This is a genomic window from Massilia sp. TS11 (assembly GCF_022012445.1).
Taxonomy (GTDB): Bacteria; Pseudomonadota; Gammaproteobacteria; order Burkholderiales; family Burkholderiaceae_D; genus Telluria.
In genome coordinates, this window is the sequence record NZ_JAKLTS010000018.1 from 1 (window position 1) to 89,212 (window position 89,212).

Sequence of the window (89,212 nt, forward strand, 5' to 3'; positions counted from 1 at the left end):
TTTCGCTTCAGAGCGTTGTGTCGTCAGCAGCAGAGAAGCGAGATTATGCAGGGATAAAACGAGATCGTCAAGCGCTTTTTAGTAGAATGCGTCTATGACCATTCTGCTTTCGACCTTGAATGCCCGCTACGCCCATGCGTCGCTGGGCCTGCGCTACCTCTTAGCCAATATGGGGGAGCTGCAGCCGATTTCAAGGCTCTGTGAATTTGTGATCGGCGCCAAGACCACCGAAGTAGTCGAGCGCCTGCTGGCCCAGCAGCCGCGCATCGTCGGCTTCGGCGTGTATATATGGAACGTCGAGGAGACCACGCGCGTCGTCGCCATGCTCAAGCGCGTGGCGCCCGAGGTGACCGTGGTGCTCGGCGGTCCGGAAGTGTCGCATGAGACCGCCCAGCAGGAGATCGTGCGCCTGGCCGACTATGTGATTACCGGCTGGGGCGACGTCACGTTTCCGCGCCTGTGCCAGGCCATTCTGCACGGCCCCAAGCCGCTGATGAAGATCCACGCCGGCGAGCAGCCGCCGCTGGCCGAGCTGCAGCTGCCCTACGCCCAGTACACGGATGAGGACATCCGCCACCGCACGCTGTATGTCGAGGCTTCGCGCGGCTGCCCGTTCAAATGCGAGTTCTGCCTGTCGGCGCTGGACAAGACGGCCTGGCCCTTCCCGCTCGAGGCTTTTCTGGCCGAGATGGAGCGCCTGTACCAGCGCGGCGCGCGCCTGTTCAAGTTTGTCGACCGCACCTTCAATCTGAATGTGAAGACCAGCCTGCGCATCATGCAGTTCTTCCTCGATAAGATTGCAGCCCATCCGGACGACCCTGTGTATGCCCACTTTGAACTGGTGCCCGACCACCTGCCGGAAGCACTGAAGGCGACGATCGCCCAGTTCCCGCCGGGCGCACTGCAGTTCGAGATCGGCATCCAGAGTTTCAACCCCGAGGTGCAGGCCCATGTCAGCCGCAAGCAGGACAATGCCAAGGCCGCCGAGAATATCCGCTGGCTGGTCCAGCACTCGCACGCCCACCTGCATGTCGACCTGATCGCCGGCCTGCCGGGCGAGGATATCGCGAGTTTCGCGCGCGGCTTCGACCAGCTGGTCGGCCTGGGCCCGCACGAGATCCAGTTCGGCATCCTCAAGCGCCTGCGCGGCACCCCGATCATCCGCCACACCGAGCCGTTCGGCCTGGTGTTCGATCCCTATCCGCCCTACAGCATCCTGGCGACCGACCGCATCGACTTCGCCAGCATGCAGCGCCTGGTGCGCTTCGCCCGCTACTGGGACCTGGTGGCCAATTCCGGCCGCTTCGCCCACAGCCTGCCGGTGATCCTCGGCGCCCAGCCGTTCGCGCGCTTCATGGCCCTGTCCGACTGGCTGTACGCCAACACCGACGCCACCCACCGCATCGCCCTCGACCGCCTGGCGCGCCTGGTCACGCGCTGGCTGCACGAGGAAGGCGGACTGGACGCGGACGCGGCCCAGGCCCTGGTCGCCTCCGATGTGGCCGGCCAGGCGCCGGCCCCGGCCGTGAAAGCCCCGGCGCGCCAGCAACGCCATCTGGCCGCGTCTTGACAGGCGGGTAGCCGCCGCCGTCAATCTCTTTTACACTGGGCGGATGCAGAAGGAGATCACGCCCAGCCTCACGCTTGAGCAGACCGGCGGCGGCACCATCGTGACGGCGGCCGGCGTCTGGCAAGTGCACGCGCTCGCCCGTCCGGGCGTCATGGCCGAACTCACGGCCATGCTCGATCAGCTCAAGGGGCGCGAAGACCTGCAATGGGAATTGAGCGGCGCCAGCAGTCTCGACCATATCGGCGCCCAGCTGTTCTGGAATAGCTGGGGCCGCAAGCGGCCGGCGCGCCTGGTGCTGAGCCCGGGCCAGGACAGCTTCTTCCACCGCATCGAGGTCCTGTCGGCCCTGCCCACCGCCCCCGTCAAGCCCGATCCCTACGGCCCCGTCATCCGACTTGGCCAGCGCGTGCTGCTGTTCATGGACCACCTGTGGGATGTGATCAAACTGATCGGCGCAGTCACCCAGGACCTGGGCCGCTTTCTGCGCGCGCCCCACCGCGGGCCGTGGCGCGAAATCTCGGCCAATATCTTCCATGCGGGCTTCCAGGCCCTGGGCATCACGGCCCTGGTCGGCTTCCTGATCGGCGTCGTGCTGTCCTATCTGTCGGCCCAGCAGCTGCGCAATTTCGGCGGTGACGTCTACATCGTCAACATTCTCGGCATGAGCATCGTGCGCGAACTGGGACCGCTGCTGGCCGCGATTCTCGTGGCCGGACGCTCGGGCTCCTCGATCACGGCCCAGCTCGGCGTGATGCGCGTGACCGAGGAACTCGACGCCATGCTGGTGATGGGCATCTCGCACGGCTACCGCCTGATTCTGCCGAAGGTGATTGCGCTGGCCATCTCGATGCCGCTGCTGGTGGTCTGGACCGATGCCATGGCCCTGCTCGGCGGCGCGGTCTCGGCCAAGATTGAACTCAATCTGTCGCTGCGCTATTTCATCGACAAGCTGCCCAGCGCCGTGCCGATTGCGAACTACCATATCGGCCTGCTCAAGGGCGCGGCCTTCGGCATGCTGATCGCCCTCGTGTCCTGCCATTTCGGCCTGCGCATCAAGCCGAATACCGAAAGCCTGGGGCGCGGCACCACCACCTCGGTGGTGACGGCGATTACCGTGGTGATCCTGGCCGACGCCGTGTTCGCCATCCTGTTCAACAACGTGGGCTATTACCGATGAAGAACCGCCGTCCTTCGCGCGTGGTGCCGCCCCCGTTCAATGGCGACCAGCCGCCCGTGGTCGAGATCGAGGGCCTGTGGACCAAGTTCGGCAAGACCGTCGTCCACCAGGACTTGAACCTGCGCATCTACCCGGGCGAAATCCTGTCGATCGTCGGCGGCTCGGGCACGGGCAAGACCGTGCTGCTGCGCCAGATGCTGGGTCTGGAGCGGCCGGCGCGCGGCTGCGTGCGCGTGTTCGACGAGGACATCAGCGCGGCCGACGCGATTCAGCTGCAGCACATGCGCAACCACTGGGGCATGCTGTTCCAGCACGGCGCCCTGTACTCGGCCCTGACCGTGTTCGACAATGTCGCCCAGCCAATGCGCGAGCTGCATGCCCTGCCCGAGGACGTGATCCGCGACGCCGTGCTGCTGAAAATGCAGATGGTCGGCCTCGGCCCCGAGCACGCCAACAAGATGCCAGCCGACCTGTCGGGCGGCATGGTCAAGCGCGCGGCCCTGGCGCGCGCCCTCGCGCTCGAACCGCAGCTACTGTTCCTGGATGAACCGACGGCCGGCCTCGATCCCGACTTGTCGGACAGCTTCGTAGCCCTGATCCAGTCGCTGCACCGCGAGCTCGGCCTGACCGTGGTGATGGTCACGCACGACCTCGACACCCTGTTCGCCCTGTCCACGCGCATCGCCGTGCTGGCTGAAAAGCATGTGATCGCGATCGGGCCGACGCGCGACGTGATTCAGGTCGACCACCCGTTTATCGACCAATTTTTCTTAGGCGAGCGCGGCCGTCGCGCCCTCGCCGTGCTGGACGTTGACGCGTCCTGAGCGGAGACTCTGATGGAAAACCGATCCCATGCCCTGCTGACCGGCTTCTTCACGATTGCACTGACGGTGGCGGCCATCCTGGCCGGCATCTGGTTCAATCGCGACCGCGCCGAGCGCGTGCCCTATCTGATCGCCACCAGCCAGTCGGTGCCGGGCCTGAATCCCCAGGCCACCGTGCGCTACCGCGGCATTGCGGTCGGCAAGGTGGTGGATATCGACTTCGACCCCAAGCTGGCCGGGCAGATCCTGATCCAGATCGCGATCGACCCCGACACGCCCGTCACGCGCACCACCTATGCCACGCTCGGCTATCAAGGCGTGACCGGCATCGCCTATATCCAGCTCGACGACGACAAGACCGGCTCGCCGCGCGTGGCCAGCAGCGCCAATGACATGGCGCGCATCCCGCTGCAGCCGGGCCTGCTGGCCCAGCTGGAGAAACGCGGCACCGCCATCCTGGCCCGGGTCGAGCAGCTGACCGACCAGCTCAATGCCCTGACCGGCCCCTCCACCCAGCAGCGCGTGCAGGCCACGCTCGAGCGCATCGGCCAGGCGGCCGACGCCTATGCGGCCATTCCGCAGAAGCTGGAACCGACGCTGGCGCGCCTGCCCGAACTCACGACCCGGGTCGACCAGACGCTCAACAACGTCGGCCAGCTGTCGGGCAGCGCCAACCGCCTCGTCAACAACCTCGACCGCATCGCGGTCGACCTGCAGGCGCCCAACGGCCCGCTGGCGCGCCTGAATACGACGATCGACCGGGTCGGCGCGGCCACCGAGGGCATCGCCAGCAATATCGAACTGCAGACCCTGCCGAACGTGAACGCCGCCACTGACGAGGCGCGCAGCACCCTGCGCAGTTTGAAGCGCACGATGAACACTCTGAATGACCGCCCGCAGAGCCTGCTGTTCGGGGCGCCGCCGCCGGCCCCCGGCCCCGGCGAACCCGGCTTTGTCCCGCCTGCCAAATGAGGAAGACCACCATGACCCGCCTGATCCTCCTGCTGGCCGCTCTGGCCTTGTCCGCCTGCAGCACCGTCGGCAGCGCGCCGCACCAGCAGGTGTACGACTTCGGCCCGGCCCCGGCCGCCAGCCCCGTCAAGCTCAAGCTCAGCACCCTGGTGGTGGCCGAGGCCAGCGGCGCGGCCCCGCTCGACACGCCGCAGATTCTGTACCGCCTGCTGTATGCCGATCCGCTGCAGACGCGCGCCTATGCCAACAGCCACTGGAGCAGCAGCCCGCTGCAGCTGCTGAGCCAACGCGTGCGCACGCGCCTGGCCGACAGCGGCATCGGCGTGCTCGGCACGGCCGACGCGCGCAGCGGCGCCCCGGTGCTGAAGCTCGAGGTGCTCGACTTCTCGCACAGCTTTGCCGGCCCGGCCAGCAGCAGCGGCCGCGTCAGCGTGCGCGCCTCGGTGTTCAATGGCTCGCGCCTGCAGGCCCAGCAGACCTTCACCCAGACCAGCCCGGCAGGCACGCACGATGCCGCCGGCGGCGTGGCGGCCCTGGTGCGCGCCACGGACGCGCTCAGCGCCGAGCTCTTACAATGGCTGGCCCAATTGCCCTGAGAGGAAGATGGAAGCTGCCGCACCCGCCCGCCAACACGGCTCGCCGATCGCGCGTGCGTCCCTGCTCGCCTATATCTGCCTGATCGTCTACGCCAGCTGGTTTCCGTTCACGGGCTGGCGCGTGTCGGGGCTGCCGCCGCTGTCCTATCTGACGGCCGGGCTGCCGCACTACTGGACCCGCTTCGACGTGCTGGTCAACGTGATCGGCTACGTGCCCTTCGGCGTGCTGCTGGTGTTTGCCGTGTATCCGCGCGTGCGCGGCCTGTGGGCGGTGCTGCTGGCCAGCCTGACCGGCGTGCTGGTCTCGGGCAGCATGGAGGCCGTGCAGACCTTCCTGCCCTCGCGCGTGCCCTCGGTACTCGACCTGCTGACCAATAGCCTGGGCTGCGCGCTGGGTGCCGTGTATGGCGCGCTGAAGGTACGCGCCTATCTGGAGCAAGGCCGCCTGCTGCAGCTGCGCCAGCGCTGGTTCGCGCCGCATGCGAGCCAGGGCCTGGTGCTGGTGGCGCTGTGGCCGCTGGCCGAGATCTATCCGCAGAGCTATCTGTTCGGGCATGGCCAGATCCTGCCCGAGATTTCGGAATGGCTGTCGGCCCTGCTCGAAACGCCGGTCGACCCGGGCGCCTTTCTGCGCCGCGACGATCTGCTGACGGCCGAGCAGTACTGGCTGTCGGAAACCATCATCACGGCCTGCCAGATGACGGGGGCGGTGCTGGTCATGCTCTGCCTGCTGCGGCGCGAGGCCCCGCGCGCGCGCCTGATCCTTGCCATGCTGGGCGCGGCCATCGTCGTCAAATGCCTGGCCAGCGCCGTCTTGTTCGAGCCCGAGAGCGCGTTCGGCTGGATCACGCCGGGCGCCCAGGGCGGCTTTGTGATCGGCCTGATCATGATTGCCGGCCTGGCCTTTGCGCCGAAAACGGCGCAGCGCCGCCTGGCCGTGCTGAGCCTGGGTCTGAGCCTGCTGGTGCTCAATGCCATCCCCGTCAATCCGTATTTCATCGCCACCATGCAGACCTGGACCCAGGGCCAGTTCCTCAACTTCAATGGCGCGGCCCAGTTCCTGTCGCTGCTGTGGCCCTTCGTCGCGCTGTGGTTCCTGATCCTGCCCTCGCATAAGCTCAATAAATCCTGACGCGGTATCATTGCGTTTTGCGAAGTATTGGAAAGCCCATGAGCGAGAATGCCTACTACCAGAAGCACGTGTTCATTTGCATGAACCAGCGTGAAGACGGCCGCCCCTGCTGCGCCGAGCGCGGCGCGAAGGACGTGCAGCAATACATGAAGAAGCGCATCAAGGCACTGGACCTGAATGGCCAGGGCAAGGTGCGCATCAACCAGGCGGGCTGCCTCGACCGTTGCGAGGAAGGCCCCGTGATGGTCGTCTATCCGGAAGGCACCTGGTACACCTATGTCGACACCAGCGACATCGACGACATCATCGACAGCCACCTGATCGGCGGCCAGGTCGTCGAGCGTCTGAAGATCTGATCCGATGATGAACAAGAATTCGACCAAGTTCTATCTGGACGGCGGCGCCGGCCGCATGGAATGCCTGCTCGACCTGCCCAAGGAGGCGCCGCGCGGCATCGCCCTGGTGGCCCATCCGCATCCGCTGTACGGCGGCACGATGGAGAACAAGGTGGCGCAGACGCTGGCGCGCACCTTCGTCGCGCTCGGCTATGCGACGGCGCGCTTCAACTTCCGCGGGGTCGGCGAATCCGAGGGCGTGCACGACGAGGGCCGCGGTGAAACGGACGACATGCAGGTCATGTACGACTACATGCGCCAGCAGTATCCGGGCCTGCCGGTGGCGCTGTCGGGCTTTTCCTTCGGCACCTATGTGCAGAGCATGTTTGCCCAGCGCCTCGCGGCAGCCGGCCAGGCGCCCGAGCGGCTGGTGCTGGTGGGCACGGCCGCCGGCAAATGGGCGATGGCCGATGTGCCGGCCGACACCATCCTGATCCACGGCGAACTCGACGACACCATCACCCTGCAGCAGGTGTTCGACTGGGCGCGCCCGCTCGACATCCCAGTGGTGGTGATTCCCGGCGCCGACCACTTCTTCCACCGCAAGCTTGGCCACATCAAAAATTGGGTCATCCAATTGTGGCGGAGCAAGCCCGAAGACACCCTATAATGCGAGCTCCCTGGCTTCACCGTTTTTGACTGACACATGAAGAAACTGATTGCGGCGCTGCTGACCAGCGCCACCCTGTTCTGCGCCTCGGCCTTTGGCCAGGCGGTTCCGGCCCCGACCATTGCGGCCAAATCCTGGATTCTGCTCGACGCCACCAGCGGCCAGGTGGTCGCTTCGCAAGACCCGGCCATGCGCGTCGAACCGGCCTCGCTGACCAAGGTGATGACGGCCTATGTGACCTTCGGCGCCCTGCGCGACAAGCGCATCGACCTGAAGCAGATGGTGAATGTCTCGGTCAAGGCCTGGAAGGTCGACGCCTCGAGCTCGAAGATGTTCATCGACCCGGCCACGCCGGTGTCGATCCAGGACCTGCTGTACGGCCTGATGGTCCAGTCCGGCAATGACGCGGCCGTGGCCCTGGCCGAAGCCGTGGCCGGCGACGAAGCCGCCTTCGTGGCCCAGATGAACAAGGAAGCCCAGCGCCTGGGCATGAAGAACACCCACTTCGCCAACGCCCACGGCCTGCCCCATCCGGAGAACTACACGACGGCGGCCGACCTGGCGATCCTGGCCGCGCGCGTGATTGCCGACTATCCCGAGTTCTACAAGATCGACTCGGTGAAAGAGTTCACCTACAACCGCATCAAGCAGCAGAACCGCAACCGCCTGCTGTGGCTCGACCCGACCGTGGACGGCATGAAGACCGGCCACACCGAAGCGGCCGGCTACTGCATGATCGCCTCGGCCCACCGCCCGAACGGCAAGGACGGCGAGCGCCGCCTGATCTCGGTGGTGATGGGCACCGCCTCGGACCAGGTGCGCACCCAGGAAAGCCAGAAGCTGCTGAACTGGGGCTTCCAGAACTTCGACGCCGTCAAGCTGTATGCCAAGGGCCAGGCGATCGACACGCCCGAAGTCTGGAAAGGCTCGTCCAGCAAGGTGAAGATCGGCTTCAACCGCGATGTGGTGGTGACGGTGCCGAAGGGCCTGGCCGCCAAGCTCAAGCCCGTGCTCGAGCGCAAAGACCCGCTGGTGGCCCCGCTGGCCCTGAACGGCCAGGTCGGCACGCTGAAGATGCAGGCCGATGGCAAGACCATCCTCGAGCTGCCGGTGGTGGCGCTGGAAGAAATTTCGCAGGCCTCGATTTTCGGCCGCGCCTGGGACTCGCTGCGTCTGTGGATGAAATAAGCGCCGACAAAATCGGGGTCAGACCCCATTTATCCATCAAGCAAAACCGGGGCCCGACCCCGGTTTTCTTTTTCCGCAGAAAAAATGGGGGCAGACCCGGATTTTTCTGCGCGGATAAATGGGGTCTGACCCCGATTTTTCTTTTGGTTTAGTTCAGCGTTTGCTGCAGCGATTCCTGGGCCCAGCGGAAGGCGGCCTGGCTGGTCGCGTTCAGGGTGGCGGTGTCGAGGCCGAGCTTGCTGGCGATCTCGGCCGCCTGGCCGGTCAGGCCGCGCTCGATGCGCAGCGCCAGCAATAGGTAGGGGCTGTAGGGGCCGGCGCTGTCGAGCAGCACGCTGCGCACCTCCTGCGACAAATGCATCTTGTCGAGGATGCGCGGCATCGGCATGCCGAGCAGGATGTCGAACAAGGACAGCAGGCCGACCAGGAAGATCTCGTCGCGTTGGGCCGGGCTCAGCGTCTCGGCCGCCACCGTTTCGAGGAAACGCGCACGCGTCAGCGCCACTTCGAGCAGAGACTCGTCGCGCTCGCGATGGGCTTTGCCGAGTCGGAACATCGACACGGTCAGCCAGCGGTACAGGGCCGCGCGCCCGAGCACGACAATCGCCTGCGCCAGGCTGGTGATGGTCGTGGCCTGCCCATTGCTCGGCGCATTCGCCCACTTGAGCAGCTGGAAGCTGAGGCCGGGATCGCGCTTGGCCACCTCGGTCAAGGCGTCGAGCTCGGCATCGGCGCGCAGCAGATTCAAGAGCTCGATCGAGGTCAGGCGGCCCTGGTCGATCTTGCCCTTTTCGTCGAGCTGATCGGGCTGGGTCAGGAAGGCGCCCAGACAATAGTCGGCGCCCCAGGCCACGCACATGCGCTGCTCGTCCCAGCTGTCGACCTGTTCGACGGCGATCTGCAGCTTCGGATAGCTGGCGCGCAGGCTGCGCAGCATGGTCTGGAACTGTGGCAGGGCCGTGCGCGCCAGATTGAGGACGACGATGTCGGCCGCCTGAAAAGCGGGCGCATCCTCGGCACTGTGCGTGGCCACATACAGGATGGCCTTGGCGCCGGCGTCGCGCACGGCCGCCAGGCGCGCAGCCAGCTGGGATGCGGGCCAGGTCTGCTCGCGCCGATCAAACTCGAAACCGACCTGGGGCGCCAGCAGCGGCGTGTGGCGATTGAACACAAAGGCATCGGGGCTGAGCTTGACGAGGGCCAGGCGGCGCTCGGCAAAGCTGCGGATGTCCTCATCGACCAGGGCCTGGATGTAGTCGGCCTCGGCGGCAATGCGCTGGCCATCCTCGGCCTGCAGGCGGAAGCGGTAGCCGCACAGGCGGTTCTTGGCGTCGACCACTTCTTCGCGGCACAGCACGGCCGGCGGCGCGGCCGGCGCGGCCGGTTTGAGGCCAGTATTGGCCGCTTGCAGCAGGGTGCTGGCAGGCTCCGCCGGCTTGCCAGAGAATAGACTGAAAAGGCCCACAGAGGCCTCCTTTCGGGGTACAGCAGCATCTCACGCCCTTGCGGGCGCGGCGGAACATTAATCGGAATACACCTGAGGCGGGGCGATGCCGCGCCAGCCCTGGCGCCAGGCCAGGTTCAGCAGCAGCGTGCCCGCGATGTATACGGCAAAGAACAGCACAAAATAAAGGCTGCGCAGCCAAACGAGCAGGCCGATGTTCACGGCCAGCACGAGCAGCGCCAGCGGACTCTTCTTCTGCTTGGAGCTGGGGAAGCGGATCGTCGACACCATCAGCGCGCCGACCGTGACCAGCAAGGCGATCAGGGCCGCGCCCTGCTCGGGCGTCCGCAGCGGTTCGGGCCAGGCGACGACGACCGCCGCCACGCAGGCGGCGCCGGCGGTGATCGGCATGCCGACGAAATAGCGCGGATCGGTGCGGCCCACCATCACATTGAAGCGCGCCAGGCGCAGCGCGCCGCAGGCGACGAAGATGAAACTGGCGACGCCGCCGATGCGCAGCAGGGTCGGATGGTCGATGCCGAGTTTGACGAAGCCGAAGCAGTACAGCAGGATGGCCGGGGCGCAGCCGAAGTTCATCACGTCGGCGATCGAATCGAGCTGCACGCCGAACTGCGAGGCGGTGTTGGTGGCGCGCGCCACCATGCCATCGAGCGCGTCGAAGAAGCCGGCCACGACCAGCAGGGCGGCCGCCAGCCGGTAGTCGTCGGCGATGCCGAGCACGGCGTTATCGACCGAGATCACGATACTGCCGAAGCCGCAGGCGATCGACAGCAGGGTGACGAGACTTGGCAGGGCAAACTTGGCGCGCGCCAGGCGCGGGTGCGGATGAGGGGTCGACATCCGGCTATTTTACCTTGCGCGTCCGTCAACAGCGCCGCAGGGCCACGCAAATTGACCTAGAATGGCCGCAACGGCTCGAGGGCCGTGTCTTGGAGACAGCATGCATTGGTTTTCACTCTTGCGCACGGCCGTGGTCTGTGTGGCCGGCGCCAGTCTGGTGGCCTGCGGTGGTGGCAGCAGCAGCAGCGGCGCGGCGCCCGTGCCCAGCGCGCCGGACAGCGGCACGCCACTTGGCAATCTGCCCGGCGCCCCCGGCCTGACGGGCCAGATCGCGGTCGACGGGCGCGCCTGGATCAATTACCGGCGCGGCCAGCTCGGCGTGCCCCAGCTGACGCAGAATCCGGCCGTCGACCAGGCGGCCCAGGCGCATTCCGACTACCAGCGCCTGAACGGCGCCGTCAGCCACGACGAAACTGCGGGCAAGCCCGGCTACACGGGCGCCACCCTGCTCGACCGTCTGCGCACGGCCGGCTATGTGTTCGGCTCGGGCGCCTATGCCTATGGCGAAGTGATCGCCGGCTCCACCAGCAGCAGCGGCTTTGCCATGGTCGAGGACCTGATCACGGCCATCTATCACCGCTTCGTGCTGTTCGAGCCCAAGTTCAAGGAAATGGGCGCCGGCTTTGCCACCGGCAGCAATAGCTACACCTATTTCACGGCTGACTTCACGGCCAATAATGGCTATGGCCCCGGCATCGGCGCGTCCAGCATCGTGGTCTGGCCGGCCGACGGACTGACGGGCGTGGCGCCGAACTTCTTCAGCGACCAGGAATCGCCCGATCCGGTCCCCGGCGTGAACGAAGTCGGCTACCCAATCAGCGTGCATGGCGACCTCACCAGTTTTGTCGGCGTGAAGACTTTCAGCGTACGCCAGCGCGGCGCCAGCAGCGATCTGCCGGTGCGCCTGCTGGTCAACAGCGCCGACCGCGAGACGCCGGTCTCGGCCGCGGCCATCATCCCGCTCAGCCCGCTGCAGGCCAAGACCACCTACGAGGTCAGCTTCAGCGGCACCATCAATGGCCTGATCGTCAACAAGACCTGGAGCTTCACCACGCGATGAACCCGCCGCCCCGTCTGCATTGGCCGCCGCCCGCTGCGGCGCGCGGCCTGATCGATGCCGAGGAAGGCATCGAGCGGGTGCTGGGCGACCATGACATGTACGCGCGCCTGCTGCAGCGCTTCATCAAGGACTACGGGGCCGGCCTGGCCCCGGTGGCCGCGGCTCTGGCCGCGCACGACGCCGAGCGCGCGCACCGCTACATCCACAGCCTGAAGGGCGCGGCCGGCATGCTCGGCGCACGCGCCCTGCACCTGGCGGCGGCCGCGGCCGATCAGCAATTGCTGGCGCGGAGCCCGACCCTGGACGCGGCCCTGGACGCAGTCGACACGCAACTGGCCCCAGTACTGGTGCTGATGGCGCAGATGATCGAGGAACCGGTGTCAGTGCTTACTTACGCCACACCGGCGGCGGATGGCTTGCTGGCCGAGCTGGCCAGACTGTTGGAAGCGGGAGATGGCGCCGCCTGCGACCTGTTCGAGGCCGAGGCCGCCGCGCTGGAAGCGCGCCTGGGTGCGGCGGAGTTTGCGGCCCTGAGCCAGGCGATCGAGCGCTTTGACTTCCCGGGCGCGCGCCAGCGGCTGGGCGCTTATTGATCGAAGGCGGCTTCTTCGTCGAAGGCAGCCGCGCATTCCTTGCCGCAGAAGCGGCGCACGGCATCGAGCGGTTTTTCGCAATACCAGCACGAGCCTTTGGCCGGCAGCGACTGGCGTGCGCTGGTGACGGGACGGGAAGGCGCCGGGGGAGTGGCGTCGGCAACCGGTTCCTTGTCAGGCAGACTATTGTGTAGCGTCTTCAACTTACACCTCCGTCCTCAACAACCACTTGCACATTAGCGCCGCCCCGGCGTCGCCGGTCTGCGTTGCCGCAAACCGGCCCGTGTGGCGCCTTACTTCTTCAAATGCTTGTCCAGCCAGCCGAGCACTTCCTGATGCCAGAGCACGGAATTGGCCGGGCGCAGGATGTGGTGGTTCTCGCCCGGGAACACCACCAGTCTGCTCTCAATCCCCTGGCGCTGCAAGGCCGTGAAGGTCGACAGGCCCTGGCTATAGCTGATGCGGAAATCCTTCTCGCCATGCAGCACGAGCATCGGGGTCTTCCACTTCGTCACATAGTTGGCCGGGTTGTTCTTCTCGGCATTGGCGGAGTTCTTGAAGTAGGGCGCACCGAATTCCCACTCCACGAACCACAGCTCTTCAGTCGAATAGTACATCGAACGCTGGTCGAACACGCCAGCGTGATTGACGAGACATTTGAAACCATCGTTCCAGTTGCCGGCGATCCAGTTCATCATGAAGCCGCCGTAAGACGCGCCGAGCGCGCAGGCGTTCTTGGTGTCGACGAAAGCGTATTTGCTGCCGGCGGCGGCGAGGCCCTTCTTCAGGTCCTCGAGCGGCTTGCCGCCCCAGTCGCCGCTGATGGCGTCGGTGAAGGCCTGACCATAGCCGGTGGAGCCATGGAAGTCGATCATCACGACCGCGTAGCCGGCGCCGGCGTAGATCTCCGGATTCCAGCGGTAGCTCCAGCTATTGCCGAAGCTGCCCTGCGGCCCGCCATGCACGAGGAAGGCGACCGGATACTTCTTGCCGGCTTCGTAGTTCCAGGGCTTGAGCACATAGCCGTAGACGGTATCGCCCTTGGCGCCCTTGAAGCTGAACTGCTCGGGCTCGCCGAAGCGCACTTCGGCCAGGCGGCTGGCGTTGAACTGGGTCAGCTGCTGCGGCTTGCCATCGGCGCCGAGGGTGAACAGCTGGGCCGGGCTGCGCAGATCATTGCGGGTGAACACAAGCTTATTGGCGCGCAGGTCGAAGCTGTTGATCGAGCCCTCGCCCGACAGCGGCACCGGCTTGCCATCGGCCAAAGCAATCTTGAAGATGCGGTGCTGGCCGAGGTCCTGGGCCGAGGCATACAGGGCTTGGCCATCCTGCGACCATTGCAGGCTGTCGGCCGAACGGTCCCACTTGTCGGCCAGCAGGCGCTTCTTGCCGCTGGCGAGGTCGAGCAGGACGATCTGGTAGCGGTCAGCCTCGAAGCCCGGGCGGCGCATCGCGCGGTAGGCCAGGGTTTTGCCATCGGGCGAGAACACGGGGCCGGCGTCCCAGGCCTTGTTGTCCTCAGTCAGATTGCGCGGCACGCCGCCCGTGACGGGCACGCTGTACAGGTCGAAATTGGTCGACCACGGCTCGCTCTTGCCGGCGATGCGGATCGAGAAGACGATCGACTTGCCATCCGGACTGAAGCTGTAGTCGTTGTTGTCGCCATCGGGCTTGGACGGCACGTCGCCGTCGAGCGCACCCGACAGGTTGACGAGTTCGGTGCCGGCCTTGCCATCGGCGCTCAGCGCCAGCGAGAACAGGGTGCCCTGGCGGCCATCGGACCAGGTCGACCAGTGGCGCACGAACATGCGGTTGTAGGTGCGCGCATTGGCCTTCTGCTTGTCCTTGCTTTCCAGGCGCTTGACGGTGCAGGCCAGGTCGGCGCAGTCGTGGAAGGTTTCCATCGACACGGCCAGACGGTCGCCCTGCGGCGACAGGCGGAAGGTATCGACGTCGAGCGGCAGATTGGTCACCTGCACGGCCTCGCCACCGCCGGCAGGCATGCGCCACACCTGCGAGGAACCCGAACGCGCGGACAGGAAATAGATGGCGTCCCCTTTGGGCGACCAGACCGGATCGGAGCTGTTCGCTTCGCCCTTGGTCAGCTGCTGCGGCGCGGCGCCCGGTGTGGCCAGGTCCAGCGTCCAGAGTTCGGTGTGACCCTTGTCTTTCTCGATGTCAGTGCTGCGCACGGCAAAGACGACGCGGCTGCCATCGGGCGACACGGCCGGGCTCGACACACGCTCGAGGCGCACCAGATCGTCGATGTTGAGACCACGCGGCGCAGCCTGTGCGCCAAACGCGACACCCGCGGCCAGGGCCGCTGCCAGAAGGCGAAGTTTCATGCAAAAAGTCTCCGAAAGGGGGAATGCGGGAGATGATAGCAGGATTGCCAACCGACATTTGCACGCGATTGCCAGTCGTCAATATCATGTCCGTTTCGACCGCTAGGCTCTGTGCCATGATGCGAACTTCTTCCCTTCTGTGCAGCGCCATGCTGCTGATGAGCCCGGCCCCGGCCGCGCCCACGCAGGACGTGGCTGATGCCGTCTATCTCTACAAACGCGGCGAGTTCCGCAAAGCCTTTGCCGCGCTCAAGCCGCTGGCGGCCGCTGGCGATCCCGTGGCGCAGGCAAGCCTGGGCCGCATGTACCTGCAGGGCGATGGTGTGGACAAGAACTACGCCGAAGCGCTTGACTGGCTGCAGCGTGCGGCGGCCCAGCACAGCGCCGTGGCCGAGAATCTGCTGGGCACCATGTATGCCGAGGGGCTGGGTGTGGAGAAGCAGGCCGCGACCGCCGCGGCGTACTACCAGCGCGCCGCCGAGCACGACGACCCGGCCGGCATGAATAATCTGGCCGCAGCCTACGAGGCCGGGCAAGGTCTGGCGCAGGACCTGCCCAAGGCCATCGCGCTGTATCGCCGTGCAGCGGCCGCAGGCAGCCCGGCCGCGCACCGCCATCTGGGCCAGCTTTATCTGAGCGGCAGCGGCCTGCCGCGCGATCTGGGCCAGGCGCGCGATTGGCTGCAGCGTGCGGCCGCCCTCGGCGACGTGCCCGCCCTCTATTTCCTCGGCAAATCCTGGGAGGCGGAGCGGCCCGAGCAGGCGATTGCCGCCTACCGCCGCGCCGCACAGTCCGGCATGAGCCTCGCCATGCGCGAGCTCGCCGAGCTGCTGCAAAAAACGCCGAATGCGCCCCAGGATGAAGTGCTGCAATGGCTCGAAGGGGCGGCCAGGCAAGGCGACGCCTACGCCCAGCTGCAGCTCGGTCGCCTGTATGCCGGCAAGGACGCAGGCAAGTCGCGCCACTGGCTGCAACAGGCGGCCGCCCAGGGCAGCATGGAAGCGCTGCTCGCACTCGGCGCACAAGACCCGGCCATGCTGACCCAAGCCTACGAAAAGCTGGCCGCGCAGGGCCATGCCGATGCGCAGTACAACCTCGGCGTGTCGGCCACCGACCCGCGCCAGGCGCGCGACTGGTATCTGCAGGCCGCGCGGCAGGGCCATGTGAAGGCCCAGTCCAATCTGGCCGCGCTGTATGCGCGCGGGATCGAAGGCGCGCCCGACTACACGCAGGCTGCGCACTGGTATCGCCAGGCTGCGGAGGCCGGCGACATGGCGGCGCAGAACAATCTGGCGGCCCTGCTGGAAAACGGCCAGGGCGTGACACGCGATGTGGCCGCCGCGCGCCATTGGTACCAGCGCGCCGCCGAGAACGGCAGCGTAGCGGCGATGATGAATCTGGCGACGATCTACTGGCAGGGCCGCGGCACCGCTCGCAACGAAGCCGAGGCGGCCATCTGGTACCGGCGCGCCGCAGAAAAGGGCAACGCCGCCGCCTGCGCGCGTCTGGCCTATCTGCTGCGCGAAGGCCGCGGCGTCGCGCGCGACCTCGAGCAGGCCAAGCTATGGGAAAGCCGCTCCAAGGCCCAATGAATCAGGGCGCGCGCTTGAGGAAGAAAGCCCAGTCCTCCGCATAGTCGGGACTGCCGATGCCCTGGGTGTGATACGGATTGTTGTTGCGGGCCTGGAAGTCCGGCGGCAGGGGCTTGGAGAACACGCGCAGATTCGCCGCCGGAATACCGAGCTGTTTGTAGGACGCCGCCAGCAACTGCGCCGTATTCTCACGTGCATGGTAGGCGCCATACCAGCGCGCCGGCTCGGTCTTGCTGGGCAGGGTCAGCCAGGGCGCGAGGCGGCGCTCCCCTTGCGCGTCCTTGTAGAAATCCCAGGGACTGGAAAACAGAATCACACGCTCCACTTGGGTTTGCTTGGCGATGAAGGCCGCCATGCCCGCCCCCTGCGATTGCCCGGCCAGCGTGATGCGCGGCCAGTTCGGTTCGCCCTGCGCCAGGAACTGGCCCCACTGGTCGTCCGGATAGTCGGTCTGCAAGCGCAGCAGCAAAGCACGCAGGCGGCTGAGGATGGCTTCCGGCTGGCTGTTGCGAATCGACTCGTCCGGCAGCATGCGATCGCCGACGATGCGCATCTGGCGGAACTGGGCCGAGCAGTCGGGATCAGGCACGCGCGGACAGTAGACGGCAACAGCCGGCTCATCGTTGTAGGCCAGCGAGATCACCCGGTAGCCAGCCTTGGCGGCCGTATCGAGAAACTTGAGCGGACCGGGCGGCTTGCCCCCCGTCCCGGCCAGAAAGACCAGCAGGCCCGTCGGCGGCGCGGTACCCGAGCGGTCGAACATCACCCAGTGCGGAAAGTCGAACTGACGCACGGCGGGATCGACCGCGGACGGCTTGATGCACAGCGCGAAACGCTGCGGGCTCGCCTCGCAGACACCCGCAGCCAGGGCCGGCTGCGCCAGGGCCAGCATGCCCACCCCCACAAGAAAACGCCACATTGCCTGCTCCCCTCGCCATTCCGATGGAACAGAACAATACCGCAGGACACGTTACACTGGGAAATCTATTCACCCATGTGCTGCAAGGTATAACAATGAAGACACCACGCCGACTCGCAGCCAGTCTGCCCCTCCTGAGCCTTTCCCTGCTGCTGAGCGCCAGCGGCGCGGCGGCCGCCGATTCACCCTATGACCAGCGGGCGCGCGACTGGCGCAATGGCGCCATCGTGTACCAGGTGCTGGTCGACCGCTTTGCGCCCTCGGCCAATCTGGATGCCAAGCGCGCCTTGTATCCGGCGCCGAAAAAGCTGCGCGACTGGTCCGAGCCGGCCAAACCCGGCGTGTATCTGGACGACGAAAAACTGAATAGCCAGGAGCTCGATTTCTGGGGCGGCGATCTGCAAAGCCTGAGGGGCAAGCTCGATTACATCGCCGGTCTCGGCGCCGATGTGCTGTATCTGAACCCGATCCATCTGGCCTACACCAACCACAAATACGACGCCTTCGATTTCAATGCCATTTCGCCCGAATACGGCACGCGCGCCGAATTCAAACAGCTGGCCGCGGATGTCCACCAACGCGGCATGAAACTCGTGCTCGATGGCGTGTTCAATCACATGGGCCGCAATGCGCCGAAATTCAAGGACGCCTTCAGCAATCCGGCCAGCCCCTGGCGCAATTGGTTCGCGATTGGCCCGCAATTCCAGGGCGGCGCGCGCGTGTGGACCGGCTTTCAGAATCTGCCCGAACTGAATCTCGAAAATCCGGCCGTGCGCAACTACCTGTATGCCAAGCCGGATTCCGTGGTGCAGGGCTATCTGCGCGATGGCGCCGATGGCTGGCGCCTCGATACCGCATTTGAACTCGGTCACCAATACCTGCGCGAGCTGACCGATGCGGCGCACCGCCAGAAACCCGGTTCGCTGGTCGTCGGTGAAATCGTCAATTACCCCGGAAGCTGGCTGCGTTCCATGGATGCGGTGATGAATTTCGGGATGCGACAGATTGTGCTCGGTCTGGCCAATGGCGACTTCACCCCGGCCCGTTCGGCGCGCATGATCGAGCGCATGGTGCAGGACGCCGGCATCGAGCCGATGCTCAAATCCTGGATGGTGATCGACAACCACGATATTCCGCGCATTGCCAACCAGCTCCCCGATCCCGCCTTGCGCCGCATGGTGCAGGTGCTGCAATTCACGCTACCGGGCGCACCGAATGTCTACTACGGCGCCGAGGTCGGCATGCAGGGCGGGCCCGACCCCGAGAACCGCAGCCCGATGCGCTGGGATCTGGCGCGCGCCGACAACCCCGACATGGTCTGGATGAAGCAGCTGATCGGCCTGCACAAGCAGCAGCGCGCCCTGCGCGTCGGCGATCTGCGCATGATCGAGGCCGATCAGCTGTTCGCCTTCGAGCGTCACACCGACCGTGTGCTCGAGACCGTGATCGTGCTGGCCAATCCGAGCGCACACGAGGTGACCGAACGCGTGATGATCGCCAATAGCGAACTGATGGACGGCACGCCCCTGGTCGACGCCCTGCACCCCGACAGCAAAACGCAATTCAGCTTTGGCGCGGGCTTCGTGACGGTGAGCGTGCCGGCCAAATCGGCGCTGGTGCTCACGCCAAAAGAGCTCGACCTCGGCGGCTACAGCCGTTACAAGCGGGTGAAGTAGGCAGCTTATTTGCCGAAGCAGAAGCTGGCGAATCTGAGAACAAGCCGAAATACCGGGCCATGTCCACCGACAGATTGGGACCATGGACACGCGCATAGACTAGTTCATAGGTAAGAACAATCGCTCAACCCAGACATGACGTAATAAAGAAGACCGTTACCGCCCCTCGGTTTGAGGATGCTTTGCATGCCTGCGGCATAGATTGCAAGGGCAGTCAACGCTGCGACCGCGATACATAGCCTTACCCGCCGAGATTCCATCTTTGCTCCTCACATGCGCTGGACGGCGCACCGACCACGCAGCTTGCAAAGCGTCCAGCTAGCCTAGTGTGCTTGCCGTACCGCGTTTAGAAAGAACCCCTTCCAGTACAGCACGATTTGACGTTGGTCGCGCACATAAATGAAATCAATTCCCACAGGATCCTGGCAGGTGACTTGGATCTCGGTCACGGCATCTGGCAGAGGCAGGCGCTTCGGTTCAAAGTTGAATTCCTTGACGAAGTAGGCGTACATCTTGTGTTTCTCTGTCTTGTACTGCGGGACACGGCAGTCCGCCCCGCCAAATTGAATTCGGTCTGCCGTGACTATCATCTTGGTACCGATAAGACTTTTCGCCTCTTCATCGGACAGCGATACAGTCTCTTGATTGTCCAGCACCTCCGTAATCTTCCAATTGCCGGTCAGCTTTACTTGAATAGGATTGGCGCTGAGATTCGTCACGGCTATCGATAGGAGAAACGCGGCGAGATAGGGTTTCATCGCCCACCCCGCTGTCTGAATGGCTCGCTCTCTTCGCGTCGACGATCGATCAAGCCCCGGGCAATCACCAGGCGCCCATCGACGCGCGCCCGAATATTTGACGAGATGTTGTTTGCCGCCGCCTGCAACGCTCCGCGGTTCACAAGCTGAAAAGTTTGCCGAGCGCCATGTGCGCCGGTATTGAATGCGTAGCGCACCAGCGCGTCAAATTGATCTTGGGTCAGGGCCTGACGATCGACGTTCCTTCGCACGGCCCGCTCCGCCTCCCGGATTGCCGCATCAAAGGACGCTGTGATTTGGGCCTCGGTCAGCGGGGTTCGCAACTCCTGTTCGGTACAAGGACCTCGATGTGCCAAGATCCCTATTCCGTAGGTGCAGTTTCCCCGATTTCCGCCCATGTCGTTGTAGTAGCCACGTACACGCTCGCGTTTCCGCAATCGTGCTTTCGCCTCATTACTCATCGATAAATCGGCGTTTTGGTTTCTCGCTCCACTTCGCAGGGTTACCATCGCTTGTCTCCGTTCCGGTAATCATCCAAATGGACGAGGTCGAATTTGCCAGCGGTAATCGGCTAACCTCATGACGGAAAGCAAGTCTTCCCCTTGCCACACTTGAGCAAGCTGCGGCGTCAAAGCCTTGTTCCTTCTTTCAGATGAGCCGACGCATGTCCCCAAAGGTCAGCTCACCCACCTTTTTTGCCCGATGTACGGCGGCGCGTCACTGGCGAGCTACCTGAGCGGCAAACGTGGCTGCGCGTTGACCTTCATTTGCACTTCTCTGAAGAACCGCTCTGCGAATTCCGCCACCGTGGTATTCCGCGCTTGGGCCGTCTTCGCGAACGGCTTTTCCTGGGCGGATAAGTCACCCACAGCTACCTCTTCTGCCGCCTTGTGGTGTAATGTGCGCGCATTCTTGAGCGTCAGCGCCGGGCACTTCCCCAACGTGCGTTTTTCTTGCTTACCTGCATCCAGCATTCCCATTTATAAACAACGCCCGCCGTTACAGGGAGAACGGCGTTCAGGCAGGGATTTTTGGACGTCCTCGGACCCTAAAAAACTCTACTCTATTTGCCGATGCAAAAACGGCTGAAGATCTCGCCGAGCAGGTCGTCGGCGGAGAAGGCGCCGGTGATGCTGGAAAGCTGGACCTGAGCCAGGCGCAGCTCTTCGGCAAACAGGTCGAGCGACTGATCGTTCTGGGCCGCGTGGGCGGCGGCGTGGTCCAGATGCTTGCGCGCGCTGCGCAGGGCGATCAGGTGGCGCTCGCGCGCCAGGTAGAGCGACTCGCCGGTCTGCTGCCAGCCGGCGATGCGCAGCAGTTCGGCGCGCAGCAGGTCGATGCCGATGTGCTCGTGCGCCGACAGATAGATGTGGGTCGCGGCCGCGTCCTGGTCGACCGCCGGCTTGTGGCCCGACAGGTCGATCTTGTTCCACACGCGCACCAGCGGCACGCCCTGCGGAAAGGCGGCGGCGATGTCGTCGTCGGCGCGCGTGGGGCCGTGGTCGGCGTCGAGCAGATGCAGGATCACGTCGGCCTTGGCCACTTCGGCCCAGGTGCGCTCGATGCCGATGCGCTCGACCTGGTCGCTCGCTTCTTCGGGACGGCGGATGCCGGCCGTGTCGATGATATTGAGCGGAATGCCTTCGATCTGGATGGTCTCGCTGACCTTGTCACGCGTGGTGCCGGCAATCGGCGTGACAATCGCGACGTCGGCGCCGGCCAGGGCATTGAGCAGCGAGGACTTGCCGACATTCGGCTGCCCCACCAGCACCACGTTCAGACCTTCGCGCAACAGGGCGCCCTGGGCGGCCTGGGCAAACACGTGCTCGAGCGCGCCGATGATGGCGCTCAGCTGCCCGCGCGCGTCGGACTTTTCGAGGAAGTCGATTTCCTCTTCGGGAAAATCGAGCGTGGCCTCGACCAGCATGCGCAGATGAATCACCTGCTCGACCAGGGTGTGGATGGCCTGCGAGAACGCGCCCGACAGCGATTGCGAAGCCGACTTGGCGGCCGCTTCGGTGCTGGCGTCGATCAGGTCGGCCACGGCTTCGGCCTGGGCCAGGTCGAGCTTGTCGTTCAGGTAGGCGCGGCGCGTGAATTCGCCCGGCTCGGCCAGGCGCAGACCGAACTCGGCGCCCGCTTCGAGCACGCGCTGCAACAGCATCTGCAGCACCACGGGGCCGCCATGGCCCTGCAGTTCGAGCACGTCTTCGCCGGTGTAGGAATGCGGCCCCTGGAACCAGAGCACGATACCCTGGTCGATCAGACTGCCGTCGGCCTGGGTGAAGGGCAGGTAGCTGGCGTGGCGCGGCTTGAGCGTGACGCCGGGGAACAGCGCACCGATCAGGCCGGCAAGCTGCTTGCCCGAAGCGCGCACCACGCCAATGCCACCACGTCCGGGCGCGGTGGCAATGGCGGCGATCGGTGCGGCATCGACGGGCACGTTACTGGGTACCGTACTTCTTGGTGATATACCACTGCTGGCCGATGGACAGGATGTTGTTCACCACCCAGTACAGCACCAGGCCGGACGGGAAGAAGAAGAACATCACCGAGAACATCAGCGGCATCCACATCATCATCTTGGCCTGCATCGGATCGGCCGGGGCCGGATTGAGCTTGGTCGTAATGAACATCGAGATCGCGTAGATCACCGGCAGCACGGCCCAGGTGTCGGGCTGGGTCAGGTCGGTAATCCAGCCGAGCCAGGGCGCGCCGCGCATCTCGACCGAGGCCTGCAGCACCCAGTAGAGGGCGAAGAACACCGGCATCTGCACGAGGATCGGCAGACAGCCGCCGAGCGGATTGATCTTCTCGGCCTTGTACAGCTCCATCGTGGCCATGTTCAGCTTCTGCGGATCGTTCTTGTGCTTCTCACGCAGGGCATTAATCTTCGGCATCAGGGTCTTCATCTTGGCCGTGCTCTTGAAGCCGGCCGCCGACAGCGGGAAGAAGGCCAGCTTGATGATCACGGTCAGGGCCACAATCGTCCAGCCCCAGTTGCCGATGCCGGCGTGCAGCAGATTCATGAAGGCAAAGATGGGCTTGGCGATGATGGTCAGCCAGCCATAGTCCTTGACCAGATCGAGTTCGGGCGCAACCTTGTCGAGATTGACCTGCGGGCCCGAGTACAGCTTGGCACTCTGGCTGATGGTCTGGCCCGGGGCGACGGTGCCCATCGGCAGTTTGTTGGTGATGGCGAAGATGTTCGGCTCGATCTGCTCGGTCACGAACTCGCGCTGGGCTTTGTCCTGCGGCACGAAGGCGCTGACGAAGAAGTGCTGGACGATGGCGATCCAGCCATTATTGGCCTGGGTCGCGTGTTCAGCTTTCTTCTCGGCGATCTTCTGGAACTCGAGCTTTTCGTATTTCTTCTCGTCCGTGAACAGGGTCGGGCCGGTGTAGCTCGAATAGAAGTAGGAGCTTTCGGCCGGCTTGTTGCCATCGTGGACCAGCTGCAGGTACAGGGTCGGCGAGATGGCGGCCGTGCCGAGGTTGGTCACGTCGTGCTGCACGCCGATCGTGTAGTCGCCCTTCTTGAAGGTGAAGGTCTTGGTCAGCTTGACGCCGCCCTGCTCGGCTTCGAGCACGAGCTGGATCTGGTCTTTGCCGTCGAGCACGCGCGCGCCCGGCTTGGCCACGAAGGCCGTGCGGTGGTTGGGCACGCCGACGCCGGCCAGGCCGGTGCGGGCCAGGAAGGTCTTGTGGCCGTCGACGTCGAACAGCACTTCATTCTTCTGGCTTTCGTGATTGCCCTTGCACCAGTCCATGTTCTCCTTGCCGAAGCAGCGGTTGAACCAGCCCGGGTTGCCGGAGCGCTTGTAGTTGAGCAGTTCCAGACGCTTGATGACGCCGCCGGCGGTGTCGATGTCGACCTTGAACACGTCGGTGGTGATCGTGACCACTTCGGTCTTGAGCGGCGCGGCTTCGCCTTCGGCAGCGGGGGCGGCGGCCGGGGCCGCGGCGCTGGCGGCGGACGCGGCCGCCAAAGCCGCCGGGGCCGAGGCAGGGGCCGCGGCCGGCGCCTGCTTGGCGGCGCTCGGGGCGAAGAACGAGGGATTACCTTTGCTCACCATCCACTGGTTCCACAGCAGCACCAGTGACACAGAGAACACGATCCACAAAATGGCACGTTTATTGATTTCCATTGGGGTCCAGGTCAGGAAGAATGATGGTTGCGAGCGCAGCCGCGCTCGGAATCGTGGAGATGGGTACGCGGGGGAACAAGATCAAGCCCGCCTGCGCTCCACGGATGGCAGCGGCAGACGCGGCGCACGGCCAGCCAGCTGCCCTTGGCGGCGCCATGGGTCTGCAGGGCTTCGATCGCATAGGTGGAGCAGCTCGGATAGAAGCGGCAATTCTGGCCCAGCATGGGGCTGAGCAACAGCTGATACAGCCGCAACAATCTGACGAGCAAGTGCTTCATGGCGTCCTGGGGGTTTGCGAAGCAAACAAACGCTGGAGTTCGGCGCGCAGATCGCGCTTGAGGGCGGGAGCGACCGCCGGGCCGGCACGGCTATTGACCGGACGGGCCAGCCTGACGATGCAGTCGACGCCCGGCAGCTGCGCCACCCGGAAGGCCTCGCGCGTGGCGCGTTTGATCGTGTTGCGCGTCACTGCACGCGGCGCGAAGCGCTTGGCCACCACGATTCCCAAACGCGCATGCGGCTGCGGCGAGGGACGCGTGTACAACACGAAATGGGCCGTCTTGTAGGCGGGGCGCAAACGAAAAACGGATGAAAATTCATCCGTTTTCAGAATACGCCGTGCGCGGGCGAAGTCCTGCGGACTGGCAGACACAGCCGGGCCGCGTTCAGCCGATCGCCGGGCTTAGACAGCCAGGCGCTTGCGGCCCTTGGCGCGACGGGCATTGAGCACATCACGGCCGCCACGGGTAGCCATACGGGCACGGAAGCCGTGCGTGCGCTTACGACGGACGACGGAAGGTTGGTAAGTACGTTTCATGGTGGTCTCGCTAAAGCTTAAACAATTGGTGAAATCTGTCCGGCCCCGAAATGCCGGAGGCGGGGAACAGAGGATTAGACAGCATTTCGGTCCAGTCTGTCAAGCTCGGAGGGTGGCGCGCACATGAAAAATTCCTGTTTTGCCTGTGGATAAGTCGCGGTCTGGCGGTTAAAATAGAACGTTCCGTGCCGCCGGTCCGCCCGCGGTCCTGGCCTTGGCTTCACTGTAATTGAATAGACTGCTCGATGGAAAATTTTTGGCCGACCTGCTCCGCCCAGCTGGAATTGGAGCTGACGCCGCAACAATATAGCGCCTGGATCAAGGCGCTGACCGTGCTTGATTACGAAGATGGCAAGCTGCGCATCGCCGCGCCCAACCGCTTCAAGCTCGACATGGTCAAGTCCCAGTTTGCCGGCCGCATCACGGCCCTGGCCCAGGACTTTTTCGAGCGTCCGGTCGATGTGCAGTTCGTGCTCGACCCGAAAACCAATGGCGTGAAGAAGCCGGCCGGCGCCGCCCCGGCCCCGCACACGGGCGCACCGCTGAGCGACCTGGGCCTGCCAGGCGGCAGCAGCCCGAAAGACGAATTCGGCCAGATGGCCAACAAGGCGCGTGAACAGAGCCGCGTCAATCCCGACCTGACCTTCGAGAGCCTGGTGACCGGTAAGGCCAACCAGCTGGCGCGCGCGGCCGCCATTCAGGTGGCGAATAATCCGGGCGTGTCCTACAACCCGCTGTTCCTGTACGGTGGCGTCGGCCTCGGTAAGACCCACCTGATCCACGCGATCGGCAACCAGGTGATGGCCGACCAGCCGGGCGCGCGCATCCGCTACATCCACGCCGAGCAATTCGTGCGCGACGTGGTGACGGCCTACCAGCGCAAGGGTTTCGACGACTTCAAGCATTACTACCACTCGCTGGACATGCTGCTGATCGACGATATCCAGTTCTTTGGCGGCAAAAGCCGGACCCAGGAAGAATTCTTCTACGCCTTCGAGGCGCTGATTGCCGCCAAGAAACAGATCATCATCACCTCGGACACCTATCCGAAGGAAATCACGGGCATGGACGACCGCCTGATTTCGCGCTTCGACTCCGGTCTGACGGTGGCGATCGAGCCGCCCGAACTCGAAATGCGGGTGGCGATTCTGCTGAAAAAGGCGCAGTCCGAGGGCGTGACCCTGTCCGACGATGTGGCTTTCTTTGTGGCAAAACACCTGCGCTCGAACGTGCGCGAGCTCGAAGGGGCGCTGCGCAAGATCCTCGCGTACTCGCGTTTCCACGGCAAAGAAGTGTCGATCGACATCGTCAAGGAAGCGCTGAAAGACCTGCTGTCGGTGCAGAACCGCCAGATTTCGGTCGAGAACATCCAGAAAACGGTGGCCGATTTCTTCAATATCAAGGTCGCCGATATGTACTCCAAGCGCCGCCCCGCGAATATCGCGCGGCCGCGCCAGATCGCCATGTATCTTGCCAAAGAGCTCACACAAAAGAGCCTGCCCGAGATCGGCGAACTGTTTGGCGGACGCGACCACACGACGGTGCTGCACGCGGTGCGCAAGATTGCCCAGGACCGCGCCAAAAATCCCGAAGTCAACCACGAATTGCATGTATTGGAACAGACGCTGAAAGGCTAAAAATCCCATGAAATTCTGGCAAAATGTCGCTATTTACTAAACCTCCGAGGACTGTCTATGCAATTGGTCAAAACCACCCGTGACACGCTGCTACGTCCCCTGCAAATCGTGAGCGGTATTGTCGAGCGTCGGCACACCATGCCGATTCTGGCCAATATCCTCATTCGCAAGCATGGCGAGAACGTGTCCTTCCTGTCGACCGACACGGAAATCCAGATCACGACCCACGCCGAAGTCGGTTCGGGCCCGGAAGAAATGGGCACCACCGTGGCCGCGCGCAAGCTGCTCGACATTCTGCGCGCCCTGCCCGAAGCCGGCGACGTGAGTCTGACCCTGGCGAATAAGCGCCTGACTGTGCAAAGCGGCAAATCGCGCTTCGCCCTGCAGACGCTGGCGCCGGAAGAATTCCCCACCGTGGCCGAGGCCGACACCTTCAATGCCTCCGTCACCTTGCCGCAGAAGACGCTCAAGCACCTGTTCAACATGGTGTATTTCGCCATGGCCCAGCAGGACATCCGCTACTACCTGAACGGCCTGCTGTTGGTGCTGGACGGGAATAACGTGATCGCCGTGGCGACCGACGGCCACCGTCTGGCCTTCTGCCAGGTGCAGACCGAGGCCAGCTATGCGCGCCAGGAAGTGATCATCCCGCGCAAGACCATCCTCGAGCTGCAGCGCCTGCTGGAAGAATCGGACGAGGAAGTCTCGCTGCACATCGCCGCCTCCCAGGTCAAGCTGCAGTTCGCCGACATCGACCTGATCTCGAAACTGGTGGAAGGCAAGTTCCCCGATTACACGCGGGTGATCCCGCGCGGCTACAAGAACGACTTCACGATCAGCCGCGATGAGCTGCTGCGCTCGCTGCAGCGCGCCGCCATCATGACCAGCGATAAGTTCAAGGGCGTGCGCTGCATGATCGCCCCGGGCAGCCTGAAGATCAGCTCGACCAATGCCGACCAGGAAGAAGCGGTCGAAGAACTCGAGATCGATTACGGCGGCGACGCCATCGATATCGGCTTCAACGTCACCTATCTGCTCGACGTGCTGAACAACCTGAAGTGCGATCAGATCAATATCGCCCTCGGCGACTCCAATTCCTCGGCCCTGATTTCAATTCCCGAAAATCAGGACTTCAAATATGTCGTGATGCCGATGCGAATCTAAGCAACGCTTGCGCAAGGGCGGCCTGTTCGGGCCGCCCTTGTTACGTTCTACCCAGACCATAAGCAATAACGAAAGCCGCAATAATGTCCGATCAAGAGAAATCCGCACCCAAGTCCGATGAATACGGCGCGTCTTCCATTCAGATTCTGGAAGGCCTGGAAGCCGTACGCAAACGCCCCGGCATGTATATCGGCGATACCTCGGACGGCACCGGTCTGCACCACCTGGTGTTCGAGGTGCTCGACAACTCGATCGACGAGGCCCTGGCCGGCCACTGCTCGGAAATCCATGTGACCATTCACAGCGATAATTCGATCTCGATCACGGACAATGGGCGCGGCATTCCAGTCGGCCTGAAAATGGACGACAAGCACGAGCCGAAACGCTCGGCGGCCGAAATCGTGCTGACCGAGCTGCATGCCGGCGGCAAATTCGACCAGAACGCCTACAAGGTCTCGGGCGGTCTGCACGGGGTCGGCGTGTCCTGCGTGAACGCGCTGTCGAAACTGCTGCGCGTGACGATCCGCCGCGACGGCAAAGTGCACCAGATGGAATTCGTGCGCGGCGTGACCCAGAACCGCGAAATCGAAATGATCGACGGCTTTGCCTGCTCGCCGATCAAGGTCATCGGCGAAACGGACAAGCGCGGCACCGAGGTCCATTTCTGGGCCGATGAGACGATTTTCGGCACCGTCGAATTCCACTACGACATCCTGTCCAAGCGCATCCGCGAGCTGTCCTTCCTGAACAACGGCGTCAACATCAAGCTGACCGACCAGCGCAACGGCAAGGAAGAAGTGTTCGCCTTCGAAGGCGGCACGCGCGGCTTCGTCGAGTACATCAACAAGGCCAAGAGCGTGCTGCACCCGACCGTGTTCCAGGCCACGGGCGAGCGCGCCAGCGACCAGGGCACGACCATCAGCGTCGACGTGTCGATGCAGTGGAACGATGCCTACAACGAAACCGTGCTCTGCTTCACCAACAACATCCCGCAGCGCGACGGCGGCACCCACCTGACCGGTCTGCGCGCCGCCATGACGCGCGTGATCAACAAGTACATCGAAGAGAACGACCTGGCCAAGAAGGCCAAGGTGGAAATCTCGGGCGACGATATGCGCGAAGGCCTGACCTGCGTGCTGTCGGTGAAGGTGCCGGAGCCGAAGTTCTCGTCCCAGACCAAGGACAAGCTGGTCTCGTCGGAAGTGCGCGGCCCGGTCGAGGAGATCGTCGCCAAGACCCTGACCGACTTCCTGATGGAAAAGCCGAACGACGCCAAGATGATCTGCGGGAAGATCGTGGAAGCGGCGCGTGCGCGGGAAGCGGCGCGCAAGGCGCGCGACCTGACGCGCCGCAAGGGCGTGATGGACGGGCTCGGCCTGTCGTCCAAGCTGGCCGACTGCCAGGAGCGCGACCCGTCCCTGTGCGAACTGTATATCGTCGAGGGTGACTCCGCAGGCGGCTCGGCCAAGCAAGGCCGCGACCGCAAGTTCCAGGCCATCCTGCCGCTGCGCGGCAAGGTGCTGAACGTGGAGAAGGCGCGCTTCGAGAAGATGCTGTCGTCGGAGCAGATCACGACCCTGATCGCCACGCTCGGCACCTCGATCGGCCAGGACGAATTCAATATCGACAAGCTGCGCTATCACCGCATCATCATCATGACCGACGCCGACGTCGACGGCGCCCACATCCGCACCCTGCTGCTGACCCTGTTCTACCGCCAGATGCCGCAGCTGGTCGAGCGCGGCCACATCTACATCGCCCAGCCGCCGCTGTACAAGGTGAAGGCCGGGCGCGACGAGCGCTATCTGAAGGACGACAGCGAAGAAGCCAGCTATATGATGACGGTGGCGCTGAACAGCGCCGTGCTGGTGCCGCGCGAAGGCGCCGACAGCATCAGCGGCGAGGCCCTGAGCGAGCTGGCGCGCCAGTACAACCTGGCCAATGCCGTGATGACGCGACTGACGCGCGTGATCGACCGCGCCGCGCTGACGGCCATCATGACCGGCGTCACCCTCGATCTGAGCAGCGTCGACAGCGCAACGGCCTCGGCCGAGAATCTGCAGGCGGCGATCAATGATCCCTTCGTCAAAGTGCGCGTGCATGCCGACGAGTTCAACGACAAGCCGGCGCTGCGCATCGAGCGCATGCACCATGGCAACGTGAAGATCAGCAGCATCGACGCCGACTTCGTGCAGGGCGCCGACTACGGCCTGCTGGCGACGGCCGCCGCCACCTTCAAGGGCCTGATCGGCGAAGGCGCGTTCGTGCGCCGCGGCGAAGGCGAGCGTGTGAAGGAATCGGCCGTGACCGACTTCGCGCACGCCATGCAATGGCTGCGCGACGAAGCCGAGCGCACGGTGAGCAAGCAGCGCTACAAAGGTCTGGGCGAGATGAATCCCGAGCAGCTGTGGGAAACGACGATGGACCCGACCGTGCGCCGCCTGCTGAAAGTGCAGATCGAGGACGCCATTGCCGCCGACCAGATCTTCACCACCCTGATGGGCGACGAAGTCGAACCGCGCCGCAACTTCATCGAAGCCAACGCGCTGCAGGCGGGGAATATCGACGTTTAAGCGCCGACCACGCCATCCCAATGCCCTCCACCGCGAGGGCATTTTTTCTGCCTAGATAAATGGGGTCAGGCCCCTTTTGTCTGCCCGGAAAAATGGGGTCTGACCCCATTTTTCTTGGTGGCTCTGTGCTATGGTCTCGCCCATGACTGAACACGTCGACATCCTGCCTGCGCCCGCGCCGGGCGTGGTCTGTGCGATCTGGCGCGAGGTGGCGGCCGGGGCTTGTGTGCCGAGCACGGTGCCGGCCAGTACTTATGCTTGTCTGAATGTGATTGCGCGCGGCGCGGTGCGGTTGGCCGAGGATGGAAGCGCGCTGCCCACCTGCTTTCTTACCGGCCCCTTCTGTCAGCCGATCCGCACCGAGACGGTCGGGCCGATGCGCTCGCTCAGTCTGGTGCTGCCGGCCTGGCTGCTGCCGGCCTGGTTCGGTGTGGCGCCGCCTGCCCTTGCGCATGGACTCTTGGCGCTGCCGCATCCGGCCTTGGACTTGCTGCTGGCGGCCGTGGACGAGCGCAGCCACTTGGCGGCGGCCCTGGCGGCGCTGGCTAAACCGGCCTCGGCGGCGGAGCGGCGCGCGCAAGCCCTGGCCGATGCCCTGCTCCATGCGGGCGCGGTGGCGGCGGCCGCCCATGCCTGCCAGCTCAGCGCGCGGCATTTCGAGCGGCGCTTTCTGGCCGCGCACGGGCTGCGCCCGCGCGAGTGGCTGCGCGTGCGGCGCTTCGAACAGTCGCTGCTGCAACTGGCGCAATCGCCTTCGCTGGCCCAGCTCGCGGCGGAGCGCGGCTATGCGGATCAGGCCCATATGTCGCGCGACTTCCGCTATGCGGCCGGGCTGGCGCCGCGCCTTGCGAAGGGCGCGATGCTGGCCGACACGGCCGGCTTCTGGGCCTTCCGCCCGGCCCGTCTGCTGGGCTGAGCTGTCGCATTCGTTCAAGACGGCGCGCGCGCGGCGTCGTATGCTGCGGCGGTTTCTTTCTTCTGGAGCAGGACATGCAGGCGATTCGGCGCGCCCTGGTGATGGCGGTCGGTTCGGGCGGCGATGTGGCGCCGTTCGCGGCCGTGGCGGCCCAGCTGGCCGCGCGCGGGCTGGACACGACCTTGATGGCCCCGCAGCGCTACGCCCCGTATGTGGCGGGCAGCGGTGTGGCCTTCGTCTCGATCGGCGCGGAGGACGTGTTCACGCGCGTGTTCGACGGCGCCGATATCTGGGATGCGCGGCGCGGCCTGGCGGCCTCGTGGACGTATTACGATGCGGCCATGCGCAGCGCCTACCCGATGGTGCGCGCGGGCTGGCACGCGCGCGACACGCTGCTGCTCAGTTCCTCGTTCGCGGTGGCGGCGCGCCTGGCCGAGGAACGCGATGGCTTTCGCAATTGCACCGTGCACCTGTCGCCCTCGATCATCTTTTCGGCCGAGGCGCCGCCGCGCTGGCCGCTGCTGTCGATTCCGCCGCACTGGCCGCTGGGCCTGCGCCGCTTCCTGATGCGGCTGTCGGAGCGGGTCGGCACCGAACCGCTGCTGGGCCGCTACATCAATGCTTTCCGCGCCGAGCTGGGCCTGGCGCCGCAGCGCTGGCTGCTGTCGCACTGGATCCATTCGCCGGCCCAGGTGCTGTATGCGTTTCCGTCCTGGTTTGCCGAGCCGGCCGGCGACTGGCCGGCCCAGGGACAGTGCGCGGGCTTTCCGCTGGCCCGGCTCGGACAGACGAGCCTGCCAGCCGACGTGGCCGATTGGCTCGGCGGCGAGGCGGTCCTGATTACGGCGGGCACGGCGGTGGCCCAGCGCCCGGCCTGGGTGACGCGGGCGATTGCGGCCGTGCGCGCCCGTGGCTGGCGCGCGCTGGTGGTCGAGCCGCAGCCGGGGCCGGCGCAGGACGATGTGCTGAGTCTGCCTTTCCTGCCTTTCGACGCGGTGCTGCCGCATGTCAAGGGCATCGTCCACCATGCGGGCATCGGCACGGCCCTGGCCGCCATGCGCGCCGGTGTGCCCCAGCTGCTGCAGCCGAGTGCGCACGATCAGCCCGACAATGCGGCGCGTCTGGTGGCGCTCGGGGTGGCGCGTCCGCTGAGCGCGCCCGAGGCCTGGGACTGGCTGAGTGCCGGACCGACCCAGGCGCTTACCCAGGTGGTGCGCGCACGTCTGGCGCGCGAAGGCGACGGCGCGGCACGGATTGCGGAAATGGCGCTCGCGCACGCCCATCACCGCAGCTTATAAAACGGCCGGAACATAAGCGGCGCTGATAGTCTGAGCTTGCGCCGCCGCAAGGTTGCTGCCCGGACAGTCGCTATCGTGGAAGTTCCTTTTCCGGAGGACACTATGCGCCGCTGCCTCGTCCTGCTTGCCGCCCTGCTGCCCCTGCTGGTCCGGGCCGCCCCGACCGTCCATCATTTCACTTTCGAGAACGACGGTTTCTTCGACAGCGACCGCTATTACACGAACGGGGTGCAGTGGTCGGCCTTGCGCCAGCCGGCCACGCGCGCGGCCTGGGCGCCCGACAGCTGGGGACCGGCCTACGCTGAGCAATTCAGCATCGGCCAGCTGATGTACACGCCGGCCGATATCGCGCTGCCGGGTCCACAGCCCTACGACCATCCGTATGCGGGTCTGCTGTATGGCGAGCAGATGTGGCAGTTCCTGCGCCCCGACCAGTTGCAGATGACCAGCATCAGCCTGCGCGTGGGGCTCACCGGGCGGCCTTCGCTGGCCGAGCAGACGCAGAAATTCATTCACCGTGTGCTCGGGCGCGCCGAACCGCTGGGCTGGGAATACCAGATTCCGGCCCGCCTCGGCCTGATGCTGACGGGCGAGCGGCGCGTCGCCATCCCGGCGCTGGCGGCTGAGCTTGGCGGGGGCCTGCAGTCGCGCGTGGCCGTCTGGGGCAAGCTGGCGGCCGGCAATTTGCAGACCTATGCGGGCGCGGGCGCCATGCTCAGTCTGGGCAAGCAGCTGCCGCCCCTGCTGCCGCCGCCGCCCGGCATCCAGAACACGCTGGCGCCCGAGGACAGCAGCTGCCTGTTCGCACGCCTGCGCTGCACCGTGTATGCGGGCCTCGAGTGGCGCTATTTCGCGCGCAATCTGTACGTCGATGCGCCCCTGATCAGCCTGCGCCGCACTGTGCGCGACACGGTCGCCGGCGTGCATCTGGCGTGGCCGGCTTCGCGCTGGTTCCTGCAGCTGCAGGCGACCTGGCGCACGCCCGAATTCCGCTCGCCGCTGCCGGTGTACGCGCACCGCTTCGGCGCCTTGACGCTGGGGACGGAGTGGTGAAATACTTGGCCGAACCGCTTTTACCTCGTCCATCATGCGCAAACTGCTCGCCCTGCTCGCTCCGCTGACCTTGACTGCCTGTATCGACGGCACGGCTTCCTACCTGGTGGAGGGCAATGACCATGCGCTCTCGCTGCGCGTGCGCCAGGACGCGTTCTGGAACGACGGCGTCAGCGTGACCCTGGTGGTGTCGCGCCTGCCAGAGTGCCAGCGCCAGCTGCCGCTGACCGATGTCTCGGCCGCGGAACTGGCGGTCGATGTGTATGCCAACGGCGAGCGCAACTGGATCGTCAAGGAAGGCGAGCAGGCCTGGCAGGTGGAGACGGAAACCTGCGCCCTGGTCACCGACAAGGCCGGCACGCCAAGCGGCCCCAAGCTCGGCAGCTTCAAGCTGGTCGAGAAGAAGCTGGTGTTCGAGGCCACGCCCCAGCCCAAAGCGCCCGCGGCCCCGGCCGCGCCGGCACCTGCCGCCGAGCCCGCCGCAGACGCGGCCGCCGCCGCACCGGCCGCCTCGCAATAAGCCCCTACTCGCCGCTGTCGTGCGCGGGCATCTGCCCGGGCGGATAACGCGCGCCCGCGGCCGCCCCGGCCGGCACCGCCACGGCCAGCTGGGCCAAGGTGGCCGCATCCAGCTGCACCCCCAAGGCGCCCAGAGATTCGGCCAGCTGGCTGCGCTGGCGCGCGCCGATCAGGGGCACGATATCGGCGCCCTGGGCCAGCACCCAGGCCACGGCCAGCTGGGCCACGCTGAGCTGGTGCTCGGTGGCGATCCAGCGCACGGCGTCGACCAGGCCCAGATTGTGGCGCAGGTTCTCGCCCTGAAAACGCGGACTGGCGGCGCGAAAATCGGTTTCGCCTGCGCGCCCTTCATGCCAATGGCCCGATAGCAGACCACGGCTGAGCACGCCATAGGCCGTGATGCCGATGCCCAGTTCGCGCGCCGTCGGCAGCAGGCCGTTTTCGGCCGCGCGCGACAGCAGCGAATACTCGAGCTGGACGTCGGCGATCGGATGCACGGCGGCGGCGCGCCGCAGGGTGTCGGGCCCGACCTCGGACAGGCCGATGTGGCGTACATCACCGGCGCGGATCAGGTCGGCAATGGCGCCGACCGTGTCCTCGATCGGCACCTGGGGATCGAGCCGGGCCGGGCGGTAGATGTCGATGTGCTCGACGCCGAGCCGGCGCAGCGAGTAGGCGAGGAAATTTTTGACGGCCTGGGGCCGGCAGTCCATGCCCAGCCAATTGCCGGCCGGGTCGCGCAGGGCGCCGAACTTCACGCTCAGCACCACCTGCTGGCGGCGCCCGCGCAGGGCCTCGCCGAGCAGCAGCTCATTGTGGCCCATGCCGTAGAAGTCGCCGGTGTCGAACAGGCTGATGCCATCGTCGAGCGCGGCCTGGATGGTGGCCAGGCTTTCGCTGCGCTCGGCCGGGCCGTACAGGTCGCTCATGCCCATGCAGCCCAGGCCCAGGCGCGATACGCTGGGGCCGCTGCGGCCAAGGGGAATACTGTCCATGCTGTCCTCCAGTGAACAAGAAAAAGGAGGTGCGCGGACCGGCCTAGCTGCGCGCCAGCCGCTCGTGCAGGGCCGCCAGCAGACCGGGCTGGTGCAGGGTTTTCAGGGCCTGTTCGAGCAAGACCTCGGACTGGCCCGTGCGCTGCTCCGTCCATTGGCGGAAATACTCGTGCACGGTGCGCCACGGCGGATAGCTGGGCGGCAGATTGCGCCAGGGGATGCGCTGCTCGAGCAGATACACGATGGCGCTGAATACGTCGTACACGTCGTGCCGGCGCGGCCGCGTTTTTTTGCGCGCGCTTTCCAGCAAGCCGCGTACGGCCTCGAAGTCTTCCCGTCCAACTGTTGCTGCCATATCGAACCTCCTGCCTGCTTGGACGACGCGTTCCGCGCTTGGTTCCCGCGTGCCGGCGATTTGTGTCAGAATGGTCTTTTCAATTTACACACAGAAACACATGAAAGCTTTGCTCCTACCTGCCCTGGGACTGGCGTTTTGTGCCGCCGCCAGTGCCGCCGCCCCCGCCACCGCCGCGCGCCAGACGATCGGCGCGGCCAGCATGTTCAAGCACATGAGCGTGCTGGCCTCGGACGATTACGAAGGCCGCGGCCTGGGTGGCAAGGGCGAGCAACTGAGCATCGAGTACATCCGCGATGAGTTTGCGCGCCTGGGCCTGAAGCCGGGCGGCCCCCAGGGCAGCTGGTATCAGGCGGTGCCGCTGGTTGGCGTGACCTCGCGCCCGACCCTGCGCTACCAGGGCAAAGGGGGTAGCACCGAGCTTAACTTTCCTGCCGATTTCGTGGCGCGCTCTTGGCGCACGGCCCCCGAAGTCCAGTTGCAGCACGCCGAACTGGTGTTCGTCGGCTATGGCGTGCAGGCGCCCGAATTCAAGTGGGACGACTACAAGGGCCTGGATGTCAAGGGCAAGATCCTGGTCATGCTGATCAATGATCCGCAGGTGCCCGATCCCAAGGACCCGAGCAAGCTCGACAAGAACACCTTCGGCGGCAGCGCGATGAGCTACTACGGCCGCTGGACCTATAAATACGAAATCGCCGCCAAGCTCGGCGCCGCCGGCGCCCTGATCGTGCACGAGACCAAGCCGGCCGCCTATCCGTGGGAAGTGGTGAAGACCGGGAATGCGACCGAAGGCTTCATGATCAAGCACGAGGGCGACGATCCGAATAATCCGACCGTGCCCGGCTGGCTGCACCTGGACGCCGCGCGCGCCATGTTCAAGGCCGCCGGCCTCGACTACGACCAGCTGAAGGCGGCCGCCAGCCGGCGCGACTTCAAGCCGGTGCCGCTGCAGCTGACGGCTGACATCACGGTGCGCAATACCTGGCGCGAATTCAGCTCGAATAATGTGATCGGCATGATCGAAGGCAGCGATCCCAAGCTCAAGGACGAGGTCGTGCTCTATTCGGCCCACTGGGACCACTTCGGCCTCGATCCGCAGCTGCCGGGCCCGCGTCCGCGCCAGATCTACCACGGCGCCCAGGACAATGCCTCGGGCGTGGCCGCCCTGCTCGAGCTGGCACGCGCGTATGCGAGCATGCCGGTCAAGCCGAAGCGTTCGATCGCCTTCTTCGCGCCCACGGCCGAAGAGCGCGGCCTGCTCGGCGCCTACTACTATGCCGAGCACCCGCTGTTCCCGCTGGCCAAAACGCGCATCAACATCAATATGGACATGATGAATGTGCTGGGCGTGGCCAAGGATGTCGAAATCTCCGGCTACGGCCGCTCCACCGTCGACGACTGGGTGGCCAAGGTGGCGCGCAGCCAGGGCCGCAAGGTGACCCCGGCCAATTCCGAAACCGGCCTGTTCTTCCGCAGCGACCACTTCGCCCTCGTCAAGCGCGGCGTGCCGGCCCTGTTCATCGAATCGGGCACCGAATTCGAAGGCCATCCGCACGACTACAAGCAGCGCATGAACGAAGAGTACAAGGCCCACATCTACCACAAGGTCGACGACGTCGTGCATGCCGACTGGGATCTGCGCGGCATGGTCAAGGACGTGGAGCTGCTCTGGCAGGTCGGCTACGACGTGGCCCAGGGCAAATTCAGCCCGCAGTGGAAGGCCGGTTCCGAATTCAAGGCCGCCCACGACAAGCTGATGCAGGGCGGCGCCCAGTAAGGCCTTAGCTGGCGGCCGCGGCCAGGGTCGCCAGCTCCAGTTTCTCCATCTTCAGCAGGGCCGCCATCACGTCGGCCGCACGCGGCCCCTGCATCCACTCCCCCAGCTGGCGCGGCAGCACCTGCCAGGACAGGCCATAGCGGTCCTTCAGCCAGCCGCACTGGCGCGCCTGTGCGGGCCCGCCCGCGCCCAGTTTGTCCCAGTAGTGATCGATCTCGTCCTGGCTGTCGCACAGGACCTGGAAGGACACGGCCTCGTTGAAAGTGAACAGCGGCCCGCCGTTGAGGGCTGTCAGGTTATGGCCGTCGAGTTCGAAGGCCACGGTCAGCACGCTGCCGGCCGGCATCGGCGCGCCCTCGGCATAGTGGGCGATCTGGCAGATGCGTGCGTTGGGAAAAATGTTGGTGTAGAACTCCGCTGCCGGCAGGGCCTGGTCGGCAAACCACAGGCAGGGCACGATGCGGGACAGGGTCGACATGCTAGCCTCCTTGGCGAGAGGCCCAGTCTACGTCACTTCCCCGGCGGGCGGTGCGCGTCCACCAACAGGGTCGACACCGAAATATTCGGGATGCGCGGCGGCCACTCGTCGTCCGGCCCGAACCAGCGCGCGTCGGCGATTTCATTCGGGTCGGTGCGGATCTCGCCGTCCAGGTAGTCGGCCGTGAAGGCCAGCATCAGCGAGTGCGGGAAGGGCCAGCTCTGGCTCTTGAAATATTGCAGATTGTGCACGCGCAGGCCGACTTCCTCCATCACCTCGCGGTGCACGGCCTCCTCAACCGATTCGCCAGCCTCGAGAAAGCCGGCCAGGGGCGTGTAGCGCTGCACGGCGGCATGGGTATGGCGCGCCAGCAGCACCTGGTCGCCTTTGCGGATCAGCACCATCATGGCCGGGGAAATGCGCGGATAGGCGCTGTGGCCGCACTGCGGGCAGCGCATGCAGCGCTCGCCGGCCACCAGCGCCATCGGGCTGGCGCAGGCGCCGCAGAAGCGGTGCGTACGCGCCCACTCGGCAATCTGGAAGGCGCGTCCGGCCACGCCGAGCAGATCGGCTTCAAGCTCGGCGAAAAGTGACCGTAAACCATAGAACGCGTAACCAACTGGTGGTGTAAATACCCCGTCGAGCCACGATGTCTGGTAATATCTTTTTCCATACAGCAATCCGACCGGCAGCAGCCGGTCTTGCGGCAGGGCCAAGGCCGCAGTCAATTCTGGCCCCGGCAGTGCGAGGTCGCTCTCGCGCAGCAGCAATTTACCTTCGTGAAATACGAAGCTTTCCGGCGCAGGATGCGCCAGGGCCGTCAATACAGGTTCGAAGTCGGCGGGCGTTTGCAGCATGAATGTCTCGTCAGCAGGACCAAGCAGACATCATACCGGCTTTCACCAGACCGTGATTTGACCCCCTTTTCACCCCTTAACCGTGGATTTGAGATACCCGGCAAACCAGTAAAGTACTTGCTGGGAGAAAATATCCAATGAGCTCGATCGTCAACGGCCTGGGCACCGCCGGCATTATTGCCCTGAAAACTAATCAGATCGCGTCCTTCACCACGGAGGACACGGCTGCGCTCAGCTCCGCCCAGTTGGCGGTGATGTCGACCATGCAGTTGCGGGCGCTGACGACGAGCGCCATGTCCGGGCTTAGCACCGATGTGCTCGATGCCGGGCTGAACACCAGTCAGCTGCGCGCCCTGACCAGCAACCAGCTGCGCGCCCTGACGACCCAGCAGATTCAGGCCGGCCTGAACTCGCTGATGATCACGAGCCTGAGCTCGACCCAGTTCATCAACCTGACGAGCGACCAGCTGGCCGCGCTCGAAACGGCCGACATGAACAATCTGGCGACCAACCAGATCGCCAATCTCGATACCCAGCAACTGCGCGCCCTCAGCACCGATCTGATCGCCGCGCTCGGCACGACCCAGGCGGCGGCGCTGCGCTCGAACCAGGTCAGCGGCCTGGGCACGCACCAGGTGCGCGCGTTCGAGACGGCCGATCTGGCCGCCCTCAGCACGGCCGCCGTGGCGGCCCTGAGCACCCAGCAGATCAGCGTGCTCGGCAGCGAACATTTCGCCGGCCTGCGCACGACCCAGGCCATGGCCCTGACGACGGCCCAGGTGGCCGCGCTGTCGAGCTACCAGGTCGCCGGCCTGGACGGCAGCCTGGCCAGCCTGCGCAGCACCCAGGTGGCGGTGCTGTCGACCCTGGCCATCAATAATCTGACGACGGCCCAGGTCCAAAGCCTGAACTCGGCCCAGCTCAATGCCCTCACGAGCCAGCAGGTGCGCGCGCTCTCGAGCGACGCCATGGTGGCCCTGAGCAGCTACCAGGCGGCCACGCTCGGCACCCGCATCATCACGGCGCTCGACACCAGCCAGCTGGCCGCGCTCGAGACGGCCGACTTCAATGTGCTGCGCACCAGCCAGGTGCTGGCCCTGGCCAGCGACCAGCTGCAGTCGCTCGACAGCGACCACGTGGCGGCCTTCAACACCCAGCAGGTGGCGAACCTGAGCACGCTCCAGGTCAGCCTGCTGACCTCGGCCCAGGTGGCGCAGATCGAAACGGCCGACCTGCTGGCCATGAAGAGCACCCAGCTGCAGGCCCTGTCGACGGCTGCCCTGCTGGCCTTGACCAGCGACCAGATCCAGGCGCTGAGCACGGTGCAGGTGGCGAACCTGACGACGCGCCAGACCAATCTGCTCGGCAGCAACCAGATCGCGGCCCTGCTGACCGTGCAGGTCGCGGCCCTGAAGACCAGCCAGATCGCGGCCCTGACCAGCACCGACATCCAGGTCATGAGCAGCGACCAGATCGCCGCCATGCGCACCGACGAACTGGTGGCGATCAGCACCGCCAATGCGCTCTACCTGAACAGCGACCAGCTGCAGGCCCTGCGCACCCTGCAAGTGGCCAGCCTGCTGAGCAGCCAGCTGAATGTGATGGGCAGCGACCAGCTGCAGGCGATCGGCACCCAGGGCGCGGCCGCGCTGCGCAGCACCACCCTGGCGGCCCTGGCGAGCAGCAAGATCAGTCTGCTGACCTCGGACCAGATCGCCACCTGGAACACGGCCCAGCTCGGCGTGCTGAGCACGGCCCAGCTCAATGCCTTCACCTCCGACCAGATGGCCGGCCTGAACAGCTATCAGGCGACCATGCTCAAGACCAGCCAGCTGGCCGGCCTGAGCTCGACCCAGATCGCGGCCCTGGAGACGGCCGACTTCACCCTGCTGAGCACGCTGCAGGCCACGGCCCTGACGACCCAGCAGCTGGCCACGCTCGACACCGACCACGCGGCCGCGCTCAGTACGCGCCAGCTGGGCGCCCTCAGCACGCGCCAGTTGAACGCCCTGGGCAGCCTGCAGGTCAGCGCCTGGACCAGCCAGCAGCTGAACGTGCTGCGCTCGAACCAGATCAATGGCCTGGCCACCGGCGTCATCGCCAGCCTCAATTCGGACCAGCTGGCCGGCCTCGGCTCGCTGCACTTCGCGGCCCTGACGTCAGCCCAGCTGGGCGCCCTGACGACCGACCAGGCCGGCGTGATCAACACGGCCCAGGCCGGCGCGATCCCGACCAGCCAGATCGCCGGCCTGTCGACCAGCTTCCTCGCGGCCCTGGCCACGAGCGCCTTTGCCGGCCTGAAGACGGGCCAGCTGGCCGCGCTCAGCACGGCCCAGACGGCGGCCCTGAACACCGACCAGGTGGCCCTGCTCGCGAGCAACCAGCTGGGCGCCTTCAAGACCAGCCAGATCGGCGTGCTGTCGACCGACGCCCTGAGCAAACTGACGAGCGTGCAGCTGCCGGGCCTGAGCTCGAGCCAGCTGGGCGCGCTCGGCTCGCAGCAGCTGACCAGCCTGACGACCGACCAGTTCCAGCTGCTGAGCAGCCTCCAGCTGGCCGGCCTCAGCACGGCTCAGCTCAACCAGCTGAGCACCGATGAAATCGCCGCCCTGACGACCTGGCAGGCATCCACCTTGTCGACGCGCCAGCTGGCCGGCCTGAACACGGTGCAGCTGCAGGCCATGGAGTCGGACGATCTGGCCGCCCTCAAGACCCAGCAGGTGCAGGCCCTGAGCAGCGTGCAGGTGGCCAATCTGAACACCATGCAGATCGCCGGCCTCGGCACCCTGCAGGTCTCGGCCCTGACCAGCTATCAGCTGTCCAAGCTCAACGGCGACCAGCTGGCCGCGATCGAAACCAATGACATCGCGGTACTGCGCAGCCACCAGCTGGCCGGCCTGACGACCGACCAGATGGGCGCCTTCACGACCGACCAGCTGCCGAATCTGAGCACGCTGGCGATCGCGAAACTTACGACCGCCCAGCTCGTCAACCTGAACAATGACCAGCTGGCCGCGCTGACCTCGGACCAGGCCGGCGCCCTCAACACCCAGCAGCTGATGGCCCTGAGCCCGGACCAGCTGGCCGCGCTCGGCACCGAAGACATCGGCGCCTTCAAGACCCTGCAGTTCGCTGTGCTGAGCACGGCGGCCATTGCCGGCCTCAGCACCGATCAGGTGGTCGCCCTCGGCACCCACCAGCTGGCCGTGCTGTCGACCCTCCAGATGACGGCCTTCAATGGCGACCAGCTGGGCGTGATGAACAGCGTCCAGCTCGGCTCCTTGAGCTCGCGCCAGTTCGGCGCCCTCAGCAACGACCAGGTGAACGCCATCTCGACCGATGTGTTCGGCGTGCTGAAGACCGTCCAGATCAGCGGCATGAGCACCAGCCAGCTGAACAATCTACGCTCCGAGGCCCTGGCCCAGCTCAACAGCGCCCAGCTCGGCGCCCTCAACACCCTGCAGGTGGCGCGCCTCGATCCGGGCCAGCTGTCGGTGCTGAGCAGCACCAATCTGGCGGCCCTGAACACGCGCAGCGTCAGCGTGCTGACCAGCACCCAGCTCGGCAATCTGTCGAGCCTGCAGGTGCCCGGCTTCGACACCCTGCAGATCCAGCAGATCGCCACCAATGCGCTGGCCGCCCTGCAGGGCGATGTGATCGCCGCCATGACGACGGCCCAGTGGGCCAACCTGAACACGCGCCAGCTGCGCGCCCTGACGCCCGATCAGATGGCCTCGCTCGAGACCAATGATCTGCAGGCCCTGAACACCCTGCAGGCGACGGCGCTGCTGACCAATCAGCTGGCCAATTTCAGCACCGAGCAGGTGCGCGCCTTCGGCACCCAGCAGATCGGCGCGCTGCTGACGGCCCAGTTCAACAGCTTCAACCAGGACCAGTTCCGCGCGCTCTCGACGGCCCAGATCGCAGCCGCCAAGACCCTGCAGGTGATGGCCTGGAACAGCGACCAGATCATGGCCATGGGCAGCGAGCAGCTGGCCGCCCTCGACACCCTGCAGACCAATGCGCTGACGACCCGCCAGATGGCCCTGCTGTCGGCCGTGCAGGTGGCCGCGCTCAGCAGCTGGCAGGTCAGCACGATGAGCACGCGCCTGCTGCGCGCCCTCACGACCGACCAGATCAGCATGCTGGAAACGAATGATCTGGCCGTGCTCGGCACGGGCCAGCTGGCCGGGCTTTCGACCGCCCAGTTCGCCAACCTGAGCACGGCCCAGGTGGCCGCGCTCAGCACCCTCCAGCTCGACGGCATGAACAGCCAGCAGCTCGGCGCCTTCAGCGGCGACGAGATCGGCGCACTCGAAACCCAGGACCTGGCGGCCGTGCGCTCGACCCAGCTGGCCGGGCTCGGCACGCGCTTCGTCCAGTACCTGAACACCAGCCAGCTGGCGAATCTGGCCACGTCCCAGGTGGGCGCGCTGTCGACCGCCCAGATGGCCGTGTTCAACAGCGCCCAGCTGGCGGCCCTGATCCTGGCCCAGGTCAGCAATCTGAACACCTCCCAGCTGCAAGGCGTGACGAGCGACCAGATCCAGGCCATGACGACGGCCCAGCTGGCCGCCTTGAGCACCAACCAGCTGGCCAGCCTGAACACCCTCCAGATCAGCGTGCTGAGCAGCGATCAGGTGGCCGCCCTCGGCACCCAGCAGCTGCCGGGCCTGAGCACGCGCCAGCTGGCCGTGTTCAACGCCGACCAGTTCACGGCCCTCGGCACGCGCGACCTGGCCCTGCTGACCAGCGCCCAGATCGGCGCCTTCAGCACGGCCGCGCTGAGCGCCCTCAGTGTGGCCCAGCTCGGCATCCTCGGCACCAGCGGCGTGGCCAATCTGGGCACGCGCCAGGTGGCGGCCCTGAACACCCAGCTGATCGCCGCGCTCGACACGGCCCAGGCCGGCGTACTCGGCACGCGCCTGCTGGCGGTGCTCAGTTCCGACCAGGTGGCCGCGCTCGAGACGGCCGATCTGGCCGCGATCGGCACGGTCTTGGCCAGCGCCCTCAATTCGAACCAGCTGGCCGCCATGAACACGGCCCAGCTGGCGGCGCTGTCGGCCACCACCATCGGGGCCTTCGGCGCCAGCCTGGTCGCGCGCGGCCTCAGCTCCGACCAGTTCGCCGCGCTCGACACCGCCCAGCGCGCCGCGTTCAGCACGGCCATGTTCGCCAGCCTGCGCTCCGACCAGCTGGGCGCGCTCAGCAGCAGCGCCTGGTCCGTGCTCAGCACCCTGGCCATCAGCAGCCTGACGCCCTCGGCGCTGGCGCTCGGCCTGCGCACCGACGAAATCGTGGCGCTGACGACGGCCCAGAGCGCCGCGCTCAGCAGCCTGCAACTGCGCGCCCTGACGACCGACCAGATGATGGCCTTCGAGACCGAGGACCTGCAAGCCCTCGGCAGCGCCCAGCTCGGCGCGCTGACGACGCTGCAGCTGTCCCTGCTCGGCACCCAGCAAGTGAGCGCCCTCAGTTCGGCCGCGCTCGGCGCCCTGAGCACCAGCCAGGTGCGTCTGGGCCTGACCGCGACCCAGCTGGGCGCCCTCAGCACGGCCCAGCTGGCCAACCTCGGCACCGCCCAGTACCGCGTGCTCACCAGCGACCAGCTCAATGGCCTGAACAGCGCCCAGGTGCAGGCGATCGGCACGCGCGCCGTGGCCGCCCTGGCCACCAGCCAGCTCAGCACCGGCCTGGCCGCCAGCTTCATCGGCGCGCTCAGCAGCGACCAGACCCAGGGCCTCAGCACGGCCCAGCTGGCCGCGCTGCCGAGCCAGCTGATCGCCGCCCTGCCGACAGCCGGCCTGGGCGTGCTGACGACCCAGCAGGCCGCCAGCCTGAGCACGCGCCAGCTCGGCTACCTCGACAATACCCAGGCCGCCGCCCTCGGCACCCAGGCCTATGCCGTGTTCAGCTCGGCCCAGCTGGCCGGCCTGTCCGACGCCCAGTGGAATGCGCTCGGCACCGACCGCATCGCCGTGCTGGCCAGCCAGCAGGTGGCCGGTCTGCGCACCGACCATCTGGCCGCGCTCAGCACCAGCCAGGTGGCGGCGCTGAGTACGGCCGCCCTGGTCGCGCTCGGCACGGACCAGGTCAGCCAGGGGCTCGACGGCGCCCAGATCGGCGCCCTCAGCAGCCAGGCCATCAGCCTGCTGCGTACCCAGCAATGGCAGGTCCTGAATAGCGACCAGCTGGCCCAGCTGTCGACCCTGCAGGCCAGCGTGCTGACCAGCGCCCAGGCGGCGGTGATGAATTTGCAGCAGCTCAACGCCCTGGGCGCCAGCAACACCGCCGTGCTCACGACGGCCGCCATCGCCGCCCTGCGCAGCGAGCAGCTGGCCGGCGCCTTCGACGTCGACCAGATCGCCGCCTTCACGACGGCCCAGGCCGCCGCGCTGAGCAGCGCCCAGGTCGGCGCCTTCAACACCTTGCAGGTGGCCAGCTTCGAGACGGCCGATCTGGCCGCCTTCAGCACGGCTGCCGTGCGCGGGCTCGACACCAGCCAGGTGGCCGCGCTCGACCCGTCCCAGTGGAGCGCCTTCAGCAGCGACCAGATGCGCGCGCTGACGACGGCCCAGCTGTCCCAGGGTCTGAGCACGAGCCAGCTGGGCAATCTGAGCACGCTCCAGCTCGATGCGCTGAGCTCCTACCAGTTCGCCTACGGCATCAACACGACGGCCTTTGCCGCCCTCGATACCTGGCAGATCACCCACCTGGCCAGCACCCAGCTGGCGGCCATCACCAGCGACCAGCTGGCTGCCATGGAGACCGACGACCTGATGGTGCTGGGCAGCGAACAGCTGGCCTTCCTCAACACCCTGCAGGTACGCCTGCTGTCGGGCGACCAGCTGCCGCTGCTGAGCACTCAGCAGCTGCTCGGCTTCGGCACCCAGGCCGTGGCCGCGCTTTCGACCGGCCAGATTGCCTACCTGAGCACCGAGCAGCTGTCCTCGCTGTCGACGGGCCAGCTGCGCGCCATCAGCGCCAGCGTGCTCAGCCAGTTCAATACCGACCAGCTGCAGGCCCTGACCACCAGCCAGTTCGGCGCGCTCAGCACGGCCCAGGTCGGCGGACTGTCGACCAGCCTGCTGCTGGCCGTGAAGACCGAGCAGCTGGCCGCGCTGGCCACGGCCAGCGTGAATGCCCTGTCCACGGCCCAGCTCAACAGCATCGACCCGAGCCAGTTCAGCGCCTTCACGACCGACCAGCTGGGCGGCATGAGCAATAGCCAGATCGGTGCGCTCGGCTACGGCCAGCTGTCGGCCCTGACCAGCGCCCAGATGGCGGGCCTGAGCACGAGCCAGCTGGGGACCCTGTCGGCCACCCAGATCGGCTATCTCGGCCAGACCCAGCTGCAGGCCCTGAGCACCAGCCAGGTGGCCGGGCTGAAGGTGACCCAGATGTCGGTGCTCGGCATCGACCAGCTGTCCTATTTCACCACCGAGCAGGTGCAGGCCCTGGGCAGCGCCCAGCTCAATGCGCTGAGCACGGTGCAGATCCTCGGCTTCAATGGCAGCCAGATCGGCGCCTTCACGACCGGCCAGGTCAGCAGCATCAAGACCAGCCTGATCGCCGTGTTCACGGTCGACCAGTTCAGCGCCATGAGCAGCGACCAGATCCGGGCCCTGAATTCGGCCCAGATCGGCGTGCTCAATGCCAGCCAGATCGGCGTGTTCGGCACCCAGCAGGTGGCCGCGCTGACCACCTACCAGGTGACCCAGCTCAAGGCCAGCCAGCTGCAGGCCCTGGGCGCCGACCAGGTGCAGGCCCTGACCACCGAGCAGACCGCCGCCATGCTGAGCAGCCAGATCGGCAATCTCGGCACCTACCAGCTGGCGGCGCTGACGAGCGACCAGATCCAGAGCCTGAACACGGCCCAGTTCAATGCAATCAAGGCCAGCCAGTTCGGCGCCCTGACGACGGCCGAAATCGCCGCCATCACGACGACCCAGGCCAGCGTGCTCAATTCGGCCCAGATCGGCGTGATGAGCACGGCCCAGGTGGCCGCGCTCGAGACCGAAGACCTGGCCGTGCTCAGCACTGCCCAGATCGGCTACTTCAGCGACAGCCAGATCGCCGCGCTGAGCGTCGACCAGACCATGGCGCTCGACCCCAGTTCGAGCCGCTACGCCACGCCGCTCGTGCTCGACCTCGACGGCAATGGCGTGCAGACCCTGTCGCTGGCGGCCGGCGTGCAGTTCGACATCCGCGCCACGGGCCAGGCCGTCGGCACCGGCTGGGTGGGCGGCAAGGACGGCCTGCTGGCGATCGACCGCAACGGCAATGGCCGCATCGACGACGGCAGCGAGCTGTTCGGCAGCGCCAGCCTGCTGCCCGACGGCAGCCATGCACGCGACGGCTACCAGGCCCTGGCCGCCCTCGACAGCAATGGCGACGGCGTGATCGATGCGCGCGACAGCGCCTTCAGCCAGCTGCGCGTGTGGGTCGACGCCGACCACGACGGCCAGACCGGCGCCGGCGAGCTGAAGACCCTGGCGGAGCTGCACATCACCAGCCTGAGTACGCAAGCCCAGGCCAGCGCCCAGGTCGACAATGGCAACCTGGTCGGCCTGACGGCCAGCTACACGACGGCCGATGGCCAGCAGCACGCGACGGCCGACGTCTGGTTCCGCACCGGCCAGCTCAGCAATCAGGTCAGCGCCCTGCGCGACGCCCTGAGCGCCTGGCAGCCGAGCGCGCCCGCGAGCGGCCCGACCGTCAGCGATCTGGCCCAGCAGGCCGGGACCCTGGCGCGCGTGCTGAGCGAGTACGCGAGCGTGCAGGCCGGCGCCCTGAGCGAGCGCGCCGCCCCGGGCGAAGAGCTGGCCAAGCGCCTGCGCCAGGCCCTGAGCGACGGCCACCTCGCCCTCCCGCCCAAGCACTAATCCCAAACGGGGTCAGGTCCGGCAATCGGACATTTGAGAACTTCTGACAGCACGCGCTGTCATCGCCGCCAAGCGACAAGGCGGCGCCAAAAAAGTTCTCAGATGTCCGATTGCCGGACCTGACCCCGTCGGTTTTGGGGGAGAAAGCTGCCTCTATTTCCGGTTTAAAATACCGACAAGCCGGCGCACAATGCTCTGGTCTCCATCCTTTTCAGGGATTTCCATGAAAGCAGTCATCCTGGCCGGGGGTCTCGGCACGCGCCTGAGCGAAGAAACGACGGTCCGCCCGAAGCCGATGGTCGAAATCGGCGGCATGCCGATCCTCTGGCACATCATGAAGATGTATGCGGCCCATGGCATCACGGACTTCGTCGTCTGCTGCGGCTATAAGGGTTTCGTCATCAAGGAATTCTTCTCGAATTACTTCCTGCATACCTCGGATGTGACCTTCGACCTGCACTACAACACGATGGAAGTGCACTCGCGTAAGGCCGAGCCCTGGAAGGTCACCCTGGTCGATACCGGCGCCGAGACCATGACCGGCGGCCGCCTGAAACGGGTGCGCAAATACCTCGAGGGCGATGAGCCCTTCTGCTTCACCTATGGCGATGGGGTGTCGGATGTCGACATCTCGGCCACCATCGCCTTCCACAAGGCGCATGGCAAGCTGGCCACGCTGACGGCCGTGCAGCCGCCGGGCCGCTTTGGCCTGCTGAATCTGGACGGCCATCATGTGCGCGAATTCATGGAGAAGCCCCAGGGTGACGGCGGCCTGATCAACGGCGGCTTCTTCGTGCTCTCGCCCCAGGTCATCAATCTGGTCGAGGACGACAGCACCGTCTGGGAAAAAGGCCCGCTCGAAAGCCTGGCCAAGCAGGGCCAGCTCGACGCCTACATCCACCGCGGCTTCTGGCAGCCGATGGATACCCTGCGCGACCGCACCCTGCTCGAAGAACTCTGGGCCGCCGGCAAGGCGCCCTGGAAGAGCTGGCAATGACGCCCGGATTCTGGCGCGGCAAGCGCGTTTTCGTCACCGGCCATACGGGCTTCAAGGGCAGCTGGCTGTGCCTGTGGCTGCAGCAGCTGGGCGCCGAGATCACCGGCTTCGCCCTGCCGCCGGCCACCACCCCGAGCCTGTTCGAGGTCGCCCGCGTCGGTGAAGGCATGCATTCGGTCATCGGCGATGTGCGCGATGCGGCCGCCCTCGGCGCCGCCCTGCGCGCGGCCCAGCCGGAGATCGTGCTGCACCTGGCCGCCCAGGCTCTGGTGCGGCCCTCGTATGCCGATCCGGCCGGCACCTTCAGCACCAATGTGATGGGCCTGGTCAATCTGCTCGATGCCGTGCGCCAGACGCCGGGCATCCGCGCGGTCGTCAATGTGACCAGCGATAAATGCTACGAGAACAAGGAATGGGTCTGGGGCTACCGCGAGACGGAAGCCATGGGCGGCTATGATCCCTATTCGGCCAGCAAGGGCTGCGCCGAACTGGTGACGGCGGCCTACCGCAATTCCTTCTTCAACCCGGTCCAGCATGGCACGCACGGGGTCGGCCTGGCCTCGGCGCGCGCCGGCAATGTGATCGGCGGCGGCGACTGGGCCCTGGACCGGCTGGTGCCGGATCTGGTGCGCGCCGTCACCAGCGGCCAGGCGGTGAAGATCCGCAATCCGCACGCGATCCGTCCGTGGCAGCACGTGCTCGAGCCGCTGTCGGGCTACCTGAGCCTGGCCGAAAAGCTGTACAGCCACGGCCCCAGCTTCGCCGAAGGCTTCAACTTCGGCCCGCACGACAGCGATGCCCGTCCGGTCGAATGGATTGTCAGCCGCATGTGCCACGCCTGGGGCGAGGGCGCGCGCTGGGAACGCGACCATGCGCCGCAGCCGCACGAGGCCCATTACCTGAAACTCGACTGCGCCAAGGCGCATGCCGTGCTGCACTGGCGCCCGCGCTGGCATCTGGGCACGGCGATTGACAAGATCATCGACTGGCACCGGGCCGAACTGGCGGGCGCCGACATGCGCGCCTTCACCCTGTCCCAGATCGACGACTACGCTTCGACTCCTTTGAGCTGAGAAAACATGACTGACAAGACTCCCGAACAACTGCGCGCGCAGATCGCCGCCCTGGTGGCCGAATACGGCGCCCTGACCAGCGGCCCGCGTCCTTTCAACCCGGGCCAGACGGCAGTGCCGCCGGCCGGCAAAGTGGTCGGCGCGCCCGAGATGCAGATGATGGTCGAGGCCTCGCTCGACGCCTGGCTGACCACCGGCCGCTTCAACGATGCCTTCGAGAAGAAGCTGGCCGCCTTCCTCGGCGTCCAGCATCTGATCACGGTGAACTCCGGCTCCTCGGCCAATCTGGTCGCCTTCCACGCGCTGACCTCGCCCAAGCTGGGCGCGCGCGCGATCCAGCCCGGCGACGAGGTGATCGGGGTGGCGGCCGGCTTCCCGACGACGGTCAACCCGATCATCCAGTTCGGCGCCGTGCCCGTCTTCGTCGACGTCGAGCTGGGCACCTACAACATCGACGCCAGCAAGATCGAGGCGGCGATCACGCCCAAGACCAAGGCCATCATGCTGGCCCACACGCTCGGCAACCCGTACAACCTCGAGGTGATCGTCGCGCTGTGCAAGAAGTACAAGCTGTGGCTGGTCGAGGACTGCTGCGACGCGCTCGGCTCGACCTACCAGGGCCAGCTGGTCGGCACCTTCGGCGACATCGGCACCCTGTCCTTCTACCCGGCCCACCACATCACGATGGGCGAGGGCGGCGCCGTATTCACCAATAATGCCGAGCTGAAGGCGATCGCCGAATCCTTCCGCGACTGGGGCCGCGACTGCTACTGCCCGCCGGGCAAGGACAATACCTGTGGCAAGCGCTTCTGCTGGTGCCTCGGCACGCTGCCGCAGGGCTATGACCACAAGTACACCTACAGCCACCTCGGCTACAACCTCAAGATCACCGACATGCAGGCGGCCTGCGGCCTGGCCCAGCTCGACCGCGCACCGGACTTCATCCAGGCGCGCAAGGACAACTTCGCCTACCTGAGCGAGCGTCTGCAAAGCTGTGCCGAGTTCCTGATCCTGCCGCAGGCGACGGCCGGCGCCGATCCGTCCTGGTTCGGTTTCCCGCTGACGCTCAAGCCGGAAGCGAACTGCACGCGCGTGGACCTGCTGACCTACTTGGACGAACACAAGATCGGCACGCGCCTGCTCTTCGCCGGCAATCTGACGCGCCAGCCCTACATGCAAGGCCGCAACTACCGCATCAGTGGCGAGCTGACCAATACCGACCGCGTGATGAACGACACCTTCTGGATCGGCGTCTACCCGGGCCTGACGCGTGAGATGCTCGACTTCGTGGTCGACAAGCTGGAGACCTTCTTCGGCGTCGGCGGCTTCTGAGCACAACCTTGCCCCTCAGATAAATCGGGGTCAGACCCCATTTATCCGCACGGATAAATGGGGTCTGACCCCGATTTGTCTGGGGAGAAAAAAAGCGGGCCGCGGCCCGCTTTTTTTGTGGGCGCGCGGCGCCGCTCAGGCCGTCAGGCCGCCCCAGGCGTTCAGGGTGGACTGGCTGCCGACCGCGCCGCACACCTTGGGGTCGAGCGCGCGCATACGCAGGCGCGCCAGCAGCGCCGGGTCCTGCTTGGCCAGGGCTTCCATCAGCCAGGCGCCGAAGCCGCCATCTTCGAGATGGTCTTCCCAGGTCTGCACGGCGCCGAACCGCGCCAGCTGGGCCGCCTGGCCGCTCTTGCTGTCCATGCCCCACAGCGGCATCGAATACACGGCCTGGCCAGCCGCCGACTTCAGGGCCGCACCGAGGGCCGCCCCCGTGCTCAGCAGCACGGAATCCTCGCGCCCCTCGGCCACGCGCAGCCATTGGCCGGGCGCCACGCTCGGCACGCTCGCGTGGAATACGGGTTCGCCGGCCTTGCCCAGGCGCAGATACGAGGGGCCGGGGTGCTCGACCAGATAGCGCATCACGGCGCGCGTTTCGAGCGGGTCGCCAGGCGCGCCGATCAGCATATTCGGCATGCAGCGCATCAGCGCATAGTCCTGCACGGCATGGTGGGAATAGCCGAGCGCGCCATACGCGAGGCCGCCGCCGACCGCCACCACCGTCACCGGCAGCTTGTGATAGGCGACGTCATTGCGGATCTGCTCGGCGCAGCGGAAGGTCGGGAAGTTCGCGATCGAATACGTGAACACGTGATAGCCCTCGGAGGCCAGGCCGGCCGCCAGGCCGGTCATGTTCTGCTCGGCCACGCCGGCGTTCCAGAAACGATCAGGAAAGCGGTCGGCAAACGGCTCGATCACGGAGTAACCAAGGTCGCCCACGACCAGGGCGATCTGTGGGTGCGCGGCGGCCAGGGCCACCAGTTCATCGATAAAGGCGTTACGCATGGGCTTTCCTGTCAGGCCAGTTCGGCCAGTGCGGCGGCCAGATGTTCGTCATTCGGGCTGCGGTAGTGCCAGTCCACGGTGTTTTCCATGAAGCTCACGCCCTTGCCCTTGGTCGTGTGGGCGATCAGCACGCTCGGCTTGCCGGCCTGCCAGGGCGTGCTGGCGAGCGCGCCGGCCAGGGCCGCATGGTCGTGGCCGTCCACTTCCTGCACGGCCCAGCCAAACGCGCGGAACTTGTCGACAAAGGGTTCCAGCGCCAGGGTCTCGGCCACGGTGGTCAGGCTCTGCAGCTTGTTGTAGTCGATCACCACAGTCAGATTGTCGAGCTGATGGTGGTGGGCGAACAGCACGGCTTCCCAGTTGCTGCCTTCGCCCCATTCGCCGTCCGAACACAGCACCACGGTGCGCCAGTCCTGGCCGCGCCGCTTGGCCGCCAGCGCCTTGCCGACCCCGAAAGGCAGGCCATGCCCGAGCGAACCGGTCGAGAATTCAACGCCCGGCACCTTGTGGCTGATGTGGTTCATCAGGTCGGAGAAGTCCTGGCCATAGGTGCTCAGCTGTTCCCGCGGGAAGAAGCCGGACACGGCCAGCGTCGCATACACGCCGACGCAGGCGTGGCCTTTGCTGAGGATGAAGCGGTCGCGTGCGCTCCAGGCAGGCTGGGCCGGATCGACGCGCAGCACGCGCCCGTACAGCACGGCCAGAATGTCGACAATCGACAGGGCGCTGGCAATGTGCGAGGCCTTGGCCCGGTGCACCATCTTCAGGGCTTCGCGCCGGATGTCTTTGGCCAGCGAAAGGGTATCGGTCATGGTTTGCCTTTTTGGGAAAGATGCCAGGCAGCCGTGCGGGCGATCCCCACGTCGAGCGGGATCGGCGCCGGCAGGTCGAGCAGGGCACGGAGTTGGCGGATGTCGGGCACGTAGCGCTCGGCCGGACCGGGCCCGGGCGCGCGCAGCACCTGCACGCGCGAGGGCGCCTGCAGCACCTGGACCACGCGCGCGGCCAGCTCGGCAATGCTGAGCGCCTCGTCGCCGCCGACATTGACGACGGCGCCGGCCGGGCCGCGCAGCAGCAGGGCCCACAGCCAGCCCGACAGGTCGGACGCGTACAAATAGCTGCGATACGGCCGGCCGTCGCCCTGGATCACGATGTCCTGCCCGGCCAGGGCGTCGCGTATGAAATTACCGACGGCGAACTGGCGGTCGAGCGCCAGATACGGGCCGACGAAGGCGAAGCAGCGCGCGATGCGCACGGCCAGGCCATGCTGGGCCGCATACTGGTGGCACAGCAGTTCGGCCACGCGCTTGCCTTCGCCGTAAGCGGCATTGGCGGCGGCCGGATCGGGCGCGCCGGCATAGCTCTCGGGCACGGCGTCCAGTTCGGGCGGCTGGCGCCCGTACACGGCGCCCGAGCTCAGGAACAGGACATCGCGCGCGCCGCGCGCCACGGCTAGGTCGAGCACGCGGCGCGTGCCTTCGATGGCCACGGCCAGGGTGCTCAGCGGATCGCTCGGGGCGACCACGTCGGCCGCCGCGTGGATCACATAATCGATGGACTCGGCCGGAAAGGCGAAATCGCGCACATCGCCGGCCAGCAGCTGCACGCTGGGCGCGCCCGCCAGTTCCGGATGGGCGGCGCGGAAGGCGGCCGGGTCGCGCGTCAGCACGATCAGCGCGCAGCCGAGCGCCAGCCTGTCATTCGCCCGCAGCAGCGTGGCCAGCAGCCATTTGCCGATAAAGCCGGTGCCGCCGGTCAGAAACACGCGCTTGCCGCGCAGCTTCTCCCAGGCGGGCGCGCCGACGAGGTCGCAGCTGGCATCGAGATCGGACGGTGGCAAAGGCATGGGCATGAGGGCGGCAAAGGTGGACAATATGCGCATTCTACGCAGAAACCAGGGCCTGCCAGCAAAGAACTGGGGCCGGAAGCGCCCGCTATTTCAGCGACTGGCGCGCACTGGCCTCTGTTAGCCTGTTCAGGATCCGACCCTGTGCCCATGACCATGAACCTGACCCCACTGCCGCCGAACACGGAATTGCTGGAAGCGACCCAGCAGGCGATCCTGCGCGCCCGCCAGGCCCAGCTGACCATCATCGACTTGTTCGGTCTGGCCCAGCGCCTGAACACGGCCGGTTTTGCCCAGCTGGCCATCGACCTCTACCACCTGTGGCTGAACACCACCGGCTCCGAGGCGGCCTATGCGGTGCGCTTCAATCTGGGCGTGCTGCTGACCCAGGAAGGGCGCGACCAGGAAGCCCAGGCGGCCTACGAGGCGGCGCTCGCGCAGAACCCGGCCTTTGCCGAGGCGCGCCTGAATCTGGGCACCCTGCATGAGCGCCAGGGCCGCCCGGACGAGGCCCTGGCCATCTGGCGCGCCGGGCTCGCGCATGGCGACCTCGGCCACGAGCACGACCGCGCCATGCGCCTGCAGCTGCTCAATAATCTGGGCCGCCTGCTCGAAATCCAGAAGCGCTATCCGGAGGCCGAGGCTGCGCTGGCCGACAGCCTGCGCATCGACAACAGCCAGCAGAATGTGATCACCCACTGGGTCTATCTGCGCCAGAAGCAGTGCGCCTGGCCCGTGTTCGCCAATGACTTCGGCCTCAGCGAAACCGAACTGCGCGCCGGCATGTCGGCCCTGGCCACGCTCGGCCTGACCGACGCGCCGGCCGAACAGCTGGCGGCCGCGCGCCGCTATGTCGAGAAGAAGGTGCTGCCCCTGCAAAGCCCGCTGTGCGAGCGCAAGAGCTACGGCCACACGCGCCTGCGCATCGGCTATCTGTCGGGCGACTTCTGCGCCCATGCGGTGTCGATCCTGACGGCCGAAGTGTATGGCCTGCACGACCGCAGCCGCTTCGAGGTGTACGGCTTCGACTGGTCGCGCGAGGACGGCACCCACCTGCAACAGCGCGTGCGGGCCGGCTTCGACCACCATATCCGCCTGCACAGCCTGAGCGACGAGCAGGCCGCGCGCCTGATCCGCGCCCATGAAATCGACATCCTGGTCGACCTGCATGGCCTGACCCAGGGCACGCGCCACGACATCCTCAGCTGGCGCCCGGCGCCCGTGCAGCTGACCTGGCTCGGCTTCCCCGGTCCGACCGGCCTGCCCGCGATCGACTATGTGGTGGCCGACCGCTATGTGCTGCCGCCCGCGCTGGCCGCCCATTTCAGCGAACAGCCGCTGTATCTGCCGCGCGTGTTCCAGGCCAATGACCGCCAGCGCGCGATCGGCCCGACCGGCACCCGTGCGGCCGAGGGCCTGCCCGAGGACGGCACCGTGTTCGCCGCCTTCAACAATGTTTTCAAGATCACGCCCGAGGTCTTCGCCGCCTGGATGCGCATCCTCCAGGGCGTGCCCGGCAGCGTGCTGTGGCTGGCCGTCGACGGCGCCCAGGCGCGCGCCAATCTGGCGCGTGAAGCCGCGGCCGCGGGGGTCGATCCGGCGCGTCTGGTGTTCGCCCGCCGCGCCCAGCCGCAGGATTATCTGGCGCGCTACCGTCTGGCCGACCTGTTCCTCGACTGCTACCCCTTCGGCGGCGGCACCACGGCCAGCGATGCCCTGTGGGCCGGGCTGCCGGTGCTGACCCGCGCCGGCCGCGTGTTCGCCTCGCGCATGGCCGGCAGCCTGCTGCACGCGGTTGGCCTGCCGGAACTGATCACCGAGACCCTGGCCGACTACGAGGCCCAGGCCATCGCCCTCGGGCGCGAGCGCGCGCGCCTGGCTGCCCTGCGCGCCCGCCTCGACGCCAACCGCGCCAGCTGCGACCTGTTCGACACGCCGCGCCTGGTGCGCGATCTGGAAGACGCCTTCCTCAGCGTGGCCTGCAAGCCCGAGGACGGCCTGCAGGGCCAGCAGGACCTGCTGCGCCCGCTGACGGCAAACACCGCCTGGCCCCTGGTGTCGGTGGTGATGCCGACCCACTGCCGCCCCGACTATGCCGAGCAGGCGCTGCGCTCGGTGCTGGCCCAGACCTACGGCAATCTAGAAATCCTCATCAGCGACAACAGCCCGGACGACGCCACCCGCCTGCGTTTGGCCCCGTATGTCGCCACCTACCCGTGCATCCAGTATTCGCACATCCCCGGCGCCAGCCTGACCGAGAACTGGCGCAATGCCTACGGCCGCGCCCAAGGCGAATACGTGAACCTGCTGATGGACGACGACCTGTTCGCGCCCGAGAAGCTGCAGCGCATGGTGGAAGTGATGCTGGCCAATCCCAAGGTCGGCCTCGTGACCTCCTTCCGCCAGCTGATCGACGCGGCCGGCCAGCCGCTCGACCCGATTCCCGGCACCGAGCGCCTGTTCGACAATCCGGTGATCGTCAGCGGCGCCACCATGGGCGAAAAAATCCTGCACGAGGGCCGCAACCTGATCGGCGAGCCGACCACGGCCCTGTGGCGCCGTGCCATTTTGCAGGACCAGTGGATGCATTTCTGCGGCCGCCCGTATGTGGTGCTGTCCGATGTGGCCAGCTGGCTCAATATCCTGGCGCGCCACGACCTCGCCTACCTGCCCGACGCGCTCAGCTATTTCCGCCTGCACCAGGCGCAGGACGGGCGCGGCGACACCATCCGCATCCGCGCCAATGTCGAATGGCTGCAGCTGCTGTGCGACGCCCACGAGCACGGCCTGTTCTTCGCCGAGCGCGAGCGCGTGCGCGCCCTGCTCAGCTCGAAACTGGTGACCTCGGTCTACCACCTGACGGAAGAACACGCCAAGATCCGTGCCGGCGCCGTCCCGCTCGCGCAGATCGAGGCCGTCGTGGCCCAGGCGCTGCGCATTGTGCTCGGCCAATGAGCTAGGCAATAATAGTCCCCGAACCCCTGACCCCGTCCGAACATGTCGAAGAAAAAGACCCCGCCGCCCGCCCACGCCGCCGCCGAAGCCCCGCTGTCGGCCCAGCAGATCCTCGAATTTGCCTTCCGCAGCGCGGAGCAGGGCACGCTCAGCATCGTCGACCTGTTCAATGTCGCCGGCAAGCTGGGCGAAGCCGGCCAGAAGCAGATGGCGATCGAACTCTACCGCCGCTGGCTGGCCGCCACCGCCACCCCGGTCGCCTATGCGGCCCAGTTCAATCTCGGCGTGCTGCTGTCCGACACCGGCGACCTGACCGGGGCCGAGGGCTGCTACCGCGCCGCCGTCGCCCAGAACCCCGCCTTCTGCGAAGGCCTGCTGAACCTGGGCACCCTGCTCGAACGCATGGGCCGGCCCGAGGAAGCGCTCGAACAATGGCGCAAGGTGCTCGACGTCGCCAATCCCGAAGTGGCCACCGAGAAGGCCCACCACGTGCAGGGCCTGAACAATCTGGGCCGCCTGCTCGAAATTCTCAAGCGCTACCCCGATGCCGAGGACATGCTCACGCGCAGCCTCGCCATCAATCCCGAGCAGACCAATGTGATGACCCACTGGGTCCATCTGCGCCAGAAGCAGTGCAAGTGGCCCGTGTACAGCAGCAGCGCCAGCGGCATCGCCGAGGACAAGCTGCTCGATTCGACCTCGGCCCTGGCCATGCTGTCGGCCTCGGGCGACCCGGCCATGCAGCTGGCCGCCTCGCGCCGCTTCATCGAGGAGAAAGTCGTCAAGGACGTGGCGCGCCTGTCCGGGCCCGTGTCCTACGGCCACTCGCGCCTGCGCATCGGCTATCTGTCGGGCGACTTCTGCGCCCATGCGGTGTCGATCCTCACGGCCGAACTGTACGGCCTGCACGACCGCAATCGCGTCGAAGTGTATGGCTTCGACTGGAGCCGCGAAGACGGTTCCAGCCTGCGCCAGCGCGTGACGGCCGGCTTCGACCACCACATCCGCCTGCACAGCGTCAGCGACGAGGACGCCGCCAAGCTGATCCGTCAGCACGAGATCGACATCCTGGTCGACCTGCAGGGCCTGACCCACGGCGCGCGCCCGAACATCCTGATGTACCGCCCGGCGCCGGTGCAGATCACCTGGCTCGGCCTGCCCGGCCCCACGGCCCACCCCGAGATCGACTACGTGATCGCCGATCCGACCGTGCTGCCGCCCGAGCTCGAACCGTATTTCAGCGAGAAGCCGCTGCACATGCCGCGCTGCTTCCAGATCAACGACCGCCAGCGCCAGGTCGGCGCCACCCCGACCCGCGCCGCGCTCAGCCTGCCCGAAGACGCCTTCGTCTACTGCGCCTTCAACAACAACTTCAAGATCAATCCGGAGATGTTCGAGACCTGGATGCGGATCCTGAAGCGCGTGCCCGACAGCGTGCTGTGGCTGGTGTCCGACCACGAGACCGTGCGCACCAATCTGTGGCGCCAGGCCGAGCTGCACGGGGTCGCGCGCGAGCGCCTGATCTTCGCCGAGCGCGCGCTGCCGGCCGACTACCTGGCGCGCTACCGCGTGGCCGACCTGTTCCTCGACACCCGCCCGTTCGGCGGCGGCACCACCACCAGCGATGCGCTGTGGGCCGGTCTGCCGGTGCTGGCCTGCATGGGCCGCACCTTTGCCTCGCGCATGTCGGGCAGCCTGCTGAAAGCGGTCGGCCTGCCCGAGCTGATCACCGACAACGTCGCCGACTACGAAGAGAAGGCCGTCGCCATCGGCCAGGACCGCGCCAAGGCGGCCGCCTACAAGACCCATCTGGCCGAAGTGCGCGACAGCTGCGCCCTGTTCGACAGCGAGCAGTTCGTGCGCGACCTCGAAGACGCCTACGAGCGCGTGGCCATCGGCGGCGCGCCCAAGCGCGAGAATGCGGCCGAGCGCAAGCCGCTGGCCCGGCCGGCCAGCACCAGCAAGCTGCCGCGCGTGTCGATCCTGATTCCGACCCACAACCGCCCCGAATACACCGAGCTGGCGCTCAAGAGCGCGCTGGCCCAGGGCTGGGAGAATCTCGAGGTCGTCATCTCCGACAACAGCGACAACGAGCAGACGGCCGAGCGCCTGGCGCCGCTGCTGAAGGCCAATCCGCACGTCACCTACCTGCGCCAGCACAACACCGGGCCGATGGACAATTTCAACAATTGCCTGGCCCATGCGAGCGGGGAGTTCATCAACTACCTGATGGACGACGACCTGTTCCATCCGGCCAAGATCGAGCGCATGATGGCGTATATGCTGGCGCGGCCCGATATCGGCCTGGTGACCTCCTTCCGCCAGCTGATCGACAAGGACGGCAATTTCATGGCGCCGATTCCCGGGACCGAGCGCCTGTTCCCGAACGAGACCATGATCACCGGCCAGTCGCTCGGCGACATGCTACTGACCAATGGCAGCAATATCATCGGCGAGCCGACCACGGCCCTGTTCCGCCGCGCCGCGATCGGCGAGAAGTTCGGCCTGTTCCTGGGCAAGCAGTATTCGGTGCTGTCCGACGTGGCCACCTGGCTGGCCGCGCTGACCGAGTACAACTGCGTGTACCTGCCCGAGGCGCTCAGCTATTTCCGCATCCACGGCGGCCAGGACTCGGCGCGCGGCAATGTCATCCGCATCAACTCGAACATCGAATGGCTCGAGCTGCTGTGCGACGCCCACCAGCATGGCAAGTACATCCGCAGCCGCGCCCAGGTGCACGACATGCTGACCAACAAGCTCGTGACCTGCATGTGGTTCATGTCGAGCATGCACGAAGAGCTGAAAAAAGGCGTGGCCAACGTCGACCGCCTGCAAGCCGTGATCAAGCAGGCGACCGACATCCTCTACCGTGCCTGATAGAAAAATGGGGTCTGACCCCATTTTTCCGGCGGCCGCAATCAGCAGTGTCGGGCATTAAAAAAAAACGGGGTCAGACCCTGATTTATCTGGCGGGAAAATCGGGGTCTGACCCCGATTTTTCTTTTTGCCATGTGGCGATCAGGGCGCGCGCCAGCGCGTCGGCCGGGTCGATGCTGTGCGCGAGATGGGGGGAGGCGATCGCGCTCAGCGCGGGCGGGACTTCGGTGCAGGCCAGGATCAGGCGCTCGGCGCCGCGCGCCTGCAGATGATCGGCCACCTGGGCCAGCAGGGCGCCGCCCTCGGCCAGGGCGTGGCGCTTGACGGCGTAGCAGCCGGGCGTGAAGGCGGTGCGCGTGATCTCGGGCGCCGGCACCAGGCAATCCAGGCCGCGCGCGGCCAGGCGCTGCTGGTAGATGCCGGCCGCCAGCGTGGCCTCGGTCGCGATCAGGCCGACCCTCGCCCCGGGCGCCAGCGCCAGCGCGTCCACGGTGATGTCGGCAATGTGCAGAATCGGTGCGGCGCTCGCCGCCGCCAGCGCCGCATACCAGTAGTGCGCCGTGTTGCAGGGAATGACGATGCGGCAGGCCCCGGCCTGGTTGAGCGCGGCCACGCCGGCCAGCAGGGCCGGCAGCGGATCGGCCCCGTGCCCGGCCAGATAGTGCTGGCGGTCGGGCACCTGCGGCACATTCCAGACCACGGTCGGCACATGGTCCTGGTCGCGCGCGGCCGGGGTCAGGGCGACCAGCTTGTGCAGGAAATCGACGGTCGCCAGCGGCCCCATGCCGCCAAGCACGCCGACCAGACCCGGCTGCTTCATCGCAGGCCGCCGTCCGGCTGCAGCACCTCGCGGTAGCCGAACAGGCCGACCGCCCCGCCCGTGTGGACGAACACGATGTTCTGGCCGGCCCGGTAGTGGCCCTGGCGGATCAGGTCGAGCAGGCCGGCAAAGCCCTTGGCGCTGTAGACCGGATCGAGCAGGATGCCCTCGGTCCGGGCCAGCAGGCCGATGGTGGCGTTCGAGGCCTCGGTCGTGATGCCGTAGCCGGCGCCGACATACTCGGCATTGACCTGCACGGCCTCGGGCCGCAGCGCGCCCGGCAGTTCGAGCAGCTGCCAGGTCTGCTGCGCCAGGCGGGTGACGTTCTCGATCTGCCTGGCCTGCGGCTGGCGCACGCTCACGCCCAGTACGGGAATGCCGCTGTTGGCCATCTCCATGCCGACCACCAGCCCGGCCTGGGTGCCGGTGCTGCCGGTCGCGTGCACGACGGCGTCGACCACCAGACCCTGCTCGGTACTCTGGGCGATGATCTCCTGGGCCGCCACCACATAGCCGAGCGCGCCAATCGGATTCGAGCCGCCGCCCGGAATCAGATAGGGCCGTTCGCCGGCCGCGCGCAGGCGCTCGCCGACGGGGATCAGCTCGGCATTCATGTCGATCCCGCCCGGCCGCGTTTCGATGCTCGCGCCCATGATCTGGTCGAGCAGCACATTGCCGTTGCGGTAGTACTCGGGCGCGCCGTCGCTGACGCGCTCTTCCAGCAGCACCGTGCAGCGCAGGCCCAGCTTGTTGGCCGCGGCAATCGTCTGGCGCACGTGGTTCGACTGGGTCGCGCCCTGGGTCACGATGTGGGTGGCGCCCTGGGCCAGCGCCTCGCCCATGAGGAATTCGAGCTTGCGCGTCTTGTTGCCACCGAGCGCAAGGCCGGTGTTGTCATCGCGCTTGATGTAGAGATTCGGACCGCCGAGCAGCTTGCTCAGATTGGGCAGGGGCTCGAGCGGGGTGGGCGCCTGGGTCAGGCGCACGCGGGGGAAACGGGCGAGGGTGCTCATGCAGGGGTGTCTCCAGGGTTGTGTTCTCCCTGGAATGATACCCCTGCGCGCGCTTTACGGTTCGCGGATCGACTCGTCCATGGCCTTGGTGAGCGGCCACAGCAGATAGGACATGACGGAGCGGGTGCCGACCTTGATTTCGGCCGTCACCGTCATGCCGGGCAGCAGACGCGCATGCTCGCCCATGCTCTTCAGCTTCGGCGTGCCATACGCGATCCGGCTCAGATAGTAGGAGTCGGACACGGCCCCGGGCGTGGCCTGCTCGCGCCGGAAGCTGTCTTCGCTGATGGTGCGCACCTTGCCGTCGACGATGCCATGCTTCTGGAAGGGGAAGGCGTCGATCTTGATGTGGGTGAGCGCGCCCTTCTTCACATAGCCGACGTCGGCCGCGTCGATCTGCACTTCGGCTTCCAGCTGGCCGTTCAGCGGCACGATCGTGAACATCGGCTCGGCCTCTTTCACCACCGAGCCCGGCGTCAGCTTGGACAGCTCCAGGATCACGCCATCGATCGGCGAGGTCAGATTCACCAGGCGGTGGCGCTTGTCGGCCTTGGCCAGCTGCTCGGCCACACTGTCGCGTTCGCGCGTGACGTTCAGCAGGTCTTCCATGGCCTTCTGGCGCCAGCCCTTGTCGAAGGCGGTCTTCTCGGCCTGGGCGGCGGCCAGATCGCGCTTGATCTCGGCTTCCTTGTTGATCGACAGCTGCAGATCGCGCTCGACTTCGAGGCGCTTGTCCTGGGCTTCGAGCAGATGCAGGCGGGCGCCGTAGTTCTGGTTGACCAGCTTTTCCTGCATCGCCTCGATTTCGCGCAGCGACTTCACGCGCGCGCCCAGGGTCTGGACGTCGCGCTTATTGGTCTCGAGCGAAGCCTGCAGCTTGGCGATGGTCTCGCTCAGGCGCTGCGACTGGGCCTGGAAATTGGCCTGGCGCTCGGTCGAGAGCTGGGCCTGCAGACGGGCGTCGGCATCGGTATGCTTGCCGCCCGCCGTTTTGCCGGCCAGCTCGGATTCGAGCCCGGCCGCCTGGGTTTCCAGGCTCTTCAGGCGCGAGCGCAGCTGGGCCTCGTCGGCCTGGGTAAAGGTCGGGTCGAGCGTGGCCAGGCGTTCGCCCTTCTTCACCACCTGGCCGACGCGCACGTCGATGCTCTGGATGATCGAGGTTTCGAGCGGCTGCACGACCGTGTTCGGCAGCGGATTCACCAGGCGTCCGCGCCCGGTCACGATCAGGTCGACCTGGGAAAAGCTGGCCCACAGCACGAACAGCACCAGGGCCGCCAGCAGCAGCTTGAGGGTCAGGCGCGTGACGGGCGGCAGCGGCCGGCGTTCGATCTCGTCCGCGTCCGGGAGGAAGTCGACGACCAGGTGGTCCTTCACAGGTGGCTTGTCTGTTGGTTCCATAGATGTTGGTAGGTTTCGCAGCGGGACAGCAGTTCTTCGTGGCGGCCGGCATCCATCAGGCGTCCGTGCTGCATGACGAGGATGGCATCGGCATTGACCAGGGTCGACAGGCGGTGCGAGATCATGATCACCGTCTTGCCCACCGCGATCTTGGACAGGTTGTTAATGAAGATGGCTTCGCTCTCGGGATCGAGTGCCGAAGCCGCTTCATCGAGAATCAGCACGCGCGGCTTGGCCAGCAGCGAGCGGGCGATCGACAGGCGCTGCTTCTGGCCGCCCGAGAGGTTCGAGGCGTTTTCTTCGAGCACGGTGTCATAGCCCTGCGGCAGACGCTCGATGAATTCGTCGGCGCCGGCGGCCTGGCAGGCGGCCACCACTTCCTCGAAGGTGGCGTCGGGCTTGGTCTGGGTGATGTTTTCCTTGACCGTGCCGCGGAACAGGAAGTTCTCCTGCAGCACCACGCCGACCTGGCGGCGCAGGTGGGCCAGTTCGATCTCGCGCGCATCGATGCCGTCGAAGCGGATCACGCCTTCCTGCACGCTGTACAGGCCCTGGATCAGCTTGGTGAGCGTGGTCTTGCCCGAACCGGAACGGCCGACGATGCCGACCAGCGAGCCGGCCTTGATCGTCAGGCTGGCCTTGTTCAGGGCCAGATTGGCCGCGCCCGGATAGCGGAAGGTCACGTCGTCGAAGCGGATCTCGCCCTGCAGCGTGGGGCGCAGGCCGCCGGCGCCGAGGCGGCCTTCGGGCGCGCGGTTCATCACCTCGCCCAGCATGCGCACCGACAGCGCGGTCTCCTGGTATTCATTGACCAGGCCGACGATGGCGATCAGGGGCTGCACGACGCGGCCGGAAATCATCTGGAAGGCGATCAGGGCGCCGACCGTCAGGGTGTTGTCGAACACATCGCCGGCGCCGATCACGATGATCACCACCGGCAGCAGCTTGCCGAGGAAGTCGGTGACGGCATTGCCGGCGATCGAAATCTGGCCGACCCGGAAGTGCATGGTGATGGCCTGGGCCGAACGCTGGTCCCATTCGCGCCGCTTGCTTGGCTCGATGGCCAGGGCCTTCACCGTGCGCATGCCGTGCACGGCCTCGACCAGCATCGACTGGCGCGCGCCCTCGGCGGTGTAGAGCGCGTTCAGGCGACGCTGGAAGGTCGGCACCATGGCCCCGACCACGCAGGCGATCAGGCCGGCGAACAGCAGCACCACCAGCGCCAGCTTGAACGAATACGAGAACAGGATCGGCAGGAACACGGCCAGGGCGATCAGGTCCAGGCCGGTGGAGAACAGGCGCCCGGTCAGGAAGCTGCGGATGCGCTCGAGCTGCTGCATATGGCGCGTGATCACGCCGGCCGTGGTGGTCTCGAAGAAGTCGATCGGCAGCGACAGCAGGTGGCTGAAGGTGCGCCGCGTCAGGTGCATGTCGATCTTGTTGGTCGCCGCCAGGGTCAGCATCTGGCGCATGAAGCCGAAGGCGGCGTCGAAGGCCAGGGCCATCACGATGCCGACCGCCAGCACCCACAGCGTGGTCACGCTCTGGTGCACGAGCACCTTGTCGATCACCAGCTGGAAGAAGATCGGCGAGGCCAGGCCCAGGGCCTGGACGCAGATGGCGGCGATGATGATGTCGCGGAAGGCTTTGCGCTGCTTGATGATCTCGGGAATGAACCAGCGCAGGCCGAAGGGCTGATTCGGATCGTTCAGGCTGTGCTGGCGTTTCATGAACACGACGTCGCCATCCCAGTGCTGCTTGAAGGCTTCGTCGCCCAGCAGCACCACGCTGGCGTTCGGCTGGCTGGGGTCGAGCACGGCGATCTGGCCGGCCCCTTCACCGGGGCGGGCGCCGACCACGATCACGGCGCGGCCGTTGCGCAGGCGCGCCAGCAGCGGGAACACGCCCTCCTGGGCCAGCAGGCCGGCCCAGGACAGGCGCTCGGCGCGGGCCTTGAGGCCGATCTCGGTCGCCATGCGCAGCAGCAGGGCATCGCCCGGCTCTTCCTTGAGCGCGTATTCCTCGATCAGCCGCTCCGGGTTAACGGGCAAGCCGTGGTGCTGCGCTATCGCAGTCAGGCATTGGACGACGGTATGTTGTGCGGTGTCTTGCATGGATGGGCTATCGGTGAGCTATGCGGGCAAATGGCCACACTGCAATGTAAGCGACCAGAAGTCGATTCAATCTGGCAAACAGAAGCCAAAAAACGGGCCATTCTAGCGCAGGGCCGCGCACACCTTGTCGGCCAGGGCGAGCGAACTGGTCAATCCAGGCGACTCGATCCCGAACAGATTGACGAGGCCCGGCACGCCATGCTGGGCCGGGCCGTCGATGCGGAAATCCGGGCTGCCGCCCGCGGGGCCGGCCAGTTTCGGACGCACCCCGGCGTAGTCGGGCTGCAGCACGCCGTCGGCCAGGGCCGGCCAGTATTTGCGGATCTCGGCGTAAAACGCATCGGCGCGGCGCACGTCGACCGCGTACTCGGGCGCGTCGACCCATTCGACATCGGGGCCGAAGCGGGCCCGTCCACCGAGGTCCAGGGTCAGGTGCACCCCCAGACCGGCCTGCTCGGGCACCGGGTAGATCAGGCGCTGGAACGGGGCCTTCTGGCTGCACGAGAAGTAATTGCCCTTGGCGTAATAGGCCTGGGGCTGGAAGGCCGGGGCCAGGCCGGCCAGACTGGCCGCCACGGCCGGCGCGCTCAGGCCGGCGCTGTTGACCACGCTGCGCGCCAGGTAGCGCGCACCGTCGACGGCGATCTCGATGCCGTCCCCGGTGATGGCGCCGCCGCGCACCGGGCTATGGAACACGAAGCTGGCGCCGGCGCGTTCGGCGTCGCCCTGCAGGCTCAACATATAAGCATGGGTGTCGAGGATGCCGGTCGAGGGCGACAGCAGGGCGCCGACGCAGGCCAGGGCCGGTTCCAGCGCCTGCGCCTCGGCCTGGCTCAGCAGGCGCAGATCGTCGACCCCATTGGCGACGGCCTTGGCGCGGATCGCCTCGAGCTGGGCCAGCTGGGCGGGCGTGGTCGCCACGATCAGCTTGCCGCAACGCTGATGCGGCAGGCCGCGTTCGCCCAGATACTGGTACAACTGCTGGCGCCCGCGCACGCACAGGGCGGCCTTGAGCGAGCCGGCCGGGTAATAGATACCCGCGTGAATCACTTCACTATTGCGCGAGCTGGTCCCCATGCCGATATCGGCCTCGGCTTCCAGCACCACGACCTCGCGGCCGGCCTCGGCCAGGGCGCGCGCCACGGCCAGGCCGACCACGCCGGCGCCGATGACGACTGCATCAAGACGATCTAGCATCCACTTTCCACGGGCAAATTGAAGAATTGGCAGTGTAACCTGCCTTCTTTCCAAGTTGACTGAGTTTCAGCCCCCGCATAAGATCGTTTTAGCGTCCCCAGCCTTATCGGCTAGAAAACTTTTTGTGCAAAGGCCTCGACCATGCAGCACTTGATCAGCTCCTATACGGACAAACTGGCCCAGGCCATGCGCCTGCCCGCCATGCAGCACGTGCCTGCCCTGGCCGAGGCCATGCGCACGGCCTGGAAGACGGGCAAGACCGTCTATTTCTGCGGCAATGGCGGCAGCGCCGGCAATGCCATCCACCTGGCCAATGACTTCACCTATGGCGTCGGCAAGCAGCACGGCATCGGCATGAAGGTCGAGGCCCTGCCCGCGAACGCCGCCGTGATCACCTGCCTGGCGAACGACATCGGCTACGACCTGATCTTCGCCGAGCAGCTGCGCGTCAAGGGCGCGCCCGGCGACGTGCTGGTCGTGCTGTCCGGGTCGGGCAATTCGCCGAACGTGGTCAAGGCTCTGGAAATGGGCAACAGCCTGGGCATGCACACCTTCGCCCTGCTCGGCTACTCGGGCGGCAAGTGCAAGGAACTGGCCCACACCCCGATCCACTTCGCGATCGACGACATGCAGATCGCCGAAGACCTGCAAGTGATCATCGGCCACATGTGCATGCAGTGGCTGTGCGAGAACCCGCCCCAGTAAGGATTTCTTTTCATGTCCAACCGTTACCTCGTCATCGGCAGCAACTCCTTTTCGGGCGCCAGCTTCGTGCGCCACCTGCTGCGCCTGGGCCACCATGTGGTCGGCACCAGCCGCTCGGAGGAGCCGCACGATGTCATGCTGCCCTATAAATGGGACGCGCCGCTCGAGCACTTCCGCTTCGTCCAGGTCGACCTGAACAAGGACCTGGCGCGCCTGCTCGCCACGATCCACGATTTCCAGCCCGAGTACATCGTCAATTTCGCCGCCCAGGGCATGGTCGCCCAGTCCTGGCTGGCCCCGGCCGACTGGTACCAGACCAATGTGGTCGGCCAGGTGCTGCTGCACGATGAACTGCGCAAGCTGAAGTACCTGAAAAAATACGTGCACGTGACCACCCCCGAGGTCTACGGCTCGACCGACGAGGGCTGGCTGAAGGAGACTTTCCACTTCGCCCCGAGCACCCCGTATGCGACCTCGCGCGCGGCCTGCGACCTGCATCTGATGAGCTTCTTCAAGGCCTACCAGTTCCCGGTCTGCTTCACGCGCGCGGCCAATGTCTACGGTCCCGGCCAGCAGCTGTACCGCATCATCCCGCGCGCCATGCTGTATGCGCGCTTGGGCAAGCAGATGCAGCTGCACGGCGGCGGCCACTCGGTGCGCGCCTTCATCCACATCGACGATGTGGCCGAGGCCACCGTGCGCATCGCCGAGCGCGGCAGTATCGGCGAGAGCTACCACATATCCACCTGGGAAAAGATTTCGATCCGCGCCCTGGTGGAACGCGTCTGCACGATGACCGGCGTGCCGTTCAGCAGCCTGGTGCAGGAGAGCGAAGACCGCCTCGGCAAGGACCAGGCCTATCTGCTCGACAGCCAGAAAATCCGCGACGAACTCGGCTGGACCGACACCATCGGCCTCGACGCCGGCCTGCAACAGACCCTGGCCTGGATTGACGACAATCTCGACATCCTGAAGACCCTCCCGGCCGATTACATCCACAAGCGATAGGAAGCCCTATGAATATCCTGATTACCGGCGGCTGCGGCTATGTCGGCACCGTTCTGACCCAGCAGCTGCTCGACGACGGCCATACGATCACCGTGGTCGACACCCAGTGGTTCGGCAACCATCTGCCCCAGCACCCGCGCCTGACCAATATCCAGGGCGACACGCGCGACGTGGATGCGATTCCGCTGGCCGGCATCGACACCATCATCCACCTGGCCAATATCGCCAACGACCCGGGCGTCGAGCTGAACCCGACCCTGTCGTGGGAAGTCAATGTGCTGGCCACCCAGCAGCTGTGCGACCGCGCCGTGCGCGCCGGCGTCAAGCATTTCATGTTCGCCTCCTCGGGCTCGGTCTACGGCATCAAGGACGAGCCCCAGGTGACCGAAGACCTGACCCTGGTGCCGATCACCGCCTACAACAAGACCAAGATGGTGGCCGAGCGCGTCTGCCTGTCGTATGCCGGCCAGATGCACGTGCACTGCATCCGTCCGGCCACCGTGTGCGGCTGGTCGCCGCGCATGCGCCTGGACGTCTCGGTCAATATGCTGACCATGCAGGCCCTGAAGAACGGCAAGATGACGGTGTTCGGCGGCGACCAGACGCGCCCCAACATCCACATCCGCGACATGGTCAACGTCTACCGCCATTTCCTGGCCAAGCCGGACCTGCCGTCGGGCTGCTACAACGCCGGCTTCGAGAACATTTCGATCATGGACATCGCCCGCCGCGTGGCCGACGCCACCCCGGCCGAGATCGCCGTGACGCCGTCCAACGACCCGCGCTCCTACCGCCAGAACTCGGACAAGCTGCGCGCCACCGGCTTTGAACCGCAGTATTCGGTGGCCCATGCGATCGCCGAGATCGCCGCCAAATACCGCGCCGGCGAACTGGTCGACAAGGACGAGTACTACACGGTGAAGTGGATGAAACACCTGGCCCTGCAGGCATGACCATGATCTCTACCCAAGAACTGGCGGCGCGTTTTCGCGCAACCGCCGTCGAGATGAGCCACCGGGCCGGTGCGGCCCACCTGGCCTCGTCGCTGTCGGTGATCGACATCGTCGCCGTGCTCTATCACAGCGTGCTGCGGCTCGATCCGGCCAATCCCAAATGGCCCGAGCGCGACCGCTTCATCCTGTCCAAGGGCCATGCGGCCAGCGCCCAGTATGCGGCCCTGGCCTGGAAGGGCTTCATCAGCGAGGCCGACCTGCTCACCTATGGCAAGGCCGGCTCGCTGCTGGAAGAACACCCGACGCCCAAGCTGCCCGGGGTCGAAACGGCTACCGGCTCGCTCGGCCACGGCCTGTCCTGCGGGGCCGGCATGGCCCTGGCCGGCCGCATCCACGGCAAGGATTACCGCACCTTCGTCGCCATGAGCGACGGCGAGTGCAATGAAGGCTCGGTGTGGGAAGCGGCCCTGTTTGCCGCCGCCAACCAGTTGCAGGGCCTGTGCGCCTTTGTCGACTTCAACAAATGGCAGGCCACCGGCCGCTCGCGTGAAGTGCTGGGCCTGGACCCGCTGGCCGAAAAGTTCCGCACCTTTGGCTGGAAGGTCCACGAAATCGACGGCCACGACCATGCCGCCCTGCTGCACGCCGTGCAGGATGTGCGCGCCGGCGTCGGCGCCCCGACCATGGTGGTGTGCCACACGGTCAAGGGCAAGGGCGTGTCCTTCATGGAAGACGATAACAACTGGCATTACCGCATTCCCACCGAAGAGGAAGTGGCCAAGGCCAAAGCCGAACTGGGGGTTGCATGAGGAATCATTTCGCCAAGGCCGTCACCGAACTCGGTGACGAGTATCCGGAACTGGTGATGCTGGCCGGCGACATCGGCAATCGCCTGTTCGACAAGTTCAAGGAAAAGCATCCGACCCGCTTCTACAACTGCGGCGTGGCGGAAGCCAATATGACCGGGGTCGCCTCCGGCCTGGCCGCCTGCGGCCTGCGCCCGATCACCTACACGATCACCCCGTTCAACACGGCGCGCTGCTTCGAGCAGATCCGGCTCGACATCTGCTACCCGAACCTGCCCGTGATCGTGGTCGGCACCGGCGCCGGCCTGTCGTATTCGGGCCTGGGCGCAACCCACCATTCGATGGAGGACATGGCCATCCTGCGCACGCTGCCGAACATGCACGTGATCGCCCCGGCCGACCCCGTCGAAACCCAGCTGGCCGTGCGTGCGGCCATGGCCCTGGGCCGTCCGACCTATATCCGCATCGGCAAGAAGGGCGAGCCGAAGATGCACGCGACCACGCCGCAGTTTGAAATCGGCAAGGGCATCACCGTGCGCGAAGGCAAAGACGTGGCCATTCTGTCGGTCGGCACGATGCTGGCCCCGGCCATCGAAACGGCCGAGCTGCTGGACAAGGCCGGGGTCTCGGCCCAGGTGGTCAGCCTGCACACCATCAAGCCGCTCGACGAACTGCTGCTGCAGGGCGCCTTCGCCGACAAGAAGCTGATCGTCGTGATGGAAGAACACGGTCTGATCGGCGGCGCCGGCAGTGCCGTGCTCGAATGGGGCTGCGCCGCCGGCGTCGACCTGCGCAAGCTGCTGTGCGTGGGCGGTCCGGACCGCTTCCTGTCGGGCGTGGGCGAACAGGATCATGCACGCGAGCTGCTCGGCATGTCGGCCAGCGCCACCTATGCGCGCATCATGGCGCGGCTGGGTTGAGCGATGCGCCTCGGACTCGACTTCGACAACACCCTGATCAGCTATGACCAGCTGTTCCGCCAGGCCGCGCTCGACCAGGGCCTGATCCCGGCCAGCACGCCGCCCCAGAAGAACGCCGTGCGCGACTATCTGCGCCAGGTCGGCCAGGAGGACGCCTGGACGCGCCTGCAGGGCGAAGTGTATGGCGGGCGCATCCTCGAAGCGGCGCCCTACCCGGGCATGCGCGAGGCCCTGCGCCTGCTGGCCGCGCGCGCCGTGCCGATGCACATCGTCAGCCACAAGACGCGCTACCCCTTCCTCGGCGAACAGCACGACCTGCACGCGGCCGCGCGCCGCTGGCTCGAGCAGGAAGGTTTCCATGCGCCGGACGGCCTGAACTGGTCGCCCGAGCAGGTGTTCTTTGAGCTCACCAAGGACGCCAAGGCGCAGCGCATCGTCGACCTCGGCTGCACCCACTATGTCGACGATCTGCCCGAGATCCTCGACCTGCTGCCGGACCAGGTCGAGAAGATTCTGTTCTCGCCGGACGGCATCGCCCAGCCCAAGCCGGGCTGGCGTGTCATGCGTGCCTGGAGTGAGCTGCCCGGCCTGCTGGGCCACGTATGACGACTGCCGTGGCCGCCTTTTGCCGCGCGCACGGTGTGCCGGACGGCCACCAGGCGACGGCCATCCGTGCCGGCCGCAACAGCGAGGTGCACAGGCTGACGGCGCCCGACGGCCGCGTCTGGATTCTGAAGCGCTATTTCCAGCATGCCCAGGACCCGCGCGACCGCCTCGGCACCGAATACGGCTTTCTGAGTTTTTGCGCCGAGCATGAGCTGGCCACGGTGCCGCGTCCACTCGGCTGCGACCGCGAACACAAGCTGGCCCTGTATTCCTGCCTGCCGGGCACGCGCCCGCTGCAGGCCGAGGACAGCCACATCGAGCAGGCCGCCGCCTTCATCCGCAGCCTGCTGCCGCTGCGCGCCGCCGCCCAGGCCCTGCCGCTGGCGGCCGACGCCTGCCTGAGCGTGGACGCCCACCTGCAGCTGGCCCAGAGCCGCATCGCGCGCCTGCTGGCCGCGCCGCCCGCGAGCACGCTGCACGCAGCCGCCCAGGATTTCGTGCGGCGCGAGCTGGCGCCGGCCGAAGCGGCCGCGCGCGCCGCCGTGGCGGCCAGCAGCGCCGAGCTGCCCCAGACCCAGCAGCTGCTGTCGCCGTCCGACTTCGGCCTGCACAACAGCCTCGCGCACGCGGGCCGGCTTGGCTTCGTCGATTTTGAATATGCCGGCTGGGACGACCCGGCCAAGCTGATCTGCGATTTCCAGTGTCAGCCCGAGATTCCGGTCAGTGCCGCCCAGGGCCGCCGCTTCGGCGAACTGGTGCTGGCCGGCTGGGCCGAGGAGGCCAGCGCCCGCGTGGCCGCCCTGCTGCCCTTACACCGTATCAAGTGGTGCTGTATCCTGCTGAATGAATTCCGCCAGGCCGACCACGCCCGCCGCCTGCATGCAGGCCTGGATGGCACGGCCCTGCTGGAAACCCAGCTGGATAAAGCACGCCGCTATTTCCACGCGCATTTTTGAGAGAGCATCATGGCTTACATCGACTTCATGTCCGTCGTTCACAAGAGCACCCAGCGCGACTATCTGGGCCGCGTCAACGATCCCGATTACCCCAAGGCCAAAGCGGCCGAGCTGGCCAAGCAGTGGGGCTATGACTACTGGGATGGCGACCGCAAGATCTGCTACGGCGGCTACCGCTACATGGAAGGGCGCTGGGAAAAAGTGGCGCGCGCCATGGCCGAGCACTACGGCCTGAAGGCCGGCGACCGCATCCTCGACATCGGCTGCGGCAAGGGCTTCCTGCTGTACGACTTCACCAAGGTGGTGCCGGGCATCGAAGTGGTTGGCGTGGACGTGTCCGAATACGCGATCGCCAATGCCAAGGAAGAGATCCGCGACCGCCTGCAGGTCTGCAATGCGACCGCCCTGCCGTTCAAGGACAAGGAATTCGACTTCGTCTTCTCGCTCAATGTGATGCACAACCTGCATTGCTACGACCTCGAAAAGGCCCTGAAGGAAATGCAGCGCGTGGGCAAGAAGCAGTATCTGTGCGTCGAGTCCTACCGCAACGAAACCGAGAAGGCCAATCTGCTCTACTGGCAGGTCACCTGCGAGGCCTTCAATACGCCCGAAGAATGGGACTGGTGGTTCAAGCTGACCGGCTACACGGGCGACCACTCCTTCATCTATTTCGAATAAGGAGACGCGCATGAGCACCCTGCCGAAAACCATGAAGGCCGCGATTCTGCGCGAACTGAAGGCCCCGCTCGACATCGCCACCATCGATCTGCCCGCGACCCTCGAGGTCGGCCAGGTCTTCGTCCAGATCCATTTCAGCGGCATCTGCGGCTCGCAACTGGGCGAGATCGACGGCGCCAAGGGCGAGGACAAATACCTGCCCCACCTGCTCGGCCACGAAGCCTCGGGCACGGTGCTGGCCATCGGCCCCGGCGTGCGCCAGGTGGCCGTGGGCGACAAGGTCGTCATGCACTGGCGCAAAGGCCCGGGCATCGAAGCCGTCACCCCGCACTACACCTGCAATGGCCAGAAGATCAATGCCGGCCAGATCACCACCTTCAGCGAGTACACGATCGTGTCCGAGAACCGCTGCACGCGCATTCCGGCCGACAGCGAACTCGATGTGGCGGCCCTGTTCGGCTGCGCCGTCACCACCGGCTTCGGCGTGGTCGAGAACAATGCCAAGCTGCGCATCGGCGAATCCTGCGTGGTGTTCGGCGCCGGCGGCGTCGGCCTGAACATCGTGCAGGCGGCCGCCCTGGTCAACTGCTACCCGATCATCGCCGTCGACCTGCACGACAACAAGCTCGAACTGGCGCGCCAGATGGGCGCGACCCACCTGATCAATGCCAGCCAGACCGATGCGCGCGAGGCCATCACGGCCATCGTCGCCGCCGGCAAGCTCGACAGCTTTATCGACAACACCGGCCAGCCGAAGATCATCGAAATGGGCTATGAGCTGGTGAAACCGCAGGGCCGCGTGACCCTGGTCGGCGTGCCGAAGAAGGGCAACACGATCAATATCTATTCGCTGCCCCTGCACTTCGGCAAAGGCCTGAGCGGATCGCACGGCGGCGAGGCCCAGCCCGACACCGATATTCCGCGCTACCACGACCTGTACCGCCACGGCCGCATCCAGCTGAAGAAGCTGATCACCAACTACTTCCCGCTCGAGCGCATCAACGAGGCGATTGCCGGCGTGCGCGACGGCAGCATTGCCGGCCGCTGCATGATCGACATGGGGCATTGATGGCCTGCCTGCTGTGCGACAGCGATCTGAGCCAGGCGCCCGCGCTGGCGCTCGGGCCGCTGCCGCCCTGCAATCGCTTCGGCGAGGCAGGGGCCGAGCGCCAGCCGCTGACGGCCGTCCAGTGTCCGCACTGCGCGCTCGTGCAGCTGGCCCAGCTGCCGCCGCTCGACTGGCTGCGCCCGCGCCACGCCTGGATCCGCTACAACGAACCGAGCGCCCATCTGCCCGCTGTGGCGGCGCGCCTGCGCGCGCATTGTGCGCCGGCCACGCGCGTGCTCGGCGTCGGGCCGTTTGAAGGCCCGCTGCACGCGGCCCTCGACTGGGCGACCGAACGCGCCAGCGTGGCCGCGCCCGGCGACGGCTATCTGGAAGCCTGGCAGGCCAGGCTGAACGCGCCCGGCGCCGGCCAGGCCGAGCTGGTGACCTGCCGCTATCTGCTCGAACACAGCCACGACCCGCGCGCCGCCCTGCGCGGCCTGGCCAGCCTGCTGGCCCCGGATGGCCGCCTGTATCTGGAAGTTCCCGACAGCAGCAAATTCCTCGCCGCCGGCGACATCAGTTTTCTGTGGGAAGAGCACAGCTGCTACTTCACCGAGGCCACGCTGCGCCGCCTGGCCGCCGCGGCCGGCCTCACCGTGCAGGCGCTATGGCGATACCCGGGCGCGCTCGAAGACGCCCTGTGTGTGCTGCTGGCGCCCGGCGCCGCCACCGCCGCGGCCGAGGACCCGGAAGAATTCAGCCGCTTTGGCGCCTACCGCGCCGCCTACCCGGTGCAGCGCGCCGCCTATGCGCAAGCCCTGGCCGGCCAGCGCTGCGCGGTGTTCGGCGCCGGCCACCAGGCCATCCTGTTCATCCACGCCTTTGGCCTGAGCGAGCAGATCGCCTACGTGGTCGACGATGCGCCCGACAAGGCCGGCAGCACGATTCCCGGCAGCACGATTCCGATTCTGCCCTCGGCCAGCCTGGCCGCCGACAGCGCGCTCGACATCTGCCTCTTGGCGATTGGCCCGGCCGTGATCGACAAGCTGGCCCATGTGTTTGACCCCCTGCGCGCACGCGGCGTGCGCGTGCACACCCTGTTTCCGGGGGCCGGCAGCGGCACCCTGATCGACCCATGAAGCTGATCCAGAAATCGCCCGAAGTGTATCTGGCGCCCGGCCCCGTGGCCGCGATTGGCGCCGACGAGATCGCCCTGCTGACGCGCGCCGTGCAGGACAGCCCGCGCGGGCGCGTGCGCATCAATCTGCATGGCGACAGCAGCGACCCGCTGCACGAGATGTTCATCGCCATCATGCCGGGCAGCTATATCCGCCCGCACCGCCATCCGGCCAAGAGCGAGAGTTTCCACCTCGTGCATGGCGAGGTCGACGTGGTCGTGTTCCACGATGACGGCAGCCTGCGCGAGGTCGTGCGCCTGGGTGCGCCGGGCAGCGGCAAACCGTTCTACTATCGGATGTCGGCGCCGCTGTTCCACACGCTGGTGATCCACACGCCGCTGATCGTGACCCACGAAACCACGAACGGCCCCTTCGATCCGGCGGCCACCGAATTCGCAGCATTCGCCCCGGCGGCCGAGGCCGAACCGGACCAGATCGCAGCCTGGCAGCAGCATGTGCGGGCCATCAGCGGGAGCGCAGCATGAAAGGACAAGTCGTCGTCGTCGGCGGGACCAAGGGCCTGGGCAAGGTGATCACCGAGCGTTTTCTCAGCCAGGGGCAAGCCGTGACCGTGCTGTCGCGCACCCGCCCCGAGGGCGAGCTCGCCTATGCCCACGTGCCCTGCAATCTCGAAACCCTGCCCGACCCGGCCGCGACGGCAGCGGCCGCCGTGGCCGCCAACGGCCCCGTGCGCTACCTGGTGTTCTGCCAGCGCTACCGCGGCAGCGGCGACCCGTGGGACGGCGAGATGCAGGTGACCGTCAACGCCACGCGCCAGCTGCTGCAGGCCTTCGCCCCCCATTTCGTGCACGAGGGCGACCGCGCGGTGGCGGTGGTCAGTTCCGTGTATGCGCAATTTGTCGGCGGCTCCCAGCCGGACGGCTACCATGTGGCCAAGGCCGGGCTGAACGCGCTGGTCAAGTACAAGGCCTGGGAGCTGGGGCGCCAGGGCATCCGCGTCAACGCGATTTTGCCGCTGTCCTACCTGAAGCCCGAGAGCCAGCACCACTTCCTCGGCAACCAGCAGCTGGTCGACCTGTACCAGGACTTCGTGCCGCTGGGCCGGGTCGGCTATGCGGCCGACAGCGCCAATCTGGTCGAGTTCCTGTGTTCCGACAAGGCCAGTTTCATCAATGGCCAAGAGATCTTCGTCGACGGCGGCGTCAGCGTCGTCTGGCCGGAAGAGCTCGCGCGCCGCATGGCCGGCGTAGACAAATAGAAAAATCGGGGTCAGACCCCTTTTTTCCGCCCAAACAAATCGGGGTCAGACCCCATTTGTTTGGCAGGAAAAATGGGGTCTGACCCCGATTTTTATGGGAGGGAATTGGCGAGGGCGTAGGTGGCGGGGGTGCCGATGTCGAGGAAGGTGGCGCGCGTTTCCCAGGTGTAGATGCGGCCCACCAGCCGATGCAGTACTTCGGTGCTGAAGTCGCTGACCTCGGGATGCTCGCGCGCCAGCCAGGCTAGCAGCTCGGCCGACAGGATGTACACGGCCCCGTTCGCCAGATTGCCGGGCGGGTTCGCCACCTTCTCGTGAAAGCCGATCACCACGCCCTGCTGGTCCAGCTCGACAATGCCGCAGCTCTGCGGTGTCTCGGTGCGGAACAGCATCATCGTCATCAGGCAGTGCGCGGGCCGGCTGCGGTGCGCGGCCACGAAGGCGGCCATGTCGGCCAGGCAGTAGTTGTCGGCGTGGATCAGCATGCCGTCCTCGCCCGCGAAAAAGGCCTGGTTCGCGAGCAGGGTGCCGGCCGTGCCCAGCAGGGTTTCTTCGTACACGAGCGTGGTGTCGGGCTGGCCCTCGAGGTAGGCCTCGACCTGCTCGTGCAGATAATGGGTATTGACCAGGAAGGGGCCGACCCCGGCCGCGCGCAGACGGCGCAGCCAGATGCCGAGCAGCGGCTCGCCCTTGATCGGCACCAGGCACTTGGGCAGGCGGTCGGTCAGGGGGCGCAGCCGGGTGCCGAAACCGGCGGCCAGCAGCAGGGCCTTCATGCGAGTTCCTTCAGCAGCTCGTCGGCCTGGATCGGCACATTGCCGACGCGTCCGACCTGCACGGCCGCCGCCAGCGAACCGAGCACGGCCGCCTCCCAGATGTCGCCGCCGGCCGCCAGAGTCAGGGCGCTGGCGATCAGCAGACTGTCGCCGGCGCCGGCCACGTCGCGCGGGGCGATGTTGAGCGCGCTGATGCGGTCGGTCAGCCAGTTGTAGTCGGGGTCGCCCACGTGGACCAGCATGCCTTCCTCGCCCATCTTCAGCAGCACATTGCGGGCGTCGGCCTTGCGGCGCAGGGTCTCGGCCAGCACCACCAGGCCATCGTCGCGGTTGCGCGTGGCCAGCCGCGCTTCGTGTTCGGTCGGGGTCAGCACGTCCATGCCGATGTAGCGCGAAATGTCGCCGACCTGGGACGAGGACTGGCTGTCCGCGCACAGCAGCACGCCGCGCGCCTTGGCCATGCGGGTGATCTCGTCGACCACGGGCTGGGGCAGGCAGCCGTAATTGAAATCGCTGAACACCAGCACGTCCGCGTGGGCGAGCGCGTCTTCCACCAGACCGAGCAGCTTGTGCTGGAGCGGCGTCGCAATCGCGCCCTGGTGCAGATGGCTGACGCGCAGCATGCTCTTGCCCTGGCAGCGGTAGCGCTGCTTGAGGCTGGTGGGGCGGCTGTCGTCGACCAGCAGATCGAATTTGACGTTCATCTCGCCGAGCTCGCGCTCGACGTAGTCGCGCGTGGCGTCGGCCCCGGTGACGGTGATGAAGTGGGCCTGGGCGCCCATCCCGGCCGCGTGGGCGGCGACGATGCCGGCGCCGCCGACGAAGCGGGCGGTGCTGACCGGGGTGACGACGATGGTCGGGTCCTCGCGCGACATGCCGAGCGGATCGCAGGTGATGTATTCGTCGACGATGATGTCGCCGACGACGAGCACGCGCGCGCGCGCGAAGCCCTGGATCAGCTCGCGCAGGCGGGCGTGGCCGATGCGGTGGCGCTTCAGGTAGTCGTGCGGCAGGCTGATCGAATTGAGCTGTTCGGGATGGACTTCCTTGTTCAGCAGGTCGAGCGAGGAAAACGCCGATTCGCCGGAACTGAAGATCAGGCGTCCGCCATAGCCTTGCAGGACTGCGAGTTCGGGGTTGAACTTGCTCTCATGTTCCTTGCCCTTGACCACCACGTCCGGCTTCAGGCGCGCCACCAGCTCGCCGATCGGGCCGTCGGTCAGAAAGGCCTCGTCGACCTGGCCGATGGCCTGCACGCCTTCGAGGCGCAGCTGCTCGGGCACGTGGGCGCCCTGGCCGGCCAGCTTGTCGGACTGCACGGCCACCACCAGGCGGTCGCCGCATTCCTTGGCGAAGCGCAGCAGGCGCAGGTGGCCGGGGTGGAGCACATTGAAATTGCCCGATACGAGGACGGTTTTCTTCTTGGACATGGCTTGCTTTCTCAGGCTGGTGTGGCGCGGCGCGCGGCAATCGCGGCCAGCGCCTCTTCCACATCCGAAAAATCGATGCCGCCGAGGCGGTCGAGATCGAGCTCCCACCAGCGCGAGGCCAGCAGGCGTTCGATCAGCTCCGGCGCGAAACGGTAGCGCAGCACGCGCGCCGGATTGCCGGCCACGATCGCGTACGGCGGCACGTCTTTGGTGACGATGGCGCCCATGCCGATGATGGCGCCGGTGCCGATGCGCACGCCGGTGCGCACACAGGCGTTGTCGCCGATCCAGACGTCGTGGCCGATCTCGGTCGGCGCGTTCGGCGGCGCCAGGTTCATGCTGCCGTGCATGATCGTGTCGCCGTAGATGGCGCTGCAGTCGCGGTACTGGAATTCATGGATCGACAGCCAGTTGGTCGGGTGGCTGAAGGCGCCGACCGACACGCGCGCGCCGAACGTGCAGTAGCGGCCGATGTGGCTGTTGGCGACAAAGGAAAAGCAGCCGAGGCCGAAATAGCGGCCCAGGCGCGAACGGGTGACGCAGGAACCCTTGTCGACGGTGACATTGTCGACCAGCTCGGTGTTGACCACGGCCGCCCCGGGACCCAGGCGGATGAAGGGGTCGGTGGTCGCGAGCGCGCTGTCGCCGGGGTTGCTGCGGTTGATCAGCATGCGAGCCTCAGCGCTGCGGATGCAGCTGCATGCTCGGCAGCGGCACCAGGAACTGGCCGCCCTCGTCCATGTAGCGCTGGTGGCGCGCCATGATCGGCGTGCTGTACTGCCAGGCGATGATCACCACGATGTCCGGGCGCAGCGTGTACAGCTGTTCCGACGGATACACGGGGATGTGGGCGCCGGGGCTGTAGGTGCCGTGCTTGATCGGGTTATCGTCGAACATCATGGTGGCGCGCTTTTCCAGCTCGAAGTGGTAGAGCAGGGTGGTGGCCGTGGTCGAGGCGCCGTACACGCCGACGGTCTTGCCGGCCGCCTTGGCGGCGTCGATATACGCCAGCACGGTCTGCTTGCGCGCTTCGATGTCCTGGTAGAACTGGCGGTAGATGGCCGGTTCGGTGATGTGGCGGCGCTCTTCCTCGGCCATCATGGCCAGCAGGCGCGCGCTCTGCGGGCGCTGGCCGGTCGACTTGGGCTGGGCATAGCCGCGGATCGAACCGCCCTTGGTCGGCACGCGCTCGACGTCGAACAGCGACAGGTCGAGGCGGTTGAAGAAGCGCTCGAGCGGAATCAGGGCGTGGTGCGAGACGTGCTCGTGATAGATGGTGTCGAACACGAAGCCGTCGATCATGTCGGGGATGTAGGAGACCTCGAACACGAAGGCGCCGTCCGGGGCCAGCAGGGTGCGGATGCCCTTGACGATGTCGCCGATGCCGTCGGCATGGGCGAACACATTATTGGCGCACATCAGGCGCGCATGGCCAAGCTGCTGCACCAGCTGCTCGGCCACGGCCGCCGTGAAGAAATCGGGCAGGGTCGGAATGCCTTCGGCGCTGGCGGCGGCGGCGATATTGCGGGCCGGATCGACGCCCTGCACGCGCAGGCCGTGGTCACGGTAGGCCTTGAGCAGGGAACCGTCGTTCGAACCGATCTCGACCACCAGATCGCCGGGCTGCATGCCGAGCGTCCCGACCACATGGGCCGCGTACTTGCGGAAGTGGTCGACCAGGCCCATCGAGGCCGAGGTGCGGTAGGTGTAATTGCGGAACAGGATCTCGGGATCGACGATGTCGAGGTTCTGCACATGGCCGCAGGCCTTGCACAGATAGGTATCGAGCGGGAACAGCGGCTGCGGCTGGTCGAGCTCGGCCTGGCTCACGAAGGCGTCGCCGATCGGTGAGGGCAGGATGGGCAGGACCAGTTCCAGATCGGTACTGCCGCACAGGCGGCAATCATCGCGGTGGCGGTATTGGTTCATCGGTTTTCCTTTTAGGCCAGGTCACGCAGCCAGTCGGCGTGTTCTTCGATATAGGGACGGCCGTTGCCGGCCAGGCGTTTGATGCAGCGCGCATCGCTGGTGTTGTCGTCGGCCACCATCAGCGCCTGCTCGACCATCGTGGCCTCGTCGGCATCCCACTGCAGCAGGTATTCCGACAGCGGCGCGTCGAGGCAGAGCTCGGGCGACAGGTACTGGAAGGCACTGATCAGCTCGCCGCCTTTTTCCTGATACGGGGCGCGGAAGCCGAGCGAGCTGTGGCCCACCTGGACGTCCTTCGACACCGGCAGGATCTGGGTCATCTTGAAGCTCTTCAGGTTGCCGAGAAAGGTCAGGAAGCACATGCCATTGCCGCCGCTGATCATGCGCCCGCACAGGTGGGCGAAGGGGATCACCAGCTCGATCGGCAGGTCGACCGGAATCGTGCCCTGGACCGGCATGGTCTCGGGGCCGTTGTGCGGCTTGAGGCCGCCCATGTTCGTGAACACCGTGTAGCCGCGTTCCTGCAGGCGCGCGGCGACCGTGCTCCAGAACAGGTCGGGGAAGCGGCGCGCCGAATTATTGATCGGGCACAGCAGCACCGAGCGGCCCAGGCGCAGGCCCTTCTCCTGGGCCAGGGCCATCGCGCGCTGCTCGGCCTCGGGGGCGATGTAGGGCGCTTCCAGCTTGGCGTTCCAGGGCAGGCGCAGCACGAAACGCATCATGTCGGTTTCGCTGATGCCGCCGCGCTCGGGATAGCGGCCCAGGTATTTGATGCCGTCCGAATCGCGGAAGCCGCGGTCGATCCAGCAGGCCGAAATCGGCTGGTCGAGTTCAAAGCGGTCCTGGGGGATATAGCCGCTGCGCAGCATCGCATGCATGTGCTCGTCGGGCACGACGACGACCTTGAGGAAGCGGTGCGCATACATATTCGCCACCGACACGTGCTTGGGCGTGATCAGCAGGATGATGCCGTGGCCATGGTGCTCCACGAAGGCCTTGGCCAGGGCGCAGAACTCGGCGGTCTCGCCAATGGCATAGCCGCACAGCATGATCCAGGCCGGTTGGCCGGGGATGCGGACGGTTTCGTCCAGCATCTTGTCATACATGGCGTGCAGGCGTTCCATCGTCATTTCGCCAGCGTCGTCGGACATGCGTTTCTCCAGGAAAGAGGAATCCAGCCCGCAGTCTAGCGCGCGCCGCGGCATGCCAATCAGACAAACAGAAGGACAGAAGCGGTTCAACTCGGGTCGCGGGACCCATTGTAACGATGCCGAGGAGGAAAAAGAAAGCTGCTATTTTTCCGCAAGGAAACCTTGCAGCGGCGGCGGCGGGCCGTCCAGGGCCTGCAGCTTCAGGTGCGGGGCCTCGCTGGCGAGCAGCGCGGCCCCGCTCTGGTAGTCGCGCATGGCGCTGGTCAGGGCGGCCACCCGCGCCGACAGGCTGGGCGGCGCGGCCTGCAGGCTGGCGACGAACCAGACGTCGGCCGCCTCGTGCTGCCGGCCCTGGCTGTCGGTGTAGCTGGCGCGCTGGCCGATCCAGTTGCCGGCGTCCTTGCTGCTGCTGGCCTCGGCAGTGACGCTGAGGGCGACGATGCCGCGCTCGGCCAGGCTGCGCAGTTCGCCCGCATCGGTCTGGCCATTGCTGTTGGCGTCGACCCACACACTCAGGCTGGCATAGGCCGGATCGCTGGCGTCGATGCGGCCGTCGCCATTGCTGTCGAGCGCGGCCAGGGCCGCATAGCCGTCGCTGGCCGTGCGCCCGTCGGGCAGGCGCGTGGCCGAGCCGAACAGTTCGCTGCCATCATCGATGCGGCCATTGCCATTCAGGTCGCGCGCCAGCAGGCCGTCGGCGGCGCTGGCCCAGCCGGTGGCATCGGGACGGCCATCGGCGTTCAGATCGAACACCACGCCGGCCGTGATGTCGAGGCTGTGCACGCCATCGCCATCGAGGTCGAGCACGATCGGCGTGCCCAGGTTCAGGTAGGGCGCCTGGGCCGTCGTCAGCGCGCCGACCTGGGCCGCCGTCAGCGCGCGCACGGCGGCCGTGCTCAGGGCCTGCACCTGGTGGGTGCCGAGGATGGCGACGGCGGCGCTGGCCAGGGCCTGGATCTGGGCCGTGTTCAGGCCGCGCAGGGCCTCGCTGCGCAGCGCGGCGATGTCGGCCGTCTCGAGTGTGGCGATCACATTGGTCGAGAGCGCGGCCAGCTGGCGGCTGCTCAGCGCGCCGGCCTGGTCGGTGTTGAGGGCGATCGCCTGGTCCGAGCTCAGCAGCTGCAACTGCGCGCTGTTCAGGCTGGCGACAGTGGCGGGCGCCAGGGCCGCCACCACGCCGGTGCCGAGGGCGGCAAAGGTGGCCGCGCTGATCGCGCCGATCTGGGCTGTGCTCAGGCCCGGCATCTGCCAGGCCGCCAGCGCCAGGATCTGGGCCGTCGACAGGTTGGCGATGACCTGGGTGCTGAGCGCACTCAGCTGGGCGGTGCCGAGCGCGCGCAGCTGGTCCGAGTGCAGCGGCGCGAGCTCGGCCGTCGTCAGCACCGTCACCTGCTGCGAGCGCAGCGCGGCGATCACGGCGGTGGACAGGGCCGCCACCGCGTCCGTGCTCAGGGCATGCATGCTGGCCGTGGCCAGGGCCAGGAATTGCGTCGAACTCAGCAGGGCGATCTGCGTGCTGTCCCAGCCGCTCAGCTGGGTGCTGTTCAGATTGCGCATGGCCAGGGTCGACAGGACCTGGATCTGCTGGCTCAGCATGCTCGCCAGCTGATCGCTGCTGAGCGCCTGCACCTGCTGGCTGCGCAGACCGGCGAGGGCGGCCGTGCTGAGGGCGCGCAGATCGTTGCTATTGATGGCGGCAATCGCTGCGCTGCCGAGGGCCTGCACCTGGGGCACGCTGAGCACGGCGGCCTGCTCCGTGCCCAGATGCCAGATCTGGTCGCTGTTCAGGCTGGCCACCTGGACCGTGCGCAGCACCTGGATCAGCTGGGTGCCGAGCGCGCTCAGGTCGGCCGTTTCGAGCGCGGCCAGGGCCTCGGTGCCCAGGCCCTGCATCTGCCAGGTCGTCAGCGCCGCCAATTGCTCGGTGCTCAGGGCCACGCCCTGGTCGGAACGCAGCACGGCCAGCAGCTGCGGACTCAAGGCGCCGAACTGCACCGGGCCGAGCGTGCCGATCTGCAAGGTCGAGAGGGCGCGCAGCTGGGCCGTGCCCAGCGCCGCCAGCACCTCGGTGGCGAGCTGCGCGAGGTCGAGCGTCTCCATTGCCGCCAGCGCCAGCGTGTTGATCGCGGCCAGCTGGCTCGGGCGCAGGCCAGCCGCTTGCTGCGAACCGAGCAGGATGATCTGGTCGGAGTTCAGGGCCGCCAGCACCTGGGTGTGCAGGGCGCCGATCTGAGCCGAGCTCAGGGCTTCAAATTGCAGACTCTGCAAACTGCCCGCTGCGGCGCTGCCAGCCGGCATGATCTGCGCCGCGCGCAAGGCCGCGATCACAGCCGTGCCCAGCCCGGCGATGGCCTCGCTGGCCAGGGCCAGGCTGGCCTGGCTGCCCAGGGTCAGGAACTGGCGCGGACTCAGCCAGGCGAGCTGGGCGCTGTTGAGGCCATCGGCCTGGCTCGCGCTCAGCAGGCTCAGCGCTTGGGTCGGCAGGGCCTGCAATTGGGCACTGCTCAGCTGGGCGATCTGGCCGCTGTCCAGCCCCGGCAGCTGCTGGCTGCGCAGGGCGGCGATCACCTGGGTGCTTAGCACGCGCAGCGCATCGGTGTTCAGGCTGGCCCAGGCGGCCGAACCGAAGCCGAGCGTCTGCGGGCTGCCGAGCGCGGCCGCCTGCAGCGTGCTCAGGTGGAAGATCTGATCGCTGTTCAGGGCCGCCGCCTGGCTCGAGCGCATCGCCGCAATCAGCTGGGTCGGCAGCACGGCGAAGGCGTCGCTGGCGAGCGCGGCCAGGGCCTGGGTGCCGAAGCTCGTCCATTGGTTGAGGCTCAGCGCGTTCAGCTGGTCGGTGCGCAGGCCGGCCACCTGGTCCGAATTCAGGCGCGCCAGGAACAGCGGCGCCAGGCCGGCAAACTGCGGCAGGCCGAGACTGCTGATCTGCAGGCTGCTCAGCGCGCCCATCTGGCTCGTGTTCAGGGCCGCCAGGGCTGCCGGACTCACCTGCGCCAGATCGGCCGTCTCCATCTGCGCCAGCGCGCCGCTGGCCAGGCTGCTGAACTGGGGCGCGCTCAGGGCCGCCGCCTGCTGCGTGCCGAGCGCGATCACTTGATCACTGCTGAGCAGAGCGAGCTGCACGGTCCGCAGGCCGCTCACGGCCAGGGTCGACAGCTGGGCCAGATCAAGCGTCTCCAGCACCAGCATGCCCTGGCTGCTGATCGCCGCGGCCTGGGCCGCATTCATGCCGGCGATCTGGGCGCTGTCGAGCGCGACGATCTGGGCCGTATCGAGATTGGCGATCACCTGGACCTGGAGGGCGCCGAACTGCAGACTGTTCAGGGCGATCAGCTGGTCCGAGCTGAAGGACGGCGCCAGGGCCGTGATCTGCTGCGAACGCAGGCTGGCAATCGCGGCCGTGCTCAGCCCGGGCAAGGCCGCCAGGCTCAGGGCCGGCATGGCCACGCTGCTCAGGGCCAGGAACTGGGCGGGGCTGAAGGCGGCGAGCTGGCTGCTGTCCAGGCCCGGCACCTGCACGCTGCTGATCAAGCGCAGGCTCGGTAGCGACAGCGCGGCCACCTGGGCCGTGTTGAGCGCGGCCACTTGCACACTGTCGAGGCCGGGCAGTTGTTGGCTGCGCAGCGCATTGATCAGACTGGTGCTGAGGGCGCGCACGGCGGCCGTGCTCAAGGCCTGCAGGCTGTCCGAGCTCAGGCCCGGCAGCGCGCTCAGGCTCAGGGCCGCCGCCTGGGCGGTGTTCAGCGACGCCAGCTGGATCAGGCTGAGCGCGGCGGCCTGGCGCGACGCCAGGGCCGCGAAGTGCTGGCTGCCGAGGGCGCTGAGCTGCTGGGTATCGAGGGCATTCAGCGCGGCCGTGCTGAAGGCGGCAAATTGCGCCGTGCTGAGCGCGCCCAGCTGGCTGCTGCCAAGCGCCAGGCCCTGATCGGAACCGAGGCTGGCCATGCTCAGCGTCGACAGCGCGCCGAATTGCGCCAGGCCGAGTGTGCTCAGCTGCCAGGTGCTGAGATTGGCGGCCTGGGCCGATCCAAACGCGGCGATGGCGCTGCTGCGCAACTGGGCCAGGTCGACCGTCTCCATATTCGCCAGGGCGAGCGTGTTCAAGGCCGCCACCTGGGCCGCGCTCAGGGCCGCGGCCTGGCTGGTCTGCAGGGCGATCAGCTGGTCGCTGCTGAGCAGAAAGGCCTGGCGCGTGCTCAGCCCGGCCAGCGCGGCCGTGCCGACGCGCGCCAGATCGGCCGTTTCGAGCACGCTCAGGCCGAGCGTCGACAGTGCGCCCAGCTGCAAGGACGTCAGGCCCGCGGCCTGGTCGGTGCCGAGCGCGATCACCTGGTCCGAATTCATGCGGCTGATCACCAGCGTGCTGAGGGCGCCGATCTGCACCGAACTCAGCACCTGCCACTGGTCGGAACTGAGCACGACCAGCTGGCGCGTGCCGAAGCCGGCCACGGCCGCCGTCGCCAGACCCGGCAGCGCTTGGGTGCTCAGGCTGGCCATGCTGTCGCTGCGCAGGGCCAGGAACTGGGCGCTGCCGAGCGCGCCGAGCTGGGCGCTGCCGAAACCCGTAACCTGATCGCTGCTGAGCGCGCCCATGCTGCTCAGCGACAGCGCCGCGATCTGGCGCGTGCCAAAGGCCTGCCATTGGTCGCTGCTGAGGGCGGCCACCTGGACCGTGCGCAAGCCGGCCACCGCCGCTGTGCTGAGCGCGCGCAGGGCCGCGCTGCTGAGGAAGGCCATGGCCTGACTGTTCAGACTCTGGGCCTGCTCGGCATTGAGGCCGACCGTCTGCTGGCTGCCGAGCGCCAGGGCCTGGTCACTGGTGAGGGCCGCTGCCTGCGGCGCGCGCAGACCGGCCAGGGTCGCGCTGCTGAGCACTTCGATATCCTTGCCCGGCAGAGCCTGCAGGGCCAGGCTGCTGATCGCGCCCAACTGGGCGCTGCTGAGCCAGCCGGCCTGGACACTGTTGAGCGCCTGCACCTGATCCGAACTGAGCTGGGCAAACTGCTGACTGCCGAGCGCGCCGAGCTGGCTCGAGCCGAGGTGCTGGATCTGGTCGGTGTTCAGGCCCGCCACCTGGCTGGTGCGCAGGGCCTGCAGCAGACGGCTCGGCAATATGGCCAGCGCGTCGGTGCCGATCGCGCTGAGCGCGCCCGTGTTCAGGCTGGCGAACTGCAGGGTGCTGAGACTGCGCAGCTGGGCCGTGCTCAGCGCCGCAGCCTGATCGGAGCCCAGGCCGAGGAATGCCTGGCTCGACAGCACACTCAGACGCGCCGTGCCGAGGCCCTGCAACTGGTCGCTGCTCAGGCTGCCGGCCTGGGCGCTGCCCATGCTGGCCAGCACCTGGGTGCGGATCTGGGCCAGGTCCTGGGTCTCGAGGGCCGCCAGGGCCTGGCTGCCGAGGCTGGCAAATTGCTGACTCGTCAGCGTGGCGGCCTGGCGCGTCGTCAGCGCCTGGGCCAGGTCGGTACGCAGGGCCGCCAGCTGGGCGCTGCGCAGGCCGGCGATGGCCTGGGTCGACCACTGGGCGAAGTCTTCCGTTTCGAGCACGGCCATGGCCAGCGTACTGAGCGCGGCCGCTTGCGCCGAACTGATCCCGGCCACCTGGGCGGTGTCCAGTGCAACGACCTGGTCGCTGCGCAGATTGGCAATGGCGTTGGTGCTGAAGGCCCCGATTTGGGCGGAAGTGAGTCCGGCCAGCTGCGCTGTGCTCAGCGTAGCGACCAGACTCGAACTGAAGGAGGCGATGACGACCGTCGACAGGGCATTACTGCCGACGGTCGGAGAGGCAGGCATGGGCAGGGAGGCCCTGCTCAGGCTTTACTTCGAGGCCAGGATGCCATGCAGCGGGTGCTGTGCTTCCAGGGCTTTCAGCTTGCGGCTGTCGTCGCTGGTGGCCACGGCATCGCCGAGCGGCTGGCTGGCACCGAACTCGCGCAGGGCATCGACCATCCGGCCGACGCTGCTGGCCATGGCCAGCGTGCCCTTGGCGGCGTCGCCCGCATCCAGCTTGACGGCCGGAGTGCTGTCGGCGCCAGCGCTGTTCTGGCTGCTGAAGTTCGACATCGCCGCGGCCAGGGCACCGACCTTGTCGGCCATGTTGCCGTTGACGTTAGCCACGAACCAGACGTCGGCTGCAGCATGCTGGGCGCCATCGCTCGTGGTGAAGCTCGAGTTCAGGCCGATCCAGTTGCCGTTGTCCTTGGCCACCGAAGCATTGGTCTGCAGGCTGATCGAGGTGATCTTCAGATCGGCCAGGGACTTCAGCTCGCCGGCTTCGGTCTTACCGTCGCTGTTGGCATCGACCCAGACCTTCAGATCGCCGAAGCGGGCATCCTTGGCATCGATCACACCGTCGCCATTGCTGTCGAGGGCGGCCAGGGCCTGGTAACCATCCTTGGCTTTGCTGCCGTCGGCCAGCGTGCTGCCCGAACCGAACAGTTCGCTACCATCGTTGATCTGACCGTCGCCGTTCAGGTCGATGGCGAGCAGACCGTCCTGGCTCGACACCCAGCCCGTGTTCACCACGTTGCCGTTGCCGTTCAGGTCGAACTTCACGCCAGCGCTGATGTCCAGGGTCTTCACGCCGTCGCCGTTCAGGTCGAGCACGATCGGGGTGGCCAGGTTCAGATACGGGATCTGGGTCGAGGTCAGCGCGCCGACCTGATCGGTGGTCAGGGCACGCACTTCGGTCGTCGTCAGGGCCTGGATCTGGTTGGTACCCAGGTTGTGGATCGCATCCGTGCTCAGCGCCTGGACCTGGGCCGTGTTCAGGCCGATGATGGTCGAGGTCTTGATCAGCACCACATCCACCGTCTCCAGGTTGTTGATCGCATTCGTCGACAGGAAGCTGATCTGACGGCTGCTCAGGGCCTGGATCTGGTCGGTCGTGAAGGCGGCCGCCTGATCGGAGGACAGCACTTGCAGCTGGCCGGTGGTCAGGTTCGCAATCGCGGCCGTCGACAGCTGCGCGAAGTCGACCGTTTCGAGGGCTGCGAACACGCTGGTCGCAATCGCCTGGATCTGGTTCGAACGCAGGCCGACGATCTGGGTCGAGGTCAGGTTGACGATCTGATCCGAGGTCATCGTGTTGATCACCGCGGTGGTCAGGGCGCCGACCTGGGCCGACGTCAGGGCCTGCAGCTGATCCGAGGTGATCACCGCACCGGAGCCGGTCGTCACTTCAGCCGCCGTCAGCGAGGCGATCACCGAGGTGCTCAGGCCAACGATGTCGTTGGTGGCCACGTTCGCCATCGCGTTCGTGTTGAGCGCCTGGAACTGCGTCGAGGTCAGGGCCGTCAGTTGCAGCGAGGTCATCGCCTGGATCTGATCGCTGCCCAGCTTGTTCATGGCCAGGGTGGTCAGGTTATTCACCTGCAGCGTGGTCAGGTTGCCCATCTGGTCGGTATTCAGACCAGCCACTTGCGAGCTGTTGAGGGCCTTGATCACGCCGGTGCTCAGGGCACGCAGGGCGACCGTGTTCAGACCGCTCAGCGCCGTCGAGTTGACCACGGCAGCCTGGGCAGCGCTCAGGGCAGCAGCCTGGGCCGAGGTCATGGCCGACAGCTGGTCGCTGTTCAGCGCGCCGACCTGGGTCGTCTTCAGACCGAGGATGGCGGTGGCAGTCAGCTGGGCGAAGTCTTGCGACTCGATGCCGCTGACGCCGGCGCTGCTCAGCGCGCCGAGCTGGGCGCTGGTCATCACCGAAGCCTGCAGGGTGTTCAGGGCTGCAGCCTGGTTCGAGTTCAGGGCGCTGAAGCCGGCCGTGCTCATGGCCTGCAGCTGGGCGCTGGTGAACAGCGGGATCTGGTCGGTGCTCAGACCCACAGCCTGCAGAGTCTTCATCGCGCCCATCGCAGCGTTGCTGATCTGGGTGACGTCATTCGTCTCCAGACCGACGATCGCTTGCGAGCTCAGGTTCGAGAACTGCAGGGTGCTCAGCGCGCCCACCTGGCTCGAGTTCAGGGCCGCGCCTTGATCCGAAGTCAGGTTGGCCATGGCCAGGGTCGACAGCACACCGAACTGGGTGTTGCCCAGG

At 66.5% G+C, this 89,212-nt stretch carries 70 protein-coding genes and 1 pseudogene; 39 read left to right on the plus strand and 32 right to left on the minus strand.

All coding sequences use genetic code 11. From position 1 onward, the window contains the following. Positions 1-94: 94 nt before the first annotated feature. From LZ005_RS19865 to LZ005_RS19905, 9 genes are read left to right on the plus strand one after another with little or no spacing between them, the layout of a single operon-like run. Positions 95-1,570 carry a B12-binding domain-containing radical SAM protein gene (locus tag LZ005_RS19865; RefSeq protein WP_237810250.1) on the plus strand — a complete coding sequence of 492 codons (1,476 nt, stop codon included), beginning with the start codon at positions 95-97 and terminating at the stop codon, positions 1,568-1,570. 43 nt (positions 1,571-1,613) lie between these two features. Next, complete coding sequence (locus LZ005_RS19870) at positions 1,614-2,747, plus strand: ABC transporter permease (protein WP_237810251.1); 1,134 nt, start codon at positions 1,614-1,616, stop codon at positions 2,745-2,747. Beyond that, positions 2,744-3,571, plus strand: a complete 828-nt coding sequence (locus tag LZ005_RS19875; protein WP_237810252.1) for an ABC transporter ATP-binding protein — start codon at positions 2,744-2,746, stop codon at positions 3,569-3,571. The genes LZ005_RS19870 and LZ005_RS19875 overlap by 4 nt, the downstream gene beginning before the upstream one ends. Before the next feature lie 12 nt (positions 3,572-3,583). Next, on the plus strand, positions 3,584-4,543 hold the full coding sequence (locus LZ005_RS19880) for an MlaD family protein (protein WP_237810253.1): 960 nt from the start codon (positions 3,584-3,586) through the stop codon (positions 4,541-4,543). Between the two features lie 11 nt (positions 4,544-4,554). After that, complete coding sequence (locus tag LZ005_RS19885) at positions 4,555-5,139, plus strand: ABC-type transport auxiliary lipoprotein family protein (RefSeq protein ID WP_237810254.1); 585 nt, start codon at positions 4,555-4,557, stop codon at positions 5,137-5,139. Positions 5,140-5,146: 7 nt separating this feature from the next. Beyond that, positions 5,147-6,271, plus strand: a complete 1,125-nt coding sequence (locus LZ005_RS19890) for a VanZ family protein (RefSeq protein ID WP_237810255.1) — start codon at positions 5,147-5,149, stop codon at positions 6,269-6,271. A gap of 38 nt (positions 6,272-6,309) precedes the next feature. Then, complete coding sequence (locus LZ005_RS19895) at positions 6,310-6,627, plus strand: ferredoxin (protein ID WP_237810256.1); 318 nt, start codon at positions 6,310-6,312, stop codon at positions 6,625-6,627. 7 nt (positions 6,628-6,634) lie between these two features. Beyond that, positions 6,635-7,276 carry an alpha/beta hydrolase gene (locus tag LZ005_RS19900; protein ID WP_237810317.1) on the plus strand — a complete coding sequence of 214 codons (642 nt, stop codon included), beginning with the start codon at positions 6,635-6,637 and terminating at the stop codon, positions 7,274-7,276. Positions 7,277-7,312: 36 nt separating this feature from the next. Further along, positions 7,313-8,464, plus strand: coding sequence for a D-alanyl-D-alanine carboxypeptidase family protein (locus LZ005_RS19905; protein WP_237810257.1), 1,152 nt, complete (start codon positions 7,313-7,315; stop codon positions 8,462-8,464). A 148-nt stretch (positions 8,465-8,612) separates the two neighbouring features. Here the strand turns inward: LZ005_RS19905 and LZ005_RS21935 are convergent, their stop codons facing one another. Next, positions 8,613-9,929 carry an HDOD domain-containing protein gene (locus LZ005_RS21935; protein WP_237810258.1) on the minus strand — a complete coding sequence of 439 codons (1,317 nt, stop codon included), beginning with the start codon at positions 9,927-9,929 and terminating at the stop codon, positions 8,613-8,615. A 57-nt stretch (positions 9,930-9,986) separates the two neighbouring features. Continuing rightward, entirely contained in the window at positions 9,987-10,769 is a 783-nt protein-coding gene (gene pssA / locus LZ005_RS19915) for a CDP-diacylglycerol--serine O-phosphatidyltransferase (protein ID WP_237810259.1), read from the minus strand. Between the two features lie 100 nt (positions 10,770-10,869). Between pssA and LZ005_RS19920 the strand changes: the two genes are divergently transcribed. Next, positions 10,870-11,829, plus strand: a complete 960-nt coding sequence (locus tag LZ005_RS19920; protein ID WP_237810260.1) for a CAP domain-containing protein — start codon at positions 10,870-10,872, stop codon at positions 11,827-11,829. Further along, positions 11,826-12,422 (plus strand): Hpt domain-containing protein, encoded by a 597-nt coding sequence (locus LZ005_RS19925; protein WP_237810261.1) that lies wholly within the window; start codon positions 11,826-11,828, stop codon positions 12,420-12,422. Before LZ005_RS19920 ends, LZ005_RS19925 begins: the two co-directional genes overlap by 4 nt. Here LZ005_RS19925 and LZ005_RS19930 read toward each other — a convergent pair. Together LZ005_RS19930 and LZ005_RS19935 are read right to left on the minus strand one after the other, a co-directional pair. Further along, a complete protein-coding gene (locus tag LZ005_RS19930; RefSeq protein WP_237810262.1) occupies positions 12,416-12,625 on the minus strand; it encodes a hypothetical protein in 210 nt (69 codons plus the stop codon). The genes LZ005_RS19925 and LZ005_RS19930 overlap by 7 nt on opposite strands. Positions 12,626-12,715: 90 nt before the next feature. Next, positions 12,716-14,767 (minus strand): S9 family peptidase, encoded by a 2,052-nt coding sequence (locus LZ005_RS19935; protein WP_237810263.1) that lies wholly within the window; start codon positions 14,765-14,767, stop codon positions 12,716-12,718. 116 nt (positions 14,768-14,883) lie between these two features. Between LZ005_RS19935 and LZ005_RS19940 the strand changes: the two genes are divergently transcribed. Next, on the plus strand, positions 14,884-16,359 hold the full coding sequence (locus LZ005_RS19940) for a tetratricopeptide repeat protein (RefSeq protein WP_237810264.1): 1,476 nt from the start codon (positions 14,884-14,886) through the stop codon (positions 16,357-16,359). 1 nt (position 16,360) lies between these two features. Here LZ005_RS19940 and LZ005_RS19945 read toward each other — a convergent pair whose 3' ends face one another. Further along, positions 16,361-17,278 (minus strand): hypothetical protein, encoded by a 918-nt coding sequence (locus LZ005_RS19945; RefSeq protein ID WP_237810265.1) that lies wholly within the window; start codon positions 17,276-17,278, stop codon positions 16,361-16,363. Between the two features lie 95 nt (positions 17,279-17,373). Between LZ005_RS19945 and LZ005_RS19950 the strand changes: the two genes are divergently transcribed. Then, complete coding sequence (locus tag LZ005_RS19950) at positions 17,374-18,954, plus strand: alpha-amylase family glycosyl hydrolase (RefSeq protein ID WP_237810266.1); 1,581 nt, start codon at positions 17,374-17,376, stop codon at positions 18,952-18,954. 323 nt (positions 18,955-19,277) lie between these two features. Here the strand turns inward: LZ005_RS19950 and LZ005_RS19955 are convergent, their stop codons facing one another. The 8 genes from LZ005_RS19955 to rpmH all read right to left on the minus strand — a co-directional run bounded on the left by LZ005_RS19955 (position 19,278) and on the right by rpmH (position 24,677). Then, entirely contained in the window at positions 19,278-19,712 is a 435-nt protein-coding gene (locus LZ005_RS19955; protein WP_237810267.1) for a hypothetical protein, read from the minus strand. After that, a complete protein-coding gene (locus LZ005_RS19960) occupies positions 19,709-20,221 on the minus strand; it encodes a glycoside hydrolase family protein (RefSeq protein WP_237810268.1) in 513 nt (170 codons plus the stop codon). The genes LZ005_RS19955 and LZ005_RS19960 overlap by 4 nt, the downstream gene beginning before the upstream one ends. Positions 20,222-20,440: 219 nt before the next feature. Beyond that, positions 20,441-20,692, minus strand: coding sequence for an Arm DNA-binding domain-containing protein (locus LZ005_RS19965; protein ID WP_237810269.1), 252 nt, complete (start codon positions 20,690-20,692; stop codon positions 20,441-20,443). 83 nt (positions 20,693-20,775) lie between these two features. Beyond that, on the minus strand, positions 20,776-22,155 hold the full coding sequence (mnmE, locus tag LZ005_RS19970) for a tRNA uridine-5-carboxymethylaminomethyl(34) synthesis GTPase MnmE (protein WP_237810270.1): 1,380 nt from the start codon (positions 22,153-22,155) through the stop codon (positions 20,776-20,778). Position 22,156: 1 nt separating this feature from the next. Then, the gene (gene yidC / locus LZ005_RS19975; protein ID WP_237810271.1) at positions 22,157-23,860 is read right to left on the minus strand and encodes a membrane protein insertase YidC; all 1,704 of its coding nucleotides are present in this window, start codon (positions 23,858-23,860) and stop codon (positions 22,157-22,159) included. 11 nt (positions 23,861-23,871) lie between these two features. Then, a complete protein-coding gene (gene yidD / locus LZ005_RS19980; protein ID WP_237810272.1) occupies positions 23,872-24,138 on the minus strand; it encodes a membrane protein insertion efficiency factor YidD in 267 nt (88 codons plus the stop codon). Next, on the minus strand, positions 24,135-24,512 hold the full coding sequence (gene rnpA / locus LZ005_RS19985) for a ribonuclease P protein component (protein WP_237810273.1): 378 nt from the start codon (positions 24,510-24,512) through the stop codon (positions 24,135-24,137). The genes yidD and rnpA overlap by 4 nt, the downstream gene beginning before the upstream one ends. Before the next feature lie 30 nt (positions 24,513-24,542). Beyond that, a complete protein-coding gene (rpmH, locus tag LZ005_RS19990) occupies positions 24,543-24,677 on the minus strand; it encodes a 50S ribosomal protein L34 (protein WP_010401996.1) in 135 nt (44 codons plus the stop codon). 245 nt (positions 24,678-24,922) lie between these two features. On the opposite strand from rpmH, the gene dnaA reads away from it, so the two are divergent. From dnaA to LZ005_RS20025, 7 genes are all read left to right on the plus strand, one after another. Then, on the plus strand, positions 24,923-26,314 hold the full coding sequence (gene dnaA / locus LZ005_RS19995) for a chromosomal replication initiator protein DnaA (RefSeq protein WP_237810274.1): 1,392 nt from the start codon (positions 24,923-24,925) through the stop codon (positions 26,312-26,314). A gap of 57 nt (positions 26,315-26,371) precedes the next feature. Further along, positions 26,372-27,478, plus strand: a complete 1,107-nt coding sequence (gene dnaN, locus LZ005_RS20000) for a DNA polymerase III subunit beta (RefSeq protein WP_237810275.1) — start codon at positions 26,372-26,374, stop codon at positions 27,476-27,478. Positions 27,479-27,561: 83 nt separating this feature from the next. Beyond that, positions 27,562-30,051 carry a DNA topoisomerase (ATP-hydrolyzing) subunit B gene (gene gyrB, locus LZ005_RS20005; RefSeq protein ID WP_237810276.1) on the plus strand — a complete coding sequence of 830 codons (2,490 nt, stop codon included), beginning with the start codon at positions 27,562-27,564 and terminating at the stop codon, positions 30,049-30,051. Between the two features lie 142 nt (positions 30,052-30,193). Beyond that, entirely contained in the window at positions 30,194-30,967 is a 774-nt protein-coding gene (locus LZ005_RS20010) for a helix-turn-helix domain-containing protein (RefSeq protein ID WP_237810277.1), read from the plus strand. Between the two features lie 74 nt (positions 30,968-31,041). Beyond that, positions 31,042-32,265, plus strand: a complete 1,224-nt coding sequence (locus LZ005_RS20015; protein WP_237810278.1) for a glycosyltransferase — start codon at positions 31,042-31,044, stop codon at positions 32,263-32,265. Between the two features lie 102 nt (positions 32,266-32,367). Next, positions 32,368-33,318 carry a lipid A deacylase LpxR family protein gene (locus LZ005_RS20020; protein WP_237810279.1) on the plus strand — a complete coding sequence of 317 codons (951 nt, stop codon included), beginning with the start codon at positions 32,368-32,370 and terminating at the stop codon, positions 33,316-33,318. Positions 33,319-33,352: 34 nt separating this feature from the next. Then, positions 33,353-33,838, plus strand: a complete 486-nt coding sequence (locus LZ005_RS20025; RefSeq protein ID WP_237810280.1) for a hypothetical protein — start codon at positions 33,353-33,355, stop codon at positions 33,836-33,838. 4 nt (positions 33,839-33,842) lie between these two features. Here the strand turns inward: LZ005_RS20025 and LZ005_RS20030 are convergent, their stop codons facing one another. Together LZ005_RS20030 and LZ005_RS20035 are read right to left on the minus strand one after the other, a co-directional pair. Beyond that, positions 33,843-34,832 (minus strand): aldo/keto reductase, encoded by a 990-nt coding sequence (locus tag LZ005_RS20030; RefSeq protein ID WP_237810281.1) that lies wholly within the window; start codon positions 34,830-34,832, stop codon positions 33,843-33,845. A gap of 43 nt (positions 34,833-34,875) precedes the next feature. Continuing rightward, entirely contained in the window at positions 34,876-35,187 is a 312-nt protein-coding gene (locus LZ005_RS20035) for a transposase (RefSeq protein WP_373889422.1), read from the minus strand. A gap of 100 nt (positions 35,188-35,287) precedes the next feature. Between LZ005_RS20035 and LZ005_RS20040 the strand changes: the two genes are divergently transcribed. Next, the gene (locus LZ005_RS20040) at positions 35,288-36,967 is read left to right on the plus strand and encodes a M28 family peptidase (protein WP_237810282.1); all 1,680 of its coding nucleotides are present in this window, start codon (positions 35,288-35,290) and stop codon (positions 36,965-36,967) included. Between the two features lie 4 nt (positions 36,968-36,971). Here LZ005_RS20040 and LZ005_RS20045 read toward each other — a convergent pair whose 3' ends face one another. Then, the gene (locus LZ005_RS20045) at positions 36,972-37,445 is read right to left on the minus strand and encodes a VOC family protein (protein ID WP_237810283.1); all 474 of its coding nucleotides are present in this window, start codon (positions 37,443-37,445) and stop codon (positions 36,972-36,974) included. 32 nt (positions 37,446-37,477) lie between these two features. Next, positions 37,478-38,302 carry an NAD(+) diphosphatase gene (gene nudC / locus LZ005_RS20050; RefSeq protein ID WP_237810284.1) on the minus strand — a complete coding sequence of 275 codons (825 nt, stop codon included), beginning with the start codon at positions 38,300-38,302 and terminating at the stop codon, positions 37,478-37,480. Positions 38,303-38,439: 137 nt separating this feature from the next. Here nudC and LZ005_RS20055 point away from each other — a divergent pair, with 137 nt between their 5' ends. From LZ005_RS20055 to rfbH, 4 genes are all read left to right on the plus strand, one after another. Continuing rightward, positions 38,440-47,187, plus strand: coding sequence for an S-layer family protein (locus tag LZ005_RS20055; RefSeq protein ID WP_237810285.1), 8,748 nt, complete (start codon positions 38,440-38,442; stop codon positions 47,185-47,187). Between the two features lie 223 nt (positions 47,188-47,410). After that, positions 47,411-48,184: a glucose-1-phosphate cytidylyltransferase gene (gene rfbF / locus LZ005_RS20060; protein ID WP_237810286.1), complete on the plus strand. Its 774-nt coding sequence runs from the start codon at positions 47,411-47,413 to the stop codon at positions 48,182-48,184. Continuing rightward, positions 48,181-49,257: a CDP-glucose 4,6-dehydratase gene (gene rfbG, locus LZ005_RS20065; RefSeq protein WP_237810287.1), complete on the plus strand. Its 1,077-nt coding sequence runs from the start codon at positions 48,181-48,183 to the stop codon at positions 49,255-49,257. The genes rfbF and rfbG overlap by 4 nt, the downstream gene beginning before the upstream one ends. Positions 49,258-49,263: 6 nt before the next feature. Continuing rightward, positions 49,264-50,589, plus strand: coding sequence for a lipopolysaccharide biosynthesis protein RfbH (rfbH, locus tag LZ005_RS20070; RefSeq protein WP_237810288.1), 1,326 nt, complete (start codon positions 49,264-49,266; stop codon positions 50,587-50,589). Positions 50,590-50,724: 135 nt separating this feature from the next. Here rfbH and LZ005_RS20075 read toward each other — a convergent pair whose 3' ends face one another. Genes LZ005_RS20075 through LZ005_RS20085 form a run of 3 tightly spaced genes read right to left on the minus strand, consistent with a single transcriptional unit; the run spans position 50,725 to position 53,467 of the window. Further along, positions 50,725-51,594: a transketolase family protein gene (locus LZ005_RS20075; protein ID WP_237810289.1), complete on the minus strand. Its 870-nt coding sequence runs from the start codon at positions 51,592-51,594 to the stop codon at positions 50,725-50,727. Positions 51,595-51,605: 11 nt separating this feature from the next. Beyond that, complete coding sequence (locus LZ005_RS20080; protein WP_237810290.1) at positions 51,606-52,406, minus strand: transketolase; 801 nt, start codon at positions 52,404-52,406, stop codon at positions 51,606-51,608. Continuing rightward, on the minus strand, positions 52,403-53,467 hold the full coding sequence (locus LZ005_RS20085) for an NAD(P)-dependent oxidoreductase (protein ID WP_237810291.1): 1,065 nt from the start codon (positions 53,465-53,467) through the stop codon (positions 52,403-52,405). The genes LZ005_RS20080 and LZ005_RS20085 overlap by 4 nt, the downstream gene beginning before the upstream one ends. A gap of 129 nt (positions 53,468-53,596) precedes the next feature. On the opposite strand from LZ005_RS20085, the gene LZ005_RS20090 reads away from it, so the two are divergent. Together LZ005_RS20090 and LZ005_RS20095 are read left to right on the plus strand one after the other, a co-directional pair. Continuing rightward, positions 53,597-56,395, plus strand: a complete 2,799-nt coding sequence (locus LZ005_RS20090; RefSeq protein ID WP_237810292.1) for a glycosyltransferase — start codon at positions 53,597-53,599, stop codon at positions 56,393-56,395. Positions 56,396-56,437: 42 nt separating this feature from the next. Next, on the plus strand, positions 56,438-59,272 hold the full coding sequence (locus LZ005_RS20095) for a glycosyltransferase (RefSeq protein WP_237810293.1): 2,835 nt from the start codon (positions 56,438-56,440) through the stop codon (positions 59,270-59,272). A gap of 85 nt (positions 59,273-59,357) precedes the next feature. Here the strand turns inward: LZ005_RS20095 and LZ005_RS20100 are convergent, their stop codons facing one another. From LZ005_RS20100 to LZ005_RS20120, 5 genes are all read right to left on the minus strand, one after another. Further along, a complete protein-coding gene (locus tag LZ005_RS20100; RefSeq protein WP_237810294.1) occupies positions 59,358-60,092 on the minus strand; it encodes an aspartate/glutamate racemase family protein in 735 nt (244 codons plus the stop codon). Beyond that, positions 60,089-61,105, minus strand: coding sequence for a D-cysteine desulfhydrase (locus tag LZ005_RS20105; protein WP_237810295.1), 1,017 nt, complete (start codon positions 61,103-61,105; stop codon positions 60,089-60,091). The genes LZ005_RS20100 and LZ005_RS20105 overlap by 4 nt, the downstream gene beginning before the upstream one ends. A gap of 54 nt (positions 61,106-61,159) precedes the next feature. Then, positions 61,160-62,479 carry an HlyD family type I secretion periplasmic adaptor subunit gene (locus LZ005_RS20110; RefSeq protein WP_237810296.1) on the minus strand — a complete coding sequence of 440 codons (1,320 nt, stop codon included), beginning with the start codon at positions 62,477-62,479 and terminating at the stop codon, positions 61,160-61,162. Then, a complete protein-coding gene (locus LZ005_RS20115) occupies positions 62,476-64,617 on the minus strand; it encodes a peptidase domain-containing ABC transporter (protein WP_269106874.1) in 2,142 nt (713 codons plus the stop codon). Before LZ005_RS20115 ends, LZ005_RS20110 begins: the two co-directional genes overlap by 4 nt. A 102-nt stretch (positions 64,618-64,719) precedes the next feature. After that, on the minus strand, positions 64,720-65,814 hold the full coding sequence (locus LZ005_RS20120) for an NAD(P)/FAD-dependent oxidoreductase (protein ID WP_237810298.1): 1,095 nt from the start codon (positions 65,812-65,814) through the stop codon (positions 64,720-64,722). Between the two features lie 141 nt (positions 65,815-65,955). Between LZ005_RS20120 and LZ005_RS20125 the strand changes: the two genes are divergently transcribed. From LZ005_RS20125 to LZ005_RS20180, 12 genes are read left to right on the plus strand one after another with little or no spacing between them, the layout of a single operon-like run. Beyond that, complete coding sequence (locus tag LZ005_RS20125; RefSeq protein ID WP_237810299.1) at positions 65,956-66,519, plus strand: SIS domain-containing protein; 564 nt, start codon at positions 65,956-65,958, stop codon at positions 66,517-66,519. 12 nt (positions 66,520-66,531) lie between these two features. Continuing rightward, on the plus strand, positions 66,532-67,527 hold the full coding sequence (locus LZ005_RS20130) for a GDP-mannose 4,6-dehydratase (protein ID WP_237810300.1): 996 nt from the start codon (positions 66,532-66,534) through the stop codon (positions 67,525-67,527). Positions 67,528-67,535: 8 nt separating this feature from the next. After that, positions 67,536-68,480, plus strand: a complete 945-nt coding sequence (locus LZ005_RS20135; RefSeq protein WP_237810301.1) for an NAD(P)-dependent oxidoreductase — start codon at positions 67,536-67,538, stop codon at positions 68,478-68,480. Between the two features lie 2 nt (positions 68,481-68,482). Continuing rightward, entirely contained in the window at positions 68,483-69,289 is an 807-nt protein-coding gene (locus tag LZ005_RS20140; protein ID WP_237810302.1) for a transketolase, read from the plus strand. After that, positions 69,286-70,206 carry a transketolase family protein gene (locus tag LZ005_RS20145; protein WP_237810303.1) on the plus strand — a complete coding sequence of 307 codons (921 nt, stop codon included), beginning with the start codon at positions 69,286-69,288 and terminating at the stop codon, positions 70,204-70,206. The genes LZ005_RS20140 and LZ005_RS20145 overlap by 4 nt, the downstream gene beginning before the upstream one ends. Positions 70,207-70,209: 3 nt before the next feature. After that, positions 70,210-70,812: an HAD family hydrolase gene (locus tag LZ005_RS20150; RefSeq protein ID WP_237810304.1), complete on the plus strand. Its 603-nt coding sequence runs from the start codon at positions 70,210-70,212 to the stop codon at positions 70,810-70,812. Further along, a complete protein-coding gene (locus LZ005_RS20155) occupies positions 70,809-71,768 on the plus strand; it encodes a phosphotransferase (RefSeq protein WP_237810305.1) in 960 nt (319 codons plus the stop codon). The genes LZ005_RS20150 and LZ005_RS20155 overlap by 4 nt, the downstream gene beginning before the upstream one ends. Before the next feature lie 9 nt (positions 71,769-71,777). Next, positions 71,778-72,446 carry a class I SAM-dependent methyltransferase gene (locus tag LZ005_RS20160; RefSeq protein ID WP_237810306.1) on the plus strand — a complete coding sequence of 223 codons (669 nt, stop codon included), beginning with the start codon at positions 71,778-71,780 and terminating at the stop codon, positions 72,444-72,446. 10 nt (positions 72,447-72,456) lie between these two features. Further along, positions 72,457-73,515: a zinc-binding dehydrogenase gene (locus tag LZ005_RS20165; protein WP_237810307.1), complete on the plus strand. Its 1,059-nt coding sequence runs from the start codon at positions 72,457-72,459 to the stop codon at positions 73,513-73,515. Beyond that, the gene (locus LZ005_RS20170; protein ID WP_237810308.1) at positions 73,515-74,633 is read left to right on the plus strand and encodes a methyltransferase domain-containing protein; all 1,119 of its coding nucleotides are present in this window, start codon (positions 73,515-73,517) and stop codon (positions 74,631-74,633) included. Before LZ005_RS20165 ends, LZ005_RS20170 begins: the two co-directional genes overlap by 1 nt. After that, positions 74,630-75,157: a WbuC family cupin fold metalloprotein gene (locus LZ005_RS20175; protein WP_237810309.1), complete on the plus strand. Its 528-nt coding sequence runs from the start codon at positions 74,630-74,632 to the stop codon at positions 75,155-75,157. Before LZ005_RS20170 ends, LZ005_RS20175 begins: the two co-directional genes overlap by 4 nt. Next, positions 75,154-75,891, plus strand: a complete 738-nt coding sequence (locus LZ005_RS20180) for an SDR family NAD(P)-dependent oxidoreductase (protein WP_237810310.1) — start codon at positions 75,154-75,156, stop codon at positions 75,889-75,891. The genes LZ005_RS20175 and LZ005_RS20180 overlap by 4 nt, the downstream gene beginning before the upstream one ends. Positions 75,892-75,983: 92 nt before the next feature. Here LZ005_RS20180 and LZ005_RS20185 read toward each other — a convergent pair whose 3' ends face one another. The 7 genes and pseudogenes from LZ005_RS20185 to LZ005_RS20215 form a co-directional block, all read right to left on the minus strand. Then, on the minus strand, positions 75,984-76,667 hold the full coding sequence (locus LZ005_RS20185; RefSeq protein WP_237810311.1) for a nucleotidyltransferase family protein: 684 nt from the start codon (positions 76,665-76,667) through the stop codon (positions 75,984-75,986). Then, complete coding sequence (locus tag LZ005_RS20190; RefSeq protein WP_237810312.1) at positions 76,664-78,097, minus strand: PfkB family carbohydrate kinase; 1,434 nt, start codon at positions 78,095-78,097, stop codon at positions 76,664-76,666. Before LZ005_RS20190 ends, LZ005_RS20185 begins: the two co-directional genes overlap by 4 nt. Positions 78,098-78,108: 11 nt before the next feature. Continuing rightward, entirely contained in the window at positions 78,109-78,768 is a 660-nt protein-coding gene (locus tag LZ005_RS20195) for a CatB-related O-acetyltransferase (protein WP_237810313.1), read from the minus strand. A 7-nt stretch (positions 78,769-78,775) separates the two neighbouring features. Beyond that, the gene (locus LZ005_RS20200; protein WP_237810314.1) at positions 78,776-80,026 is read right to left on the minus strand and encodes a class I SAM-dependent methyltransferase; all 1,251 of its coding nucleotides are present in this window, start codon (positions 80,024-80,026) and stop codon (positions 78,776-78,778) included. A gap of 11 nt (positions 80,027-80,037) precedes the next feature. Beyond that, complete coding sequence (locus LZ005_RS20205) at positions 80,038-81,177, minus strand: hypothetical protein (RefSeq protein WP_237810315.1); 1,140 nt, start codon at positions 81,175-81,177, stop codon at positions 80,038-80,040. 141 nt (positions 81,178-81,318) lie between these two features. Beyond that, a complete protein-coding gene (locus LZ005_RS20210; RefSeq protein WP_237810316.1) occupies positions 81,319-86,970 on the minus strand; it encodes a heme utilization protein in 5,652 nt (1,883 codons plus the stop codon). A 24-nt stretch (positions 86,971-86,994) separates the two neighbouring features. Beyond that, positions 86,995-89,212 (minus strand): annotated as a pseudogene (locus LZ005_RS20215) (heme utilization protein); the annotation flags it as partial.

Bases quoted from the DNA above. Each gene is read 5' to 3' on its own strand.
- LZ005_RS19865 (WP_237810250.1), top strand. From the start codon at position 95: ATGACCATTCTGCTTTCGACCTTGAATGCCCGCTACGCCCATGCGTCG.
- LZ005_RS19870 (WP_237810251.1), top strand. From the start codon at position 1,614: ATGCAGAAGGAGATCACGCCCAGCCTCACGCTTGAGCAGACCGGCGGC.
- LZ005_RS19875 (WP_237810252.1), top strand. From the start codon at position 2,744: ATGAAGAACCGCCGTCCTTCGCGCGTGGTGCCGCCCCCGTTCAATGGC.
- LZ005_RS19880 (WP_237810253.1), top strand. From the start codon at position 3,584: ATGGAAAACCGATCCCATGCCCTGCTGACCGGCTTCTTCACGATTGCA.
- LZ005_RS19885 (WP_237810254.1), top strand. From the start codon at position 4,555: ATGACCCGCCTGATCCTCCTGCTGGCCGCTCTGGCCTTGTCCGCCTGC.
- LZ005_RS19890 (WP_237810255.1), top strand. From the start codon at position 5,147: ATGGAAGCTGCCGCACCCGCCCGCCAACACGGCTCGCCGATCGCGCGT.
- LZ005_RS19895 (WP_237810256.1), top strand. From the start codon at position 6,310: ATGAGCGAGAATGCCTACTACCAGAAGCACGTGTTCATTTGCATGAAC.
- LZ005_RS19900 (WP_237810317.1), top strand. From the start codon at position 6,635: ATGAACAAGAATTCGACCAAGTTCTATCTGGACGGCGGCGCCGGCCGC.
- LZ005_RS19905 (WP_237810257.1), top strand. From the start codon at position 7,313: ATGAAGAAACTGATTGCGGCGCTGCTGACCAGCGCCACCCTGTTCTGC.
- pssA (WP_237810259.1), bottom strand. From the start codon at position 10,769: ATGTCGACCCCTCATCCGCACCCGCGCCTGGCGCGCGCCAAGTTTGCC.
- LZ005_RS19920 (WP_237810260.1), top strand. From the start codon at position 10,870: ATGCATTGGTTTTCACTCTTGCGCACGGCCGTGGTCTGTGTGGCCGGC.
- LZ005_RS19925 (WP_237810261.1), top strand. From the start codon at position 11,826: ATGAACCCGCCGCCCCGTCTGCATTGGCCGCCGCCCGCTGCGGCGCGC.
- LZ005_RS19935 (WP_237810263.1), bottom strand. From the start codon at position 14,767: ATGAAACTTCGCCTTCTGGCAGCGGCCCTGGCCGCGGGTGTCGCGTTT.
- LZ005_RS19940 (WP_237810264.1), top strand. From the start codon at position 14,884: ATGATGCGAACTTCTTCCCTTCTGTGCAGCGCCATGCTGCTGATGAGC.
- LZ005_RS19945 (WP_237810265.1), bottom strand. From the start codon at position 17,278: ATGTGGCGTTTTCTTGTGGGGGTGGGCATGCTGGCCCTGGCGCAGCCG.
- LZ005_RS19950 (WP_237810266.1), top strand. From the start codon at position 17,374: ATGAAGACACCACGCCGACTCGCAGCCAGTCTGCCCCTCCTGAGCCTT.
- LZ005_RS19955 (WP_237810267.1), bottom strand. From the start codon at position 19,712: ATGAAACCCTATCTCGCCGCGTTTCTCCTATCGATAGCCGTGACGAAT.
- LZ005_RS19960 (WP_237810268.1), bottom strand. From the start codon at position 20,221: ATGGTAACCCTGCGAAGTGGAGCGAGAAACCAAAACGCCGATTTATCG.
- LZ005_RS19965 (WP_237810269.1), bottom strand. From the start codon at position 20,692: ATGGGAATGCTGGATGCAGGTAAGCAAGAAAAACGCACGTTGGGGAAG.
- yidC (WP_237810271.1), bottom strand. From the start codon at position 23,860: ATGGAAATCAATAAACGTGCCATTTTGTGGATCGTGTTCTCTGTGTCA.
- yidD (WP_237810272.1), bottom strand. From the start codon at position 24,138: ATGAAGCACTTGCTCGTCAGATTGTTGCGGCTGTATCAGCTGTTGCTC.
- rpmH (WP_010401996.1), bottom strand. From the start codon at position 24,677: ATGAAACGTACTTACCAACCTTCCGTCGTCCGTCGTAAGCGCACGCAC.
- dnaA (WP_237810274.1), top strand. From the start codon at position 24,923: ATGGAAAATTTTTGGCCGACCTGCTCCGCCCAGCTGGAATTGGAGCTG.
- dnaN (WP_237810275.1), top strand. From the start codon at position 26,372: ATGCAATTGGTCAAAACCACCCGTGACACGCTGCTACGTCCCCTGCAA.
- gyrB (WP_237810276.1), top strand. From the start codon at position 27,562: ATGTCCGATCAAGAGAAATCCGCACCCAAGTCCGATGAATACGGCGCG.
- LZ005_RS20010 (WP_237810277.1), top strand. From the start codon at position 30,194: ATGACTGAACACGTCGACATCCTGCCTGCGCCCGCGCCGGGCGTGGTC.
- LZ005_RS20015 (WP_237810278.1), top strand. From the start codon at position 31,042: ATGCAGGCGATTCGGCGCGCCCTGGTGATGGCGGTCGGTTCGGGCGGC.
- LZ005_RS20020 (WP_237810279.1), top strand. From the start codon at position 32,368: ATGCGCCGCTGCCTCGTCCTGCTTGCCGCCCTGCTGCCCCTGCTGGTC.
- LZ005_RS20025 (WP_237810280.1), top strand. From the start codon at position 33,353: ATGCGCAAACTGCTCGCCCTGCTCGCTCCGCTGACCTTGACTGCCTGT.
- LZ005_RS20030 (WP_237810281.1), bottom strand. From the start codon at position 34,832: ATGGACAGTATTCCCCTTGGCCGCAGCGGCCCCAGCGTATCGCGCCTG.
- LZ005_RS20035 (WP_373889422.1), bottom strand. From the start codon at position 35,187: ATGGCAGCAACAGTTGGACGGGAAGACTTCGAGGCCGTACGCGGCTTG.
- LZ005_RS20040 (WP_237810282.1), top strand. From the start codon at position 35,288: ATGAAAGCTTTGCTCCTACCTGCCCTGGGACTGGCGTTTTGTGCCGCC.
- LZ005_RS20045 (WP_237810283.1), bottom strand. From the start codon at position 37,445: ATGTCGACCCTGTCCCGCATCGTGCCCTGCCTGTGGTTTGCCGACCAG.
- nudC (WP_237810284.1), bottom strand. From the start codon at position 38,302: ATGCTGCAAACGCCCGCCGACTTCGAACCTGTATTGACGGCCCTGGCG.
- LZ005_RS20055 (WP_237810285.1), top strand. From the start codon at position 38,440: ATGAGCTCGATCGTCAACGGCCTGGGCACCGCCGGCATTATTGCCCTG.
- rfbF (WP_237810286.1), top strand. From the start codon at position 47,411: ATGAAAGCAGTCATCCTGGCCGGGGGTCTCGGCACGCGCCTGAGCGAA.
- rfbG (WP_237810287.1), top strand. From the start codon at position 48,181: ATGACGCCCGGATTCTGGCGCGGCAAGCGCGTTTTCGTCACCGGCCAT.
- rfbH (WP_237810288.1), top strand. From the start codon at position 49,264: ATGACTGACAAGACTCCCGAACAACTGCGCGCGCAGATCGCCGCCCTG.
- LZ005_RS20075 (WP_237810289.1), bottom strand. From the start codon at position 51,594: ATGCGTAACGCCTTTATCGATGAACTGGTGGCCCTGGCCGCCGCGCAC.
- LZ005_RS20080 (WP_237810290.1), bottom strand. From the start codon at position 52,406: ATGACCGATACCCTTTCGCTGGCCAAAGACATCCGGCGCGAAGCCCTG.
- LZ005_RS20090 (WP_237810292.1), top strand. From the start codon at position 53,597: ATGAACCTGACCCCACTGCCGCCGAACACGGAATTGCTGGAAGCGACC.
- LZ005_RS20095 (WP_237810293.1), top strand. From the start codon at position 56,438: ATGTCGAAGAAAAAGACCCCGCCGCCCGCCCACGCCGCCGCCGAAGCC.
- LZ005_RS20100 (WP_237810294.1), bottom strand. From the start codon at position 60,092: ATGAAGCAGCCGGGTCTGGTCGGCGTGCTTGGCGGCATGGGGCCGCTG.
- LZ005_RS20105 (WP_237810295.1), bottom strand. From the start codon at position 61,105: ATGAGCACCCTCGCCCGTTTCCCCCGCGTGCGCCTGACCCAGGCGCCC.
- LZ005_RS20115 (WP_269106874.1), bottom strand. From the start codon at position 64,617: ATGCAAGACACCGCACAACATACCGTCGTCCAATGCCTGACTGCGATA.
- LZ005_RS20120 (WP_237810298.1), bottom strand. From the start codon at position 65,814: ATGCTAGATCGTCTTGATGCAGTCGTCATCGGCGCCGGCGTGGTCGGC.
- LZ005_RS20125 (WP_237810299.1), top strand. From the start codon at position 65,956: ATGCAGCACTTGATCAGCTCCTATACGGACAAACTGGCCCAGGCCATG.
- LZ005_RS20130 (WP_237810300.1), top strand. From the start codon at position 66,532: ATGTCCAACCGTTACCTCGTCATCGGCAGCAACTCCTTTTCGGGCGCC.
- LZ005_RS20135 (WP_237810301.1), top strand. From the start codon at position 67,536: ATGAATATCCTGATTACCGGCGGCTGCGGCTATGTCGGCACCGTTCTG.
- LZ005_RS20140 (WP_237810302.1), top strand. From the start codon at position 68,483: ATGATCTCTACCCAAGAACTGGCGGCGCGTTTTCGCGCAACCGCCGTC.
- LZ005_RS20145 (WP_237810303.1), top strand. From the start codon at position 69,286: ATGAGGAATCATTTCGCCAAGGCCGTCACCGAACTCGGTGACGAGTAT.
- LZ005_RS20150 (WP_237810304.1), top strand. From the start codon at position 70,210: ATGCGCCTCGGACTCGACTTCGACAACACCCTGATCAGCTATGACCAG.
- LZ005_RS20155 (WP_237810305.1), top strand. From the start codon at position 70,809: ATGACGACTGCCGTGGCCGCCTTTTGCCGCGCGCACGGTGTGCCGGAC.
- LZ005_RS20160 (WP_237810306.1), top strand. From the start codon at position 71,778: ATGGCTTACATCGACTTCATGTCCGTCGTTCACAAGAGCACCCAGCGC.
- LZ005_RS20165 (WP_237810307.1), top strand. From the start codon at position 72,457: ATGAGCACCCTGCCGAAAACCATGAAGGCCGCGATTCTGCGCGAACTG.
- LZ005_RS20170 (WP_237810308.1), top strand. From the start codon at position 73,515: ATGGCCTGCCTGCTGTGCGACAGCGATCTGAGCCAGGCGCCCGCGCTG.
- LZ005_RS20175 (WP_237810309.1), top strand. From the start codon at position 74,630: ATGAAGCTGATCCAGAAATCGCCCGAAGTGTATCTGGCGCCCGGCCCC.
- LZ005_RS20180 (WP_237810310.1), top strand. From the start codon at position 75,154: ATGAAAGGACAAGTCGTCGTCGTCGGCGGGACCAAGGGCCTGGGCAAG.
- LZ005_RS20185 (WP_237810311.1), bottom strand. From the start codon at position 76,667: ATGAAGGCCCTGCTGCTGGCCGCCGGTTTCGGCACCCGGCTGCGCCCC.
- LZ005_RS20190 (WP_237810312.1), bottom strand. From the start codon at position 78,097: ATGTCCAAGAAGAAAACCGTCCTCGTATCGGGCAATTTCAATGTGCTC.
- LZ005_RS20195 (WP_237810313.1), bottom strand. From the start codon at position 78,768: ATGCTGATCAACCGCAGCAACCCCGGCGACAGCGCGCTCGCGACCACC.
- LZ005_RS20200 (WP_237810314.1), bottom strand. From the start codon at position 80,026: ATGAACCAATACCGCCACCGCGATGATTGCCGCCTGTGCGGCAGTACC.
- LZ005_RS20205 (WP_237810315.1), bottom strand. From the start codon at position 81,177: ATGTCCGACGACGCTGGCGAAATGACGATGGAACGCCTGCACGCCATG.
- LZ005_RS20210 (WP_237810316.1), bottom strand. From the start codon at position 86,970: ATGCCTGCCTCTCCGACCGTCGGCAGTAATGCCCTGTCGACGGTCGTC.